The following is a 114520-nucleotide window of genomic DNA, read 5'->3' on the forward strand; positions in this document are numbered from 1 at the left end:
TCGTTGTCGATAACTTCGACATAGGGGTAGGTCTCGACGAGCGGGGCGCCGCGCAGGTAGAGCGGAATCGGCGGGCCTGGCACGTTGGTGACGACGAGGTTCATCGGAATCTGTCGGCTGACGAAACGCGTCACCATCGGCGCGAGCCGCGGGATGGTGTCGGCGAGTTCAAGGATCGTTTGTGCACCGTCGACCATGACGGACCCCTTGAGCTCGCTCGTCTGCGTGTGGACACGTTCGAGGCGGACGGCGGGGTCGGGTTCGCTGATTGGCAGATCAACGAGGATCAGCGAGATCCGGTTGCCCAACGTGTCGCCGTGCTCGTCATCGGAGCGCAACGACACCGGGACCATTGCCTTGAGGGAGGCTGGCAGCGATGGGGGAGCGTCGACGCGCTCGGACAGAAACCGGCGGAGCGCGCCCGAGCAGGCAGCCAGCACGACGTCGTTGATCGTTGCGTCGTGTCCCTCCCTGATCGTCCGCACCGTTTCGAGCGGCACACGGGCCGACACCCAGCGCCGTTGCGCACCCACGTCGCGGTTCCACGGTGCGGGTGCAGGTTTGACCACGAAGTCGCGGACGGTTCGAACGATGCTCGTCGCGGTACCGATCAAGGGCCGAGGATCGCGCACCGCATCCGCAGCGGCGCGGGCGATCGAGAACGATCGACGAGCTTGATCGGCCATCGATGCGGTCAGCAGGTCTCGAGGTGCTGTGGCGCTGCGCGGCTGCCACGGATCGGCGGGAACGTCGGGAGCCGGGTCTGGCTCGAGGTCGACCAAAGCCATGGCAAGGTCGACGTTCGCAATACCGTCGCCGAGTGCATGGTGGGTCTTGATGATCAGCCCGACTCGATCGTCGGCCACACCGTCGACAAACCACATCTCCCACAGGGGTCGTGCCCGATCGAGCGCGATTGCCTGGACCCGACTCATCAGGTCGAGCAGCTGGTCGTTCCCGCCGGGCCGCGGGAGTGAGGTCAGACGTACGTGATACTCGATGTCGAAGCCCACATCGTCGACCCAGACGGGCCGACCTTGCCCGAACGGGACCTCCATCACGCGCTGCCGGAGTCGCGGCACCCGGTCGAGCCGCCGACCCACGTGGGCCCGGAGCGCATCAAGGTCAATGGCGCCTGTGTCGTTGCGAAGTGCGTCGCCAGCGAACAGCGAGAGAGATCCAACGTGCTGCGGTTCGTGCAGCGTCTCGATCCGGAGAAATACGGCGTCAGCCGCTGTCATTGCGTCGTGTGCCATTCCTCCTCGACCATACGGTGATCGCACGACTTGTTGCTAGGGCCGTTCGGCCCGGCTCGAACCCCACGACGGTTTCCTCTGCAGCGAAACCGGCAGTACTGTCCGGAAGATCCACCGACGCCACCGAGGACGCACCCCATCGTGACCACCACCATCATTCATCACAGCCCGCTGCCCGACGTCGTGATCCCCGACGTCACGATCACCGCGCACGTGTTGCGCAACGCGTCAGCGCTGGCGGACCGCGTCGCCATCCGCGATGCGGCGGGTACGAGCTCGTACACGTTCGCTCAGCTCGGTGACGCCATTCACTCGCTCGCTGGCGGCCTTGCAGCACGCGGGGTCGCTCCTGGCCAGGTCGTTGGTCTGATGGCGCCCAACCTGCCCGAATATGCCGTCGTGTTCCACGGTGTCGCTGTCGCTGGTGGCGCGGTCACCACGATCAACCCGACATACGGGGTAGGCGAAGTCCGTCATCAGCTTCAGGACGCCGGTGCATCGATGCTGTTCACCGTGCCGATGTTCGTCGAGACGGCGCTCGCTGCGATCGAGGGCACCGACGTGACCGAGGTGGTCGTCATGGGGGATGCCCCGGCAGGCACGACACCGATGGCCGATGTGTTTGGTGACCCGATCGAGCAAGTTGCGGTCGACCTCGCCACCCACACCGTCGTGTTGCCGTATTCCTCAGGTACGACCGGGCTCCCGAAGGGCGTGATGTTGACCCATCGCAACCTGGTCGCCAACATCGAGCAACTCCACCATGCGATTAATTACACCGACGACGAAGTGGCGCTTGCAGCGTTGCCGTTCTTCCACATTTATGGCATGCAGGTATTGATGAATGGCCTGCTCGCCAATGGCGTCACCACCGTCACGATGCCGCGTTTCGACATGGTCGAGGCATTGGAAGCGGTACAGAACCTCGGCATCACCCGCTTCTTCGCCGTGCCGCCGATCATTCTCGGACTGGCCAAGCACCCGATCGTCGACCAGTACGACATGTCGTCAGTCCGCCAGATCTTTTCTGGCGCAGCACCCCTCGGCGCCGAGCTGGCCGCCGAGGCAGGCGCGCGACTGGGATGCGAAGTTGTGCAGGGCTTCGGCATGACCGAGCTCAGCCCGGTCAGTCACTGCACGGTGGAAGGTGACTATCGCCCCGGCACCAGTGGCGTCACGGTGTCGAACACGGAGAGCCGGATCGTCGACCCCGGGACAGGCGAGGACCAGCCGGTCGGCGAACGTGGCGAGCTTTGGGTGCGGGGGCCACAGGTGATGATCGGCTATCTCAACAATGCCGAGGCAACAGCGGCCACGATCGACGCTGACGGCTGGCTCCACTCGGGCGATGTCGCCATTATTGATGAACACGGCCACATGACGATCGTCGACCGACTCAAAGAACTGATCAAGTTCAAGGGCTTCCAGGTCGCGCCGGCCGAGCTCGAGGCGCTGCTGATCACGCACCCGAAGGTGGCCGATGTTGCCGTCATCGGGGTGCCCGACGATGAGGCGGGCGAGATTCCGAAGGCCTTCGTCACGGCGGCACCAGGGGAGACCGTGACGCTCGAAGAGATCCAGGAACTGGTGAGCGAACACCTCGTCAGCTACAAGCAGGTCAGGCAGATCGAGGTAATCGACGCCATCCCGAAGAGCGCGGCTGGCAAGATCCTGCGCAAGGAACTCCGAGCACGCTGAGCGCCCGGTCGCTGCCGATGGTGATGTGACGGTCCGCCAACTCATCGGCTGCTCGATGAGTTGCCAGCGACGCCTGGCAGGCAGACTGCCGCCGTGACCAAGACCCGATTCGCTGTTTCTGATCTCACGGGAGCTGACCCGTACAAGCTTGCCACTGGGCTCATCGTTCCCCGACCGATCGGCTGGATCGGGACGATTTCGTCCGACGGAGTACCGAATCTTGCGCCGTACTCGTTCTTCAACTGCATGAGCGGCACGCCACCGACCTTCGTCTTCGCCCCTGGCCGCAGCGTGCGACGCGACACGCTCGACAATGTTCGAGAGGTCGGCGAGTTCACCATCAACATCGTCACCGACGAAGTTGTCGACGCGATGAATTCCACGGCAGCGTCGCACGAGCCTGGCGTGGACGAATTTGTCGAAGCGGGCCTGACCGCCGTGCCCTCAGAATCGATCCGCCCGCCGATCGTGGGGGAGTGCAGGGCGAATATCGAATGCGTCGTCGTCGACATCGTCGACATCGGCCATCCGAAACACGGCAATAGCCTCGTCATTGGCGAGGCCGTCCAGTTCCACGTCGACGAGGCGCTGCTCGACGGCACCCGCGTCGACCAAGCAGCGCTGCGCGCCGTCGGCCGCCACGTTGGCAACGCGTACAGCCGCGCCACCGACCTCTTCGAGATCATGCGCCCTGACTGAAGAATTTGCGCCGAATCGCCGCCGACTTGACCGGACGGCTCTGATCGATCTTGCCTCGGATGGGGTGAAGTCGCCGATTCGCGTCGGAGCGAGGCAGAATAGGGAGCGATGGAGTTCTGGAAGCCACACAAGCTCGCCTCGCCGCACGACGGCCAGATCTTTCTGAAGATCAACGACAAGGTTCGCACGACCGCTGAGGTCCACGGTGTGCCCGTCGGTACCGAAGGCAAGGTCATTCTTGCGAACGGCTTCAACTGGCAGCGCTACCGCGTCCTCTTCGAGAACGGTGCCGAAGTCGGCGACCTTGACCACCGCAATCTCGAACCCATCGGCCGAACGGCCAAGCGCATCGCCAAGCGCGACGCAAAGTAACTCGTTCCACGCGCTGCAACGCTGCAGCGACTCGGCTGATCCCGACAGGCCCGCCGGTAGACTCGCGCCCCTGTGAAGAGTTCTGTAGAGGCCCTCGAGGGCAACCAAGTCAAGCTGTACGTCGAAGTTGAAGAAGCTGAGTTCGACTCTGAGATCGACAAAGCCTTCAAGCTGATCGCCAAGGAAGTGCGCTTGCCCGGGTTCCGCCCGGGTAAGGCGCCCCGCAAGGTCCTCGAAGCGCAGGTGGGTATCGGCCCGGCTCGCGAGCAGGCGCTTCGCGACGGCGTCCCGGAGTATCTCGCGAAGGCAGTGCGTGAGCACGGCGTCGACCTCATCTCGACACCTGAGGTCGAAATCACCGATGGTCAAGAGTCAGGGCCGGTCGAATTCGAGGCCACCTGCACCATCCGTCCGGTTGTCGAGGTGCCCGGTTACGACTCGCTGTCGATCGAACTTCCGGTGCTTGACGTCACCGAGGACGAACTCGATGAGGCGCGTAACGCCGAACTGCGCAAATCAGGCGCACTCGTCGATGCCGATCGCCCCGCAGAGGAGGGTGACTTCCTCACGCTTGATCTCACCGCGACCCGCGACGGTGAGGAAGTCATCGGTCTGAACACCGAGGACTGGAACTACGAGATCGGTCAAGGCTGGGTCAGCGACGATTTCGACGAGCAAGTCACCGGATCAACAGCCGGCGACGAGCTCGCTTTCTCGTCGACGCCCAAGGGCACCGAAGAAGCGGCCGATTTCACCGTCAAGGTCACAGCAGTCCAGAAGATGGACATGCCGGAGATGACCGACGAATGGGTCGCCGACAACACCGGTGAGTTCGAGACCATCGACGAGTGGACCACAGCACTGAAGGAACGCATCAGCGAGCAAAAGCTCAACGGCATGCGTCAGGGTCTCGTGACCAAGATCACCGATGCGCTCACCGGGCTGAGCGAGATCGAAGCTCCCGCGCCGATGGTCGATTCTGACCTCAACCAGCGGGTGCAGAACACGATGCAGCAATTCCAGGCCCAGGGCATCGACTTCGGCCAGTGGATGGAGATGACCGGACAGGAACCCGAACAGTTCATTGAGTCGATGCGGGGCCAGTCCGAGCAGGCCGTCAAGAGCGACCTGGCGCTGCGTGCCGTCGCTGCCGCCGAAGACTTCGAGGTCGAGGACCACGAGATCGAGGGCGAGTACGCCCGCATGGCAATGCAGTACGGCCAAAAGGCCAAGGAGATCCGCAAGGCATACGAGCAGAACGATGCGGTCTCTGAGCTGCTTGCACAGATCAAGAAAAACAAGGCGCTCGACTGGCTCGTGCACAACGTCGACTTCGTCGATGAGAACGGCGCAGCGCTCGATCGTGACCTGGTGCTTGGCCATACGCACGACGAAGACGGCAACCACACTCACGACCACAACCACGACGAAGAAGGCACGGACGAGACGTCCGAGGAAGCAGCAGAGTCATGAATCTCCCCGCCGACAAGTACGCCGCTCAGAACTACCTGGTCCCCAATGTCATCGAGCAGACCAGTCGTGGCGAGCGCGCCTCCGACCTCTACAGCCGGATGCTCAAGGACAACATCATCTTCCTGCAGACGCCGGTCGACGACCAGATCGCCAGTCTCATCTGTGCGCAGCTGATTCACCTCGAGTCGGAGAACCCCGACAAGGACATCAGCATTTACATCAACAGCCCTGGTGGCGACATCACGGCGTTGTTCGCGATCTACGACACGATGCAGTTCATCAAGAACGACATCGCGACGATCTGCCTCGGCCAGGCAGCTTCGGCAGCCGCTGTGCTGCTCGCCGCTGGTACGAAGGGCAAGCGGCTCGCGCTGCCGCACTCACGAGTGTTGCTGCACCAGCCGTCAGGCCAGGTCGGCTACGGCCAGGTCACCGATCTTGAGCTGGCCGCAAAAGAAATTCTGCGGATGCGTGAGATCCTGGACGGCATTCTCGCTCACCACACCGGTCAGCCCATCGAGCGCATCCACGCTGATACCGACCGTGATTTCGTGATGGAAGCGAATGAGGCGCTGGAGTATGGCATCATCGACACAGTGATCTCGTCGCGTGAGACGGTGGACCGGGACGGCCCGATCCGCTGACCTCGGGTTCTCGGCGGTATCCACGACTCGAATCGGCAGGTGGGGCACAATGTCTCGCTCCCGGCCAGCTCGGTCGGGCAGAATGCAGAACGACGAACTCGTTGGATGTTGAGGGGTAACAACAGTGGCCAAATTCGGTGACACAGGCGAACTGTTGAAGTGTTCGTTTTGCGGTAAGTCGCAAAAGCAGGTCAAGAAGCTCATTGCGGGCCCTGGCGTCTACATCTGCGACGAGTGCATCGATCTCTGCAACGAGATCATCGAAGAGGAACTCACCGAAACGGCTGAGCTCAGCTTCGACAACCTGCCGAATCCGCGTGAGGTTCGAGCTTTCCTCGATGATTACGTCGTCGGTCAAGTCGAGGCCAAGAAGATCCTCGCCGTATCCGTCTACAACCACTACCGGCGCATTCAGTATCAGAGCCAGGCCACCACGGTCGGCCGACGCGACGAAGTCGAATTGGCCAAATCGAACATTCTGCTGCTTGGCCCGACCGGTTGCGGCAAGACCCACCTCGCGCAGACACTTGCCCGCCAGCTGAACGTGCCGTTTGCGGTCGCTGATGCGACGGCGCTCACCGAAGCGGGCTACGTCGGCGAGGACGTCGAGAACATTCTGCTCAAGTTGATCCAAGCAGCCGACTTCGACGTCAAGCGTGCCGAGACAGGCATTGTCTACATCGACGAGATCGACAAGGTCGCACGGAAGAGCGAGAACCCGTCGATCACGCGTGACGTCTCGGGCGAAGGTGTCCAACAGGCGCTGCTGAAGATTCTGGAAGGTACGTCTGCCTCGGTCCCGCCCCAGGGCGGACGCAAACACCCGCACCAAGAATTCATCCAGATCGACACCACCAACGTCTTGTTCATCCTCGGCGGCGCGTTTGCCGGCCTCGAAGAGATCATCGAACAACGCATTGGTCACAAGGGCGTTGGATTCAACGGCACTGTGCGCAGCCAGGTCGAGCGCGATCCCGGCGAACTGTTCGCCCAGGTGCTCCCTGAAGACCTCGTGAAGTTCGGCATGATCCCCGAGTTCATCGGCCGTTTGCCGATGGTTGGCGCCGTGCGCAGCCTCGACCAGAAAGCGCTGGTGAGTATTCTGACCGAGCCGAAGAACAGCCTGGTCAAGCAGTATGCAAAGGTGTTCGAGTTCGAAGATGTCGAGCTGGAGTTCACCGAGGACGGCCTCAATGCCATCGCCGATCAGGCACTGCTCCGTGCGACCGGTGCCCGCGGTCTACGCGCGATCCTGGAAGAAGTGTTGCTCGAGACGATGTATGACCTTCCGGGCCGGGAAGACATCGGCAAGGTCGTCATCGACCGCAAGACGGTCATCGACAAGGTCAACCCAACCTTGGTGCCGCGTAAGCCGGCGCGCCAACGCAAAGCCGCCTCCTAGGCACAACTTCTGACCGCGGGTTCTGGCCGCGAGCGGTGTGTCATCTCGGAAACCGTTTCGCTGCCCGTAGATTCTTCTTGGTGAGGTTCAACCTGTCATGACGGAAGCCTTCACGATGACTGAGGCACTGCGGTATCTCGACGATCATGCGTCGTATCAGAAGACGGGGCGTATCGATTCGCCATCGACCGAAGTGATTGAGGCGTTCTGCTCAGCGATGGGCGATCCGCAGCACTGTGCGCCGGTCATTCATGTCACGGGAACCAATGGCAAGGGTTCGACGGTGCAAATGATCTCGCGCATGCTGGAAGCTGCGGGCCTGACCGTCGGGACATACACGAGCCCGCATCTCGAGCACATCAACGAGCGGATTCGGCGTAACGGCGAGCCGATCAGCGACGTGGAACTCGCCGAGGTCGTGGGCGCCGTCGCTGAACTCGAACCCGTAGTGGGACTCTTCCCGAGCTACTTCGAGGTGATGACTGCTGCAGCGTTCCGCTGGTTCGCCGACACCGCTGTGGATGTCATGGTCATCGAAGTGGGCATCCTCGGTCGGTGGGATGCGACGAATGTCGTCAACCCGACGGTTGCAGTCGTCACCAACATCGGCATGGACCACAACGAGTTTGCTGGCCCCACACTTGTCGACGTCGCCACTGAGAAAGCCGGGATCATCAAGCCCGGCTGTGCCGCAGTGATCGGTGAGACGCGTCCTGAACTCGTGGAGATCTTTCAGGCGGCGGGCGCGGCATCGGTGATCGTGCGCGGCGACGACTTCGAAGTCGAAAGCAATGCCCTGGCACTCGGTGGCCGCATGCTTGACATCCGCACACCGACGACCATCTATCCCGATGTGTTCATCCCGTTGCACGGCGCGTACCAGGGTGTCAACGCAGCCGTCGCCCTGACCGCCGTCGAGATGTTCTTTGCGGCGCCTCCATCTGAAGAGATCGTGACCGAAGGCATGGGCGAAGTCGCAATGCCCGGTCGCTTCGAGGTGCTCGGCCGGCAGCCCCTCACGATCATTGACGGTGCGCACAACCCGACCGGCGCCGACACGTGCGCCCAAGTGTTCTTCGACGACTTCCATCCAGACGGTCGACGTCTCCTCGTGTTCGGCACGCTGCGCGATCCGGGCGAGATGCTCGCGGCGCTCCGCGCTGATGAGTTCGACATGGTCTTCGCGTGCACAGCACCGTCGCCGCGCGGCGTCAACGTGCGCGAAGTCGTTGAGGCTGCCAAGGCCCTCGGTTGCGACAACATTGCTTCGTTCGACACGGTTGAAGATGCTTGCGTTCGGGCCATGGAGTATGCCGACGGCGACGACGCTGTGTTGGCCACCGGGAGCTTGTACACCGCTGGCGCAGCTCGCGCTGTGTTGCAGCGCCACGCGAACTGACCAACGCTGGCCTGCCATCTCGGCTCGGCCTGTCCATTCTTGACGCGAGGTGAACTGGACGAGGGAGAGCAAACGAGCGCGGGTTGCTGTTTGCCACCGATAGCTTTGATGGCCATGTCTGATCGCACACTCGTCCTCCTGAAGCCCGACACCGTGGAGCGCAAGCTCATCGGTGCGGTCACCTCGCGTTTCGAGGCGAAGAACCTTGACGTCGTTGCAATGGAGCTCCGTCAGCTCGACGCAGACACCCTGGCTCGTCATTACGAAGAGCACGTCGGCAAGGGCTTTTATGGCGAACTCGTCGAGTTCATGAGCCGCGGACGCGTCGTCGCTATGGTCATCGAAGGCCCGGAAGACACGTGGGAAGTGGTGCGCAACATGATGGGCGCGACCAACCCGCGGAGCGCTGCGCCTGGAACCATTCGCGGTGACCTCGGCATTCTCTTCACCGAGAACCTCGTGCACGGCAGCGACTCACTCGAGTCGGCCCAGCGCGAGATCGGCATCTTCTTCCCGAATCTGTAACATTCCGCCGCCCTGGTACGGTGACCGGGAACGAGGTGCGACGTCGTTGGTGTCGCGCACCTCCACAGCACTCGAATTTTCAGCTCGCGAAGGGAGGGCCAGAATATGGCCCGCAATAACCCGCTCAGCCTGGGGCGTGACCTCGCCATCGATCTCGGTACGGCGAACACCCTCATTTATGTTCGTGGCCAAGGCGTCGTTCTCGATGAGCCGTCGGTCGTGGCGATTAACGTCAATGACGGGCGTCCGGTGGCCGTTGGCCTTGAAGCCAAGCGCATGATGGGGCGCACGCCCAATCACATCAAGGCGATTCGTCCGCTCAAGGACGGCGTCATTGCCGACTTCGAGGTGTGCGAAAAGATGCTTCGCTACTTCATCCAGAAGGTGCACGCGTCGAAGTGGAGCAAACCGCGCATGGTGATTTGTGTGCCGTCGGGCATCACCGGCGTCGAGCAGCGCGCAGTGCAAGACGCTGCGGAATACGCCGGTGCTCGCAAGCCGGTGCACATCATCGAAGAACCGATGGCTGCGGCAATTGGTGCGGATCTCCCCGTGCACGAACCGTCCGGCAACATGATCGTCGACATCGGCGGCGGCACCACCGAAGTGGCGGTCATCTCGCTCGGTGGCATCGTCACCGCACAATCGGTGCGTGTCGCCGGTGATGAACTTGACGATGCTGTGCTGCAGTACGTGAAGAAAGAGTTCTCCTTGGCGATCGGCGAACGAACAGCCGAGGAGATCAAGATCCAGATGGGCTCGGCATGGCCATTGGAAGAAGAGCTCACAGCCGACATCCGCGGCCGCGACCTGATCTCAGGTCTCCCGCGCACGATCCAGGTGACCACCGAACACATCCGCGAAGCGCTTGCAGAGCCGATCAACGCCATCATCGATGCCGTGAAGACCACGCTCGACAAGACCCCGCCAGAACTTGCGGCCGACATCATGCAGGACGGCATCATGCTCACGGGCGGCGGTGCGTTGCTCGGTGGTCTGGATGAGCGTTTGGCGCACGAGACCGGGATGCCGATCCGCGTTGCCGCCGAGCCGCTGTACAGCGTCGTCATCGGCTCAGGTCGAGCTCTCGAGAACATTGATGCCATGCGCGGTCTGATGTCACTCGGCGGCGAGAACTGATTCGCCCGCGCCCGCTGCGTTCCCGAATCGTGGAAGATTTCTGAGATGGCGATCTACACAGTCGGACGACGCCGCGTCATCGTTGCGCTGCTCTTGACTCTCGTCCTGCTGCTGACGCTGGACCTGCGCGGCAACCCTGTCCTCGATCGTGTCCGCGACGGGTTTGCTCGTGCGATGGCGCCGATCGAATCAGCGACGGATGTCATCACGACGCCCGTGAGCCGAGCATGGAATGGCGTCACTCAGTACGACGACTTGGAACGTGAAAACGAAGCGCTGCAGGACCAACTCGATCGGTTGATCGGCACACAGGCGACCGCTCGCCTGTCGGTGGAGGAGGCAGCGGAGCTGAAGGCGCTGCTCAGCCTCAATTCTCTTGCCGGCATTCCGACCGAGGTCGCCAAGGTCGTTGGCGCGTCGTCGAACAACCTCGACCAGATCATCGAGATCGACATCGGCCGAACACGTGGTGTCCGTGTCGGCATGCCCGTGGTGAACCAGGCGGGCCTCATCGGAAAAATCACCAGTGTCACCGACAACACAGCGAAGGTGATGTTGATCACCGACTCCAGGTACGTGGTCCCGGTGCGTGTGCAGGCCGCTCCAGCTGCAGATCTGGGTCCGACGGACACCCGCCCCTCGGGGCGGACCAACGAAGAACTCGAGGACCTCGTCGCGACCACGCTGGTCACCGATGTGCTTGCATCCGAGTCGTCGTTGCCGCAGAACGACGGAGCAAACGGTGACCCGGCCAGCGTTGATGACCCCACTTCGGGGGACCTGCCGGTCAACGCGACGTCGACGACACTCGACCCCAACGATGGAGAGAGCCCCGCCGGGGCGTTGCCGGTCGATGGCGAGGTCATCGAGACCACGACAACAACGACGACGACAACGGTGCCGAACCTGACGGCGAAGGAGTTCGGTGCGCTCGAAGGGCGCGGGCGGGGGTTGATCCCGCAGATTCGGTTCTTGCAAGACAACCCGAGTCTCGCGGTGCTCCAGGAAGGCGACCTCGTCGTCACCGCTGGGGGCTTCGACAGCCTTGCGCCGCCCGACATCCCGATCGGTGTGGCCGTCAACCGTGCCGACCGATCCGGCCCCGGCGGTCCGCTCCTCGATGTGCAGCCGTACGCCGACGTGACACGCTTGAACTTCCTGCGGGTCGTGCTCTACACGCCGCTGTCCGAAGTCGAGCGGGAGTGACATCACCCGACCGCCTCGGAGCGGGCTGATGTTGGCGGCAATCTGGCAAGGTCCCGTCATTCGGCTGATCCCAGTTGGCATGCTCTTGCTCGCCCTCCAACGGTCGTTGTTTGTTGAGATCACGATCGCAGGCGTGACCATTCAGGTGGTGCTGGCGCTTGCCGCCGCTGCAGGTGCCGCCGGGGGATCCGAGCGCGGGGCCATGGCCGGCTTCGTTCTCGGTGTGATGTACGACATGTTGGAAGGCCTGCCGATTGGTTCGACAGCGATCCCGATGACGATTGCCGGAACCGTTGCTGGATTCCTGGCCATCATCGTTGCCGAGCCGCACTGGTGGTTGGCGATGCTCTTCACAATGATGGGGGCAGCTGTCGGCGAGGTGATGGTGCCGGTCACCCGGTTGTTCATTGGGGCGAGCGACCCTTTTGAGCCGCGACTCACACTGATCGTGCCCGTTGTGGCGATTGCTGCAGGTGTTCTCTCGCCGCTGTTTGTTCCGTTGGCGCGGTGGTGCCTCCGGATCCGAAGTGCGGAGTGGGTCGCCCCGCCGCGCGAGCCGACGCTGTGATGCGGCGCCGTGAGGAACACCCTCCGGCGCAACGTTTGGTGAACAGAGGATGCCGCGCTCACCCGGCGACTCTGCACGGCTACATTGCGGTTCTGTGAAGAACGACCACCGAGGCCTGGCGCGACCGCGGTCGATCGACGTTGAGAAAAGGGCACACTGACGCAATGGCAGTCGATAAACGCGCCACCCGGTTGGGTGTCCTCGCTCTTGTCGGGACCCTGCTGTTCTCGCTCGTCGGAGCGCGCCTCTGGTTCCTCCAAACCGTTGAAGCCGAAGCGCTCCAGGAGCAGGTTGATACCACCAAGCTTCGGACTCGAGCGTTGTTGCCGCAGCGCGGTCGCATCTTCGACGCCGACGGCCGAATCCTTGCTGACAATCAGCGATCGCTGGCGGTCACCGTGGACTGGGAGCTGCTCCGTCGGGACAGTGACCGCGAGGAGATCTTCCGGAGACTCTCAGGATGGGTCGACGTTGCTGTTGAAGACATGGAGCGACGCTACGAGCGCGGGATCACTGACACGCTGCTCCCGATGCCGGTGGCCGAGGGGCTGAGCGAAGCGACGGCGATCGCGATCAAGGAACGTGTGGAAGACCTTCCTGGCGTGGAGATCGTTGAAACGTCGACACGCACGTACCCCTATGCGCCGCTTGCGAGCCATGTCGTTGGCTACATGGGTGCCATCACCGCCGAGACCAAGGACCTGTACGTCAGCAACGGCTACACCCAAAGCGAGCGCGTTGGCCAATTCGGCATCGAGCTGAGCATGGAACAAGAACTGCACGGCGTGTCGGGTTACGTCAAGTACGAAGTCGACAACACCAGTCGCATTATCCGTGAAGTCGAGCGGGTCCCTCCGGTCAACGGCCGAGACATCCAACTCACGATCGACCTCGATCAGCAGCAATACGCTGAGCAGGCACTCGAGACGCAGCTCAAACTCAGGCGACAGGCCACTGCGACGAATCCGCTCGATCGCGAGAACGAGTTCAAGACACGCGCGTTCTACGAAGTCGATGCCGAGACCAACATCAAGGAGTACTACCCTGAAGAGGTGCCCTTCAAGGCGCCGGCGGGTGCTGTGGTCGTCCAGAACTGGGAAACCGGCCAGATCATTGCGCTTGCCTCGTATCCAACCTTCGACAACCGTTGGTTCGAGTCGGATCTCAGCGGCGGGAAATTCGAGGAGATCTTCGACGCCACCGATATCGAAGCGCTGGAGTACGACGACGAGGGTGAGGTGATCCCCGAGTCGGTCAAGACCGACCCTGATCGATCAACACTCGTCAACAGGGCAATCCAAGGCCGCTACAACCTCGGATCGACCTTCAAACCCTTCACTGCGTATGCCGCATTGTCGACCGATCTCCTTTCCACGAGCGACCGCTACCAGGACCAGGGCACGTACAGAATGCAGTCGGTCGACAGCGACAAGTGCGCCTCTGGCCTCGTGCGGTGCGTCTACAAGAACGCCACCTGTGGCAATGGGCGGCCATGCGTCTACGGATCAGTCGACGTCGAGACAGCGCTCGCCGTCTCGAGCGACGCGTTTTTCTATCGCGTGGGTGAGTTGATCATGGAGAACAACGAGCAGAAGGACCTGCTGCAGCAGCAGGTCGGCCTGTTTGGCTTCGGTGAGAAGACGGGAATCGACCTACCGTTTGAATTCGCCGGCACGGTGCCTGATCGAGAGCTGAAAGAGGACTACGCCAGGCGCGGCGTCATCAGCGAGGATGAGGGCAGCGGGTACTTCACCGGCGACAACGTGCAGCTGGCCATCGGACAGGGCTTGTTGTCGGCAACGCCGCTGCAACTCGCAACGGGCTACTCGACGATTGCAAACTTCGGGTTCGTGATGAAGCCCGAGATCATCAAGGCGGTCTACGACGCGGGAGTGCCCGACGCTGCAGTGCAGGGCTTTGTCGACATCTCCCGGGCCCGCTTCGCCGAGGAACCCAACATTGAGGGCGAGGTGATCCGCCAGGTTCCGATGCCGGCCAACATTCACGATGAGATTGATCGAGGTCTTCGACGCGTCGTCCGGACCGGTGGTGGAAACACGAGCGACTTTTACCACAGCGCAACGGGGGAGAAGCTCTTTTTCGACTACCCGAGCAGCGCCATCCCGGTCGCGGGGAAGACCGGAACCGCCCAGGGGCGGAACAATTTCCCGTGGAACGATTCCTCTGCATTCACGGCGTACAGCATCGACTCGTCTCGGCCGTACACCGTGAGTGCGTACCTCGAAAAGAGTGGATACGGGGCCACCGCAGCGGGACCGGTCGTCAAGTGCATGTTCCTCCAGATGTCAGGGATTGCGCCGGCCGACTCCGTCGAACTCTCGACCCCGCTCAACGTTGACCAGACGTTTCCGGCCGCACCGAAAAAGCTCGCCGACACCAGTTGCTTCTCGCGTCGCAACTAATCGGCAAGACTGAGCACGTGGGCATCGAAGCAACCGGAGGAACCGCCTGATGGCGACTTCCTTCCTGACGCGCAAGCCCGACTCTGGGCTCGGCAATATCGGAGCCAGCCCAGCGGACCCCAGCCGCAACATCGACTGGGTCTTGATGTCCGTTCAGATGATTCTGACCGTTGCCGGCTGCTTCGTCGTGTTCTCGGCATCACGCACGCGCGTGGTCGATGATCCCTACGCCTTTGCCACTCGCCAGGTCATCTTTGCCATCGTTGCGACAGCCGTGATGGCGGTGGTGATGGCCTTCGATTACGAGAGTTGGAAGGAGCGCGCCACATTCTTGTACGGCTTGACACTGGTCGTGCTCGTGTTGCTGATCCTGCTCGGTGTGGCAGGCGGTCAAGACCGAATCTCATTCGACCTCGGCCCGTTCAACGTGCAACCGGCTGAGATGGCCAAGTTCACCACGCTGCTGATGCTGGCGGTCTATCTCGCCCAGGAGCGCAGCGACGAGGTGTCATACCCGCGTTTCCTCGGTGGGCTGATGATCGTCGGAGTGCCTGCGGTGCTCATCGTCCTCCAACCGGACCTCGGGTCGGCGTCGGTCATCATCTCAATGGCCATGGGTGTCCTGCTCGTCGCTGGTGCCAAAGTGCGGTATATCGCATTGATTTCTGTGCTCTCCATCGCAACCGTCGCTGCGGCGTTCTTTGGCCGCCTCGTCGATCGCTACCAGATCACCCGGCTCGAAGCGCTCATCAACCCGGACGGCATTGACTCCGATTTCACGTATCAGGCCGAGAATGCAATGCGTGCGATCGGCACGGGCGGCGTGTGGGGCAAGGGTTGGTTGCAGGGGCCGCTGACGAACGGACGCGACATTCCTGTGATGTGGGCTGACTTCCCCTTCGCTGCTGTCGGCGAGCAGTTCGGCCTGGTCGGTTGTGCTGCCATGTTGGCGCTGTTCGGCGTGGCGCTGATCCGAATTTGGAGGATTGCGCACCTCTCGCGTGACCTCCTCGGTACGTACATCTGTGCCGGCGTGTTTACGATGTTGCTCTGGCAGATCTTCCAGAACGTTGGGATGACCTTGCAGATCATGCCGGTGACTGGCCTGCCGCTGCCGTTCATTTCGTACGGTGGGTCAAGCCTGATCGTCTATTTCGCCATGTTCGGTCTCGTGCAGTCCGTACATATGCGCCGGATGCGTTGATTTCACCGAGAGAGATCGGTCCGTAGCTGGCTGACCCTCACCTGGCTTGGGCGTGTGCTCCGGTAGATTGAGGAGATGGCCAGACTCACCGCATCCGACGCGTTGGTGACGGGGCCACATCAACAGTTCGAATACGCCGGGATCGAGCGCGACCATCACTCGCTGCACGTACCTGCTCCGGAGAACGCCTGTGCGCTTCTCCCCAGAAGGGAACTTCTTCAACATGGATCACACCAACGACAGTACGAACGCGGCTCAGACCGGCTCGGACAGCGCTGAGCCAGGCGGGCAGGGCAAGCAGCGAAAGCGGGGATCACGAGGCGGCCAGAACCGGCGCCCCGCGGGCGAAGCCAACGAGTCGGCATCGAACGACAAGAACGACATTGAGCTCCCCGAGCGAATCAGCGAAGGCCAGCCGTCTGCTGAGGCATCCGAACGCGGTTTGGTGCGCAAGCCCCAGATCGGTGACACGATGCCGATTCCGTCGTCACCTCCGCCCGGAATCTCCCGGCAGTCGGAGGGCGGGAACGAGGGCGACGCACCCAAGAAGAAGCGCAATCGGCGTGGCAAAGGCGGCGGCGGCAACTCCGAGCCTGGCGAAGCGCGCGGCAACGATCAGCCCAAGGGCGCCAAGCAGCGGACCAAGCAGGGCGACAAACAGAGCGACGGCCAACGCAAGAAAAGTCGCGGTGGTCGCGGTGGTCGCGGCAAAGGCGGCACGCAGCAGTTGGACGACGCGTGGCTCGAACAACGCCGGGGACGCGAACGCAACGGCAAGCCGATCGGACGCTATTTCATGTGCGTGCAGTCACGTCCGGGGATGGCCCAGGTGGCCGTGCTCGAAGGGCGGAATCTGATCGAACACTACGTCAGCCGGCCAGCGGACGACGTCGCACAAATCCACGGCAACGTGTACATCGGCAAGGTCCAGAACGTGCTGCCCGGTATGGAGGCGGCGTTCGTCGACATCGCCACCCCGAAGAATGCGGTGCTGTACCGCAGCGACGTGCAGTACGACCCGGCCGACATCGAGCAGAAGGGCAGCAACGCCCGCATCGAGGACATTCTCAAGAACAAGCAGCTCATCCTCTGCCAGGTCACGAAGAACCCGATTGCACACAAGGGCGCCCGTCTCACGCAAGAGATCTCGCTGCCCGGTCGATTTGTGGTGTTGATTCCCAATTCCCAGACGTACGGCATCTCGAAGCGCCTTCCCGACGACGTGCGCAAGCGGCTCCGCGGGATTCTCGACCGGGTGAAGCCCGAAGAACACGGTCTCATTGTTCGAACCGCGGCGGAGTCGGCGACCGAAGAAGAACTGACCGCCGACATGACCATTCTGCTCAACGAGTGGGAGCAAATCGAACGCAAGGCGGCCAAGGCACAACGGCCGACGTTGCTCTACCGCGAGCCCGAGTTGGCTGTGCGTGTTATTCGCGAAGAGTTCAACGCCGACTACCGCGGTGTCATCATCGACGACAAGCGGTTGCATGAGGATGTCCACAGCTACGTGGCTGCGTTCAATCCGGACCTTGCCGACCGCATCGAGTACTACGACGCGGAAAAGGAAGGGCTCTCGCTGTTCGAAAAGCACCACGTGCACGAACAGGTCCACAAGGCCCTGGACCGCAAGGTCTGGCTGCCGTCGGGTGGCTCGCTCATTATCGAGGGAACCGAAGCGCTCACCGTGATTGACGTCAACACTGGCAAGAATGTCGGCAAGTCAAACCTTGAAGAAACTGTCTTCCACAACAACATGGAGGCCGCGGTCGAGGTCGCCAAACAACTCCGGCTGCGTGACATCGGTGGCATCATCGTCATCGACTTCATCGACATGGAGATTCGGGAGAACCGCGGCAAGGTCGTTGAGGCGCTCCGTAACTCGCTGGCGCGGGACAAGACGCGGTCGCAGGTCTTTGACGTCTCCGAGCTTGGCCTGGTCGAGATGACTCGGAAGCGCATCGGTGAAGGCCTCCTCACCGAGTACAGCGAGATCTGTCCCGACTGCGACGGTCGCGGTGTGGTTGTCGACTACTCGATGCTGGAATGACGTCGTTGCGCTCGCTGCTCTAGAATCGCAGCATGGAGATCCAGATCACCGACGATGCTCGCAAGGTCTTGGAGAAGAAGGGCGGCACGATGTCGATTGACTTCATCCGCCCCACCGGTTGAGGCAAGGTCGCCGAGGTGTCGGTCGACACCAATGTCAAGAATAAGAACCTGGCTCCCTATCGCCGGTTGCGTCATGACGACTTTCGCATCTTGATCACGCCCCAGCTCGTCGGCATGGCGGCAACGATGCGCATCGTCACAAAGGGCAAGGTCGCCAAGTCGTTGACGGTTGAGTTCCAGTCCGTCCCTGGCGCCCCGGGTGCCGATGGGGATGCCTGCTGTATCTAGATTTGGCAAATGGCTGACCTTCTTGCGCTTTCATCGGAGATCATCGACAACGGGTTGACCGATCGACCCTTCAATCGAACCAGCAATGAACTCAGCGAGATCGGCGACGGCCTCGCGGTGGTCGAGAGCTTCAGCCACAGCGTGGTCGTCGACTCCGGTGACGGGCTGATCGCCTTCGACGCGTCACATGCGATGACCGGCGAGAAGGTGGTCAAGGCCATCAAGGGCTGGAGCGCCCAACCGGTGAGTCACCTCGTCTACACCCACGGCCACGCCGATCACGTCGGCGGCAGCGTGGCGTTTGGTGCTGAGTACGGCGACATGACCGTGGTCGGTCATCGCAACGTCGAGCGCCGGTTTGAGCGGTATGCCGAGACCAACGACTGGAACGTGCAGATCAATGCCCGCCAGTTCGGTGGGGTCAAGGGCGACTTTGGGATGGGCGACTTCCCCGAATTCATTCCGAACAACACGGCGCGCCCCAACCATGTGGTTGACGACCACGACACGCTCCAGATCGGGTCGCGCACGATCGAACTGCACCACGCCCGCGGTGAGACCGACGACCACTTGTGGGCGTGGATGCCTGAGGAGAAGTGGATGGCGGTCGGCGACTTCGTCATCTGGAACTTCCCGAACGCCGGCAATCCGCAGAAGGTGCAGCGATTCCCGATCGAGTGGGCCGCTGCGTTGCGCGAGATGATCGCCAAGGAGCCCGAACTGTTGCTTCCCGCGCATGGGTTGCCGATCGAGGGCCGAGCCCGGATCGCCGGCGTGCTCGACGACATTGCCACGGCGCTGGAACTGATCGTGCGCGAGGTGATCGACATGATGAATGCCGGTGAGGTGCTCGACACGATCGTTCACTCGGTCACCGTCCCCGACGATTTGCTGTCGAAGCCCTACTTGCGGCCGCTCTACGATGAACCGGAGTTCGTGGTGCGTGGCGTGTGGCGCCAGTTCGGCGGCTGGTGGGACGGCGCGCCAAGCCGCCTCAAGCCGGCCCCTGATGCCGTGCTGGCGACTGAACTGGCTGAACTGGCCGGTGGCGCCGGAAGGCTGATCGAACGAGCACAGGTCGTCGCTGAACAGGGAGAGTTCCGGCTTGCATGCCACCTTGCCGATCTGGCCGGGTGGGCTGCTCCTGCCGACGGCGGTATCCATCGACAGCGCGCCATCATCTATCGCGCCCGACGCAAGCAGGAGACTTCGCTGATGGCGAAGGGGATCTTTGCAGGAGCCGCCCGGGAGTCCGAAGAGGTCGCCGGCGACGAGACGTGACCGGCGTCCGTCGATCTCGATGACCAGCGCGCGAGCAATAGTGCAATCACGCCGTTAGCATCGCTTCTCGCTATGTACGCAGTAATCGCCTCAGGCGGCAAGCAGGAAAAAGTGGCCGAAGGCCAGCGAGTGCAGCTCGAACTGCTCGGCGCGGACGAAGGCAGCGACGTGTCGCTGACCCCCGTCATGCTCGTCGACGGCGACACTGTTCTTGCCACGGCTGACGAGCTCGCAGGAGCTTCAGTCACCGGCAAGATCGTTGGTCGGGCCGCTGGCCCGAAAATCAACGGCTACACCTTCAAACGCCGCACCAACAACCATCGTCGCTACGGCCACCGTCAAAAGTATGACGTGGTCGAGATCACCAGCATCAAGAAGGGCTGATCGCACATGTCAAAGACAAAAGGTGGCGGTTCCACACGGAACGGCCGTGACTCCAACGCACAGCGCCTCGGCGTGAAGGTGTTCGGCGGATCTGAGATCCGTACGGGTGCCATCATCGTTCGCCAGCGCGGCACGAGGTTCCATCCCGGCAACAATGTTGGCAAGGCCAAGGACGATTCGTTGTTCGCGCTGACCGACGGCGTCGTCGAGTTCGGCAACCACAGGGGCCGCAAGGCCGTTGCAGTGGTTCCCCACACCGACTGATTCATTGAACCCGAAAACGACGAAGGCCGGGCTGCACAGCCCGGCCTTCGTCGTTTTCAATCATCGTTCACTGGTTGCTCCATCCGGTGCCAGGCACCAGATGGAGCGACCAGCGGGTTTACAGTGCAGCCTCGAGCTGGTCGACGGCCTTGGTGAGCTGAGCCGGCAGGCGATCGCCGAAGCGGGCGAAGTGCTCGCGAATCTGTGGCACAGCGCCCTTCCAACCGTCGGTGTCGACCTCGAGGATGCGCTCGAGGTCATCTGGATCGAGGTCGAGGCCTGCCAAGTCGAGTTGGTCCTTGACGGGCAGCTTGCCGATCGGGGTGTCGACGGCGTCGACGGTGCCGTCGACCCGCTCGAATACCCACTTGAGCACTCGGCTGTTCTCGCCAAATCCGGGCCACAGAAAGCGGCCTTCTTCGTCGCGGCGGAACCAGTTGACGAAGAAGATCTTCGGCAGGTTCGACTCGTCGGTCTTGTCAGCCATCGAGAGCCAGTGCGTGAAGTAGTCGCCGTAGTTGTATCCACAGAACGGCAGCATCGCCATTGGGTCGAAGCGGAGCTCGCCCTGCACGCCTTCGGCCGCAGCGGTCTTCTCTGAAGCCATGATCGAACCGAGGAACACGCCATGCTCCCAGTCGTTCGCCTCGGTCACCAGTGGCACCGTCGTACGGCGGCGGCCGCCGAACAGAATCGCAGAAATCGGAACGCCAGCGGGGTCTTCCCACTCAGCAGCCGCAGACGGGCACTGTGACGCAGGTGCAGTGAATCGGGCATTGGGATGCGCTGCAGGCGTGTCGATCTCGGGATTCCAGGGGTTGCCGCGCCAGTCGGTGGCTCGTGCCGGCGGGTCGTCGGTCATTTCCTCCCACCAGACATCACCGTCGTCGGTCAGCGCCGTGTTGGTGTAAATGCAGTTGCCCCACAGCGTTTCCATCGCATTGTGGTTGGTGGCATGGCTGGTTCCGGGTGCGACACCGAAGAAACCGGCCTCGGGGTTGATGGCGTAGAGCTGCCCGTCGTCGCCCATCTTCATCCAGCAGATGTCATCGCCGATGGTTTCGGCTTTCCACCCGGGGATGGTCGGCATGAGCATGGCAAGGTTGGTCTTGCCACATGCCGACGGGAAGGCGCCCGCGATGTATTTCGACTCGCCTTGCGGGTTGGTGAGCTTGAGGATGAGCATGTGCTCAGCCAACCAACCATCGTCGCGGGCCATGACCGAAGCGATACGCAGCGCAAAGCACTTCTTGCCGAGCAGTGCGTTGCCGCCGTAGCCCGATCCGTACGACATGATCTCGCGGGTTTCAGGGAAGTGCACGATGTACTTGTTCTCGGCATCACAGGGCCACGGCACGTCGGTTGCACCATCGGCGAGCGGGGCGCCAACGGAGTGGAGGCAGGGGACCCATTGGTCGTCACCGAGTGCGTCGAGTGCACCCTGGCCCATGCGGGTCATAATGCGCATGTTGGTGGCGACGTACGCGGAGTCGCTGAGTTGCACTCCGATGTGGGCGATGGGCGAGCCGAGCGGACCCATTGAAAAGGGCACGACGTACATCGTGCGCCCCTTCATGCACCCGGTGTACAACCGCTTCATCTCGGCGCGCATCTCCGCGGGATCGCGCCAGTTGTTGTTCGGGCCGGCCTCGACCTCGGTCGCAGAACAAATGAATGTGCGATCTTCGACGCGGGCGACGTCACCGGGATCAGAGTGGGCCCAGTAGCTGTTGGGCCGCTTGGCTTCATCGAGCTTGGTGAAGGTGCCGGAGTCGACGAGCTCTTGGCAGAGTCGTTCGTACTCGTCAGCGGACCCGTCGCACCAGTAGATGTCGGCTGGCTGCATGATAGCTGCCCAGTCGGCGACCCAATCCTTGAGTCGTTCGTTACTGGTGGTTCCACTCATGCTGTGCTCCTCGCTGAATGCAGCGTCGTGTTCGAGAATGTTCGAATGGAAGAATAGGCGCTGGTGGCGTCGATCGTGCAATGCCGTACGTCTTGTCAGCGCTCCTATCGGCAATCGCCATACCCCATCGCTCGATGCGATAGCGGAGGAAACGCGATCACCCCAAGCGATGAAACCCGACAACGAGGGGTGGGCCGAGACGAGAAGGCGAAGGAGAGGGTCACGCCAGGTCAAGGACGACAGGTGACACAGCCGCTTGCCGCGGTCTGCGGGGGAGTCTCAACGATGCGCACGATTCCGGCTCCCGCAGCAGAGCGAGCGAGGCGAGCTGCGTGCGCTCAGTCCCGAAGCGTCAGTGCCCGGGGGTCTTCATGTCGACCTCGGAGCCGAGGCTGAGCTGAGTAGCTCGACCGGCGTCGTCGAGGACGAAAATCACACGCTGGCCTTGGCGCAGCATGCGAAAAAGTGAACCCTCGAGGGCGTTGCCGGCGAGTTCATAGTCCTGCAAATCGGTATCGCACATGACGAGACCGTCACCGGTCGTCGGGTCGTATGCCTTGATGACGCCTTGCATGGTGCCTTGACCGGCTCAGCCGGCCTTAACGACCTTGCCGGACTTGATGCAGCCGGTGCAGACGTTGACGCGCTTGGTCGAGCCGTTCACCTGCGCACGGACACGCTGGATGTTTGGGTTCCAACGACGCTTGGTGCGACGGTGCGAGTGCGACACCGACATGCCCCACGACGGGCCTTTGCCACACATTTCACACTTTGATGCCATTGGATTCTCCTGCGATGCTTCGCTTCAGATCAGTTCGAGTCAGCTCCAGCACGCGACAGCGCTCTGAAACAGCCACGTGAGGCTACCAACGTCGACGGGCATCGCAACCGGCCTGTGGTCATCGATTGAACGAGTTCAGCGCGAGGGGCCCTGACGTTCCGTTTGACAACTGCGTGTCGGCGGATGCCAACGACTTGGGTCGCCCCGTAAGCTCTGCGGCCGTGCCAACACTTGAACGGTTGAACACCGAAGCACTGCGCGAGACGGTTCGCACCTTCCGCGACACGGTCCGGGCGCACGCGGGTTGGCTCAATCGGTTGAACGTCTACCCGGTGCCGGATGGCGACACCGGGACCAACATGACGCGCACGCTTGATGCTGTGGTCGCCGAGATGGACGGCACTGACGCGGACGACCTTGATGCCACCTGCGATGCCATCGCCCATGGCTCGCTCATGGGTGCCCGGGGCAACAGTGGTGTGATCCTCAGCCAGATCATGCGTGGTCTTGCCAGCACACTCAAGACGCAGACCCCTGCGAGTGGGGCGAAGTTTGCCGAGGCGATGCAGGCCGCTGCCACTGGTGCGTATCAGGCCGTCCTCAAACCAATCGAAGGAACGATCCTCACCGTGGTGCGGCTCAGTGCCGATGCTGCCAAGGCGTCAGCTGATGCCGGCGGATCGCTGGCCGAGGTCGTTCATGCCGCACACGAGGCGGGCAAGATTGCGCTGGCCAACACGCCCGAACAGCTCCCCGTCTTGAAAGAAGCCGGGGTTGTCGACGCCGGCGGCGCTGGATTCCTGTTGCTGCTGGACTCGGCGCTGCACATCGTCGACGGGGTCCCATTGCCTGAAGCGGAAGAAGATGATGGTTTGGGCGGAGCGGTCGCGGCCGCCTTCGAGACGACATCGCCTCGCTTGGGTGCGACGAAGGTCGGCGGTGCGGGTGACGTCGACGTTGCCGACCAGCGTTACGAAGTCATGTACTTCATGGATCTCGACGACGCGCGTATCGACGAGTTCAAAGTCGGCTGGGGGGCTATCGGCGACTCGATCGTCGTCGTCGGCGGCGAGGGCATCTGGAACTGCCATGTCCACACCAACGACATTGGCGCCGCCATCGAGGTGCCACTCGGCCTCGGCGGTCGCCCGAAGCAAATCCGCGTCACGGACCTGTTTGAAGAAGTCGATGAGGAACATGCCAAGCGCGAGGCCGCAATGGGTGGCGCTGCGGACCCAGGTACCGACGCCACGGCCACCCGCGCCGGCGCCGGTTTACCTTCCGTGACAACGGCAGTTGTCGCGGTCTGCTCGGGTGAAGGTCTCGTCGAGTTGTTCGCCCAGCTCGGGGTGCAAGGTGTTGTCACCGGCGGCCAGACGATGAATCCGTCGACGGCCGAATTGCTCGACACGGTCGAGCATGTGAACGCCCAACAGGTTGTCATCCTGCCGAACAACAAGAACATCATCCCGGTGGCGGAGCAGATCGATGCCCTGACCTCGAAGCATGTCGTGGTTGTGCCGACTCGCTCGATGCCCGAAGCGCTCGCCGCCCTCGTTGTCTACGACCCGGAAGGGTCAGCCGACGAAAATGGCGCGGAGATGAACGACGCTGCGGATTCGGTGGCGACGGGTGAGGTCACGCAGGCGATTCGCGACACGAATTCCGAGGCGGGTGCAATCGCGACCGGTGACTGGATTGGCATCGTCAAGGGCGATGGCATTGCTGCGATCAGCAATTCTCCGGCTGGTGCATCGATTGCGCTCCTCGAAGAACTCGTTGGGGATTCCGCAGAACTCGTCACCGTGGTCGTGGGGAGTGATGCTGCGGTTGCAGACACCGCTGCGATTGAAGGTTGGTTGAGCGATCATCGGGGTGACGTCGCCGTCGAAATTCAACACGGCGGCCAACCGTTGTATCCCTACTTGTTCGGCGTTGAGTAGATCTCACTTTCCGTTTGCGTCGGGATTTCTGCGGAACGGTCCGCAGAAATCCCGACACAAACGACGAATTCGTCGCTGCTCGCTAGTTTGACGTTGATGGTTTCGACGACTCCGATCACGTTGCGGGATCTGGCCGCGATTCCTGTTGAGCGACTTCGAGGAGTGGGCGACAAGAAGCAGGCGTCGTTGGCCAAGGTTGACATCAGGAATCTGTTCGACCTCGTCACCACGTACCCGCGGCGTTGGATCGATCGCACCAACGAGGCGCGTATCGCCGACCTCGTTCCGGGTGAAGAGGCCTTGGTTTTGGTGACCATCCGCTCAGTCACCAAGCGCACGACACGCAACCGGCGGACCATGGTCAACGTCAACGTAGGTGATGGCTCTGGGCGCATGGACCTCGTGTTCTTCAACCAGCCGTGGCGTGAACGCCAGCTGAAAGAGGGTCTCCACGTCGCGCTGTACGGCAAGGCCGACACCTATCGCGGCGGACTGCAGATGTCGAACCCGGTCGTCGACATGATCGGTGACCGCACCGGCAAGATCGTGCCGATCTACCCGCAGAGCGAGAAGGCGCAGATCAACACGTGGGAAATGGCGGGTTGGGTCGAGGAAACGCTCCGTCGCTGTGCGGAGCGAGGCATCGCCGACCCAGTTCCCGAACGGGTGCGGCGTCGCCTCGGACTCATCGACCGGTCCGAAGCGTTTGCTGGAATTCACCTGCCCGACGACATGAAGACGAAGGAGCTGGCTCGGTATCGCCTGGCATTCGACGAACTGCTCCGAGTCCAGCTCGTGTTGGTCCTGCGCAAGCGGGCACTGGAACGCGACTCGCTGGGCATCGAGCACGCGGTCGGCGGCGAGATGGTGCAGCGCTTCACAGCGTCACTTCCCTTCCCGATGACTGCGGCACAGCAGCGAACGATTGCTGAGATCAACGCCGACCTCGCCAGTGGACACCCGATGCATCGGCTGCTCCAGGGAGACGTTGGCGCAGGCAAGACCGTCGTGGCAGTGGCAGCGATGCTCGCGGCAGTCGACGGCGGTCACCAAAGCGCGTTGATGGCGCCGACCGAAGTGTTGGCGGAGCAACATGCCGCGTCGGTCCGAGCAATGCTCGATGGGATCACTGTTCCGGATCCTGACAACCTGTTCGGAGATCGACCGTTGCGGGTCGAACTGCTCACCAACCGGGTGACCGGGGCCGCCCGCAAGGACGTCCTGGCCGGTCTGGCCGACGGTTCGGTTGACATCGCGATCGGTACGCACGCGCTCATTCAAGAGGCCGTCGATTTCTCGAGTCTGGGTGTGGTGGTCGTTGACGAGCAACACCGCTTCGGTGTTGAACAGCGCGCTGCCCTGCGAGAGAAAACTGCCGACGGTGCCGTTCCTGACACGCTGGTGATGACCGCGACGCCGATTCCTCGGACCGCGGCGATGACGGTGTACGGCGATCTCGATGTCAGCATCCTCGACGAACTACCCCCAGGGCGCACGCCGATCGTCACGATGTGGGCCGACGGTCCGCTCATGGAATCCGGCGTCTGGAACGACATCAAGGACGAAGTGGCCGCCGGTCGCCAGGCCTACGTGGTGTGCCCGCTGGTGGGGGAGAGCGAGAAGCTTGAGGTGGCATCGGCTGAAGAGACGCTCGAACGGCTGGCCTTCGGAGAGCTCCAAGGACTCCGCCTCGGCATGTTGCACGGCAAGCTGCCGTCGGATGAGAAGGAATCCACGATGGACCAGTTCCGTCGCGGTGAGCTGGACGTGCTGGTGGCGACCACGGTGATCGAGGTTGGCGTCGATGTCCCCAACGCGACGGTGATGGCAATTCTGGACGCTGATCGATTCGGGATCGCCCAGCTGCATCAGCTCCGTGGTCGAGTCGGCCGAGGCCAGCACGCATCGACGTGCTGGCTGGTCACTCAGCAGAAAGAAGATGCTGAAGGCAACCCTGTGGTTGGCAATCCTCGAATTGAGGCGCTGGTTGCGACGACGGACGGTTTCGAGCTGGCCGAGGTCGACCTTGATCTGCGCGGTGAAGGCACCTTGATGTCGACGGCGCAGAAGGGCCGAAGTGATCTCAAGCTGGCGTCACTGCGTCGTGACCGCAAGCTCATTGAGCTCGCTCGTGCCGCGGCGTTCGACATCGTGGACTCCGACCCAGATCTCGCTGGTCGACCTGACCTCGCCGACGAACTTGACCTGATCTTTAGCGACCGGGACGAAGAATTCTTGGCGAAGAGCTGACGCTCAGAGCCAGTCCTCGCCGGAGACGTCGCCCCGCTCAGCGTCGTCGTCGGCGTCTTCTGGGATCTGCAGGTCCCATCGATCGAGGCAGTCTTCGCAGCGGTATGCCACCCAGTCACCCGGAAGCCACACGCCGTCTTCTCGCGGCATCGACAACAGGTGGCAACGGCCACCGCAGTCGATGCACGTGATCTGAGCGTCCGGCGTGATCATGCTCCCAGTCTGCCGGACTCGTGCTCACAGCACTCCGATGCGGCGGAGAGAGGGAGAGAGGGAGAGAGGGAGAGGCGGGCGAGAGAGGGGGGAGAGAGGGAGAGGGGGAGGGAGCGAGGGCCCCGGGTTGACACGGATCTCGTCGGGCATGGAGCGAGCAGGAAATGTTGGGCGGCGGAGTTGCGGAGCCGGGGCAGTCGTATCGTGTGCGAGATGCGAGTGGTGGCGGGAGAACTGGGCGGACGCAAGATCGTGGCGCCGGAGGGGACGAGTACGCGGCCGACGACCGACCGGGTGCGCGAAGCGATCTTCAATTCGCTTGGCAGTTCCGGAATCCTGGACGGCGCGCTCGTCGTGGATCTTTTCGCAGGCAGCGGCGCAGTGGGTATCGAAGCCCTGTCCCGTGGCGCGGAGCGCTGCGTGTTTGTCGAACGAGATCGAAATGCTCGGTACGCGCTCGAGGACAACCTTGAGGCGCTCGACCTCAGCGACCGCTCGAAAGTGATTTCCTCGGACGTCATGGCCGTGGCCTCGTCACTCGATTGCGACATCGTCTTCGCAGACCCGCCTTACGACTTCGATGCATGGGATCGGCTGCTGGGGTTGGTTCGAGCCGACCTGTTCGTCGCCGAGTCGGGCCGCCCGATCACGTGTCCGGCAGAGTGGGCGATCACTCGGCAGAAGAAGTACGGCCGCACCGTCGTGACGTTCCTTGAACGTTCCGACCCGAACCCTCCGCAGTAGTGTCTCGCAGGTGAACGCTTCCGGAGCGAAAGCCCAGCGAGTGATGTATCCCGGTTCATTCGACCCACTGCATCTCGGTCATGTCGACGTCATCGCGCACGCCAGCGAACTGTTCGGCGAGGTCGTCGTCGCGGTGATGTACAACCACTCCAAGACGTCAGGCCTGTTCGCGGTGGACCAACGGATTGAGCTGGCCCGAGACGCGCTGGCTCACCTCGACGGAGTCACGGTGATCGCGCAGACCGGCCTTGCCGTCCAAGCAGCCCAGCGCACCGACGTCGACTTCATCGTGAAGGGTCTGCGCAACAGTGAAGACTTCGAAATCGAGCAGCAAATGGCCCACAACAACTACGCCGTCACCGGTATCCGCACCGTCTATCTGCCGTGCGCCCCGGGACTCGGTTACATCAGCAGCCGCTTTGTGCGGGAGATCGCCAAGTACGGTGAAGACATCGGGCATCTGGTGCCGGCGAACGTCGCCGACGCACTCCGCACCGTCTTTGCCGATGACGAGAAATGACCACCACTGACATGAGCTACGACGACCAACACGACGACTACGACGACATCGACGACGAGTACCCCGATCAGGACGCCCAGGTTGGCTACGTCGGCGATGCCGAGACGCTGCTGCGCCGCGCCATCGACATTGTTTCGACCGCGCCGACCATGCCGCTGTCGTCGTCTCCACGCATCGACCGCGACGAGATCATCGAACTGCTCGAGGAGTCGCTGCATCGGTTGCCCGACGAGCTTCGCCAGGCGCGTTGGATGATGAAGGAACGTCAAGACTTCGTCGCCAAGACGCGCCGTGAAGCTGATGAACTGCTCGAGGCTGCACGTGTGCGTGCCGAGCGGATGGTGCAGCGGACTGAAGTCGTGCGTGCAGCCGAGCAGCGGGCCCGCACGGTGATGGAGACCGCAGACGCCGACTCGCGTCGCCTCAAGCACGAGACCGAGGACTTCCTCGACCAGCGCCTGGGAAGCTTCGAAATCCTGCTCGACAAGCTGCAGAAGACCGTGAACGCTGGACGTCAACGGCTGTCGATTGGTGGGGCCGAACAGGATCCGACCTCGAACACAGGTCAGCTCCCGTCAATCGAAGAGTCCTCGGCCTTCTTCGACCAAGACATCTAATTGGGCTGGCCAAGGCCGGCTTGACCGTCTCTCGGCGTCGGGCCTTCGCGGGCGACCCCGCCTCTTCGCACCGATACCATCATTTGCATGGTGAATGAGTTGCGGCCTCTGCGGGTCAACGCAATTGAGCTGCTGCGGCAGCCTGGAACGGAGCGCCCAGTGGACGCGGCCATTCCGGCTGAGCCGTTGGGGGTCGTCCACGAGCGACTCGACGGTGACATCGGTGTTGCGCTCGTGCTCGCATCGATGAACGATGGCATCGTCGTCAAGGGCTCGGTCCGAGCGCCATGGAGTTCGGCGTGCAGGCGCTGTTTGAAGGACATCGCCGGCGTTGCCGTCGTCGGCGTTGACGAGCTGTATCAGATCGAACTGACCGACGAAGACGCGTACCCCATCGAGAACGGACAACTCGACCTCACGGCCATGGTCCGCGAGCTCGCATTGATCGAACTCGATGCCGAACAGGTCTGCGCCGAGGACTGTGCCGGCCTGTGCCCCGCCTGCGGGATCAACTTGAACACAACATCGTGCGAGTGCGACACGACGGTGACAGATCACCGGTGGTCGGCGCTCGACGGCCTGGTGCTCGACGATTCCTGAGCGACTGCCCGTTTCACCGTCCGATCAACCGGCGATGAGCGATTCGCGCGTCGAGCATTGATCTCCGTCAGGCGGCGATAACGTTGCACGTCGCTGTGCGGGCAGAACTGCACAGCGGAAGACGATTTTCCGTCGACCAGAGTGGTCGATGTAGTAACGAAAGAGCGAACGATGGCCGTTCCCAAGAAGAAGACATCGAAGTCGAAGACTCGCAGCCGTCGTGCCAGCGCCTGGAAGCTGCAGACTCCGCCGCGGAGCATTTGCCCCCGCTGTGGCAACGCCAAGACGCCGCACACGGTGTGCGGCAGCTGCGGGTGGTACAAGGACCGAGTCGTCGTCGACGTCTGAGTTCTTTTTCTCACATGCTTCCCGTCGCAGTCGACGCCATGGGCGGCGATCTCGCGCCGCAACCTAATCTTGATGGTGCGCACGCCGCTGCCGTCGCGGGCACACCGGTTGTTCTTGTCGGCCCTGAGGGGCTGGAAGGACTCACGTCCGGTGGTTCAACTCTGGGGCTGATCCACGCATCCGAGGTCATCGGCATGCTCGACGATCCTGCCCAGGGCGTCCGTCGAAAGAAGGACTCCACCTTGGTGCGCGCCGCAGAGGCCGTCCGTGATGGCAAAGCAAGTGCCATGATCTCAGCGGGCAACACCGGCGCCACCATGGCGGCCGCGCTGCTCCGCATGGGTCGCATTTCTGGAGTCAAGCGTCCGGCGATCGCAACGCCGATCCCGGTTCCTGGTACTACCCCGACGGTACTGCTCGATGCCGGCGCCAATGCCGAAGTTCAGCCGGAATGGCTCGTCCAATTCGCTCTCATGGGAGCGGTGTACGCGCGCCGCCGGTTCGGAATTGAGAATCCACGGGTCGGCTTGTTGTCGATTGGGGAGGAGCCAGGCAAAGGCGACACGCTCCGCAAGGCAGCGCATCCGCTGCTCGCTGCTGCGCCCGGCTTGAACTTCATCGGCAACGTCGAAGGCCGCGACGTCATGAGCGACGATGTCGATGTATGCGTTACCGACGGTTTCACCGGCAACGTCGTCCTCAAGACGCTCGAAGGCGGCATGCAAGCGGTGATCGGTGCGCTCCTCGAAGCGTTTGCCCAGCCGGAATACAAAGAGCACGCCGATGCGCTGATGCCGGCATTGCTTCCGCTCTACGAGACCCTGAATCCGGACACGTACGGCGGCGCCGTGCTCCTCGGTGTCAATGGTGTGTGCATCATCGCTCACGGATCGTCGAGTGCCCGGGCGATCGAAAATGGCATCAACGTGGCGCGTGATCTCGTCGAACACGACATGGTGACCGAGATCCGAGATGCCATCGCCGCCGCCGCACCGGCAGATTGAACCGTCGACCCGCTGAGTTAGGCTCGCCGTCATGGCCGCCGAAATCAAGCGTGACGAAGTTCTCAAAATCGTCCGTGACGCACTGTCTGACATTCTCGAGATCGAACCCGACACAATCAGCGAAGGCCAATCCTTCGCCGATGACCTCGAAGCCGACTCGCTCGCGCTGATCGAACTCGTCGAGGCGCTCGAAGAAGCGCTCAGCGACCGTGTGGATGGATTCCGCATCGAAGACGAGGACCTCGAAGACCTGAAGACCGTGCGCGACGCCGTGGACTACGTCCACGAACATGCCAACGACTGAGGCGGCTCACGTGCCTGACGACGCCTCGCCTGATCTGGCGACGTTGGCGGTCACGATTGGTTACGAGTTCGCCGATCTGCAGTTACTGCGGCAAGCGATGGCCCATCGATCTTGGTGTGCCGAGACGCCGGGCGAACGCAGCAACGAACGACTCGAATTCCTTGGCGACGCAGTGCTCGGATGGGTGATCGCTGACATCGCATTTCACCAGTTCGACGCACTTGCAGAAGGGCTCCTCACCGACCTCCGCAAGAGTGTGGTCAACGCCAGCGCTCTCGCCGAAGTCGCTGAGACGATCGGCATCGGCCCGCATCTGCTGCTCGGCAAGGGCGAAGCGTCGGCAGGCGGTGCAGAGAAATCGTCGATTCTGTCCGATGCGTTCGAAGCGGTCCTAGGCGCGGTGTATCTCGACGGTGGCACCGAGCCGGCGTACACCATGGTGCAGCGATGGGTCGCGCCAAGAATGTTGACCTCCGTCGGTCGTCTCGACCACCTCGACCACAAGACCCAGTTGCAGGAGCTTGCCGCCCGGGCGGGACGCGGCGCTCCGGTGTACACGGTGACGTCAACTGGTCCAGACCACGCGAAGTCGTTCCAGGCGACCGTGTCGCTCGATGGCGATGTGCTCGGCGAGGGTGCAGGGCGTTCGAAGAAGGCCGCCGAGCAATCCGCCGCGTCGGTAGCGGCTGCAGCGCTGTCCTGAAGCACTGCCGATGCCCGAACTCCCCGAAGTCGAGACCGTCCGTCGAGGACTTGACCAGCATCTGGTCGGCAGGACCGTCGAACACGTCGAGGTGGGCCGCGAGCGGGTCGTTCGGCGCACGTCGAGAGAGGCGTTGATCGACGGGCTGACGAACACGACGATTCTGCGGGCCGACCGGCGCGGCAAATATTTGCTCATGCCGCTCGATTCTGGCGATGTCATGATGATCCATCTGCGGATGAGCGGACAGGTTCTGATTGCTGACCGGGGCGCTGATCGACCGTTGCATACCCATGTTGTGCTGTCACTCGACAACGACACGGAAATGTGGTTTGTCGATCCACGCACATTCGGCGAGGTCGTGGTCTATGACCCCGCCAATGCAGCTGTTGAGTTGCCGCCCATCGCCCGACTCGGGGTCGACCCAATCGCGGAGGACTTCCCACGCGCTCACCTTCGTCAGCTTGTCCGAGCCACGAGCCAGACGCTCAAACCGTTCTTGCTCGACCAGACCAAGGTCGCTGGCATCGGCAACATCTACGCAGACGAGATCCTCCACCGTGCGCGCCTGCGCCCCGACCGCTCGGCCAACACGATTGATGCAGCAGCGACGTGGCGGCTGCATGACGCGATTCGCAACATCTTGAACGACTCGATCAAGGTCGGTGGATCCACGCTGGGTGACGCGCAATACGTTGATGTGGATGGCGAGAGCGGCAGCTTTCAGAACGAACATCGCGTCTACGGCCGCACCGGTCAACGGTGCAGCACGTGTGGTCGCGGATGGATTCGACGCACGATCTCTGGCGGTCGTTCCACTCATTACTGTCCCGTTTGCCAACACTGATGACCAGCCACTCAGCAACTGGTCGTCTGATGTTGGGGGAGCGGGCGGCTGAGCAAGTAGCTTCGTGTCCGCTGTGTACCTGAAGAATCTGACCCTCAAGGGTTTCAAGTCGTTCGCCGACAGCACGCCGATGGTGCTCGAACCGGGCGTGACCGTGGTGGTCGGACCCAATGGGTCGGGCAAATCGAACGTCGTCGACGCAATTGCCTGGGTGCTCGGAGCGCAAGCCCCGAAAGCCGTGCGCTCACAGAAGATGGACGATGTCATCTTTGCCGGGACCGCAAAGCGTCCCGCGCTCGGGCGCGCCGAGGTCAGCATCACCATTGACAACGCCGACGGCACGCTCGGTTTGGAGTTCAGCGAGATCACTGTCACGCGCATCTTGTTCCGCACCGGTGAGTCCGAGTACATGATCAATGGCGTCGGTTGTCGCCTGCTCGACGTTCAGGAACTCCTCAGCGATGCTGGAGTCGGTCGGCAGCAGCACGTCATCGTGAGCCAGGGCCAGATCGATGCGGTGCTCAACGCTCGCCCAGAAGACCGCCGAGCGATCATCGAAGAAGCTGCCGGGGTGCTGAAGTTCCGTAAGCGCAAGGAAAAGGCTGAGCGTCGCCTCGACGCAACCGAGGCCAACTTGCTGCGCGTGCAGGACCTGCTTCGGGAAGTCCGCCGCCAGCTTCGTCCGCTCGAACGTCAGGCAAAGGCTGCCGAGCGTCATGGTTCGCTCATCGAAGAGCTGACGGCGTTGAAGACCTTTGTCTCCGGTCGCGAAATCGCCAGCCTGCGCGTGAAGCTCGAAGCCTTGGCCTCGACCAAGCTCGAGAGTTCAACGGGTGAAGCAGAACTGAAGTCAGCTCTCGCAGTACTCGACACGGCAGTGATGTCGATTGAGGCACAACTCTCGGCACGCGGGGCGAGCGACATCAGCGATCGCCTGCGTCACGTCGAGCAGCTCCGCGAGCGCGCGCGGGGACTGGCGGCCGTGCTCGTCGAGCGTCGCCGTTCACTCGAACGTGACAAGGGCCAACTCCTCGACGCCGGTGTGGTTGCGAACCTCGAGGCGGACGCAGCCCGGTTCCGTGAGGAAATTGAGAACGCAGCGGCTGAACTTGCCGAACTCGCACCCGAAACCGGCCAGCTCAGCTTCGACGAGTCGTCCTTCCGCAGCGAACGCGAGAACATTCTCGAAGCCGTGCGCGAAGACCAGACCACCACGAAAGCAGCCAGCGCGGCGGCCGAGGTTCGTGGCGAGCTGCGGTCGATCACGTCTGCGGTTGAGCGCACCGCGGGTGAACTCAACCGGATGGTCGGTCGCAAGGAATCACTGACAAATCGCTCACAGCTCGCACAAGAAGAGGCTGCTCGATTCCGCACCGACTGTGATGAAGCCGGTGCGATTGAAGCGCCGCTCGTCGACGAGGTCGAGGCCGCCGAGCAGGCCGCCATGGAAGCGCAGGCCACGTTCGAAGCCCGTCAGTCGTTGCGCAACGATGCTGCCGAGGAAGCCTCACGCTGGGCGGCACGCGTCGAAGCGCTCCAGATGGCGCTTGACGCGGCCCGCGCCCGGGCGGGCGCTGAGCGTCTCCAGGGCGTCGACGGCGTGCTCGGGACGCTGCTCGACTTGATCGAAATCGACGAAGGCTGGGAGCCGGTCGTCGAGGCTGCACTCGGCGAGTCGCTCACTGCCGTGGTGGTTGACGACCCGGCCGCAGGTCGTCGAGCGTTAGACGCACTCAGGAGCAGCGACACGAGCGGCGCGGTCATCGCCCTCGGCGCTCGCCCCAAAGGGTCCGACGCCCCGGCCCTGGGTGACCCTGTGCGTCCTCACACGCGCAGCCAACGTCCTGAGGTTGAGGCCCTGCTTGACGGTCTGCTCGGTTCAGCGGTGCGGATCGACAAACTCTCCGAGGCACTCGACGCTGCAATGCAACATCCTGAAGCTGTGGTCGTCACTGGCTCGGGCGACCGATTCGGACTCAGCGGCTGGCGAATCGGCACAGCCGGCGGGGGAGCCACGGCCGCCGCACTTGAAGAGGCGAGCGAGCGATCGAAGACCGCAAGTGCCGAACTTGACAGCGCGCGCGGCGCTGTTGCCGAGATTGAGCAAACGCTGCGTGCTGCCAAGAACACTGAGGTCGAGCTCGCCAAGCGACTCGACGCCAACGACGCACGGTTCAGCGCCGCTTCAGAAGGCTTGTCGAGAACTCAGGGTGAGCAGCGTGAGATTCAGGCTGAACTCGAAACACTCGACCGGAACATTGCCGAGGCAGAAGTCAACATCACGCGTGAGCAGCAGCGGATCACCGAGATCGAAGCGCTCCTTCCTGCGCTCGAGAGCGACGAGCAGGCCGAGTCGGAGGCAGCGCGAGCGCGTGGTGAGCTCCGGGCAGAACTCGAAGCTCGCTCGGCCCTGCTGTCGTCGCGTCGCCGTGACATCGAGGTCCGGCTTGCCGGTCTGCAGGAACGTCAACAGCTCAACGAACGTCGTCTCGTCGAGACCGAGCGTCGTCTTGAAGCAGACAAAGAAGCGCGCGTCGCTGCGGAGAGTCAGCGGCTCGTCATCGAGCGCCAGATCGATGTGATCGATCGTCTCGCCGCACTCGTCGAGCAGCATCGTCACGTCGTCGAAAGTCATTACGCCGAGCTGGCCGAGAAACGTCGCAAGCAGAGCGATGAGGTGCGTGGACTCACGACCGAGCTCGACACCTTGCGTCGTGATCGAGCCGAGAAGGAACAGACGCTCGACGTCACCCGCGAGCGGGCTCGCAAGGCGGAACTCGAAGAAGCCGAGGCGAAGTTGCGCCTTGAGACAGCGATCGAGACGCTGCGCCGTGAACTCGACATCGAGCCAGCTGTCGCTGAGGCCGCCGAGATGCCGGAGGTTCCCGACGGAGCGACTCCAGCGGGCCGTGTTCGTGAGCTCGAACGTGAGCTGCGTCTGCTCGGCCCGATCAACCCCTTGGCCCTCGAAGAGTTCAACGAGCTGCAGGCCCGACACACGTTCCTCGAAGAACAACTCGAAGACGTACGAACCACACGCCGCGAACTCGCTCGGGTCATTGCAGCGGTCGATGCGGAGATCCAAAATGTGTTCGCGACAGCGTTCCACGACGTTGCCCGGAACTTCACCGAGCTGTTTGCGCTGCTGTTCCCGGGCGGCAAGGGCAACCTCAAGCTCACGCTGCCCGACGACATGCTCAACACGGGCATCGAAGTCGAAGCGAAGCCGAGTGGCAAGAACGTCAAGAAGCTGTCGCTGCTGTCGGGCGGGGAACGATCGCTGACGGCGCTGGCGTATCTGTTCGCCGTCTTCCGCTCGCGGCCATCGCCGTTCTATGTGATGGATGAAGTCGAAGCAGCCCTCGACGATGTCAACCTGCACCGCTTTCTCGGGCTCATCCAAGAGTTCCGCAAGGATGCGCAGCTCATTGTGGTCTCGCACCAGAAGCGGACGATGGAAGCCGGTGATGTGCTCCTCGGTATCTCGATGCAGCCGGGGGGTTCCTCGAAGGTGGTCACCGAGAAGTCCGAGGCCGGACAGCTTGTCCAATAGGGGCAGTCGAGCGCGATGGGCCGAGGGGACGAGGAGTTTCGTGGCCGAGTTGCCGACCGGCGTCCCGAACTCGAGTCAGCACTTCGCGGACTCTACGGAGATCGCGCCTCAGCCACCGCTGACCGTCTGATCGAGACGGCGCGCCGTCGTCACGTCATGCGGCCTGGGGGACTCCGGGAACGAGACCGTGACCGGTCGCTGCACCCTGACTGGTTCCAGCTACCCGAACGGGTTGGGTACATGGCCTACGTCGACAAGTTCGGTGGGGATCTCGCCGGGGTTCGCCAGCGCATCCCGCATCTGACCGAACTCGGCGTCGATGTGCTCCATCTGCTTGCGCTGTTCGCTGCTCGGGTCGGCGACAACGACGGTGGTTATGCGGTTCGTGACTATCTCCGCCCCGACGAGCGCAACGGGACGACGGAAGATCTGGATGCATTGATCAGTTCGCTGCACGGCGCCGACATCAACCTCTGCGCTGACTTCGTGATCAACCACACCAGTGACGACCACGATTGGGCCAGACAGGCGCTCGCCGGGTCGAAGTACCACCAGGGTCTTTTCCACATGTTCGACGGCCGCGTCGAACCGGAGGCCTACGAAGCGTCACTGCCTGAGGTGTTCCCGCACATGGCGCCGGGCAATTTCACATGGCGGTCGGATATCGAGAAATGGGTCTGGACCACCTTCCGTGAGTTCCAGTGGGATCTGAACTGGTCAAACCCCGACGTGATGTGTGAAATCGGGGACGTGGCCCTCGCCCTGGCGAACCTGGGCGTCGACGTCTTGCGCCTTGACGCGATCGCCTTCACCTGGAAGCGACTCGGTACGAACTGTCAGAACCAACCCGAGGCACACCTGGTCGCGCAGGCGCTGCGCGCCGTGGTGGGGATCGGTGCGCCAGCGACGGTCCTGCTCGCCGAGGCGATTGTTGGGCCGGCCGACCTCGTCGGCTACCTCGGCCGACACGAACTCGAACGGCATGAGTGCCATCTGGCGTACCACAACCAGTTGATGGTGCAGGCCTGGTCCATGTTGGCAACTGGAGAGTCTCGCCTCGCCCGGATTGCGCTGGCTCGGCTCCCGGACCCGCCGGCGACCACGACCTGGTTCACCTACGTCCGCTGCCACGACGACATCGGGTGGGCCATCGACGATCACGACGCTGAAGCGTCCGGCGTCTCGGGGGCGGGTCATCGAGCGTTTCTCGCGGCGTATTATCGTGGCGACTTCCCCGGGTCAGTGGCCAGGGGAGTGCCGTTCGCAACAAACCTGGGGACCGGTGATGAGCGCACGAACGGCATGACTGCGGCGCTGGTTGGCGCAACCGCAGCAATCGAGGCAGCAGATACGGATGCACTCGACGTCGCTCTTGCACGCGCCAAACTGCTGTACGGCATCGCGTTCGGGCACGGCGGGATTCCGGTCATCTACATGGGCGACGAGTTTGGCCAGGGCAATGATCTCGCCGCACTCGACGATCCGGAACTTGCCGGTGACAGTCGCTGGGTCCATCGGCCGGCGTTCGATGAAGATGGAGCAACGAAACGGCTCGACGTCGATGGGCTTGCTGGCCGTCTGTGGTCGTCGCTTCGCCACCTCGTTGACGCGCGTCGTGCCTGTCCGCAGCTGCACGGCGGCGCCTTCGTTCGTTACCTCGACGTCGGCGACGAGCAGGTCTTCTGTTGGCGACGACGCCATCCGACGTTTGGGGATCTGATCGGGCTGGCGAACGTGGGAGCGACGTCAACGAGGATCGGCCTCGACCAGTTGGGTGTCGACGTGGCGGCGTGGGGGCCGGTCGACCTGCTTGCGCCTCACGACCGTGACCTTGGCAACCTCGGTCCCTACCGCGTCCGCTGGCTGGCCTCGCCGGACACGTATCCGACGGTGCCGCCCGTGTCGACCTGATCCTTGGCTGGATCTTCGGCTGGATCTTCGGCTTGGTCTTTCGCTTGATCGAGTGTGCCAGGCGGACATCCACGGCGCTCACCGCCCCCCGATAACGTCAACCCCCGCATGGGTATCGAGATCATCTTTCTGATCCTGGCGGTGCTGGTCATCGCCTTTGGTGTTGGGGTCGTCGTCCTCAATCGGCGCCGTGAGGGCGTGCAACCGCCGTCGCAGCGCACCGCTGGGCAACCGGCTGCACCGCCCCGGCCAGCCGACGATCCGTCGACGGGTGACACGCTCGTCCAGGAACCAGCCGTCGCCGAGGAACCGCCGGCAGGCACGCTGCGCGAACGGCTGGCCAAAGCGCGCTCGACTTTCGCAGGCGCCATCTCCGGCGTGCTCAGCCGGTCGGCGATCACCGATGAGTCGTTCGACGAGTTGGAAGAAGCGCTGCTGCGTGCCGATATCGGCGTCAACATCGCGGACGAACTGCTCGGCGGGCTCCGCACCCGCGTCAAGGACAAGGAAATCACTGAACCTGCGGCGCTGCTGGACGCGCTCGACGCCGAGATGAAGTCACGGCTCGCTGGGTCGGAGCGGTCGTTGAATTTCGAGACGCTTGACGAGGGCGCCACCAACGTGTGGATGTTCGTTGGCGTCAACGGGGTCGGCAAGACGACCACGATTGGCAAGCTCGCCAAGCAGCAGGTCGATGCCGGTCGCACGGTGCTGCTCGCTGCCGGGGACACATTCCGCGCTGCAGCGGCCGAGCAGCTCACCACTTGGGCGGAGCGCAGCGACGTCGAGATCGTGCGTGGTGCAGACGGCGCAGACCCGAGCTCGGTCATCTTCGACGGCGTCGAAAAGGCAGCGTCGAAGAATATCGAGCTCGTGATGGCCGACACCGCTGGTCGTTTGCACACCAAGAGCAACCTGATGGACGAGCTCGCCAAGGTGCGTCGTGTTGCGGAGAAGGGCGCAGGCAAGGTCACCGAAACGCTCTTGGTGATCGACGCGACCACCGGCCAGAACGGCTTGACGCAAGCCCGCGAATTCGGCGAGGTCACCGATGTCACCGGCGTGGTCCTGACCAAGCTCGATGGGTCCGCCAAGGGTGGCATCGTGTTCGCCATCGAGACCGAACTCGGTATTCCGGTCAAGTTGGTCGGTATCGGGGAAACGATCGGCGACCTCGTCGACTTCGACCCCGACGAATTCGTCTCAGCGCTTCTCGAGCGCTGATCTGCGCACAGTTCGAGTCGCCCCGGGCCAGGTGGGATCAGCCCGGTAACCTTGACGGCAATGTTCGACAATCTGTCCAACCGTCTCGAAGGCATCATCACCAAGGTTCGCGGCAAGGGTCGCCTCACCGAGGCAGATGTCGACGAGATGATGAAAGAGATCCGCACGGCACTGCTTGAAGCAGATGTCAACGTCGCCGTTGTGCGTTCGGTGTGCAACCGGATTCGCGAGCATGCGATCGGCGCCACGCGGTCGAAGGCACTCGACCCCGGTCAGCAGGTCGTCAAGGCCGTCAACGACGAGTTGACGCGTGCCCTCGGCGGCGAAACGCTTGCCATCACCTATGCCGCGAAACCGCCGACGGTCGTGCTGATGGCTGGCCTGCAGGGCTCAGGTAAGACCACGGCGTCAGCCAAGCTCGGCAAGTGGTTCAAGGCGCAGGGCCGCAACCCGCTGATGATCGGCGCCGACCTGCAGCGTCCAGCGGCTGTCGAGCAGCTGCGTACGCTTGGGCGCCAGATCGACGTGCCGGTCTTCTCCGATCCGGAGGATCCAATCCTCACGGCCGCCGCTGGTCTCGAAGAGGCAAAGCGCCTCGGTCGTGACGTCGTCATCGTCGACACCGCCGGTCGTCTGTCGATCGACGCCGAGATGATGGAGCAGGTCCGCTTGATTTCGGGCGCCGTCGACCCGGACTACACCTTCCTCGTCGTCGACGCGATGACGGGCCAGGATGCCGTGCAAACGGCCGAGGCATTCCACAACACGTTGCAGATCGACGGCGTGATCATGTCGAAGATGGACGGTGACGCCCGCGGCGGTGCGGCTTTGTCGGTGAAGGAAGTCATCGGGCGACCAATTGCCTTCGCCTCCACTGGCGAGAAGCTCGAGGAATTTGAGCAATTCCATCCTGACCGTATGGCCTCGCGGATCCTGGGCATGGGCGACATGCTCACCCTCATCGAGCAGGCCGAGAAGGCCTTCACGGAGGAGCAAGCCGAGGCTGCAGCCACGAAGCTGATGGAGGGCCAGTTCACGCTGGATGACTTCCTTGAGCAGATGCAGGCATTGAAGAAGATGGGACCACTCGGCGGGCTCATGGGGATGATGCCGGGCATGCCCAAGGAGCTGAAGGATGCCAAGATCGAAGATGACGACCTGAAGCCCATCGAGGCGATCATTACGTCGATGACCACCGAGGAGCGCACGTTTCCCAACATCATCCAAGGCACGCGGCGTGCTCGCATCGCTGCCGGCTCGGGCACCACAGTCGCTGACGTCAATCGGCTGGTGAAACAGTTCGGTGAGATGCAGAAGATGATGAAGAAGATGGGCATGGCCGGGAAACCTGGCAAGAAGGGCAAGAAGGGCAGAGGCGGAGCCAAGTTGCCAAAGGGCCTGCCCGCCGGCTTTGACATCGAGCAGGGCGGGATGGAGATCCCCGGTCTTCCGGGCACCCCCGGTATGCCGGGCCTGCCCCGATAATTCATTGAGAGGGATAGCGGCGACCTGCCGTTAGTCTTTCGACGTTCTCAATTTCTCGAACACGCAACTCTGGAGTGACGATCAACGATGGCAGTCAAGCTGCGCCTTACGCGTATTGGCAAGAAGAAGCAACCGCAGTACCGCATTGTCGCGGCTGATTCCCGTTCGCCCCGCGACGGCCGGTTCATTGAAATCCTGGGTCATTACGACCCTCGGCAGGATCCGTCTGGGCTCACGCTCGACAACGACAAGGCTGTCGCCTGGCTGAAGGAAGGCGCACAGCCGACCGAGCGCGTCGCCAAGCTCCTCAAGGTCTCTGGCGCTACCGAGCAGTTCGAAGCTGAGAAGGCCGCCAAGTGAGCGACGAGCTCGCTCCCACGGCCGTCGCAGTTCTCGAACACATCGTCCGCTCGATCGTTGACGATCCCGACGCCGTCACCGTTGAGGTCGACGAGTCAGGTAACCGCCCCGCACTCAACGTGCGTGTCGGCGACGGCGATCTTGGTCGCGTCATCGGCCGCCGTGGCCGCACCGCTGCCAGCATTCGCACCGTCACGCGTGCTGCTGCCAGCAAAGACGATGTCGAAATCGACATCGAATTCCTCGACTGAGCAGGCCGGAGGCCACCATGGCCCGTTCCACTCCCATCCCTGAAGGCTTCCTCGAAGTCGGTCATATTCGGCGCGCCCACGGTCTGCGTGGCGACGTGTTCGTGCAACTCGTCACGGATCGTACTGAGCGTCTTGCTGTCGGCTCGGCCCTGAGTTCGGCACAGGGTGAGGTCACGGTCGAGTCAAGCAAGCTGTTGCCGAACGGTCGTTGGGTCGTCAAGTTCGATCAGATCGCAGATCGCACGGCTGCCGAGGCGTGGACCAACGTTGCGCTGCATGCCGCGCCGATCGACGACATCGACGCGCTGTGGTTCCACGAGTTGATTGGCTCCAAGGTCGTCGAAGCTGACGGCACCGAGCGAGGGACATGCACGAAGGTGCTGACCAACCCGGCGGCTGACATTCTCGAACTCGACACCGGCCACCTCGTGCCGACCACATTTGTCGTCGCGCAGGTTGATGGCGTGGTGACCGTCGAGGTCCCCGACGGCCTCTTCGAGCTGCTGGACGACTGAACATGCTCCACGTTTGCGCACCCAGCAGATGTCGCCGGCGACATGCGCTGGGTGCGCAAACGAAGATGACGGGGTGGACGTGATGAGTTTGCGGATCGATGTCTTCTCGCTGTTCCCCCAGCTCGTCGAGAACTTCTGTGCGGAGAGTCTGCTCGGCAAAGCGCAACAGCGCGGACTGCTTGACCTACGGGCCCACGACATTCGGGAACAAACATCAGACGTCCATGGCACGGTCGACGACAGCCCGTTCGGTGGCGGTGCGGGCATGGTGATGAAAGCCGAGCCGATCTTCGATGCCGTCGAAGCCGCTGCCCCGCCGCGCCCGCTCTTGCTCCTCAGCCCTGGTGGGCGGCGATTCGATCAGGCCATGGCCCATGAGCTTGCGTCCACAGCGGAGACATCGGGCGGTTTCAGTCTGCTGTGCGGACGGTACGAGGGTGTCGACCATCGTGTGCGTCAGCATCTGTGCGACGGTGAGGTCAGTATCGGCGACGTGGTGTTGAGTGGGGGAGAGGTTGGCGCGTGCCTGATTATTGAGGCGGTCGCCCGACTTCTTGATGGGGCGATGGGCAATGCAGCCAGCACTGTCACGGAGAGTTTTGGCGAGTCCGGCCTGCTTGAGGAACCACAGTTCACACGACCCGCCGAGTTCCGTGGCTGGGCGGTTCCCGATGTGCTCCGAAGCGGCGATCATGGCCGGGTTGAGCGTTGGCGAAGGGCGCAGCGGCTGCACCGGACGCTGCGCGAACGGCCCGACCTCGTGCCCGCCGAACTCGACGTTGCGGACCAGAAGCTCCTCGAAGAGTTTCCACCTGTCCCATATTCCTGATTCGCCCCGTATCATTGTCAAGCCTCATCGGCGCGAGTCCGCGCCGATACCAACTTCTCGACCACGCAGGTATCGCCATGAAAGCCACCGACCTCATCGACAACGATTCGCTCCGTACGGACATCCCCGAGTTTCAAGCGGGCGATGAACTGAAGGTGCACGTGCGCGTCGTCGAGGGCGGCAAAGAGCGCATCCAGGTGTTCCAGGGCGATGTCATCGGCATCCAGGGCGGTGGACTGCAGGAGACCTACACGGTCCGCAAGCTCAGCTACGGCGTCGGAGTCGAGCGCACCTTCCCCATGCACGCCCCGACTGTGCAGAAGGTCGAAGTCGTCAAGCGCGGCGACGTGCGCCGCGCCAAGCTGTACTACCTCCGGGACCGCAAGGGCAAGGCTGCCAAGATTCGCGAGAAGCGCACCTTCTGATGCGCTGGCCAGCTTGACGCTGGCTACCAATCGGATGCACCGCCGTCGAGGTGGTGGTCCCCTCGGGCTCAGTGCCCCAGCACACACCACACTGCTGGAGGATCACACCCATGGGCACTTCGAAACCACCCACCGACCAACGAAATCGGTTACGTGGCCAATGGGGTGAGAACCTCGCCGCTGCATACTACGAGCGCCACGGCTGTCGAATTATCGACCGCAATTGGCGATCAGCGACCGGCGAACTCGACTTGGTGGTGCGTGATGGCGACACCTACGTGTTCAGCGAGGTGAAAGCTCGGCGCACGGATCTTTATGGTCCTGCTGCAGCTGCAGTCGGCATCGAGAAGCAGCGGCGAATCCGCCAACTCGGCGTCGAGTGGCTGCGAGCACACGGCCTGGGCCACGTGAGAGTGCGGTTCGACGTGATCGCGATCACCGGCAACAACCTCGACCACCTGCCGGACGCTTTCTGATGGGCGACGGGATCAGGTTTGTCGACGGAGTGATGTGTCGATCGCCGGACTCGAATGAGCGGCATCGATGACTCCGACCTGATGGACCTCCGTCGTCAGCCGACGAACGCCCAGACGACCAGCGCTGCGGCGATCACCAGGCAGATCCCCACGAGGGCGTAGTCGAATGGCTTGGCGTTGTACTTGCGGTTCGGGTCGAATCCCACGGTGGCCAGTATGCCTTCGCTCGGAGGTCGGGTCAGAAATTCCCTGGGTGTGACCAATACATCAATGGCGATCACAGATTCACAACCGATGATTCCGTATCCTTCGATACTTCGTGGCCCGAGGAGACAAGCGGGCAAGCAATCCCCCGAATCTCCAGGAGCCCCCCCTTGACGACTGAAACTCTCGATTTGCCTGCGCGCCCTGCGCTGCGGGCCCGCTTCCAAGAAGCGTGGCTGTCCAACCCGAAAGCTGATCTGCTGTCGGGTCTGGTCGTGGCCCTTGCACTCATTCCCGAGGCAATCTCGTTCTCGATCATCGCCGGCGTGGACCCCAAGGTCGGCCTGTACGCATCGTTCTCGATCGCCATCATCATCTCGATGGTCGGCGGACGAGCGGGAATGATCTCTGCGGCGACCGGTGCGATGGCGCTGGTAATCGTGCCGCTGGTCGAGGACTACGGCGTCGAGTATCTCTTCGCAGCGACGGTGCTGGCCGGCGCACTTCAGGTGCTGTTCGGCTACCTCCGAGTCGGCAACCTGATGCGGTTCATCCCGCGTACGGTGATGCTCGGCTTCGTCAACGCGCTGGCGATCCTGATCTTCCTGGCCCAGATCCCGCACATCATTCTCGAAGACGGCGACAAAGACGAACTGCCGCTGAACCTTGCGTTCATCGCTGCCGGTCTTGCGATCATCTATGGCCTGCCGCGTCTGACCAAGATGGTGCCGTCTCCGCTCGTTGCAATCAGCGTGCTTGCCGCTGGTGCGATCTACTTCGACTGGTCGCTCCCAACCGTCGGTGACATGGGCGAACTGCCCAACGCTCTGCCCGGGTTCGCGCTGCCCGATATCCCGTACACGTGGGAGACGCTGAGCATTATCTTCCCGTTCTCGCTCACGTTGACGTTCGTCGGCCTTCTCGAGTCACTGCTCACGGCGCAGCTGCTCGACGACATGACCGACACCAACTCCGACAAGAACCAGGAGTCACGCGGTCAGGGCATCGCCAACGTCTTCACCGGCTTCTTCGGCGGCATGGCCGGATGCGCCATGATTGGCCAGTCGATGATCAACCACCGTTCGGGAGGCCGGAGCCGATTGTCGACGCTTGCGTCGGGTGTCTTCCTGCTTGTCCTCATCATGGCGCTTGGCGACCTTGTGGCCCAGATCCCGATGGCTGCGCTCGTGGCAGTCATGATCATGGTCGCGATCAGCACCTTCAACTGGAAAAGCATCATGCCGAAGACCACGCAGTCGATGCCGAAGAGTGAGACCGCTGTGATGGCGGGCACCGTGATTGTTGTCGTCGTCACGCACAACCTCGCCTACGGCGTTGCGGTCGGTGTGCTTCTGTCGGCAATCTTCTTCGTCCGCAAGGTGAGCCACGTCGTGTCGGTCACGAGCGTCCTCGACCCCGACAACCACGAGCGGCTCTATGCGGTGAGCGGACAGCTGTTCTTCGCGTCGACCAACGACCTCGTGCACTCCTTCGACTACGACGCCGTCAAGGTGAATCGAGTTGAGATCGATTGCAGTGAGGCCCGTATTTGGGACACCTCAGCCGTCGTTGCGCTCAATGCGGTGGTGGCAAAATTTGCTGAGCGCGGCATCGACGCGCATCTGATTGGCATGAACCGCCACGCCGCCGATCTCCACGAGCGCACCTCGACCCTCGTCTCCAACGACCACTGAGCGGTCGCGGCCGCATCGCCCGAGCCTTGTCTCGGGCGCACTCCTCTCTCAGTGCGGGCCAACTTCGAGTGCGGGCCAACTTCTCTTGGTGACTCGGTGCTGGCACTTCGAGTTCGTAGGGTGGGCATCGTGATCGAGCGGCTCGTGCGGTGTTGTCTGGCTGCTGCCGGAGTTGGGCTGTTCGCGCTGGCTCCTTCGGTCGGCGCCGCGCCGGTCCCCGAGCCGTCGAGTGACAGGGTGACCGCCCAACCTGGGCTGCTCGATGTGCCGGTGGGGTGCGCCGTGCCTGACCCTGCTGATGTGGCGTTCATTGGTACGGCCGTTGCGAAAGACTTTGAGAAGGTGCGCTACGAGATCGTGCAGCTTCGTGCGGGTTCGATCAGCGGGTATTCGATCGATGGGCTCGTCGATGTGCTGTACCTCGACGATGCCAAGTTCGTCGATCTCGACGAGAACTACCTCGTCGGTGCACGTTTCGATCCCGACTTCGGCGCGCTCTTCTCGACGATCCGGCCGGACGAGCCCCTCTTTGGCGGCAACGACGTGATCGGCTTGGAAGATACCGATGTCGAATGTCCGGTTATCGACGACCCTGTGCGCACGGTGCACCCTGACGGCACCAGTGTCGATTCGGGTGTCCTCAGCCCGCTCCTCGGCAACAAACGGACGCTGTTCGCCACGCTCGGCGTGCCAACGGCCATCGCATTTGCTGTGTTGATCGGGTTGGTGTTACTCCGTCAAGCTTGGCGCTATTTCCTGAAGGGCGTCTTCGAACTCGGCCGCGCCGCAGTGACTCCAGCGCCAGACCACGCGTCGATTCGCGTGCGCGAGCACCGCGATGGTGAAGCTGCCTCGTGACGGCGGACCGGGTTGCGATCTGATCTGTTGTGTGACGTTGACGTTGACTTGACTTTGACGTTGACTTGACTTTGGCGGGCGCAGACGAACTCTGTGAGCGCGGGTGTGTACGTTCGAACCTGTGATCGAATCGGTGGAGACCACGGCCTACGGACGGGCCGCATCTGAGGCGTTGGCCGCGGCGGTCGCCCGGGCAAAGGATCTGGGTCCGCTTGCACCGGTCACAGTGATCGTGCCGAGCAATTTCGTGGGGCTGTCGGCTCGTCGACTGCTGGGGTCCGGAGTGCTGGACGTTGGTTCGAAGTCCGGCATTGCCAACGTCTCGTTCGTCACACCGTTTCGGCTGGCCGAACTCGTGGCAGCCGATCTGCTGCTCGACACCGCACCCATCACCAATCCTGTGTTGGGTGCAGCAGTGCGTCAGGTACTCGCCGACGACCCTGACATTTACCGACCTGTCGCCGATCACCAAGCCACCGAGGCGGCATTGGCCAGCTTGTTTGCCGAGCTGTCGAACGTTGACGAGGCTGGGCTCGAGTCAATTGAGGATGAGGGCTCCACCGCGGCAGTGCTCTCCGTGAAGTTTTACCGACGGATTGCTGCCAAGCTCGGCGGCTTCCACACTGAACACGATCTGGCCACGGCGGCTGCCGATCGTGCCGACCTGGGTGAGCGGCTGCGGCCATTCGGGCATGTCATCTGGTACCTGCCAGCACCGGTGACGTCGGCAATCGGTCGGTGTGTCGGTGAGGTGCTGCGGGGGGCCGCGTCGTCGTCGGTCATCGTCGGACTCACGGGCCACGACATCGCCGACAAACCGGTGCTGGCGTCAATGGGCGATGCTGGCGTTGACGTCGTGGGGCCAGTGGCCAGCGTTCCACCGACTGGCGACGAGATCGTGTCGGTCACCGACGCACCTGAGGAGGTCCGGGAAGTCTGCCAGCGCATCGTTGGTCTCGTTGCGGCTGGGGTTCGGCTCGACCGAATCGGGGTCTTTTTTCCGACCCCGGATCCGTATGTGCGGATCATCGAGCAGCAGTTTGCTGCCGCCGAGATCCCGGTCAACGGGCCCGATCCTCGCCGTCTCGCCGATTCGGTCGCCGGGCGGACGCTGCTCAGCGCGCTCGCGCTTCCGGACGCTCGATGGCGGCGCGATCGGGTCATGGCTGTGGTCAGCGGGGGGCCGCTGCGGTTCGGCGGCGATCAGGTCCGCCCAGCTGACTGGGATGAGTTGTCGCGGAAGGCTGGTGTCGTGATCGATCTCGCTGACTGGCGCCGCAAGATCGAGTACGCCGCGCAAGGGGTCACCACGCGCATCGAACTGCTGGAGACAAGTGACCCCAGCGACTCGGTTGCGTACCAATTGCGCAAGCTTCGCGGCGAAATCACCGATGGCCAGAAGCTGATCGCCTTCGTCGAGGACCTGCACCGACAGGTGCTGGTTGTTGAAAAGGCCAAGACGTGGCCGCAGAAGTGCGCGGCAGCGACCCAGCTCTTGCATTCACTGCTCGGCACCGAGGGAACGCACTCCAGCTGGCCCGAACACGACCAGGAGGCATTCGGCCGCGTCGAGGAGTCGCTCACGCGACTGGCCGCACTCGACAGCATCGAGCCATCGCCCACACATGCTGTCTTCCAACGTGCGCTCCGAACCGAACTCGACGTGGCGCGCGGGCGACACGGCCGATTCGGCCACGGTGTGGTGTATGGCCCCATCGGCACAGCAGTTGGCCACGACCTCGACGCAGTCTTCGTGCTGGGTGCGTCCGAAGGGTTGCTGCCAGTACCTCGTCGAGACGACGCAATTCTTCCCGAGGCCGTGCGGCAAGCGTCGCTCAATCAGCTGGAGATGAAGGTCGCGCGGATCCACCATCAGCACCGGGCCTTTCTTGCTGTGCTGGCATCTGCGCCGGCTGGGCGGCGGACCATCACGTTTCCTCGCGGCGACCTGCGATCGAGCCGGCACACGCTGCCGTCCCGGTGGCTGCTCGACACCGCATCGCAGCTCGCTGGGACGAAGGTGCATGCCACCGATTTCGACGAACTTGGCGCTGAGGTGGTCACGCACGTTGGCTCGTTCGCGTCCGGTATTCGCGCGGCGGGGCCGGCTGCGAGCATCGAGGTCCGTGACCTCGCCGCGCTTGGCAATGCGGTCGACCACGCTCGGCAGGCCGCCGAGCATGAGTTGGCTGCGCTTGTGGGCAATGGTTTGCGCGTTCAGCTGGCACGGGCGAGCAGCGACTTCACCGAGTACGACGGCAACCTCGGAGCACGGGTCGATGCGGAGGTGTTCCCGCTGCCGGGAGTTGGCGATCGCGCGTTGTCGGCCTCGCGGCTTGAGTCCTGGGCGACCTGCGGGTTTAAGTATTTCCTCAGTTATGTCCTCGAGATTGCGGACCGCGATGACCCCGAGCGCACCGACGAGCTCTCCGCGCTCGACCGAGGCTCGCTGATCCATGTCACGCTCGAAGAATTCGTCCGTGGGGAACTCGACAATCCGCCCGGTCCCGATGAGCAGTGGTCCGAGGCGGCTCGCGCCCGCCTCCACAAGATCGCTGACGACGAGTGTGGCAAATACGAGCAAGCCGGGCGCACCGGCCGACGTGTCAACTGGCGCGTGCAGCAAGACGATCTGCACGATCTGCTCGATGCCTTCCTGGCTGCCGACAACGAGTTCCGGCGGACCCACCTTGCCACGCCGCACCGTGTCGAACTCGACCTCGGGGTGAAGTCGGGCCACGTCGTTCCCGTCACGTTGCCGAACGGTGACTCGATCACCCTTCGGGGCATGGTCGACCGGGTTGATCTCACCGCGGATGGGCGTGTGCTCGTCAGCGACTACAAGTCGGGTAACGCTGACAAGTACAAGCAGCTGAAAGATGACCCGTTCATGGCGGGCACCACACTCCAACTCGGGATGTACGCCGAGGGCGCAATCCAAGAGACAGGACGACCCGACGCTGCGGCCCACTATTGGCGCGTCGAGCGGGCGGGTGACGATCAGCGCGTCGGTTACACCTGGACTCCCGAACTACGGGCACGCTTCCACGACGTCCTCACGGCCATCACGAGTGGCATTGGGGCCGGCGTGTTCGCTGCGCAACCGGGGGAGTGGGACACGTGGCGTCAGACCAACGACAACTGCGGCTACTGCGACTTCGACAGCGTGTGCGTGCGTGACCGCGGTGACCACGAAATCGCCAAGGCCGATGCCCCCGAACTCGCGGTGCGCGTGGCGCTGAGTCCGCCCGCGGTTGAGCCGGTTGAGCAAGTCGGTGAGTGCTGATGGTGGGGGTGCTGAGTGACCAGAACGCCCGCGACCTCGTCAGCCGGGACGGGCTCGAGCAGACACTCTTCGTTGAGGCCGGGGCGGGAACCGGCAAGACCACGCAGTTGGTCACCCGCATCGTTAATACCGTTCTTCACCGTGATGTTCCACTGTCCGCAATCGCAGCGATCACCTTCACCGAGGCGGCCGCAAGTGAATTGCAGTCCCGCATCCGCGTCGAGTTCGAAAAGCAAACGCTCACTGACGACCCCACACATCGCCAGCGATCCGAGCAGGCGATCAGCGACGCAGACCTCGCCGCAATTTCCACAGTGCATGGCTTCGCCAGCCGCATTCTTACGGAGTTCTCCGTACTCGCAGGCCTCCCGCCTCGAGTCAGCGTGCTCGACGAAGTGGCCTCGCAGCTTGAGCACGAACGGCGGTGGGATCACTTCGTCGACATCCTGAACACCGAACCTCAATTCGATGAACTGATGTACCGAGCGGCGATCATCGAGGTGCCGCTCACGCCCCGGTATCGCGGACAGGCATCATTCAAGGACGTTGCCGGCCACTTTGCACAGAACTGGGATCGCCTTGCTGATCTCGTCGATACGGCCGCAACCGGTGAGCTGCCGCCGATTGACTTCAGCTCGTTCGATCGGGCGGTCGGCGCTCTTTCCGCCGCGGCCGACTCCTGCATCGACCCGAGCGACAAGCTGTACGGGTACCTGCAGCGGATCATTCCCGAGATGCGCAAGGCTGGCGCCATCACCGACCCGCACCGCAAGGTTCGCCGTTTTCAGGTGCTCCATCGGGCGGGACGAACTGATCCGAAGCAGAAGAGTCGGCGCATTGTGTGGGGCCGGAGCGCTGGGGGCGCAAAAGGAAAATGGTCTGTCGACCCCAGTGACGTCAAGGATCGGATCGACGACGTCAGCGACGCTGTGAGCGCGGTGCTCGATGCAGTGAGCACGGGGGTTCTCGATCAACTGATGCGGCTCACTGCAACCGAGGTGGTCAATGCGGCGTCGGAACGAAAGCAGAACGGTGGGCTCGAGTTCCATGACTTACTCGTGCTCGCGCGGCAGGTGTTGCGCGACAAGTCCGAAGTGAGACAGGCGCTCCACGACCGCTACCGGCACGTCCTCCTGGACGAATTTCAAGACACCGACCCGATCCAGGTTGAGCTGGCTTCGCTCATCGCCGCAACTCCGACTGCCGAGCCGCCCGCCCGTTGGCAAGATCATGTCGTCGAAGGCGGACGGCTCTTCTTTGTCGGTGACCCGAAGCAGTCGATCTATCGGTTCCGTCGTGCCGACATCAAGCTGTTCCTCGAAGCGCGTGACACCTTCAGCGCCACCGACGCTGGCGCGGTGCGACTGGATACCAACTTTCGGACGGTGCCGCCGATTATCGCCTGGGTCAATGGTCTGTTCAGCGCAGCGATGCCCGAAGAAGTCGCCGCAGCCCAACCTCGCTATGAACCTCTGCACGCCGGTCGCGAATTGACATCGGGCGCCGATCATCGACCACTGGTGCTCGGTGGCGAACATCCCGATCCTGACGTCAAGGCCGGCCCGTTGCGCATCGCCGAAGCTGCTGACGTGGCAGCCATCATCAACGAGATCGTCGCCGGGCCCGAACGGTGGCCGGTCGAAGACGAACGGACCAAGCAGTGGAGGCCGGCCCGACTCAGCGACATCACCATCTTGATTCCCACCCGGACGTCGCTGCCGTTCCTGCGCGACGCGCTCGTCGAACATGAAATCCCTTATCGGCTTGCGACCGGCACGCTGGTGTACGACACGCAGGAAGTTCGCGACCTCTTGGCAGTGATGCGTGCAGTCGATGACCCCGGTGACACGTTGAGTCTTGTCGCAGCGCTCCGTTCGCCGCTGTACGGCTGCTCCGATGTCGACCTGTTTGTGTATCACCAGGCAAACAAGCGGTGGAGTCTCCGCAGCATGACACCCGACGGCCTCAGCGATGACCACCCCGTCGTTGCGGCCCTGGCCCACATGCGCTCGCTCTGGGAGCAGCGTTGGTGGCTCAGTCCGGCGACGCTGCTCGAGCGAGTCGTCCGAGAGCGCCGCGGCTTCCTGTTGGGTTACGGCACTCAACGACCGACCGAGGTGTGGCGACGGCTGCGGTTCATCATCGACCAGGCACGGGCCTTCGAAGAGTCAAACGGCGGTGGGCTGCGTTCGTTCCTCGACTGGGCTGAACTGCAGAGCGCTGAAGGGTCGAGGGTCCACGAGCCGATGTTGCCGGAGACGGACGACGATGCACTCCAAATCCTCACCGTTCACGGCTCAAAGGGTCTGGAATTTCCCATCACGATCCTGTCTGGGATGACCACCAAGGCGCGCGGTAAGCCAAACGGTGTCAGCGTGCTGTGGAGCGAGACCGGTCAGCCTGAGGTCAAGCTCCGCGCTGGCGTCGCCACATCCGAACACACTGCACGGGCCGATATCGAAGAAGAGATGGACACTCACGAAAAGCTTCGACTGCTCTACGTCGCAGCAACGCGCGCTCGCGACCATCTCATCGTGTCCGGGCATCACAAAGTCTCGAAGCAGCCGGACGAGACCTATGCGGGCCGCCTGGCGATGTTTGCCACCGAGCATCCGGACTTGAGCCGCCGATTCGATCCTGCCGACGACGTCGCCGACGAAGAGTTGACGCACAACGAACCTCTGCGTGCCGTCGTGCAGTCGCAGTCGCATGCAGTGCAACCGTTGATCAGACCGGTCGATGGAGCGATGGCCGAGCGCGAGAACTGGATCGCCGAGCGGCGGGCACTGCTCGCACCGCACGACACGCCGGCTGCATACTCCGCCACAGCGATCGCCCGGGCAGTCGATAGCTCGGTGACCGACACAGACACTGATCAATTGCCCGCCGAGTCTGACTCCAGCCCGACCATTGTCCGGAAGAAGGGTCGAGCCGGCTCAGCAATCGGCAGCGCGGTCCACGCCACGCTTGAGTACATCGACTTCGACAATCCAGCGGACCTTGATCCGCTGATTGCCCGGCAGTGCGAACTTCACGCCATTCCTGACGCCACCGACGCCGTGACCGCACTCGTCCGCTCAGCCCTGGATTCAGCAGCATTTGATCTGGCCCGGCGACATGAATCGTTCCGCGAGCTCTACGTGGCAGCCCCACTCGGGGACGTGATGATCGAGGGGTATATCGACTTGCTGGTGCAGACCCCCGACGGCCTCGTCATCATCGATTGGAAGACCGATAGCGCATCGTCACCAAAGGAGATCGACGCCAAGCTCGCTGCCTACGAACTCCAGGGAGCGACCTACGCCGTGGCGCTTGAAGAAAGCACGGGCATGGACGTGGTCGAATGTCGCTTCGTGTTCTGTAAGGCGCACGGTGCGATCGAGCGGTCGGTCGTCGACTTGACCGCAGCGAAGCAGCGCGTGCGCGACGCACTGGCTGTGGGCCTCACGGCCGGCGGCCCTGCTCAGTCCGACGAAGGGGCTGGTGGCGACCAGGTGGACAGTCCTGGGTTTGGGTCAACGCCGACCGACACGACCTCGCAGCCCAGCCTCTTCAATGATTGACGCGCGGCCGACTCGATCTTGTCGCTTGAGCTGAGCACAACGATCGCTCCGCCTGAGCCGGTGTAGTTGGCGGACGCTCCAGCAGATCGCGCGGCCTCGACCATCTCCAGGTGGTCGGGGACGAGGTCGATCATGCTCGCCCGAAGGTCGTGTGTCGCATCCATCGACTGGCCGAGCAACTCGGCGTCACCTGCAGCGAACGCATTCCCAGCCGAGATCGCATGTGTGAGCAGTTGCCTCATCGCGGCGCGCACGATCTGATCGCCGGCGTCGAAACGTCGCCGAAGGTTGCCGTGCACCACCTGGCTCGGCTCGGACCATTCGTGACGATGAGCGACGAGGAAACGAAAGTCGGCGCCGGGCGCAAGCCCTGCTGCGCTGCCGCGGTCCTCGCCGGGGGCCGACTCGCTACCCGCATCGCGGGGACCATCGAAGCGCATCAAGACCGGTTGTCCGTGCACTTGAACCAGACGATCCTGCATGCCCGCAGTGATCCCCAACCACTGCGTTTCGACGTCCAGCGCCATCGATGCGAGCGCAAGGGAATCGGGCAACGGGTGGTTGGTCGATGTGTGCAGCGCGCGTAAGACTCCGATCACGATCGCGCTCGATCCGGCCAAGCCGACTGACACGGGAATGCTTGAGGAAACTTCAATCGCGCACGGTTGGAGTTTGGCGTTCGTCGTCTGGAGGAAGTGGGCGACCGTGGCAAGAATGAGGGCATGTGGATCGTCGGCGTGCAGACGTAATCCTGCTGCACGAAACCCATCGAGGCGTGCGAATGTCTGATTGCCCGAGAGGTCGTCGCTGATCGAGAACTGCGCTGCTCTGCGCAGCGTCACGGTCGCGCCGTACGCATCCACGGGCATTGCGAAGACCGCGCCGGCGTATCCATCGGACGGGTTGCCAGCGAGCGCAGCGCGGGCCTGGACCTGCTCGACGATCGGTGTGTCATCGCCCGCGTGATCCACGTGTCGGTTGTAGCACGTCCTCTACGTTGACGACATGAACATCCGACGGGCGACTGATGCCGACTTTGTCAATCTGTGCACCACCGCGATGCGGGCCTTTCACGACGATCCGGTGATGCGGTGGCTCTACCCGGACGATGAGGTGTACTTCCAGCCGAAGGGAGCCGTCTTCACGGGAGCCATGACGAACTGGCTTGCACACCAGCAACCGTGGTGCACCGACGACGCTGCAGCGCTCGCGATCTGGTTCCCGCCCGTCGAACTGGGCGCGCCTGCGCCGGAACAGATCAACGTCGGACCACCACCGACGCCCGAGATGCTCGCCCGCTTTGAGTTGATTGGTCCTGCGATGGCGGCGCACAAGCCCGTCGAACCGCACTGGTATCTCCAGCTGCTCGCCACGCATCCGGACTGGCAGCGACAGGGGCTGGGTGCACACCTGATGGAAGTCGTGTTCGAGCGGGCCGATTCCGAGGGCATCCCGTGCTATCTCGAGACCGAGCGGCCGGAGCTCGTTGCGTACTACCGTCACCACGGATTTGAGGTGCGCAGCGAGTGGGACGTTGATCCCGACGCCACGCTGGGAGAGGTCGGCCCCCACATGTGGGGCATGTTCCGCCTCACCCGAGAGCCCTGACCCGGTCTCATCTTCCCGAAGAATGTCGGCTCATGCGCGCCCTGCGACGCTGATCCCACATACTTCGACAGAGTCGGGCGCGACAACCGAAATGTGCAGGAAAAGCGTCGCTCAGCGCTTGTCAGCAAACATTTTTCGGAAGGTGGGTGTGGCGGTTGTCGTTGTCGATGGTCAGGCGATGGCGGCGTGGGCGCGGGCGCGGAGGTCGCTCACGGCGTGTTCGAGACCCTCAGGATCGCGGTAGAGCGCACTGCCGGCGATGAGGACGTTGGCCCCTGCAGCAGCCGCTCCGGCAATGGTGTTGGGGCCGATGCCGCCATCGACTTCGAGCTCGATTTCGTCGCCGCGCCCAGATTCATCGAGCATCTTGCGGACCTCGGCGATCTTTGGCTCCATCGTCGAGATGTACGCCTGGCCACCGAATCCTGGGTTGACGGTCATGACGAGGACGAGGTCGACGAGATCGAGCACATGCTCGATGGCCGATGCCGGCGTGGCGGGGTTCAGCGCCACCGCTGCGTTTCCACCGAGCTCGTTGATGTTGCCGAGGGTGCGATGCAGGTGCGTGCAGGCTTCAGCGTGGACGATCAGCCGTGAGCAGCCAGCGTCGATGTAGTCCTTGGCCATGACATCGGGTGTGTACACCATCATGTGCGCCTCAAACGGCACGGTGCAGTGCTGGCGGGCTGACTTGATGACGTCGGGACCAAAGGTGAGGTTCGGGACGAACTGGCCGTCCATAACGTCCCACTGGATGAGGTCGACGCCGGCTGCCTCAAGTGCAGCAACTTCTTCGCCGAGCTTGGAGAAGTCGGCGGGCAGGACAGATGGGACGATTTGAATCGGGCGGGCCACGGCGCCGAAACTAGCGGGGCTTCAGCCGTCGCCCGGAATCCCAGCCGTCAACCTTGGTGTGTCTCCGGGTAATGCCGGAGACAAACCGACTGGTCAGTCGTAGTTGGAGTTGACGTCGTTCCACTCTTCGTCGTCGGAATCCCAGACATCGTTGCGTCGGTCGACCTTGGTCTTCCAGCTCTCCGCTTCCGCCTTGCTGGGGTACGGCCCGAGCGTGTGGTCAGCCGGACCGCGATTGTCGGCGCGTACGGCAATCTGTTTGTCGAGGTCCCAATACCAGTCGGTGTCGTTGGTTTCAACGACGCGATCGTTCCGCGATGCTGCCATCACGACATTCTTTCATGGTCTGGTTCCGAGGGACATCGTCCTACGCTGAACTCATGACATTGACCGTTCGTCCAGATCGCCTCGTCGCAGGCGGTGACGCCATGGCGCGTGACGTCGATGGGCGCGTCGTGTTTGTGCGCGGTGCCCTCCCCGGCGAAGAGGTTCAGGTCGAGATTGAGTCGGAGAAGAAAGACTTCGCCCGCGGTGTCGTCGGTGAAGTACTTGAAGCGTCTCCTGACCGCATCGAACCGCAGTGCTACCACCGCCGAGCCGGGTGCGGAGGATGTGGCTGGATGCACGTCGACCCCCTCGCTCAACTCGAAGCGAAGACCGAGATCGTCCGCGAATCCCTCCGTCGCATCGGCCGTCTCGACCCGGAACTCGTGGATGGTCTCGTCGACATGGGTGACGCAGTGCACCCGTTCCGGTACCGCACGACGATTCGAGTCGTCGGTGGACCCGACGGCGGCCTCGGGTTCCGCGAGGAGGGCACCAACACGGTTCTGCCCGTCAACAGCTGCGATGTCGCGGACCTGGTGCTTTCGGATCTGCTACCTCAGCTGACCATTGCGCCCGGGGTCGAAGTGACGCTCAGAACGTCGATTTCGACCGGTGTCGTCACCGCGCGGTGGACCAAGCCGAAGGGGAAGTCGGGAACGGGATTGGTCAGCGGTATCCCTGAAGAGGTCCACATCGGTGACCGTGCATTTCTCACCGAGGATGTCGACGGCCGCGAGTTGCGCGTCTCGGCGGGTTCCTTTTTCCAGTCAGGCGTCGAGGCCGCCGAACTGCTGATCGACGCCGTTCGTCGGGCTGCGCCGGAACTCGCAACCGCAAGCCACGCCGTCGACGCGTACGGCGGCGTGGGATTGTTCGCCGCAACGGCGATGGCCGACGTGGCCAAAGTGACCTTGATCGAGTCGTCCAAGTCGTCCTGTTTCGACGCCGAGCACAATCTCGCCGGCCGCGACGTCAACGTGGTGCGAGGCGAGGTCGGAAACTGGGTTGCACCCGAGGGCGCCAAGATCGACCTCATCGTTGCGGACCCTGCGCGGCCAGGGCTCGGCAAGCCTGGAGTGAACGCGCTCGTCACTGCATCGCCCGCACCGATCATCCTCGTCAGCTGTGACCCTGTGTCGTTGGCTCGGGACACGACCCTGCTCGCTGCAGCGGGCTACCAGCCCGAGCGCGTCGAAGTCCTCGACCTGTTCCCGCAGACCCATCATGTCGAGACGGTCACAAGGTTCACGCACTTGTGACCACGCCACCCGTGCCCCCGCCGGAAGATTTTTCGAATACTGGTCATCCGGATTCGTCCGGGCTCCGTAGACCCGTTGTGAATTCGGAATACACCGAGGCTTCAGACGCAGCGCTTGTTGTGTCCATCGGCCGATACCAGCAAGCCGCACTGGCCGAGGCATACCGCCGCAATGCCGGCGCGGTCTACGGGTTGGCGAAACGACTGCTGAGCGATCACGCTCGCGCCGAAGAGGTTGTGCAGGAGGTGTTCCTGCGATTGTGGAACACGCCGGATCGTTTCGATGCCGAGCGCGGCACGCTGCGCAGCTACCTCTTGGCGCAGACGCACGGCCGAGCGGTTGACATCATCCGCTCCGATGTCGCCCGCCGCAAGCGCGAGGAACGCGAGTCGCGCGAGCAGGCTGAGGGCGGGTACGACATTGGACGGGAAGTGTGGGACATGGCACTCGCCGGTCATGTCCGCGAAGCGATGGACGTGCTCACCGAAGGCGAAAGAGACGCGATCGAGCTCGCCTACTTCGGTGGGCGAACGTACAAAGAGGCCGCCGACGAACTGGGCGAGGCAGAAGGCACGGTCAAGAGCCGAATTCGAGTTGGACTGAAGCGACTCCGAGCCGAACTGGTGCAAGCCGGCGTCACGGTTGGATCGGAATGACGATGGGTACAAATATGAGTGATCTGCCCGATAGCCACGACCTTGATGAGCTGCTGGGTGCGTATGCGCTCGATGCGGTCTCGCCCGAGGAAGCGGACCGCGTCGAGGACTACCTCGCCATCAACCCGAGGGCCGCCGCCGAGGTCAGAGAACATCGCGAGGTCGCCACGATGCTCGCATTCACTGGGATGGATGCGCCCGAAGGATTGTGGAGCCGCATTGAGCAAGAGCTTGATGCCCCGGCACCAGCGCCAGGGCCCGAACTCGCCAGAGTGATGTCAATCGAGAATGCGCCGAGCCGACGTCGCTTTGCCACGGTCGCTCCTTGGATTGCGTCAGCGGCAGCGGCTGCAATTGTTGCCGTGGTTGCGATCGGGATAGCCGATCGAGCAACCGCTCCGACCGATCCGCTGGTTGCGGCGTATGAAGCAGCCGACGCAGATCGTGACTCTGCCAAGGCCACCCTCGTGGCCGAGGGTTCGTCGTTCGAAGCTGTTGCGGTGATCGACCAGGACGGCCACGGCTACGTCCGGGCAGGCGAGTTGCCCGCACTCGGAGCGGACCAGACATATCAACTGTGGGGCGTCGTCGATACTGGGGCCGATGAGCCCGACGTGATCTCGCTGGGCATCTTCGGACCAAACCCCGAACTTGAAACGTTCACGACCGAGACACCCGTCGTTGCGCTGGCGATCACGATCGAGGACGCGCCGGGCGTCATCTCGGATGGCAACCCAGAGGGCATCTACGTCGGAACCATCGGTTGATGAGCGCGCAGGCCGCGTAGCCTGCCGATGTGATTACACCGAAATTGTCCCACGAAGTCGCTGCAGCACTCGCCAGCGGCGATGCGGTTGTTGCGCTTGAATCGACGATCTTCTCGAACCTGGGCCTGCCGTCGCCGGCGAACTCTGAGGCGCTCGATCGCTGTCTCGACGCGATCCGGCGTGGGGGAGCGGTTCCCGCCGTGACAGCGGTGCTCGATGGCGAAGTGCGGCTCGGCCTGGAGGCTGATGAACACGATCGGATTCTCGGCTCGGCGCGCAAAGCAGCCGAGCGCGATGTTCCAGTTGCGGTCGCACAAGCCTGGGAATTCGGCGCGACGACGGTGTCGGCGTCGGTCGCGATTGCCGCCGCTGGCGGGGTGCGGGTCTTTGCCACCGGAGGGCTCGGCGGCGTGCACCGCGGCGCGGAGTTGACCGGCGATGTGTCCGCCGACCTTGATTCGTTGGCTCGACACAGCATCGTTGCAGTGTCGGCCGGAGCGAAAGCGTTTCTCGATCTCCCGCGCACACTCGAGTACCTCGAGACGGCAGGCGTTCCGGTCCTGGGGTGGCAGCACGACTGGTTCCCTGCGTTCTACACGCGATCCTCTGGCCTTCCGGTCCCACATCGGGTCGAGACAGCCGAAGAAGTCGCTCGCGTTTCAAAGTCGCTCACACGGGTGGATTCTGGCCTGCTACTGACCGTGCCGATACCGGAGGCCGACGAACTTGACGCTGCGGAGCTCGATGGCGTGCTGGAGGCAGCGCTCGCTGAATGCGATGCATCAGGCATCACGGGGGCAGCGGTCACGCCGTACGTACTCGGTCGAATCGGTGCAGCGACAGAGGGCCGCAGCGTGCCAGCGAATCTTTCGCTCGCGGAGAACAATGCCGTCGTCGCCGCCGAAGTCGCCGTGGCGATCGCTCGGAGCTGAATCACCGGTTAGCGCGTGAGCGCGGTGATCGCCTTTTCAGTGCGATCGAGGAAACGCACGCGAGCGTCGTCGGTGCTCCGGTCGATGTTGTAGATCGCCAGCCACGACGTTCGGCAGAAGCGGTGACCCATCGGGCGGAGCGCGCGGGTGAGCGTGCGCTTGCCTCCCTCGCCTTCGAGCGCGTTGATGTATTTCGGGGACCCGTGGGTCGTGACAGCGACGATGCGCCGGAGGTTGTCGAGATGGGGCCGCAGGCGGTTGGCGCCAGCAGGGAGTTCCCACGCGACGCCGCTCACGAAGACTCGGTCGAACCAGCCCTTGAGCATCGCTGGTTGGCCCGCCCACCACGTGGGGTAGACGAGAATCAACGTGTTGCACCACTGCAGAGATTCAGCGTGCTGACTGATTGCGGGGTCAGTGCCATCATCGAGATGCGCGGCCCGTTCGGACGCACTGAACTCCGGAGTGAAGCCATCGGCGTACAGGTCGATCAGTCGAGTTTCGGCACCCGCATCGTCGAGCCCGACCAGTACACGGTCGCGTAGGGCTGCAACGTAGGAGGTCGGCGACGGATGGCAATACACGACGAGGGCTCGTGTCGGTCGGTGGGATCGACGTCTTGGCAGCACACGGATCGCCATCAGAGTGACGCCATCGTTCGTTCGACCGACGCCGCGAAGTCCTGGCGTTCTGATTTGGTCGAGTTGTCGACTGAGTAGAGCCCGAGCCACTGGGTTCGAGTACGTACGCCGCAGCTCAATCTCAACGCGCGGGAAATCGTGCGGCGGCCGTTGTCGTTGATGAGGCGGACGGCCGAGCGTGGTGATCCATAGGTTGAGATCCCGACGAGGCGGCGAACGTGGCCAAGGCCGGGCTTGACCTTGCCGGTCCGCTCATCGAAGTGAAACCCCACCCCCGGCACGATGACCCGTTCGAGCCAGCCCTTCAGAATCGCTGGGAGTCCGCTCCACCAGGTGGGGTACACGAACACGACAACGGTGGCCTGCTTGATCAGGTTGGCGTGCTCGGCGACCATCGGGTCGAGGATCGGCTGGTCCTCATGGTATGACGTCCGTTCCGCCTCGCTCATCGCAGCACGAAAGCCGAGCGCGTAGAGGTCGAGAAGTGCGACCGCGTAGCCGGCGGTTCGCAAGCCGGCCTCCGCCCGTTCTGCCAGCGCGTGAGTCAGGCTGTCGCCGCACGGGTGGGCAACGACGACTAGGGCGAGCACGGCGACATCTTGCCGCAGCCAGCAGCGTGACGCCAGCTCATTGCGGCTGAGCGGGTCCGCTCCTTCAGTCGACGTCTACTGCTGCAGCGGCCAGATCGGCACGTCGGTCTGACCGCAGCGTGACGAACTGCGTCCCGGCGACGAACAGTAGAAGGAAGGCAAACATGATGTTCGACAGTGACGTGCTGATGCTGTCGGCGATCATGCCGCCCATGACGGCGGTGACGGCGCCGCTCAACCCTGCGACGGTTGCGACTTTCAGATCCACGTAGGCCGTCTTGCGATTTCGAATGGTGCCCATGATTGAGGTGGGGACGATCACGGCAACCGAGGTGCCTTTCGCAATGACTGGGACCATGTCGAGGCCGACGACCATCGCCGGGACCATGACGACGCCACCACCGATGCCCAGCAGACCGGACAACGTGCCGGTTGCGAGCCCGATGACAACAAGCAGGAGCCCTGTGTAGATGGTGGCATTGTCTCGGCCGGCGGTGTCGGCTGTCGTGAACAATCGGGCCGCAGTGGCGAGCACGGTGACGATGAAGACGATGGTGATGGTGCGCTTGGGAAGGATCGTGAGCAGCTTGGTGCCGATGATCGCGCCGACGATCGTGCCGCATGCCAGGAACCCGGCTACAGCCCAGTCGACGTTGCCGTTGTAGAGATAGGTACTCAGGCTCGCGAGCGCGATGGGCAGTGTTGCAGCGAGTGAGGTGCCGTTGGCAAGGCGACGTTCGAGCTTGACGACCAGCACGAGTCCAGGAACGATGATGAGCCCGCCACCGACGCCGAAGAGACCACCCAGCGCGCCTGCGGCGATTCCAACGAGAGCCACGATCCGGAGGTCAGGCGTTGATCGAGGCGTTGCGTCGCCGCTTGGCGTCATTGTGGTGGCGTCAGAAGACACGTCCTGACGATACGTGGTCGGCACGGCGGCGACGCGATCTCTTGGGAGCACCCGACCGGGCCGCTTCGGAGATCGACGGTTACCGTCGGAGTGAATGAGCAGCACTGAGCTTTTTGCCCACGACGACATTCTGGACGATGACCCGGTGGACGCCCAAGGACGGCCACTCGAGGTGTTGCATGATCGGGAGTATCGCGTCCGAGCATTTCGTCTGGCGGCCGATCGGGTCCTGATCCGAGGCGGTGTGCGCGACCAGAAGCCGCCTGGCTTGTACCTCGACATTGATCCTGATCCGTTGACTATTCACCACATGCAGGTCGACCTCGAGGTGGCGTATCCCTCAATGGAGATCGTGGCGGCGCGAGTGCACATGGAGGTTCACCCAAACATCGAGTGCACGAGGATTGAACCGCATTACGAGAAGTTGGTGGGGCTTTCGATAGCTCGCGGCTTCACGCACCAAGTCCGTGAACTGTTTGGCGGTCCTCGTGCATGCACGCACACCACGGCGTTGCTCCAGGCGATGGCTCCGGTGGCGATCCAGTGCATGTGGTCGATGCGCGCATCTGATGCGCAGCGTTCAGAGGGAGCGGCGGAACGTGTGCCGATGAAGCGTTCCGACATGTGGAAGATGAACCTCAATACCTGTCACGTGTGGGCAGAAGATTCTGACGTGGTTGCCCGATATGCGGCCGGGGGTACGTTTGAGGTTCCTGTCTTCGCACAGGAGCGAATGGTGCAGCTTGGGATGACTGCGGAGGACTGGGCGAGACGGATGGGGTCGTGACCGCTTGAGGCCAACCAGATCTGGCGCCAATGCGCCGTGTGCGATCTGCCGCCAGTGACCGGTACGCCCGTTGCGTCTGTGGCTGCGAACTTCGGTGCAATTCAAGGGTGTCGATCGGCGTCGCGCGTGGCACACTGTGCGACTTACATGGTGGTCATAGCTCAATAGGTAGAGCACCAGGTTGTGATCCTGGCGGTTGGGGGTTCAAGTCCCCTTGGCCACCCCAAACGCTGGCGCTGAGCGGGTGTCGGGCGAACTTTCGCTTGGTACCCTCTCAGGCCGCTTGCTTCTCTAGCTCAATGGCAGAGCAGTTGACTCTTAATCAATTGGTTCTGGGTTCGAATCCCAGGGGAAGCACTCACCGAGTCCGGCTTTCCGGCTTGCTGCGTTGCGTGAGCGCCGTCGTTGACGCACGTCACCGTCGGTGCCACGCGCCTGGCCTGCCGGGAATTGTGATCCTGGCTGAGGACTCTCAGGATTGACGGTTCTGCGCCTGTCCGGCGATCTGTCGAGTGTGCCGGTCAGCGGGACCAGGAATGTTGTTCGCGGTAACGCCCCACGCTCAGGGGGGTGGAGCGCTGGCGGCGCTGGCGGAGCCCCGAAGTGCCCAGGAGGACGGCGCCTGCAATTGCGGCCGATATCACGGCGAGGAGCAGCGTGGTGTTTCGCGACCGGTTCGCGAGCCGAGGGAAAATGCCCATCCAGGTGTTGTCTGAGAAAGACGTGAGTGGCCCGAGCGGGATGAGATAGCCGAACACCACGAGCAGTACGGACAGCACGCCCAACCCCACGGCGATTGCGAACGTGAATTCGCCACGCTCGGGCCTGGTCACGAGGCCGGCGATCAGGAGGAGGAGTCCACCTGCGGCACTCAACACCATCAGCCACCAACTGATGGTGTTGACGGTTGACACGCCGCCGACTTGGGGAACAGGCAGCGTGAGGTCGGGGGCCAGCGCGGCCCGCTCGTCGCGCACGATCGTGTATTGCTCGGCGGCGCTGATGATGACGGGATCGTTGCTGTCGCCGATCAGTCGGGCGTGGGCATCTCCGACAAAACCGCCCATCAGTGCAGCGCCATCGTTGAGTCGTGAGATCTGTTCGACGAACTCGCGGAGTTGTGCGGTCGATGTGCCGATGAGGCCGGCGTCGGCTGATGCAATCAACGTCGCAGCCTCGCCACGGATGTCGGCGTCGCCCAAAATCGCGTACGTGGCTCCGGCGTCCGTCGATGGCGAAAAGGCGACCTGCTGCATCCACCACGTGCTGATTGAGACGGCGAACAGCACGCATGAGATAAGCAGGAGCAGCCCTGCGAGGGAACGACGCATTCGGAGAGTCTGACAAATTCCGCGCCCATTTCGCGACTGTGGGTTCCAAGTCGTCTCGCTGTCGCCCGCGATGTCGTTGTGCCAAAAGGCTCGGATGCTGACATCGCGCGGTGTCGTATCGTGGCGTCGTGACGTCACCTGGCTTCGTTCGCATGATGTCGCGCGGCATGGTGCGGCGTTGCCCGTGGTGTGGCGGACGCGGAGCATTCTTTACCGGATGGTTCACCAAGCAGCCGCACTGTCGGACATGTGGCCTGCGCTGGAGGCGCGGCGATGTCGGTTTCGAACTCGGCGCCGCTGCCATCGCAGCGATGATCACGCTCGGTCCGTTGATCATTGCGCTGGGCATCACCTTGACAATCACGTGGCCCGAGACACCGGTGGCGCCGCTGCTCACAGTGTTCCTTCCGTCGGCGCTGCTGTTACCGATCCTGACGTACCCGGTGTCGTACACGATGTGGCAGGCCATCGATCTGACGTGGCGCGAGGTCTCGCCGGACGACTTTTCGGCCGCCCACATCGCCGCTGGGGTGTTCGACAGCGACTGACGCAGTCGGGGCTGTTCCGTCGTCCAGCCGTCACCAACGCATGCGTTCGGCACTGTTCGAATAATTGGTCCTTGCCCGAACAGTCGTTCGTTGACTACACTGCTGTCATTCGAACGAGGCGCTGCGCATCACTCCACCAACGGTGCCTCGATCAACTCTGTGACACCCAATCTTTACGGTGGTCACCAACACCCACATCAACCGCTTCGGGCCACGGCCCCACATGCAGAGCACGAACAGACAGGAACGACGGACATGGCAGCACACAGCAAGCAGAAGGATCAAGACAAGGCGCTGGAGATGGCGCTGGCGCAGATCGACAAGCAGTTCGGCAGCGGTGCGGTCATGAAAATGGGCGAACGCACCAACATGGCGATCGAAGTCGTGCCGACCGGTGCGCTGGCACTTGACCTCGCGCTTGGTGTCGGCGGTCTGCCTCGTGGGCGCATCACCGAGATCTATGGTCCCGAGTCGTCGGGCAAGTCCACACTCGCCATGCATGTCGTCGCTGAGGCCCAGCGCAACGGTGGCGTGTGTGCCTACATCGATGCCGAGCACGCCATGGATCCGATCTACGCCCGGGCGATCGGTGTCGACGTTGACCAGCTGCTGATCTCGCAGCCTGACACAGGTGAACAGGCGCTCGAAATCGCCGACATGCTCACTCGTTCGGGTGCGATCGATGTCATTGTGATCGATTCGGTGGCGGCGCTCACACCTCGCGCCGAGATTGAAGGCGAGATGGGCGATACCCATGTGGGTCTGCAGGCTCGCCTGATGAGCCAGGCGCTGCGCAAGCTCACCGGCAACCTGAGCAAGACCAAGACGATCGCCATCTTCATCAACCAACTGCGCGAGAAGATCGGCGTCATGTTCGGGTCGCCGGAAACGACTCCCGGTGGTCGGGCGCTCAAGTTCTACTCGTCGGTCCGACTCGACATCCGCCGCATCGAAGCATTGAAAGATGGCACCGAAATTGTTGGGAACCGAACTCGAGTCAAGGTTGTCAAGAACAAGGTGTCACCGCCGTTCCGTCAGGCTGAGTTCGACATCATGTATGGCAAGGGCATCAGCCGCGAGGGGTCCTTGGTCGACTTGTCCGTCGACTTGGGCATCGTGAAGAAATCTGGCGCTTGGTTCACCTACGAAGGCGAGCAGCTTGGTCAGGGCCGTGAAAAGGCCAAGGACTATCTCCGTACGAACCCCGAGGTCATGATGGAGATCAGCGACAAGGTCCTCATCGCCAGTGGTCTGAAGGAAGATCCGAACGCACCGGTGGTTGAAGACGTCGCCGAGGCCGACGCTGCGTCGGAGGCCGGGGCGTTCTCCGAAGCTGACGATCAACCGATTTCGCTCGACTGAGTCGTCAGTCCTCACCGATGGGACGGTCAGTGGTGTTGCCGGTCGGGCCTGACCGGCGATGCCACTGTCCGTCCCATTGTGTGTTGAGAGGCTTGACGAACACTGTCGGCGCTCAGATCGCGACGGAGTAGACGCGAGCTGCGGTGCCGGAGAAGAGCGCATCTTGCTCGGCATCGCTGAAGGCCGCAGCGATCTTCTTGAGACCGTTGTAGAGCACGGCATACGACAGTGAGAATCGATCGACCGGAAAGTTGCTTTCGAACATGCAACGCTCAGGTCCGAATGCGTTGATCGTGTGCAGGTAGTAGCGGGCCTGCTGTTCGACAAATTCGTCCGAAGATGGCGGCGCCGGAGCGGTGTGCCAGCCGAATCCGTTGTCGGGCATCGCCAGGCCACCGATCTTGGCAACGACGTTCTCGCACGCTGCGATGGCGCTGATGTCGTCCTTCCAAGTCTCGAAGATCTCGTCGCGCTGGCCTTCATACTGGCCGACTCCACAGGGTGTGCCGAAGTGGTCGAGAATCATCGTGGTTCCCGGAATGGCTTGGGCAAGCTCGAGGAACTCGTGGTTTTGGTGGTGGTAGTGCCACGAGTCGTAGGTGAGTCCGCGCTCACCGAGTCGGTTGACGCCGGACCTGAACGACTCGTCCGCGTACTTCCCAGCCGGGTTCATTCCGGCAATCATCATCGCCTCGGGCTCGGTGGCGCGGGCGAGCGCATCTCGAATGCCGCGAAAGCGTCCGCCGGCCGCTTCCGTGTGAGCGTCGAGTACTTCGTCGAGATGGTCGGCGTCGGCAAGATCGGCGTAGCCGACGATGGCAGCGATCGGTGGACCGTCAGGGTGCTCCGCGGCGAGCCAATCAGCGCTGGCTGCGACGAATTCGGTCTCACCGACGCTTCGCAGGTGGGCGGGGCCATCGGTGCGATACGCGGCGTTGCACTCCATGAACAGCGTGGCAACGACGTTATGGCCACTCGCGGTATCGGCCGCGAGCTCGGCCGGACCGTAGAGCAACGGCCCGCCGATCGGCCACAGATGGTGGTGCGGGTCCACGATTGCTCGCTCGGGATCGATGATCGGCTCGACGACTTGGTCGAGCCAAGCCTGATCGCCTGCGGGGATCGCCTCGTTGGCCATCCCTCGTTTCTAGTCGCTTGACCCTGGTGGCCAGTGACCGGGCCGCTCCGTCAGGGTCGGGCAGTCAGGGGTCAGGGGTCAGGGGTCAGGCAGTCAGGGGTCAGGGTTCAGGGTTCAGGGTTCAGGGTTCAGGGGTTGATGACATAGGTGCCGTCGACGAACGGCTTGAAGACCATGAGGACCAGGCTGATCGCAAGAATCAGGTGGGTCACGCCGATGCCGGCCGACAGCTTCTTCGTGGCTGCTTCTGATGTGTCGCCGATGGCCGGCTTGATCAGGAACCAGCTCACCGCAACAGCGACGACCCACAGTGCGATGGTGATCGTGATCCACCACATCTCGGCGAGGGCAAACTTGTTGACGCCTGCCATGCCCATGCCGACGACCCACAGCAGAATCAACGCGGGGAACACCAGCTTCATGTGCAGCGCCGCCATCGCACTGGTCTCGCCAGCGCGCTGCATCCGCGGGTACAGAAACAGTGGCCCGAACGCAGCAACGATGCTGAGGATGTGGACGAAGTAGAGCAGCTTGACGAGGTTTTGGCTCTCGTTGAGGAAGATGGCGATCACGGCCCGAACGATAGCGTCCGCGCCCGGCGCACTGACCGTGGTGACCAGCCGGGCGACGCGGCAGCGCCTCGATAGCCTTTCGCTCATGTCCGAACAGCCCCAGTCCGTGCCACGCAGCTACGTCGTGCGCACCATGGGGTGCCAGATGAACGATCACGACTCAGAACGAATCTCGGGTCTGCTCGAGGCAGACGGGCTGGTGCGAGCCGAGTCTGAGTCCGACGCCGACGTTGTCGTGCTCAACACCTGTTGCATCCGTGAGAACGCCGACAACAAGTTGTACGGGAATCTCGGCCACCTCAAGACCTGGAAGGGCAAGAAAGAGGGGCGCCAGATCGTCGTGTCGGGTTGCCTCGCGCAGAAGGACCAGGAACTGGTCGCGCAGAAAGCTGCTCACGTCGACGTCGTGATGGGGACCCACAACGTTCATCGCGCGGCTGAACTGCTCGAAGAGTCGAAGTCCTCGGACGTACCGATCACCGAGATCCTGGCCGAAGCCGTCATCGACGATCATGCGATGTTTCCGTCGGCGTTGCCCGCTCGTCGGGAGACCTCCTACAACGCCTGGCTCACGATTCAAATTGGGTGCGACAATAACTGCGCCTTCTGCATCGTTCCGGCGGTCCGCGGGGCCGAGATCTCTCGACCGTACGCCGACATCATCGCCGAAGCCAAGCAACTGGCGACCGATGGTGTCACCGAGGTGACACTCCTTGGCCAGAACGTCAACAGTTATGGGCGCGACCTGCAGTTGGCCGCGCGCCAGTCCGGCGAGACCGATGCCAAGCTCCGCCCGCTCTTTTCCCAGTTGCTCCGAGATGTGGGTGCCGTCGACGGCATTCGTCGAGTTCGGTTCACCAGTCCGCACCCGAAAGACATGCGACCCGACACGTTCGCAGCCATGGCCGAAACGCCACAGGTGTGTGAGCACCTGCATTACCCGCTGCAGTCGGGCAGCGATCGAATTCTGGCGCTGATGCATCGCGGCTACACCGGCGCTCGTTATCTCGAACGGCTCGGCCAGGCACGCGCCGCAATCGATGACTTGGCAGTGTCGACCGACATCATTGTTGGCTTTCCTGGCGAGACCGATGATGACTTCGAGCGGACCCTCGAAGTCGCTGCGGCTGCAGAGTACGACTACGCATACACCTTCATCTTCTCGCCCCGCCCGGGGACCGAGGCCGCAGGGATGGAGGCCGACTTTGTCGATCCCGACGTGGCAAGCGAACGTTTCCAACGTCTCCGCATCGTCGTCGAACGCTCGGCGCTCCTCAAGCATGAGGCGCGAGTCGGTCGCGTGGAAGAGGTGCTCGTCGAGGGCCCCAGCAAACGTGACCCGAGTGTCATCAGCGGACGAACTCGCCAGAACAAATTGGTGCACTTCACGCCACCGCGCCCGCTGCGAACGGGGAGCTACGCCGCAGTGAGGGTCGTCCGCGCCGCACCACACTTCTTGACCGGCGACTTCGTTGACTTCATCGCCGAGCCGAGTCACAAACTTCGCATCCCTGTCTCCGCACTCTGAGTCGCTGGTCACCGTTGGATCGGACCCACCTGCAGCTCGACGGTAGGTTGGAGTGCTGATGACTGACCCGGTGCACGATCCACAACTTGACGAGTTCCGATCGAGTATTGACAACATCGATGCGGCGCTCGTCCATCTGCTCGCCGAGCGATTTAAGGTGACGAAGGCGGTTGGCCGGTACAAGGCGACCGCCGCGCTGCCACCTGCCGACCCGGTGCGCGAAGAGATTCAAATCGCCCGGCTGCGGTCAATGGCCGAGGACGCGGGACTCGACCCGGCCTTCACTGAAAAGTTCCTCCGGTTCATCGTCGCCGAAGTGATTCATCACCACCAGCGCATTGCCGAAGGCGAGCAGCTCTGAACCACTCCCTGCAGCCGCCTCGCGTGGCGCTTGTCGGATCGACGGCGTCGGGGAAGTCGTCGGTGGCGTTGGCCGTCGCCGCAGAGCTGGTGGGAATCGAATTGGTCTCGATCGACTCGATGCAGGTGTATCGCGGTATGGATATCGGCACCGCGAAGCCGACCGCCGCAGAGCGTGCAGCGGTGCGACATCACTGCATTGATCTCGTCGACCCGACCGACGACTTCACAGTGGCGAAGTTCAAGGAAGCGCATCGCCGGGCACTTGACGACATCGCATCGCGAGAGGGGCGAGCCTTACTCGTCGGTGGGACCGGCCTGTATCACCGTGTCGTCATCGATGACTTCGACTTGCCGGGGGAGTGGCCGGACGTCCGGGCGTCGCTTGAATCGCGGGACCTTGCTGATCTCTACGCTCAGCTCGGCGGCCTCGACGCGGCAGCTGCAGCCAAGATCGAACCCGAGAATCGGCGGCGCGTCGTGCGCGCGTTGGAAGTCACCCTGGGCAGTGGTCGACCGTTCAGCTCATTTGGCCCAGGCGTTGATCATTATCCCGACTCCGGAGTGGCCCAGATTGGGTTGCGATGGCCGCGAGCGGTCATTGCGGATCGGATCGAGGCCCGCGTCGGTCAGATGATCGCCGACGGGTTGATCGACGAGGTGCGCTCGCTCCGCACGGCTGGTTTCTCCAAGACGGCAGGCCAGGCGCTGGGCTACAAGGAAACCCTGATGTATCTGGACGGTGAGATCAGCGAGGATGCTGCTGTGGAAATGATCGTGACCAGGACGCGACAGTTCGCCGTGCGCCAGGAGCGATGGTTCCGCCGCGATCCACGCGTACGCTGGATTGATGTCGAAGATGATCCGGTTGCCGAAGTGGCGCCGATCGTGATCAAGCACTTCAGGCAGCTGCAATGACCTCACTCACGCTCACCAAACACCACGGTCTGGGCAACGACTTTGTCGTCGCGTTCCAACCCGGCGCCACAGACCTTTCTGCTTTGGCCCGCCGGCTCTGCGATCGTCGCACGGGCATCGGCGCCGACGGACTCCTCATCGCCGAGTCGAAGGAGGGGTACGCAGCCAAGATGGTGCTGTACAACGCCGACGGGTCCCGCGCCGAAATGAGTGGCAACGGCATCCGTTGTTTTGCGCAGGCCCTTGCAATGCGCAGCGGCGATCTCGATCCCCAGCGCATCTCGACCGACGCTGGCGACCGCACGGTCACATTGTCGACGACTGACGACCCGCACACGATCTCGGCTCGCGTTGAAATGGGTGATGTGGTGCCGCTTTCGGAACCTGACGGATGGTCTGCTCTGGGCTGCCACCCCGACCGTCCCGTGGCACACCTGAGCCTGGGCAATCCACACAGCGTTGTTGGCGTCGACGAGATCGCCGTCGTCGACCTCGCCGACCTTGGCAGCAAGGTGCCGCAGGTCAACCTTGAGATTGTTGAGCCGGGCCCGGAGCTGAACGGCGTCACGATGCGCGTCCACGAACGTGGCGCCGGTATCACTCAGGCCTGCGGGACCGGGGCGTGTGCCGCGGCCTACGCGTCGAAGCAGTGGGGGCTCGTCAAGGCCGACGCCGCCGAAGTTCTTGTCCACATGGACGGTGGCACCGCCAGCGTGTCCTTTGATCTCGAGTACCCGAGCCGGGCGACCCTGACCGGGCCCGCCACGCACGTTGCCACCATCGAGGCGCCGCTCACGTGACGACGCCCTATAACGAGGCGCTCGCCGCCACATTGATCGACCGAACGATCCGGGAGAAGATCGTGCTCGTCGGCGTCACGCTGCCCGGCGATGACGAAGAGTCGACCGAGGCCAGCCTCGACGAACTTGCCCTGCTCGTTGATACCGCCGGTGCCGACGAAGTCGCCCGGATGGTTCAAAAGCGTGCTGCTCCTGACCACACATGGTTCATCGGCAAGGGCAAGGCGGAAGAGCTGAAGCAACTCTGTCTGGCGGTCGATGCCGACACGGTTGTGTTCGACAACAACCTGGCCCCCGCCCAGCAGTACAACCTCGAAAAGATGCTCGGCCGTACCGCCATTGACCGGACAGCGGTGATCCTCGACATCTTCGGGCAGAACGCACACACGCTCGAAGGTAAGGCCCAGGTTGAGCTGGCGCTGTTGCGATACCGACTGCCGCGGTTGCGGCGGGGCATCACTGACAAACAGGCACAACAGCGGGGCGGTGTCGGCGCACGATTCGGCGGTGGCGAGACCAAGACCGAGGTCGAGCGTCGACGGATCAAGCGCCGGATTCACAAGCTTGAGAAGGATCTCGCGGGGCTGGCTGAGACTCGCTCTCTGCAGCGCAAGGGGCGCAACAAGAGCGGCCTCGCGAACGTGGCAATCGTCGGGTACACCAACGCCGGCAAGTCCACCCTGCTCAATCAGCTCACACAGTCGGGTGTGCTCGTCGAGGACCGGTTATTTGCAACGCTTGACCCGACGACGCGCCGGCTCTCTCTGCCCGGTGGCGAGCCCGTGTTGCTGAGCGACACCGTCGGCTTCATCAGCAGGCTGCCGCATGGATTGGTCGAGTCGTTCAAGGGCACGCTTGAAGTTGCGGCGATGGCCGACTATCTCGTCCACGTTGTGGACGCAAGTGCGCCGGATCCAGCGGCCCAGATCGACGCAGTTCGTGAGGTGCTCGGAGATATCAAGGCGGCCGAGGTTCCCGAACTGCTCGTCTTCAACAAGTCCGATCTGGCACCAGGCACAGCTCAGGCATTGATGGACGCCAATCCCGGTTCGGTCGCTATCAGCGCCGTCAATGGCGAGGGTGTCGAGACGTTCCTCCGCACGCTCAGCGACAGGCTGCGGGCACTCGCCGTGGTCTACGAACTCATCGTCCCGTATGACCGAGGCGACATCTTGGCGTCAGTGCATCGCGAAGGTGAAGTGGTGTCGATTGGTGATGGCGCTGGGGACACCGGCGAGGCGTGGTTGATTCGGGCCAGGCTCTCCGATGCCTCGGCCGGCCGCCTGTCGGAATTCGTCTCCGGCACGCAGTCTCCGGCCAGTTCGGCTGAAGGGAAAGCATGAGCGTCACCGAGGCGCTCGTCGGGCCGTTTGATCCGCCGCCGTATCCGTACGACCGGCTCAATCGGCTCAAGCCGGTGTGCGCGGCATTCGACGGTGGGCTCGTTGACCTCTCGATCGGCACCCCGTTCGACGCGCCGCCCGCAGCGGTCGTCGAAGCCCTGGGAACGAGTGATGCCGAGCGGTCATATCCGCCGAGTGCCGGCACGCTCGAGTACCGAACAGCTTGTCACAACTGGATGGCCCGACGCCTTGGTGTCGAGGTTCCCGTCGACCAAATTGCTGCCGCGGTCGGGACGAAGGAATTTGTCGCCTCGTTGCCACGCTTCATGCGGCTGATGAACCCGGATCGTGACACGGTGCTCTATCCGGCCGTGGCGTATCCGTCGTATGCGATGGGGGCCACCCTGGGCGGCTGCAGGTCGGTTGGCGTGCCATTCGGCCCGGACGGGACTCTTGATCTTGGTGCGGTCGACGCTGCCGACATCGACCGGGCATTGCTCTTGTGGGTGAACAGCCCGGGCAACCCAACTGGTCAACTTGACGATCTCGAAGCAGCTGCGGCATGGGGTCGAAAGCACGCTGTTCCGGTGTTCTCCGATGAGTGTTACGTCGAGTTCACCTGGGAGGGAGCGCCGCGGACGATCCTCGAGCACGGTCTCGATGGTGTGGTCGCGGTGCACTCGCTGTCGAAGCGATCCAACCTTGCGGGCGCCCGTGCCGGCTTCTATGCCGGTGACGCAACGATCGTCGACTTCCTGCGCAGCGTGCGTCAGCACAGCGGCATGTTGATTCCGGGACCCGTGCAGGCTGCAGCGACGGTCGCCTTCGGCGACGATGTTCATGTTGAGGAACAACGCGAGCGCTATCGGCGTCGCCTCGAACTGATGGCTGACGTGCTGTCCGAGTGGGCAGGAATCGACGTTCCTCGTCCCGCTGGCGCTTTCTACCTGTGGATTCCTGTTGCTGATGGATGGGACTTCGCCGAACGGCTGGCAACTGACGGTGGCGCTCTGGTGAGCCCCGGCGAGTTCTATGGTGCCGACGGGGCCAACTTCGTTCGGGTGGCCGTGGTACAACCTGATGAACGGATCGATCTCGTCGCTCGCCGACTCGCATCGACTGCCTGACAGACACGCCGACCCCACCGACCCTGCGCATCGGAGCAACATGACCACCTCGAGCAAACAGAGTGCAATGTTCGGTACCGGTCTCGCAGTATTGATCATCGGGCTACTGGCAGCAGTCGGGCTCTGGTACGCGGCTGATCAACGGCAGTCCGATGGTGTGAGCAACCTGGCTCGGGCGCCGAGTGGATGCGACACGACGCTCGATTTTGAAGCCGTCGGAGAATTCACGATGTACATCGAGACCGCTGGTCGTTTCGACGTGCCGATCGCCGGCGACTGTGCCGTTGAGGGCGCGTACGGCGTGCTCGGAGACTCCTTGCCTGCGGTATCGCTCGAGATGACCTCTCCGGCAGGCGATGACGTCGTCCTGACCAATGCATCGGGGACCACGTACGACGTTGACGGTTTTACCGGCGAATCGATTCGAACGTTCAGCGTTGAAACGCCCGGTGATCACATCCTTCGGGTTGACGTGTCTGGCGATACAGATGTTCGGCTCGTCGTGGCCGTCGGGAAAGACCCTTCAGATGGCGTTGGCATGATGCAACTTGGCGCAGTGCTCGCAGCACTCGCTGGCTTGGTCATTGGTGGCGCAGTGATGATCGCCTCACGCCGTTCGCCCAAACCGGCCCCTGGTGGTGCCGTCGCTGCACCGTGGCCAACCGCTCCGCAAGGCTGGCCCACCGCTCCACCCGGGATGCCCGCAGCACCACCTGGCCCCGAACGTTGGGAACCTGCAGTGGGTCCACCCAGTCATACGCCCGGAGTGCCGCCCGCTGCACCCAGTACGCAGGCGCCATCTGGCTGGCCTCCGCAACCCGCCGCGCCGCCCGCGCTGCCTGTGCCGCCGAATGATCGTTCGGACGATGCCCAACGATCACCGTGGGCGCCACCGAACGACGCTGCTCAGTAGCGCCGCATCACGGTGACGACCTTGCCATACAACTCGACCTGGTCGGCGCCGAACACCATGGGTTCCATGGTGGGGTTGTGGGGGGTCAGTGTGACCTCGGCGCCCGACCGCGAGTAGCTCTTGACGGTGGCCTCGCCGCCAGGAATACCAGCGACGACAATGTCGCCGTTGTGTGGATGGTCGATCTGGGTGGCGACCACGTAGTCGCCGTCGAGGATGCCCGCGTCGATCATTGACTCGCCGCGAACCCGCAGCATGAAGAGCTCGCCTTCGCCGGCAAAGTCAGCTGGAACGGGGAGCAACTCTTCGACATTCTCCTCGGCAAGCACATCGGTGCCTGCTGCGACATCGCCCACCAGGGGCACATGGCGCACGGGCCGCTTCTCCATCATTGCTCCGCTGTTGGAGTCGTATCGGACCTCGATGGCCCGCGGCTTGCTGGGGTCGCGCCGTAGATAGCCGTGACGTTGCAGCGTGTTGAGGTGACTGTGCACTGTTGATGGCGACGTGAGGCCCACCGCATCGCCGATTTCGCGCACCGATGGAGGGAATCCGCGGTCGCTGATCTGCTGCTGAATGAAGTCAAGGATGTCGCGCTGGCGCGCACTGATCTTGGGGGCCATACCGAACAGCGTACGGTGATGCGGGGGCCGAGTCAAACATTTGTACTGGGAACGATTGTTCGAGAAAGTCTCACGTACGGGTTGACATCGAACACCTGTCCTGGTTCACTGCATGAGGTAAGAATCGAACAAGCGTTCATTCGTTCCTTCGAAACCGAACACATCGCACGTCATCCGTTGGGGAGAGACATGAGTACTGCACTACTGATTACACCGCATCGCCAAACGAACCCTCACGGCGCCGCTGCCCGAGTGCGTGATCAGGTGGCAGACCGAGGCCTGCCCTGTGTGGTGTCCGCTACCTCGCTCAGTGCTCATGCCGAGGTTCGTGCGATGGTGCGCCCGGCCCTGCCGAACTATGCGCTGCGTCGCGTGGTTGTCGGTGGCCTTGCAACGATGATGCTCATCGTCGGCATGCTCGGCCTCGTTGGGATGTCGGCCGGGCTGGCTGGTTCACCTGCGTCGGCAGCGTCAGCTGCTGCGGCTGAGGCCGTCGCCCCGTCGGTCCACGTTGCCCAGCCAGGCGACACGCTGTGGTCGATTGCCAACACCTACCGCGGCGATGTAGACCGCGACCGTTTCATCGATGTGCTCATCCGGATGAACGGCGGCGTGGAGATTCAGGCCGGTCAGGCCGTCTGGCTTCCCTGATCCTGTGTCGAGTCCGTCCACCGCCGAGTGAGACCGGTAGCGACGAGACGGACAAGCGTCACGTTGCTCGCGAGGCCGCTTGCCCCAGCATGAGAGGAGTCGCGGAACTACAATCGGACAGATGAAATGCCCGGTCTGCCGTGACGACGAAACGAAGGTCGTCGATTCGCGTATCGCCGAGGAAAACACTGCCATTCGCCGCCGCCGGCAATGCCTGAGCTGTGCGCATCGATTCACGACGTTCGAGCGGGTCGACCATGCCCCGCTCACGGTCCTCAAATCGGACGGTCGCATCCAGCCATTCGATCGGCAGAAGCTCGTCAGCGGCCTCTCCGCAGCCACAAAGGGTCGTGACGTTGCTCCAGTCGTGTTGGAGCAGATTGCGGGCTCGGTTGAAGATGCGCTCCGCCTGCAAGGCTCCGAGGTCACGAGCGCAAACATCGGAATTGTCGTGCTGGAGGAACTCCGCACTGTCGACGAGGTGGCGTACCTGCGGTTCGCGAGCGTCTATAAGGACTTCGACGCTGCAGCAGACTTCCACCGAGAGCTCGAACTCATGCAAAAGGCCGACCCAGCATCCGTGTGAGGAGGCGCTTCAGTGGGATCGCTTCCATCGACTGAACACGAATGACTGGTCGTCGATCACCATCTGCGCCAGTTCGAAACGCAGCGCCAGGTCGGTTGCACCCGTAGCGAGGCGCGGTCCTGCGCCACCGACACACAGCGGTGACGTCGTCAGATTGATCTCATCGAACAGGTCGGCATCCAGCGCCGCGCCGTTGAGGAGCGCACCGCCTTCAACCTGCACGAACCGTGGCGTTGGGTGGACCTCGTGGAGGCGGCTGACGGCCGCTTGCAGGTCGACGCGGGCCGTTCCGGCGCGAATGCTGTCGACATTGTCGGCGACTTTGGCGTTATCGGTGGTGATCAGGAAGCCAGCCCCCGAGGTGAACAGAGGCAGCGAGGTGTCGACGCGGCCGCTCGCGGTCACGACGCCGACGCGCTGGCCTGCAATGTCGGGTGGGCCGTACCCCTCGCCTCGAACGGTGCCGGCGCCGACAATGATGACGTCTGCGAGCCGACGAAGACCCAGTAAGAGAGCCAAGTCGTTCGCACTCGACAACTCAGTGCTTCGGCCGTCGACCACGGTTGATCCATCGATTGAGCTGACCATGCACAACCCCACCCAGGGTCGACCCGACGGTGCTCCGAGTGGAGCGTCGTAGGCCTGCTCGATGGTCGTCTCAGCAGAGTCGGGGAAGACGCGACGGATCATGGCGTGATCCTCGCAGACTGGCAGACTCGACGGTTGATCGACGTGTCTGCGAGCATCGGTGATGGCCGTCACCGAAAACGATCCCGCAATCGAAACTGCGACCCCCATCGGGGTCGAGGTCGGGACACGAACCGCGTACCGGACATGCCCACTATGTGAGGCAACGTGCGGATTGGAGATCACCCTCAAGCCCGACGGGGCGGGTGGCGAGACGGTTCAACGGATCCGCGGCGACATGAATGACGTGTTCTCGAAGGGCTTCATCTGCCCCAAGGGGTCGACACTCAAGCATCTCCACGAGGACCCAGACCGCCTGCGGGTTCCCATGGCCAAGCGCGACGGGGTGCACGTTGAGGTCACCTGGGACGAGGCGTGGTCCGAGATCGAGGTCGGACTCGGAGGTGTCATCGACCGTCACGGCCGGTCGTCCCTGGCGGTCTATGGCGGCAATGCAGGAGCACATTCGTTGTCGTCGATGATGTATCTGCGGACTCTGCTGACGGGCCTGGGGACCCGCAACCGCTACAGCGCATCAACGGTCGATCAGATGCCGCGCCACGTCGCGGCAGGCCACGTCTTCGGGTCGCCGGTGGCAGTGCCGGTTCCCGACCTGGACCGCACCGATCATCTCTTGATTCTTGGTGCCAACCCGTACGCATCGAACGGCAGCATGTGTACTGCTCCTGACTTCCCGGGGAGAATCGAGCGCATCCGCGAGCGCGGCGGAAAGGTGGTAGTCGTCGATCCCAGGCGCTCACGTACGGCGGAGGAAGCCGATGAGTGGGTTGCCATTCGGCCGGGCTCTGATGCACTGCTGCTCGCAGCGATGTGCAATGTCCTCGTGGCAGAGAGCCTCGTCGACGTCGGTCCGCACGTCGCGGAATACCTCAACGGGCTTGACGAATTCGCTGCGGCGATTGCGCCATTCACCCCTGAATCGGTTGTTGCGGCAACGGGCGTCAGCGCGGAGGCAATCCGCACGTTGGCTCGCGAACTCGCTGCGGCCACGACCGCATCGGTGTACGGCCGAATCGGTACGACCACCACCGAGTTTGGGTCGACGGCAACCTGGCTCATCGATGCGCTGAACATCCTCACCGGCAACCTCGACCGTCCAGGCGGAGCAATGTTCGCCATGCCAGTGGCGGGCGGAGCCACGACGCGCGGCAAGCGCGGCTCGGGTCGCGGGTTCGCGATTGGACGCGGTGCGACACGCGTCAGTGGCCACCCGGAAGTCATGGGGGAGTACCCAGTCGGAGCGCTTGCCGAGGAAATCACCACACCTGGCGAAGGCCAGTTGCGCGCCATGATCACCGTCGGCGGGAATCCACTCCGCTCGAATCCGAACAGCGAATTGCTCGCTGAGGCATTCGACGACCTCGAGTTCATGGTGTCAGTCGACTTGTATCTCAACGAGACCACACGCCACGCCGACGTCATCCTGCCGTCGCCTTCGCAGCTCCAGCGCAGCCACTACGACCTGCTGCTCCTGCAGTTCGGTGTCCGCAACGTCGCCAACTATTCCGAGCCGGTGCTGCCGCTCGACGGGCAGCCAGACGAATGGGAAGTCATCTCGAAGCTGACACTCGTCGCTCAGGGCATGGGCGTCGATGCCGACCCTGCCAGCGCCGATGACCGGGCGATCGATGCGATGGTGCGCGGTGCGGTGCGAAGCGAGCACAGCGGGTTGCATGGTCGGGATCCCGACGAGATTCTGGCCGAACTCAACGCCTCAGGGCGGGTGGGCCCAGAGCGGATGCTCGACTTCATGCTCCGCAGTGGCCCGTTCGGCGATGGGTTCGGTTCCGAGCCGGAGGGCACGTCGCTCGACGACCTGCTGGACCGTCCACACGGCCGCGATTTCGGGGCGCTCGAGCCCCGCTTGCCCGAGATTCTTCGAACGCCGAGCGGCAAGGTCGAGCTTGCACCAGCAGTGTTCATCGACGACCTCGACCGTCTTGCTGCAGCAGTTCCGGGGCTTGTGGATCGAGGCCTTGTGCTCATCGGTCGGCGGCACCTGCGGAGCAACAATTCGTGGATGCACAACATCAATGTGCTGATGAAGGGCAAGCCGCGCTGCACGCTGCACGTGCACCCCGATGACGCAGCGTTGCTCGGCTTGAGCGACGGAGGCGCCGCCTCGATCACCTCACGCGTCGGTTCCATCACAGCGCCGGTGGAGGTCACCGACAGCATCACGCCCGGTGTGGTGAGCTTGCCGCACGGCTGGGGACACGATGCGCCCGGAGCACAGATGCGCGTCGCGGCCGAACATGCCGGAGTGAACTCGAACGTGCTCACCGACCACGAAGCGATGGATCCGCTGTCGGGAACAGCAGTGTTGAACGGGATTCCGGTGGACGTGGTTGTCGCCAGCTGATCTGGTTCGCGGGTCGAGTGCGGCAGGGGCGTGACCACAGGCTGTGGACAAACCCTGCTTGTTCACATTGCGTCCACATGCTCGTCAACAGCTATCCACTGACATCACCGCGTAATTCACAGGGTTGTCCCTCTTCCATCCCACAGGCAGAGGTTCCTAGAGTGAGACCTAGTGCCGCCAGTGGCGCAACACATGGAGAGTCGGCGGAAGCGAGGCGACGTGAGTCGCACCGCACTGCTTGGGGGATCATGCCCTGTACCTGTGTTGTTGTCCCGCTGGCGGCACCATTGCGTTTCCGGGCCCGATCAACAGCTTGAAAACACCGGCGATCGACGGGACGTGGCACTCGGTCAGCGTTCTACGATGAATGGATGGCCGAACCGCTGAGCGACGCCGAACTGACCGAACTCGCAATGGCCGCCTCGCCGGCCGATCCGTTTGCTGCTGATGCTGTTGCGTTCGGACAGGAATCGGCGGGCGCCGAGTTGCTCCCTGAGTGGTACATGCCCGTGCCTCAGATGTCGGCTGCTGATCGGACGCCGCGGCGGGTATTCACCGTCGGCCTGATCGTCATGTCGATGCTGTTGCTCAACGGAGCCGGCTTGTGCGTCACGTACGGCCTCCCTGAGATTGCCTGGTGAGCGTCGGAGGCCACGACGGCACCGTCACCAACCGCAGGGGTCGTTCCAGCGCCTGATCACCCGGTTCTCTCGCTCCCATCCAAGCAGCGACAACGTGCTCGTGTTGAGCACGAACCGTCGACCTTCTCGAGCGTCGAGGTCGAGCCAGCGAGCGGCGAAGACCCGCAGGAAGTGGCCGTGTGCCACGACGGCGACCGGACCGTTGAGTTGCGACAGCCTGGCGATCGCACGATCGGCGCGCACCCCGACTTCGTCAACTGACTCGCCCCCGACGATCTCGTGGGTCCACACCGACCAGTTCGGGATCGTCTGACGCGTCTCGGTGGTCGTGATCCCCTCGTACTCTCCGTAGTCCCATTCCAGCAAGTCGTCGTCACGATCGGGATGGAGCCCGACGATTCCAGCCGTCTCCCACGCGCGTTGCAGCGGACTCGAGAACGCATGTGAGAAGTCGAAGTCTGCAACGGCCGTCGAAATCGAACGTGCCTCGTTCCGTCCGGTCTCGGTGAGTGGCAGGTCGGTTCGCCCGGTGTGCCGGCCCGAGCGGCTCCATGCTGTTTCGCCGTGGCGGATCAGAACCAGCTCAGGCCGGTTCTCGGTGATCGGTCGGCCGTGGACGAAGGTCATGCGGCAGTCTTCCATTGCGTGCCGCCGAGCCCCGCAAACCTGACCCCTTCAATCGAACGTGTGTGCGCTCAAGGGGTCGGGTCGCTACAGTCGGCGTCCATGGCGATTGCGTGCGCATACTGCAACGGCGAGCATGACTCGCCCGCTCAGATACGCCAATGCTGGCACGACAATGGTCAGCTCGAGGTCCCGCTCGACGATGGTGGGCTTCCCGACGATGCATCCGCCGAGGCGACAGCGGCCACCGAATCCGACGCCCAGCACCGCTCCACACACAGTCCCGACTCGCAAGGTGCAGCGCCAGCACGGTCGATGCAGCGGGCAGGCATCGAACCACAGCGCTTTCCGCGGGGAGTTGCTCCTGCCGAACCCGGGCCCGACGCCCTGGCACGGAACGGCCTTGTGAGTACTGGCGATCAAATCGTCGCTCCGTGGGCGGATGCTGAACGGGTGGTCATCTCGGCCGACACGCTCACCGATCCTGGGAGCGCGCTGGCCGTTCTTCGGTCGGCCCACCACGATCGTCGGCGCCTCGTCATCGAACTCGCCACCGATTTTGACCGTCAGCCAAAACTGAAGACCGAGGCGCAGCCGTACGAAGTCGGCGCCGACTTCACCTTCGAGCTCGAAGAACTGCATCACCTTGTGTGGGCCAATGCCGTCGATCTTCGTGGTGACACCCCGACGTGGATCGCGCTCGACCAGGCCATCGCGCTGGGTGCAACAACGGTGCCGGCCACCGGGCTCGGAGACATTCGGACGCCCAGTGGTGATGTCGTGTGGCTCGATGCTGGCCCGGTCAGGCACACCGACCCAGTCGATGGCGTGGCTGTCTTGCACGCCGTTGCCATCGAGCATCGGTCATTCGTTGCGCCAGCTGCGAACGTCTCCGATGCCGACCTTGCTCCGGATCAACTCGAGGCGGTCACTCACCCGGGAGGTGCAGCACGAATCATCGCCCCCGCCGGGTCGGGCAAGACGCGTGTGCTGACCGAACGAGCGCGTCACCTGCTCCGAGTCTGGAACCTGCCGGCCAGCGCCGTCAGCCTCGTGGCATTCAACAAGCGCGCCCAAGAGGAGATGCTCGAGCGGACGCCGGACCTCCCTGGACTACAAGTACGAACACTCAACGCACTCGCCCTTGCGATTGTCAATGGTGCACCACCATTCGCGCCGCAACCGATGCGATGGAACACCATCAATGAAGTCGACGTCAGGCGCATCATTGGCGACCTGGTGTCGTTTCCGCGGCGCCGCAACAGTGATCCGGTTGCACCGTGGATCGAGGCCTTGAGTTTGATCCGTCTTGGCCTGGTCGACCCGAGCGATGCGGAGGCTCGCTACGACGGCGATGTCGAGGGTCTTGCCGCGGCATGGCCTGCCTACCGGGCTGCTCTGGAACGGAAACGAGCGGTCGACTTCGACGATCAGATTCATCGGGCGTTGCTCGTGCTGCTCTCGCAGCCCGATGCGCGACGCGCCGCCCAGCGAGCATGTCGTCTCATGCTCGTCGACGAGTTTCAGGACCTGACGCCGGCTCACTTGTTGCTCATCCGTCTCCTTGCGTCACCCGGTGGCGCCGTGTTTGGCGTGGGTGACGACGATCAGACGATCTATGGCTACAACGGCGCCGACCCTTCGTGGCTCATTGATTTCGCTGATCTGTTTCCGGGCGCAGGCACGCATCCCCTTGAAGTCAATTATCGGTGTCCTGCGGGTGTCGTCCAGATCGTTGATCGGTTGCTGAGACACAACGGCCGGCGCGTCGCCAAGACCATTCGAGCGAACTCGACCGATACCGGAGGATGGAACGTCGACACGGCGGTCGACCCGATCAGTGCGACGCAGCGTGCCGTGGAAGATGCACTTCGCTCCGGTGCCCCAGCTGATCACATCGCTGTCCTGACTCGCGTCAATGCGCTGCTCGCCCCCGTGCAGGTCGCGCTCGCTGTCAATGGCATCCCGATCTCGGGTGGCGTCGGCTTGGAGTTCGCCGATCGAACCGCGGTCCGCTCCGTCCTTGCTTGGCTCCGCCTGGCAACGCGCGACACCCTCGGCCCCGACGACATCCGCGAGGCGCTCCGGCGTCCTTCGCGATCATTCCATCCGCGTATCAACGACTGGGTGTGCGAACAGCGCAGCATCGTTGACCTGCACCGACTCGCTGGGCGGTTGAACACTGAGCGCGACCAAGAACGGGTGACCGACTTCGCTGCAGATATCCAGACCCTGCAACAGATGGTCAAGGACCGGGCTCCGACCTCGGACCTGGTGCTGACGTTGATCGACCGCATCGGGCTTGCTGGTGCCGTCGGCACGCTCGACGCCCATCGCCGCGGCATGAACCGTGCAGCGCAAGGTGACGACCTCACCGCCATCCAACATCTTGCGGCGTTGCACGACGACGTCGCGACATTTGAGCCTTGGCTGCGCGAGCACCTCGCGGTGCGTCGACAGCCTGGCGGGGTCACCTTGTCCACCGTCCACCGGGTCAAGGGGCAGGAATGGCCGCACGTGGTGGTCCACCTCGCTGACGCCGAGCAGTATCCGCATCGTCTCGCTGAAGACGTGGAGGAAGAGCGCCGGTTGTTCCACGTGGCGATCACCCGCGCCAGCAAGCACGCGACGATCGTCACTGGGCCATCGCCCAGCCCCTTCGTCGCCGAGCTCACCACTGAGCCATCCGCCGAACCGGCTGAACGCGCGGTCGTGTCCTCGCACCGTCCGGAATCAGCGAAGCGATCGACGTCACCGTCGAAGACCGACCCGACCGCGGATCTTGACGAGGCAGCCGAGCGACGCTTCGCCGCGTTGAAAGAACTCCGCAATCAGTTGCGGGACGGCAAGCCTGCTTACGTGGTGTTTGATAACAAGACTCTGGTGTCGATCGCCCGGATGGCCCCGACCTCGAAGTCAGAGCTGGCGAAGATCTCAGGTGTTGGACCGGCAAAGCTCGACAAGTACGGCGATGCAGTCACCGAGCTCATGACTGGGTTGGCCGGCTGACATCTGAGTCGATGTCGGAACTGAACATTTGGCCGCACGCGGCGAGGTGTTCAATCGGGCGCAGTACGGTGAGTACATGAGTATCGGCCGTGACCTGATGCCGCTGCACGAGCGGCCGGTGTGGCGTGGTCGGATGCATGCGTGGGCGTTTGCCGCTGCCATTCCTGCCGGGATTGTCTTGATCGCGGTGTCCGAACGGGCCGCGGCGCGCACGTCGGCGGCGATCTATGCCGCCACTCTGCTGTTGGTTTTCGGTACCTCGGCGGCGTATCACCGCTTGGCCAAGACGGACCGCGTTCGACGAATCATGCAACGCCTTGATCACACGATGATCTACTTGCTGATCGCCGGGACGTACGTACCGGTCTGTCTTGTGGCACTTCCTCCTCAGTGGGGCATTCCGGTGCTCTCGGCGGTCGGCATCATGGCGGCGCTCGGGATGACCATCAAGATGGGTGGATTTCGTCGTGTGCAGTGGCTTGGCTATGCGCTGTACCCGATCATGGGGTGGGCCCTGGTGGTCGCTGCCCCTGCGCTCCTCGACAACCTGACGTCGGTGCAGCTTGGCCTGATCATCGCAGGCGGCGTTGCCTACACCGTCGGCTTCCCGGTACTGCTGGTCAAGCGACCCAATCCGTGGCCGCTGACGTTTGGCTATCACGAAGTGTGGCATTCGTTCACAGTCGTTGCGGCTGGCCTGCACTTTGCCGCCGTCAGCACCGTGTTGGCCTGACGTCCTTCGGTTGCATGATGAGTCCGCCGCTCTTCGACCGCATTGCTGTGGCCGACTGGAGTGCGAGCGCCTCGCCGAAAACCGGTCCCGACTCGATATGGATCGCGGTCGTCGAAGACGGCTCCTGCACGTTGAGTAATCCGCCGACCCGCCGGGTTGCGCTCGGAGAAATGGCGGCGCTGGCAGAGCCGGGACGACGAACGCTCTTGGGCGTCGACTTCTCACTCGGTTTTCCATCTGGAACCGCAGAACGTGCCGGTCTCGTCGGTGTCCCCTGGGCCGCGCTGTGGTCACATCTCGGCGCATCGATCACCGACGATGAGCAGAATCGGAACAATCGATTTGATGTCGCTCAGCGGTTGAACGACTCGATGGCGGCACGCTGGCAGAGACCCCAGAGGCCAGCGGGACCGTTCTGGGGTTGTCCGCCGTCGAAGGCGAATGCATCGCTGACGACGACAAAACCGAACCGTGCGCAAGGGTGGCCGCCTGAGTGGCGCATCGTCGAGCAACAGTTACGCAGCGACGGCCGCCGACCATTTTCGTGTTGGCAGCTACTCGGAGCTGGTGCAGTCGGAAGTCAGAGCCTTGTTGGCATTGCGGCGCTCGAACGTCTGCGGCAGATCCTTGGTCAACGTCTCGCCGTGTGGCCGTTCGACACGGGTCTGGACATGCCGCCGGTGACGGATCTCGTGGTCGCTGAAGTCTGGCCGTCGTTGTGGGATGTGACGGTGCCGATCGGTGTCGTCAAGGATGCCGCACAAGTTGAGGCGACCGCCCGGCGACTCACTCACCTGGACGCCTCGGGTGAGTTGGAGGCTCTGTTCCGGCCAAGAATCGATGAAGGCATGGAGTCGACGGTGGTTGACGAAGAAGGCTGGGTTCTCGGCGTTGTCGGCAGCGGCAACTGAGCACGTATGGCCTCGGTCGAGTTCGACAGCGTGACCATCGCGGTGCATGGGGCCATCGTGCTCCGCGACGTGTCGCTCGACATCGCTGACGGCGAGTTTGTCGGCGTCATCGGGCCCTCAGGGAGCGGCAAGACCAGCTTGATCCGCACGATTGCCGGTTTCACCGATGTTGTCCGGGGCGGGTGCTGCTGGACGGAATCGATGTCACTCGGACCAAGACGGCTGATCGCGGCGTCGGCATGGTGTTCCAGGAGCCCGTGATGTTTCGTCGTCGCAACGTGCGTCGCAACGTCTCCTTCCCGCTTGAGATCCGACGACGGGAGGCAGAGGAGATTCGAGATCGGGTCGACGCCGAGGCCCGGGCGATGCATCTCGAGCATCTGTTGGCCCGGCGTCCCGATGAGCTGAGTCGCGGCGAGACACAACTCGTGCAGATCGCCCGAACGATGGTCCGGACGCCGCGGGTGTTGCTCCTTGACGAGCCGCTGGTGCGCCTTGACGCTGCCCGACAGGCACAGATGCGCACTGAGTTGGCGATGCTGCAAGCGGGGTACGGCGTCACGACGGTCATGGCGACAAACGACCCCATCGACGCTTTGACGATGCCGAGCCGTCTCGTCGTCATTCACCGCCAACGGGTGGTGCAGTTCGACCATCCGGATGCGGTCTACCGATCGCCGGCAACCATCGATGCTGCCGTCGGAACAGGGGACTGCTGGCTCCTCCCGGCGACGGTCAGTGCTGACCGAGAAGGTTTCTGGCTGGACGTCGCGCATCGGAGAGCGGCGCATGATGCGGCGCCAGCGCTGCGCCATCGGGCGTGGGCGCCGGTATTGGCGAATCACATCGGTCAACAGGTCACGTTGGGTATTCGGCCTGGCGATGTCGTCGCGTCGCCGAACGGGCCCGTGGTGGCCGCGGTGACGAAGATCGTGCCAGGCGGACCGGGTGGCGCATACTGCGATATCGGTGGTTGGCGCTGTGGGCTGACGCTCCCGGCGGAGGTGAGCGAAGGCGACGTTGTTCGACTTCAGGTCGACCATCTTGTCGTCTTCGACAACGCCACGGGGCGGGCGATTGCGTGAGCGTCAGATCAGCAGTCGACGCGCAGCGCTGGCACGCTGCAACACGCTCACGACGACACCGAGCGCCATGATGATGAAGAACGTGTCCGCCCAGGCCGGGATCGCCAAGGCGAGGGTGAAGAGCGCAATGGTCTCGGTGCCCTCGATCAGAGCAGGCGGGAGCGTGATCGTTGTGGTTTCGCCGGAGTGTGCTTTGCCGTTCGATCGCTTCTCGAGAATCGCACTCAGCAAGAGGAGCGAGACGGTATTGACGTAGAACGTGGCGAGCAGCGCGGCCGCAATCGCCCAGTGGCGGAGGTCGCCGGCGCCGGCTGCCACGCCCAGTGGGATTGCTGCGTATCCGATCGTGTCGAGCAGGAGGTCCGCATAGCCGCCAACGTCGGAGTCCTGACCGCTTGACCGTGCGACCGGTCCATCGAGGCCATCGAGCAGCCGCCCAGTCAGCCAGCAGAGCACGGCGAGGGCTGGCGCCGACTGCCAGGCGAAGACGCCGGCGCCGACGCACAGGAGCATGCCGATCACCGACAGAGTGAGCGGTGCGATGCGACCTGCAAGCGACTCGGCAATCGGGCCGAGTGCACGGTCTTTCACCGTTCGCAGGCGCAGGTCAAGCACCGTGTGACCGTACCGCTGGGAGGCGGTCAAGGAGCACGCCTTCGATGAGTGACCGGGATCTGCGGACCCGGCGTTGGTCAGACGTGCCAGGTCCCGTTCGAGCGCAGTAGGTCTTGGAGGTTGCCCGGGCCCTTGGCTTCGCTCGCAGCCATCACCTGATCAGCGACGGCCGAGGCGTACTCCTGGCGCTCCACATTGCGGAACACGCCGAATGGGGTCGGCGATGCATCGTCGGTGTTGAGCCGGGCGAGAGCGAATGCCAGCGACGAATCGTGGCGGTGCGCATCGTGGACCAGAACGGCGTCGGGCGAGACGTCAGCAAGTTCGACGAGTCGCAGCTGCCCGTCGGATCCCATCACGACGCCCCGCTGTTGGTCGGCGCCGAAGGTGATCGGCTCGCCATGCACCAAGTTGATCATCATCTCGTCGCGTGCATTCTTCTTGGTGATGTCGTTGAACTGGCCATCGTTGAACACGTTGCAGTTCTGGTAGATCTCGACGAAGGACGCTCCCTGGTGGTCATGCGCAGCGCGGAACGTTTCCATCATGTGTTTGCGATCGAGGTCGTGGGTGCGGGCAACGAAACCTGCCTCGGCCCCGAGCGCCACTGACAGCGGGTTGAACGGGGAGTCAACCGACCCCATCGGTGTCGACTTGGTGACCTTGCCGACCTCGGATGTGGGGGAGTACTGGCCCTTCGTCAGGCCGTAGATCCTGTTGTTGAACAACAGGATGTTCAGGTTCACGTTGCGGCGCAGCGCGTGAATCAGATGGTTGCCGCCGATCGACAGGCCATCGCCATCACCGGTGATCACCCACACGTCGAGGTCGGGACGTGCGGTAGCAACGCCGGTCGCGATCGCCGGGGCCCGACCGTGGATCGAGTGCATGCCGTAGGTGTTCATGTAGTACGGGAAACGACTGGAGCAGCCGATGCCCGAGATGAACACCGTGTTTTCGGGGTTCACGCCGAGCTCGGGCATGAGCGTCTGGACGGCGAGGAGGATGCCGTAATCGCCGCAACCCGGACACCAGCGGACCTCCTGGTCGCTGGTCCAGTCGCTCTTCGTCGTGACGGCCACCTGTGCGGTACTCATGACGCATCTCCCTTTGCTGAGTCGCCGAGACTGTCGAGCGCCTCGTCGATGGCTGCTTCGATTTCTCGAGATTTGAACGGCAATCCTTGAACCTTGGTGACCGCCCGAGCGTCGACGAGGTAGGTCGAGCGGAGGAGAGCGGTGAGCTGGCCCATGTTCAGTTCCGGGACCAACACCTTGCGGTAGCGGCCGAGGATGTCGCCCAAGTTGGGCGGGAGCGGGCTGAGGTGTGTGAGGTGCGTTGAGGCCACTTTCACGCCGGCTCGTCGCCGACGCTGCACTGCTGCATCGATGGCTGCCCAGGTGGACCCCCATCCGACGACCAGCACGTCAGCATCGTCGTCGCCGTGGACTTCGGCAAGCGGGATGTCCATCGCGATCTGCGCGATCTTTGCGGCTCTGAGGTGCACCATCTTTTCGTGGTTTTCCGGGGTGTAGTCGATGTTGCCCGTGCCGTCGGCTTTTTCAAGCCCGCCGACGCGGTGCATGAGACCCGGTGTGCCGGGGATTGCCCAGGGTCGGGCGAGGTTCTCGTCGCGCTTGTACGGCCAGAACGTTTCTTCGCCATTGTCCTCAACATGGTTTGGCCCGTCAGCGAATGGCACCGAGATGTCGGGGAGCGACGCGAGGTCCGGCAGCTTCCAGGGCTCGGACCCGTTGGCGAGGTAGCCGTCGCTGAGCAACATCACCGGCGTCCGGTACTTCAGCGCAATGCGGGCCGCCTCGATGGCGGCGTGGAAGCACTGCGCCGGGCTGTACGACGCAACCACTGGAAGGGGTGCTTCGCCATGTCGGCCGTACAGCGCAATGTTGAGATCGGAGGCCTCGGTCTTTGTGGGAAGGCCGGTGGACGGCCCGCCGCGTTGGATGTCGACGATGATGAGTGGCAATTCGATGGCGAATGCCAGGGAGATCGTCTCGCTCTTGAGCGCCACACCGGGACCGCTGGTGGTCGTGACCGCCAGATGCCCGGCGAATGCAGCGCCAAGCGCGACACCGACGGCCGCGATTTCGTCTTCGGCTTGGACGGTACGAATGCCAAAGTGTTTGTGCTTCGAGAGTTCGTGGAGGATGTCACTTGCTGGTGTGATCGGGTACGAGCCGAGCGTGAGCGGGAGGTCGGCTTGCTGACCCGCGGCGATGAGTCCCCACGACAGCGCTGTGTTGCCTGTGATGCTCGTGTACTCGCCAGCGGGCAGCTGGGCTGGCCGCACTTCGAAACGGTGACCAACCGCTTCAGTGGTCTCTCCGAAATTGAATCCGGCTTGGAACGCTGCCTTGTTGGCCGCGGCAACCTTTTCGTTCTTGCCGAACTTTTCGTGAATCCATTCCTCGGTCGGCTCGGTTGGACGCGTATACATCCATGAGACAAGTCCGAGGGCGAAGAAGTTCTTCGATCGTTCGGCGTCGCGGGGCTTGACCCCGAGCGGCTCACACACTTTCTTGGTGAGGCTCGACATGGGAACCTTCAACACGCGGTACCCGTTCAGGGTGTTGTCGTCGAGCGGGTTGACCGGTGTGCCCCCGGCGTCGAGATAACCGGCCTTTTCGAGGTTGCGTTCCTCGAAGGCATCTTCGTTGACGATGACCGTGCCGCCCGGCTCGAGGCGATGCAGGTCAGCCTTGAGCGCGGCGGGGTTCATGGCCACCAACACGTTGGGGTCATCACCTGGGGTGGTGATGTCGTGGTCGGCGATGTTGACTTGGAACGCCGAGACGCCGTTGACGGTGCCGGCCGGCGCTCGGATCTCTGCGGGAAAGTCGGGCATTGTCGACAGGTCATTGCCGAACGAAGCGCTCACTGATGTAAAACGGTCGCCCGTGAGCTGCATGCCGTCGCCAGAGTCGCCCGCGAACCGGACGATGAGGTGGTCGAGTACGCGATCTCCGTCGGCCTGAGGCCGATCGATCGTGTCGGTCATATGTCTTCCCCAAGGGTGTGTGGGCGAACCGTTGCCCCCAACGTCCGCCCTCAGCGCCCCAGCACCGTTGCCGGGACTGATGATGTTTGACGGTAGCCGGTGGCGCCTCCAATCGGGGGTACCCGCCGGTCGGTTTCTGGATTGCTGACTTCAAAGCGGACTGGAGGTCGCTGTGACTCAGGCATCGGTGGCAAGGCGTGGCGGGGCGCGCGTCGTAGTGTCGGAGAGATGAAGCATGTATGCATCCGACTCGCCGCTGGAGTGTTGGCGGTTGGCTCGATAGCCGCGTGTAGCAGCAGCGATGACGGCAACGACCCGACACCCGTCGGGGGGATCAACGGCCCGGCTCGCGTCGATCCGGACAGCGGCGGCGCGAACAATGGTGAAGGCGACGACTGATGGCGACGTTGCGGTTTAGCTTCGGCACCATGGGCTCGGGCAAGAGCACCGTGGCCCTGCAGATCCACCACAACCTTTCCAATCGGCAGCTCTACGGACTCTTGCTCACCACATTGGATCGCGAAGGCAATCAAGTCACCAGTCGGCTCGGTGTCGCCGCGCCGGCGATCGACGTCGCTCCCGACCTGGATCTGTACGCGCTCGCTGTGGACAATTGGCCGATCCACTACTTGATCTGCGACGAAGCCCAGTTTTACAGCGAGGCCCAGTGCGAACAGTTGGCCCGCGTGGTCGACGACCTCGAAGTCGACGTCTACGCCTTTGGACTCCTCACGGACTTTCGTGGCCGACTCTTCGAAGGCTCGAAGCGGATGCTTGAACTCGCCGACGAGCACAGCCCGCTCCAAGTTGAGGCGCGCTGCTGGTGCGGGGCACGGGCAACGCACAACTCCCGCGTCGTCAACGGCGTCATCGTGTACGAAGGTGACACCGTGGTGGTGGGCGACACTGACGACTCTGATGCGCAGCCGTTGTTCGGTGACTCAGTGCGGTACGAACTGCTGTGCAGGAACCACTTCCGGACCGGCGGGCTTGGCGACTGACCGGCCCCACTCAAGCGTGGTGCGCGTCGCTGCTTTCTGCGCCGATGCCGAGGTCGGCAATCCGGCACAACCAGGCGATGCCCGCCGCGATCGACATGCCGCCCAGACGGAGGAAGATTGAGTCGAAATCGACGTCGCCATTGCGCGTGGCCACTTCAACGATGGCCGCGATACCGACCCCGATCAGGGTGATGGCAATGCCTGCGGTCACCCGCAGTAAGACGTCGAGCCACGGCGAACGTCGCGGTCCCGCAAGGAAGACGGTCACCGCGGCGACGGCGGCGGCTGGAACCAGCGCGATGAGATTGGGTGGCAACATGATGAAGCTCAGCACCTCGACGCGCTGGTCCCACGCGGTGGCGAACCGAGTGCCGTCGACCGTGCGGACTCGTTCCATCTGAAAGAGGATGAAGCCGAACTCGCCACCGAGAAACAGCCAGCCGATGATCGTCAGTTGCTGAACGAGCGCCGCACGGCCCTCGAGGCGAGGCTCAATCCCAGGCACAGTCAAGCCGCTTGATGCCGTTGATGAAGTTGCTCTGCAAGTAGGCGGGTTCGCCGACGATCCGCAGTGTGGGCAGCCGACGGCGAATCTCGTCGAACATCACGGTCATCTCGCGTCGTGCCAGGTTGGCACCGAGGCAAAAGTGAGGGCCTCCAGCGCCAAAGCCGACCTGGGCCGGCTGCATCGGCCGCCGAACGTCGAACTGATGAGGGTTGTCGAACACCCGGTCGTCGCGGTTGCCGGAGTTGTAGAACATGACCACCTTGTCGCCAGCCTTGATGGGGAAACCGTTGATCTCGGTGTCCTTGGTGGCGGTGCGCCGGAAGTGGATCACCGGTGAGGCGTACCGAACCATCTCCTCGACGGCAGTCTTGGCATGGGTGTCGTACCCGCCGTACAGAATCTCGCGTTGTTCCGGATTGTCGGTGAGGGCCTTCATCCCGTGACTGATCGCATTCCGGGTGGTTTCGTTACCGGCCACCACAAGGAGAATAAAGAACGACCCGAACTCCTGCGGGGTGAGTTGCTCGCCATCGACTTCGGCGGTCATCATGACCGAGGTGATGTCGTCTTGGGGGTTGGCTCGCCGATCCTCGCCCAGTGTCTGGGCATAGGTAAACATCTCCAGCGAGTGGGTCATCAGGTCGTCGTACGAGGTGACGAAGTCGGGGTCACCGACGCCGAGAATGGTGTTGGTCCAGCCGAAGATCTTCGAGTAGTCCTCGGACGGAATGCCCATCATGTCGCAGATGATCTCAAGGGGAAGCGCCGCCGCGATGTGCTCGACGAAGTCGCACTGCTTGTCAGGGAACTGTTCTTGAATGCGGTCAACGATGACCTTGGCCTTGTCGACGACAAGACCGTCGACTCGGGCCACTTCCTTTGGAGCGAACCCCTTCGACACGATCGAGCGCAATCGGAAATGCTTCGGGTCGTCCATGTTGATCATCGACCCGAAGAACTCATTCATGTCGGGTGGAAGGTCGCCAATGTTCGAACCCTGGCCCGAGCAGAAGGCCGTGGCGTTCCGGCTGACTGCCCAAATATCCTCGTGGCGGGTGAGTGCGTAGTAACCGGCGCCGGGTGGGAACGGGCTGTCGTCGATCACGCGTTCTTCGAAGTGCTGCAGGTCTGGCGTGTCGCGGAGTGCCTGGAATGTTGCCTCGCGGACGTCTCGGGAGCCTGCCCAGAATTCCATATCAGAGAGATCAATCTGGTCGAGCGAGATGTCGGCGGCATGCAACGTCATGTTCAGCACTGTAGAGATGTCGAGCTGTCGGGGTCATGTCGTACATCGGGATGGTTCAATGGGTCGAATGATGGACTTCTCCGAGATCGAACGTGTTCTGGTCGTCACCGCACATCCTGACGATGTCGACTTTGGCGCTGCGGGCACTGTCGCCAACATGACCGACGCCGGGATTGAGGTCGTCTACTGCCTTGTCACTGACGGACAAGCGGGGGGGTTCGACCACTCGATTCCGCGCACCGAGATGGCAGCGATCCGGCGCGAGGAGCAGACCAAGGCTGCTGCTGAGGTTGGAGTCACGCGCCTCATATTTCTGGGTCACATGGACGGTGAGGCGGTCGCCGATATGCAGTTGCGCCACGACATCAGCGCAGCGATTCGGGAGGTTCGCCCGCAGGTGGTCATCACCCAGAACCCGGTGCGGAACCTCGACTCGACGTATGGCTCGCACCCAGACCACATCGCCACCGGTGAGGCGACGATGTGCGCGGTCTATCCCGATGCTCGCAATCCGTTCGCCTTTGCCGGTCAGCCGTGCGCAGAGCTTGATGACTGGGCCGTCGACGAAGTGTGGGTGATGCTCGGTGCTGACGCTCACGATTTCATCGACATCACGTCTCAGCTCGATCGGAAAATTCGGGCGCTGCGCTGCCACGAAAGCCAACATCGCGACCCTGACGCAATGGAGGAGCGAGTGCGCGCATGGTGGAAGAGCATCGCTGCGGAGCGTGGCCGCTCCGAGAACACCAGCGCTGAAGTGTTCCGCGTCGTCGACACACGTTGAGTCGGTCAAACGAATCAGAGAATGTCGCTCAACGTGGCGGGAATTCTGTCGATGGGTTTGTATGGCCATCAGTTTCCGACGCACCAAGAAATCTGACGAGAACTCCATGGTCGATCGCGTGACGGGTGCATTCAACCGGCGTCAACTCGACATCGATCTGGCCGCGGGCGTGGATTCGTCCGGGTTGCCGACCGCCACGTTGCAGATCGAGATCGATGGCTTTCATCGCTTCGGCAAGCGCCGCGATGAGGTGTCGGCCGATGAGGTGCTCGAGCGAGTGGCGTGGGTCGTGATGGCGACCGTGCGTACGACCGACGTCGTCTACCGCCACTGGCACTCGAGCTTCTGTGTGCTGCTGCCCGCCACCACTTCTGTGGACGCAAAAGCTGTAGCCGAGCGCATTCGATCGAACATCGAGTCGACTCCGCTCCTTGCAGGAACAAATGTGACCGTTTCGGTCGGTGTTGCCGTAGGAGGCGACTCCGAACCGGTCAGGGAGACTGCACACCGGGCTGGTGCTGCCCTTGCATCTGTTCCCGGCAGCGGTGGCAACATCGTCGTGCACGACTGACATCCGCAAACGGTCGAGTTACTGCTGCGCGTGCACCAAGACAGCGTCGTTGGTGTTCGGGCATCGTGCTGCTCGCAGCGTGTAGCGCTCGCCGGCGCTGCTCAACTCGGCGATGGTCCACCCTTCGCTTGCATCGCGTACGCCGGTGCCGATGTGTTGCATCGCTGCGATCTGCAACCCTGCTGATTCGGCCTCGGCAGCCCACATGTTGACAAGTGCCTGACGCAGCGTCGGGTCGTCGAGCAAGTCGGTGCCCTCGAGGGTGAGCGTGACGTTGCGGATGTGGACGGGTTCCAGTGTGTCAGCGTCGACTACATCGCCGCCGAGTTCGCCATCGAGCATGACGACTACCGGGCCGGCTTCGCCAGTGACACCTCCGACGAAGCCGTAACGCACCACAGGGAATCCGTCGTCGCCCGTCGTGGCGTACCGAACTCGATCTCCGTGGTGAAACAAGGTCATGGTTGCCCCTGAAACTCCTCGAGGACGAAGTCAGCGAGTTGGGGCCAATAGTGCAGCGCTGCGGTGTCCCATTCATCGAATGGTCGATCGGTGAGGGCAACGAGTGACACGTCGGCCTCGGGATCGGTCCACATCAGCGTGCCCGCCCCGCCGAAGTGGCCGTAGGTCCCCGGCGCATTGCGCGCACCAGTCCAATGCGGCGACTTGTCACCGCGAATCTCGAACCCCAAGCCCCAGGGGCACTGCGCATAGCGACCCACGCCCGGAACCATACCTGCCAACGTCGGGTACTGAACGCGAACGGCCTCAGCTGCTGTGGCAGCGCTCACCAGAGAGGGATGACGCACTTCGGCCAGAAACCGGGCGACGTCGTCAACGGTGCTCCAGACGCGATGCGCTGGAGATCCGCGCAACGCGCTGTCCTGCATTCCCAGCGGTTCGAACACCGCAAGGCGGAGGTAGTCGGCGAACGTCATCTCACTGGTTTGCTCGACGAGGGCCGCTGCGAGTTCGATGCCGCCGTTGGAGTAGGTCCGCGTGCGTTCAGGCACCGCGATCGGTGTTCTTCCGTTGAATGGATAGCCGCCAGCGTGACTGAGGAGATGGCGCAGCGTGCAATTGCGCTGTCCCGCGAACGACTCCGGCAACTCCTCGTCGAGATCGACGATGCCTTCTTCAGCGGCGATCAGCACGGCCCACGAGGTCATTGGCTTGGCCAACGAGGCGAGACGGAATACTCGGGTTGTGTCTCCGTGCGTTGAGGCAATAGCTGACTGGCCGGAGCCGTGTTGGATGACCGCAGCTGAGACGTTGTCGACCGGCCAGTCGGCACAGAGGTCGAGAGCGGTCATCGAGCGGGCCGCTGTCGACTCAGGTGAAGTCTTGGATCAGCTCGGCGACTCGGAACGCCAGGTCGACGCCCTGTCGGGCGTTGAGTCGTGGATCACACACGGTCTCGTACCGGCTGTCGAGGTCGGAATCGAGCAACTCGTCGCCGCCACCCAAACACTCGGTGACGTTCTCGCCAGTGAGTTCGACGTGGATGCCGCCAGGCCACGTGCCCTCTGCGCGATGCGCCCTGACGAAGCCGCTGATTTCACGAACGATGTCGTCGAAGTGACGAGTCTTACGACCGCTGGGTGCGGTGAAGGTGTTGCCGTGCATCGGGTCGCATGCCCACACGACGGGGTGGCCGGCGTCGGCCACGGCGCGAAGCAATGGGCGCAGGCCTTCTTCGATCTTGTCGGCACCCATGCGAGTAATCAGTGTGAGTCGCCCAGGGATGCGCGATGGGTTGAGAATGGCGCAGAGTTCGAGAAGTTCCTCGGCGGTCATCGTGGGGCCGACCTTGCAACCAATGGGGTTGCCGACACCGCGGAGGAATTCGACGTGCGCGCCGTCGAGTTCGCGTGTCCGCTCGCCGATCCACAGCATGTGAGCCGAGCAGTCGTACCAGTCACCCGTGATCGAATCACGTCGCGTCAGCGCCTCTTCGTAGCCGACGATGAGCGCCTCATGGGAGGTGTACACGTCGACCTCGCTGAGGTTCGAGTTGGCCTCGGTCTCGATGCCACAGGCCCGCATGAACGACAAAGCGCGGTCGATCTCGGCAGCCAGCTTCTCGTAACGCTGTCCCTCAGGGCTCGATGCGACGAATTCCTGAGTCCAGGAGTGCACGTGGCTGAGGTCGGCGAATCCCCCTTTGGTGAAGGCGCGCAGCAGGTTCAGCGTGGATGCCGACTGGTGGTAGGCCTGCACGAGCCGTTCAGGATTGGGGATGCGGGCGGCCTCGGAAGCGGTGGCGTCGTTGACGATGTGGCCGCGGAACGATGGGATGTCGATGCCGCCGACCGTCTCGAAGTCGGACGATCGCGGTTTGGCGAACTGTCCAGCCATGCGGCCGACCTTCACGATGGGCACACCGACTGAGTAGGTGAGGATGATGGCCATCTGGAGGATGACGCGCAGTTTCTCCCGAATGTTGTCGGCCGAGAAGTCCTCGAAGCTCTCGGCGCAGTCGCCGGCTTGGAGCAAGAATGCGTTGCCGGACGCAACGCGGCCGAGTTCGGTTTGCAGCGAGCGTGCTTCGCCGGCAAACACGAGTGGCGGGAGCGTCGCGATCTGCTTCAGTGATGATTCGAGTGCCGCTGGGTCGGGCCACGTCGGCTGCTGCTTGACGGCGCGTTCTTGCCACGACGACGGTGTCCACGTTCCCCGAGATTCCATCTGTGCAGGCTACCGACGTCCTCACCGCAGACACGGGTGGTTTGTCGGTGTCGTCTGAACCGCAGTCCTGCATGCGAAAACGAGCGAAGCGGCCGGATTTCTCCAGCCACTTCGACTCAACTATTCAGATTTGCGATGTTCAGGTTGCGATGTGCACGTCGCGATGGTCAGACAGCGAGGATGCGCTCGGCATCGTCGCGCAGGCCGGCAACGGCCCGGCTGACCAAACGGCGGGCTGCTTCGGCGGTGACACCGAGCTGTTCGCCGACTTCACGGAAGCTCTTGCGTTCGCCGTCGACGAGGCCGAAGCGGGCTTCGACAGCGAAGCGGGCGCGAGCATCAAGCGTGTGCAGCAGTTCGTCGAGCAGTTCGCTGTCGACGAGAGTCATCACATGATCTTCGGGCGTTCCGTCGCCGTTGGCCATCAGGTCGCCCAGCGTGGCGTCGCCATCGTCGCCGACGGTCTTGTCGAGGCTGACCGGAGTGGTCAGACGGTGCAGCTCGGCGTTGGTCTGGTCGAGGGTCTCGCCGTCGCCCGATGCCTGACGCAGGGCGGCACGAAGGCTGGCCGAACGGTCGCCTGGGATGCGGATGAGGCTGGCCTTCTGGTCGAGGGCGCGACCGATGGCCTGGCGGATCCAGAACGTGGCGTAGGTGGAGAACTTGAAGCCACGACGCCAGTCGAACTTGTCGACGGCGTGCTCGAGGCCAAGGTTGCCTTCCTGAATGAGGTCAAGGAGGTCCATGCCCTGGGGCAGGGGGTAGCGGCGGGCGATCGAGACGACGAGGCGCAGGTTGGAACGGATGAACCGGTCCTTGGCCTTGGCTGCTTCGCGCACCTGGCGCTTCAGAGCTGCGCCCTTCTTGCCAGCTTCGAGCTGCTCAGCGGCTTCGCGGCCGGTCTCGATGACGCGGGAGAGCTCGCGCTCGTCCTCGGCGGTGAGCAACGCCACCTTGCCGATGTCGTTGAGGTAGAGGCCAATGGAATCATTCATGTTTCTTACAACCATTCGATTTTGTGCGGAATTCCGGTTTGAGTTGTGCCCGGAGGCACATCACAGCGACCGGCCAGATCAGGGACGACATCGCAAACAGCAGTGTTCGACGATGTTGTGACCGGGGCGACGATCGCCATGACAGAGGGGTTTCCGGCGGAAACCTGACTCAAACTTGGAAACGGGGGGTATATGGGGGGACAACTGACAGTAACAGACGTGTCAACCCCCTGGTCAAATCGGAGGGTTCTGATGCTGTGCTCACAGTCTGTATGGGGCCCATGGTGTGGTCCTGCCTCGTCGGCTCCTACGATCAGGGTTCGTGTCTTCGTCCGCGCATCCACCTGGAACGCAGCGCCCCGCCGCCCAGCGCATCGGCCTCTTCGGGGGGACGTTCGATCCGCCACATGTGGGTCACTTGGTCACTGCGGTGAACGTACGTCATGCTCTTGATCTCGATGTCGTCATCTTGATGGTGAACAACGTGCCGTGGCAGAAGGAAGGCAGCAGGCAGATCACGCCAGCAGCGGATCGCCTGGCAATGGTCGCCGCGGCAGTGGACGATGTTGCTCAGCTGGTCACCGGACGCACGGAGATCGACCACGGTGGTCATAGCTTCACCGCCGACACGTTGCAGACACTCGCCCAGGAATATCCCGGCGCAGAACTGTTCACGATCGTCGGCGATGACGCTGCGGCTGGGCTCCACACGTGGACCCGCTACGACGAGGTGGTTCAGCAGTCCCGGTTGGTGGTTGTCGATCGGCCTGGCGATCCTGTCGATCTCCCTGACGGCGTCGACTGGATTCGGGTGGAAGTTCCGCGCTTGGAAGTGTCGAGTACCGACCTACGCGCCCGGTTTGTCGATGGCCGCCCGCTCGATTACCTGGTGACCGAGCCCGTGTTGGACGTCATCGTGCAACGTGGTTTGTACGGTGCGCGACCTGATCTCGCTGGGGCAGATCGTTCGTGACCGCCCGTGCCGACGAGCGACGGCGCCGCACGCTGATCGGTGCCGTTGTCGCTGCCGTTCTCATTGTCTCTGCGGCTGGGCTCACTGCGGTTGGGGCGAACGCTGTCCTGAATTCCACCGAAGGTGAGGTGGCCGCAGTCGACTCGCGGCCGGTTCTCTCGCTGCCAGCGACGGACAATGCAGCCCTGGCTGTTGTCGATGACGACAATCGTCTGACCTCGCTCATCGTGGCGACCCTCTTGCCCGCCGGTCAGGGCGGCACGATCGTCACGATCCCGGTCACGGCCGATTCGACCGCCTTGTTCGGCGAGGTTCGCCGGCCGCTCAATCGTGAGCTGAATTCGGCCGACCCGTCCAGTTTTTTCCAACAGGTTGAGGCAACCGTTGCGGTCACCTTGCAGTTCGGTGAGATCGTTGGTGCCAATCGTCTGACTGAACTTCTTGAACCGACCATCCCCGTGACCGTCGACGTTGGTGTGGATGTCATCGATTCGGATGATCAGGGGGCTCGGGTGGTCGTTGGCGCCGGTGAGCAGCGGCTCGATGGTCCGCTCCTGGCGGCGGCGCTGACGGCGACCGAGGCTGGCGCAGATGAGCGCACGCAGCACGCCATTGACGTGGCTCTGTGGACCGGAGTTGCCGACAGCGCTCCTGTCAACAGCTCGGCCCCCGTCACCCTTGACGGTGACGGCCGGCCAACAGAGTCGGCCACGGTTGATGAACTTTTCGCCCGACTGTGGAGCGGGCCCGTCCAAGTCCGTGACCTCCAGATCATTCCGCCGGCTTTCGTTGGAAGCGACAGTTTCGTCGTGCTCGATCGACGCGATGTCGTGCTCGTGTTCGCGCAGATCTCGCCCGCCCGGGTTTCAGCGCCGAATCCCGGCCCGGTGTTCCGGCTCGAAATTCCGATCACGGCGGCGCAGCTCGCGGCGTCCGATTCCGGCCTGGCTTCGCGCCAGGAGATTGCCCTCGAAGCGATCGCCACGCTGTTGTTTCTCGATGGCAATGTGGTCTCGGTTGATGCCACTCCGAGTCCAGATGGAGCGCCGCTGGTCACTCGGATTGAGGCGGCGAGCGAGGAAATTTTCGCGGCGATGGAAGAGCTCGGGCCGCCGACGTTTGGAGAGGTCGAAGTGGTCCTCGCCAAGGAACTCATCGACGGCATCGACGTTGTTGTCCGGCTCGGAACGAGCTATCTCGACGCACAGGCGGCGCAAGCTGTAGCCGTCGAGGTCGTGGAACCGAACGCATCGACTCCCGATGACGCCGCTACCGTCGACACCGATGGCTGAACCGCAGATTGCTGACACCGAACCCAACGACGACTCCGATGTGCAGTTGGCGGTGCTCGCGGCGCGGACGGCCGACGATAAGAAAGCCACCGACATCTTGATCCTCGAGGTTGGGGAAGTCCTGGCGATCGCCGGCTACTTCGTCGTCTGCAGTGCCTCGAACCCGCGCCTCGTGCGCACCGTCGCCGACGAAATCGAATGGACCGTGAAGCGCGAGCTCGGTCGCGGTCCAGTTCGCCACGAGGGCCGCGATCAGCAGCAGTGGATCCTGATCGACTACGGCGATGTGATCGTGCACGTCTTTCACGAGGAACAGCGCGAGTTCTACGAGATCGAGCGGTTGTATCTCGACGTCCCCAAAGTCGACTGGGAGCGGTGACCGCCAGCCAGCTGCAGCGGATGCTGGTCGATTGAGGCTGGCCGTTTGAACCAAGTGTGGTGGGCGCTATCGTCATCGCCCGCAGCAATGCGGGGCCTTAGCTCAGTTGGTAGAGCGCTTCCATGGCATGGAAGAGGTCAGGGGTTCAATTCCCCTAGGCTCCACGGAGAACCCTTCGGTCCACGCCGAGGGGTTCTTTGCTGTTTGGCCCAATGTTTGCAAGGGTTTTGCTCTGGGCCGTTGACGGACTGCGCCAACTTTCCTGGCCCAGCTCGACACGCCAATTCTGCGAGTGGGGGGAACTGGGGGGGAACTTGATTCTGATTACGGCAGAATAAGGGGGTGGCAGTCACTCCTCCACATGGCTCGCGCGCCCGCTATCAGCCACCACATCGGTGTCGATGTAGCGAGTGCGTGGAAACAAATCGCGCCTATCAGCGGGCGTATCGTCGGGCTCGCACACCTAAGAATGTCCCCTCGGGCAGCGGGTGTGCGGGCCGACGCACTACCTGGCATGACACGATGACGCGAGGCGAATTCGATCGCATCCGAGCCGAGGCTCCAGAACAACGGCGCGGCGTGTACTCGACGGCCTCACTCCTCGATTAACGCTCGCGCTAGATCGCGCGCCACGAAACGCCTGGGGCAAGTACCCAGCGGCAGCGTTTCGACGCCTTAGACGCGAACAGAGAACGTGTTTGCGAGCGAATTGGGTTGCGAAACCGGCAGCTACTGCTTTTCTGGTCGAACGGTCAATCCCCGTGTATTACTCTTCAATGATCAACCGCAACGACTAGGAGATCACACATGTTCATGTTCAATCGCCACATCCAGGTGAAACCGGGCCAGTCCGCCGAAGCCGCCCCGGAGATGATCGATCTGATAGCGAGAGCCAATTCGATCACGGGCAGGCAGGCCACGGTGTACACGGTCGTGCTCGGCTCGGTTGGTCGGATGTGGGTGGCCGACATGTTCTCGACCCACAGCGAATTGATGACGATGAACGCTCAACTCCTCGGCGATGCCGACTTCATGGCAGCGCAGCGATCCCTCGCCGAGCGCCTTGACGGTCCCGCTAATGATTCCATGGCGCGAGTTACTCACGTCGCCGGTGCGCTTCGGGAACCCCCGGGTGCCATCGCCGTCACGACCTGGCAGGTTGATCCTCGCCAGTGGGCTGCGTCGCTCGCCTGGAGCCACGAGATGGCGGACGCCCAACACGAATCCTCGGGCATTACACAGACGGTCTTCAACCTGGCCGAGCCAATCCCGTTCACGATCGGCCTGTGCGCGAACGCTGGTTCCTTCGACGAGATCGACGCGGCGCGCTCCGCACTCCCCGACGCAACCATTCTCCAACTACTCGAGTCGGCACCGTCGGCACCGACGACGGGAAGTATGGAGGGCCTCGTCGCTATTCGAGTCGCTTGAGAGCCGAAGCGCCAGAACGTGCCCGCGGTGTGTACTCGACAGCATCACTACTCGATTAACGCACGCGCTACATCGCGCGCCACGAAACGCCTGGGGCAAGTACCCAGCGGCAGCGTTTCGACGCCTTAGACGCGAACACGGAACGCGGTCGCGAGCGAAACAGGGCCACCAACCCGGCAGCAATACCAATCAACCGTTTCTGCTGGCTCAAATGGGCCACTAGCCAGGTCTCGCCGTACGATTAAACCCGGCAGGACGCTGACGATTAAGGTCAGAGCCTGACGGCACGCACTCATGCTGAAAGACCACACTGCAAAGGACCGGACATGATCATCGCTATCGCCACATTCAGGTGCCAGGAAGATAAGAAACAAGACTGGATTGATTGGCTTGCCGGCGAAGATGGCCTCGTCAAGACCAGGGCCTACGAAGGCTGCCAAGCCGTCGAAACCCTGAGTTCCCCGGATTCGAGCACTGTTCTCCTCTACGAAACGTGGGACTCGGTTGAACACCATCAGGCCTATGTCGGATGGCGTCTAGACAATGGGCTCGGAGAGTTGCTGGAAGAAATGTTGGAGTCGCCGCTCGAGGTTGAGTACTTCGACCTCACCGGCGTCTGATCTTAAGTTGGTCCAACTGTCCGAAGGACTAACTGGCAGCAAATGCTCAGGCCGGCGCACGAGCTGGCATGACACTTTGACTCGCGGTGAATTCGATCGCATGAGGGCCGAGGCGCCAGAACGTGCCCGCGATGTGTACTCGACGGCATCGCTGCTCGACTAGCTGCGGGTCGGTATACGACATCGGCTCGATCTTTGGATTTGGTCGATCGATCTCGGCGATCGGAGGCGCCTGCTTCATCCGACTGCAGATTTGGCCTAACGTGCGGCAGTGATATTTGATCGCGACAGTGGGCCGAGGCGCGGGGCGCGGGGCTTTGCAGTCGCGGCGGCCGCCGCACTCGCGCTCGTCGGTTGCACGTCTGACCCCGAACCCAAGCGGGCCACCGTGACGCCGACCAATGGATACACCGCGATTGTCCGGTGGGAAATCGAACGGAGCGAACCGGTTGTCGATGCCGACGGGAATGTGGAGACGCCGGTCATCTACCTGGCCGCAAGCTCGGGGGAAACCGTCGATGTCCGCGTGCAGGCCAACGTCGTGTCCAACATCGACGACGCCGCCGTGATTCGTTTTGCTGACCATGCCAGCGATGCCCGTGATGAGACGCTCGAAGATCAGCCTGTCAAGGACGATGGAGTCATGATCTTGATTGACGACTTCGAACCCGATCAAGCGAGAGTGGAAGTCCGTATCGTGCGCTATCAGTCGATCGACGACGACAACGCTTGGATCCTTGAAGTGATGGCCACCGACGACGTTGCCACCGTTGCATCGGCGACCCTCGCAGCCGAGTAGCCGATTCGACGGATCATCGAGTCGATGTCCTTACGAGGCCTCGGCCTGGAGTTTTCCGTCGAGTAGGCCACCGGCGGCTTCCAGCGCACGAATGGCATCGCCGGGCAAGACGGGCCGCTTGGGATCGATCGCTGCGCGCCGCAACTCGTCGAGCAGAATGCGGCGGTCTCGGTCATCGTCCAAGAATGGTCCGTGCACCGTTTGGGCCAGGTCGGCCGCGGCGGATGCGTCGATGATGGCGGTCCGGTATTCCTCTGCCTCCCAGGCGTGGCGCGCCATGAGCACTCGCTGTCGAGCGCCTGCCAAGGCATCGACTGACGCTCCTTCGAACTGGCCCGCTTCGCGCAGCGCCCGAATGAACACTGCGAGACCTGGGAGATAGATGGCGGTGAGGATCATCATGCTCACCTCTGGGGCGAGGGAGATCGGTGTGGCGACCGCGCCTCCGAAGACCCAGGCGAGCTGGAACCGCGTCTCATATCGCGCGCCGGCGCGGCCGAGTAATGCCTCGGGTGCCCGTCGTTGCAACAGACTGTCGAAGGCATTGCGGCCGAGCGTGGTGGACAGGCCGACGAGCGCAGCGATCACGAGTAGCAATGGTGTTGACACGCCGAGTATCCCGACGGCGGTGAACGCCGCCGGCGCAGCGATTGCCAACCCAATGAGTTGCTGTTCGCTGAACCGCCGGCGAAGCAGGCTGATGACGGTGTGACCGGCGAACGCCCCGAACCCGTAACACGCGGCTGCGAGTCCGTAGATGACCGCGGGCTGGCTATCGCGTCGCAACGTGAAGGCAAGCGTGAACAAGAAGAATCCGACGGCGGCGCGTATCGCGACCATGCCGACCGACGCGACGAACACCACGGGAAGGTGAGTCTCGGCATATTCGACGTCATCGGTGGCGACGATGACATGTTTCGGTGTTCGGACCCGCAGGACAATGAACGAAGCGAGGGCAAACAGCACTGCACCGATGCGAAGCGTCCAGCCTGGTCCGCTGACCGTCAGTAACGCGGCGGCGACGCCAGCGCCAATGGCGGCGGTGATGCTCGCCAAGCGCGCCAGCCGCGCGTTGGTTGCCACCAGTTCGTCAGGGTCGTCGACCAGCTGCTGTACCAGCGTCTGTTTGACCACGCCTGAGGCCTTGCTCGCGATCAGCAAAATGAGCGCGAGTGGATAGAAGGTCAGATCGAGGAGGAAGCTGACCATTGCCAAGCAACTGACGGCACGCAGCAGATAGAAGATCGACGCGACGAAACGTTGCGAGCGTCGGAATCGGTCGACGGCGGGCCCGACGAGCGGTGCCAATACCGCAAGCGGCGCCATCGTCACCAGGAGGTACAGCAGCACCTGCTGTCGCGATGCGTCTGGGCTGATGTTGAAGAACAATGATCCGGCGAGGCTGACTGTGACGAACGCGTCGGCAGAGCCCGACAATCCGTGCGATACCGCAAGGGGAATGATCGGGCCGTCACCGAGCAGGACGTGTCGGATGCGTCGACGGAGCGGGGCACGGTGCTCCTGTCCGGCTGTTGTCGAACTCTTGGGCGCGACCTGCATCTCCTCTATCTTGGCCGACCGGACCCCTCGGTTGTTGAACGCCTTCGAGTCAGGTGTCGCCGAGGGCGCCTTGACGTGTTCGTTGAACCGAGCCGGGGCCAGGTCAGTACGATCAGCACACGCCCCACCCGCTGCCGCGGCTCCATTCCTCGGCGCCCCTCAACGCTGCGGCTGTGTCTTGCCGTGATCACGTTCAAGCAATTCGAATCCGGCAACAACTCCAACGACAATTTCAGCAACTGAAAGCTGAATCATGGATTGGCGAGAAATCCACAAACAGGTCATCGAACAGTTTCGAGCCAGCGACGGCAAGGTCGGCGGACAGTTCGAAGTCATCCCTGTCCGGACCTGAGCAATGACAGAACCACTGCGACTCACCGTCGACTCCGACTTCCTTTGACCCTTATGCTGTGTCGCGGCCGTGCGCCTCGACGATGTGCAAGAACACTTTGGCGACCGAATCGTCATCGAGTGGAAATCATTCATGCTCCGCTCGACTGAAACGGGCCGGAAGACCCGCGGAGAATTCATTGCCTACACGCGGAACTGGACCCGAATGCCCGAAGCGGACGCCCGACTGGAAGTCACTGCACCGTGGGCATCAGAACACGAGCATCCCAGCCACAGCTTGCCAGCACTTGCGGCTTCCAAACTTACCGCCACCTATGGTCCGGACGTCGAAGAAGCATTTCACCGCGCCATGTTCAAGGCGTACTTCGCTGACAACCGCACCATTTCAGACAGCGGTGTGATCGCGTCGCTCGCGGGCGACTGCGGCCTTGATCCAGTCGAGTTCGCCACTGAGTATCGGGCGCGTGAACAGGCACTCGGAGCCGAAGTGATCAGTGACAACGACGACGCAGTTCGGCTCGGTATCAACGCGGTACCGAGCCGAACTGCGTCGGCGACAGGGTCTCGATACCAGGCGCACAGGACACCGCCACATATATCTGGGTGCTCGAATAACTTCTCAGCGAAGGTCAGTAGTCGCCAGCTCGATCTGAAAGCATCTGCAGATGACCCGTCTCCTCGACCAGACCTACGCCGTCGCACGTCGACGCTTTCTTGATGCCGCCTCGACCGCCGGGGCTGAGGTCACCTCGTTTCCGCATCCGGTGAGCGGACGCGGAGGCGAGGAGTTGGCAATCGATGTCGCCGTGCTGGGCTCAGCTGACGCCACCGATGTGTTGCTGTTCGTGTCGGGCACGCATGGTGTCGAGGGGTACGCCGGGTCGGCGTTGCAGTCCTGGTGGCTCGACGAATGCCCGGGTCACGGCCCTGAAAGCTTGCGAGTTGTCCTCCTGCACGCCTTCAACCCGGTCGGTTTTTCCTGGGTGCGACGCGTCAATGAAGACAATGTCGATGTCAATCGCAACTTCGTCGACTGGGCCGACGTGCCGCGTAACACGGGGTACGGCGATATTGCCGATCTGCTCGTGCCGGCAATCTGGGACGATGAGACCCAGCAGATGACCACCGCAGCGCTGATGGAGGTGGCGGGTGAGGTCGGCCTCGGCCGATTCCAGGAAATCGTGAGCGGTGGTCAGTACGACCATCCGACGGGAATCTTCCACGGTGGATCGGGGCCGGTTTGGTCGAATCGTTGGATGCATGAGCACCTTGCCGAAATCGTTGGCGGTGCACAGCGACTTGGCGTCGTTGATCTCCATACCGGGCTGGGTCCATGGAGCCACGGCGAACTGATCTCCCATCACGCCAAGGGTGATCCCGGCTACCAGCGCGGCACGGACTGGTGGGGCGAGGTCCGATCGATGCATGATGGCGAGAGTGTGTCGGCGGCGCTCAGCGGCGACTGGCTGGGGGCTCTTGACGGGCTGCTGCCTGATGTCGAAGTCACCTCGGCCGCTCTCGAGTTCGGAACGGTGGACGTCTTCAGCGTGCTCCAGTCGTTGCGTGCCGATGCGTGGCTGCACGCCTACGGCGATCCGACCGGGGACGACGCGTCGGCGATCCGAGCCCAGGTGCGCGCGAGCTTTGCCGACGATGACCCGGCCTGGCTCGAGGCGCTGATCGAGCGGTTCAGCGCTGTCGCTGGCGAAGCGCTGCAGGCGCTGTCCCGCAGCACCCGCTGACGCCAGCTTTGAGTTGGTCGAGCGGGTGGTCAGCGGGGCGCGTTGGTTCGAATGAAGTTGTCGATCACCCGGCCGACGAGTGCATCGTCGATCGGCCGATCGGTGAGGAGCCGCGCATAGATCAACGACCCGGCCATTGAGGCGAGGCCGAGTTCGACGTCGACGTCAGCGCTGAGCTCACCTCTCGCAACGCCCGCCGATGTGATGGCGGTGTACACCACGCGGAACTTCTGCATGAAGGTGTTGCGAACCAACGCAACCGCATCATCATGTAGCCCGCGTTCCATCATCATCGCGATGATCCGAGTGCGGACCGGGTCACGCAGGTCGCTCGCAAGGTGATCGAGGAACATCCGCAGATCCGTCCGCAGATCGCCCGTGATGTCGTTGTGGTTGGGAACGTTCTTTCCGATTGCCTCCGCCGTGACAAAGAGCAGGTCGGAGCGCTCGGGGAAGTGCTTGTAGACCGTGGTCCGGCTCACGCCCGCTGCTGCAGCGACCCGCGCGTGGGTAATCGCGTCCGGGCCATTGTCGAGCAGGAGTTGAGCAGCGGCACTGACGACTGAGGTGCGAGAGCGTTCGACCCGTGGGTCGACATCGCCGGCTGGGACCTGGGTCTCGACGGATGGCTGCGCCCCTGGTTCGTGGTTGGGTTGAGTCATCGCGAATCGGTCGGGTTGTGTCGTTGGACACGATGGGTGGTCAGTGCTTGCAAAGCCTCATGGTACCGACCATGCTCCCATTCATGAACAAATTGTCCAACAACGCGGAAGGCGATGGGGCGACGCCGCTGGGTCCGAACGCGTCGATCTGGGAACGCCTCGGATCGTTCGCATTCCGTCGCCGCCGTACCGTCCTCGCCGCATGGGTGGTCGTGCTCGTGGGCACGTTGGCCGCAGTTGGGAGCATCGGAAGTTCGTCGGAGAGTTCGTTCGAGAGCCCCGACTCCGACTCGCTGGCTGGTTTTGAGATCTTGAAGGAGAATTTCGGTGCGGGAGGAAGCTTCATCTCCGGCTCGATCGTGTTTGAAGCTGAGCAGGGCGTCGGAGCCGCCGTGGTCCAAGTCGAGATGTCGGCATTGTTTGACGAGGTCGGCGCCATCGAGGAAGTCACACTGACGAGCCCCTACTCGCCGATCGGCGAACAGCGCGGCCTCGTGTCTCCCGATGGATCGATCGCCTATGCCAGCATCGACTTCGACGAGAACACCGATGAGCTTCGAGCGAGTGAGATTGGTCGCGACATTGAGACGCTCGTCGACCAGATCGACATCGATGGTGTCAGCATCAAGATCGGTGGCGCCGCACTTGCCGAGTTCGAGCCCCCGGAGTCTGAACTGATCGGCCTGGCATTCGCGGTGGTCATTCTCATCTTGGCGTTCGGGTCGGTGCTCGCAATGGGCCTGCCGATTGGCGTCGCCCTGTTCGGTGTCGGCATCGGTGTCGGCACTATCACGCTGCTCACCAACGTGATGTCAATCCCGGACTTCGCCACCACGTTGGGCGCCATGATCGGTCTCGGTGTCGGCATCGACTACGCGCTGTTCATCGTCACCCGGTACCGAGAGGGCACGCGCGACGGCATGTCGCCGCACGATGCAACAGTGCGTGCGATCGACACCGCTGGACGAGCGGTACTGTTTGCCGGCCTCACGGTGGTGATCTCTCTGCTCGGCATGTTCGTGATGCAACTCGCGTTCATCAACGGTCTCGCCACTGGCGCGGCGGTCACGGTGGCGATCACCATGGTTGCCTCGGTCACGCTGCTGCCTGCACTGATCGGTTTCGCCGGTGAGCGCGTTGAGGTCACCCGCTGGCGTGGCTTGATCATGGCTGGATTTGTCGCCGTGGCGCTCCTGGCCGTCGGCCTCGGCTTCGCTCCCTTGGCTGCAGTGTTCGTCGTGATGGCGATTGCCACGCTGGTGACGTCGTTCTTCATCACGGGGCTGCGCGAAGTGGTGCCACCTCGCGCAGAGAAGCCGCTGCGCGAGACCTGGGCCTATCGGTGGAGCCGCTTTGTGCAGCACCACTCGTGGCCGATGGCAATCGGCGTCACCGTGCTGTTGCTCGTAATGAGTATTCCGGTGCTCAGTCTGCGCCTTGGTTTCGGCGACGAGAGCACGTTCGCGGAAGACACCACCACCCGCCAGGCATACGAACTGCTCGCGGAAGGCTTCGGTGCCGGGAGCAACGGCCCGCTGCTGGTGGTTGCAGAACTGGACGACCCGAGTCAGCTCGGCGCGGCGCAGAACCTCGTTGCGACACTGAACGATGCGGACGGCGTTGCGCGCGCACTCGGACCGATCCCATCCGAGAACGAGCAGGCGTTCCAGATCTTTGTCGTCCCCGAGACTGGCCCGCAGGACGAGGCCACCTCGGCCCTGGTGCGCGAGTTGCGCGACACCGTGATTCCGGGAGCGGTCGAGCTGTCGGGGCTTGACGTGAAGGTGACGGGAGCTGTCGCGTCAAGCATTGACTTCTCTGATTATCTCGGGGCCCGACTCCCGGTGTTCTTCCTCGCTGTCTTGACGCTGTCGTTTCTGCTGCTGATGATGGTGTTCCGCTCGGTGCTGGTCCCGCTCAAGGCCGTCATCATGAACCTGCTGTCGATCGGCGCCGCGTACGGCATCGTCATCGCCGTCTTCCAATGGGGTTGGGGTGTTGAGCTGTTGGGAACCGGCAGCGGTCCGATCGAGCCGTTCCTGCCGATGATGCTCTTCGCCATCGTGTTTGGTCTCTCAATGGATTACGAGGTCTTCCTCTTGTCACGGGTGCGCGAGGAATACGACAAGACGGGCGATCCGGTGACCTCGGTTGCAGACGGACTCGCAGCCACCGCCCGCGTCATCACTGCAGCGGCGGCGATCATGGTTGTGGTCTTTGGCAGCTTCGTGCTCGAGGACGCTCGTGTGATCAAGATGTTCGGTCTCGGGCTGGCAACGGCGATCTTCCTCGACGCGACACTGGTGCGCATGTTGCTCGTCCCCGCGACGATGGAGTTACTCGGTGAGAAGAACTGGTGGTTGCCGAAATGGTTGGATCGTCTCCTGCCCGCGCTGAACGTCGAGGGTGGACATGACGAGGGTGCAATCGCTGGCGAGGAGCCCGAGCCCGAGCGCGAACTCGTCGACGCCTGACCGCAGTCGTCAGACGACGATGTTGACCATGCGGCCGGGCACGACGATGACTTTCTTCGGCGTGTTGCCCGCGAGTGTGGCAATCACCTTCTCGTCGGCCAGCGCCGCCGCTTCGGTTGTGGCCTGGTCGGCGTCGGCGGGGATGGTGATTCGGCCGCGCACCTTGCCGTTGACCTGGACAGGGACCTCGATGGTGTCGTCGACGAGTAGCGCCGGATCAGCGGTTGGGAACTCGATGTAGGCCACGGTGTCGTCATGGCCGAGCTTGCGCCACAGTTCCTCGGTGATATGCGGGACGAGTGGTGCCAGCATGCGAATCATCGCTTCGGCGACCGCTCGGGGTGTGGCGTCGAGTTTGGTGACGCCGTTGTTCAACTCGATCAGCTTGGCGATCGCCGTGTTGAACCGGAGTGCGTCCATCTCAATGCGAACGACATCGATGGTCCGATGCAACAGCTTGTCGGTCGCGGCGTCAGGAGCGGTGTCGACAACAGTGCAGGCGCCAGTTTCTTCGTCGACCATGTTGCGCCAGAGCCGCTGCAGGAAGCGGTACATGCCGACGACGTCACGTGTTTCCCACGGCCGCGATGCGTCGAGTGGGCCCATCGCCATCTCGTAGAGGCGCAACGTGTCGGCCCCGTACTCCTCGTACATCTCGTCGGGCGAGACGGCGTTCTTCAGCGACTTGCCCATCTTGCCCCACTCGCGTGCGACCGGTTGGCCGTCGTGGGTGAAGCCGGCGTCCTCGGATCCTTCGACTTCCGTCGCCTCGACATAGATCTCGCGTTCGTCCTTGAACGCCGCGGCCATGATGTAGCCCTGGTTGAACAGGCGGGCGTACGGCTCTTTGGAGCTGACGTGGCCAAGGTCGAACAAGACCTTGTGCCAGAACCGGGCGTACAGCAGGTGCAGCACGGCATGTTCGACGCCGCCGACGTAGAGGTCGACGCCACCCGGATGGTCCGGGCGAATGTGGGTCTGTGGACCCATCCAGTATTCCTCGACGGCCGGGTCACAGAAGGTCTCCGTGTTTGTCGGGTCGAGGTATCGCATCTCGTACCAGCACGATCCGGCCCACTGCGGCATCACGTTGGTGTCACGGCGATACATCTGCACGCCGTCGCCGAGATCGAGTTCGACGTTCACCCAGTCCTGGAGGCGATCGAGGGGGCTCTCGGGGCTGGAGAATTCGTCGTCATCGTCGAAGGTGCGCGGGGAGAACGACTCGGTCTCGGGGAGCTCGACCGGCAGCATCGAGTCGGGCAGTGTGTGCGGGTTGCCGTCGGCGTCGTAGACGATCGGGAACGGTTCGCCCCAGTATCTCTGGCGGCTAAATAGCCAGTCGCGCAGCTTGTAATTGATGGTCGCCTCACCGGCATTCGCCCGTTCGAGCCAGGCGTTCATCACAGCGATGCCTTCGGCCTTGTTGACCAGCCCGTCCAGAGACAGTTCGCCGTTTGAGCTATTGACGTATGGTGCATCGCCGACAAAGGCCTCGGGCCACTGTCGTGTGTCGAGGGTGACGTCCAGACCGCGTTCTTTGAACCAGGCCGGCGGCGGAGTTTGGATTGCCGGGATGGCCAGATCGAACTTGCGGGCGAACTCGAAGTCGCGGCTGTCGCCACAGGGCACGGCCATGATGGCTCCGGTGCCGTAACCCATGAGGACGTAGTCGGCGATCCAGATCGGGATCTGTTCACCGTTGACGGGGTTCGTGGCGTAGGCCCCCGTGAACACGCCCGTCTTCTCGCGCGTTTCGTCTTGCCGCTCGAAGTCCTTCTTGGCAGCTGCCTGCTTGCGATAGGCGGCGATCTCGTCGGCCTTGTCCGGGCCGGCCAGCTCGTCGACGTATGGATGTTCGGGGGAGAGCACCATGAACGATGTGCCGAACAAGGTGTCGGGTCGCGTGGTGAAGACGGTGATCGTGCCAGCAGACGATTCGAAGTCGACCTTGGCGCCGTGGCTGCGGCCGATCCAGTTGCGCTGCATCGCCTTGATGGCCTCGGTCCAATCGAGCAACTCGAGGTCGTCGATCAGGCGGTCGGCATACGCGGTGATACGCATCATCCACTGCCGCATGTTGCGCTTGAATACCGGGAAGTTGCCGCGGTCGGAACGGCCGTCGGCGGTCACTTCTTCGTTTGCCACGACAGTGCCCAGACCGGGACACCAGTTGACCGGCGCCTCAGAGACATAGGCCAGGCGATGGTCGTCGATGAGCTCGTTGCGTTCGGCGGGGGAGAGCTCGCTCCAGCTTCGTTCGTCGGGTGCCACCCGATCGCCGGCCTCGAATTCGGCGATCAGCTCATCGATCGGCCGGGCCCGTTCGGCATCCTCGTCGTACCAGGCGTTGAAGACCTGACTGAAGATCCATTGCGTCCACCGGTAGTACTCCGGGTCAGTGGTGGAGACTGAGCGTCGCATGTCGTGACTCAGCCCGAGGCGACGCAGCTGGCGCCTCATGTTTGCGATGTTGTCGTTTGTTGTGATTGCCGGGTGGGTTCCGGTCTGTACGGCGTACTGCTCGGCGGGGAGACCAAATGCGTCGAAGCCCATCGTGTAGATGACGTTGCGTCCGGCCATTCGTTGGAATCGGGCGTAGACGTCCGTGCCAATGAAGCCCAGTGGGTGGCCAACGTGGAGGCCGACGCCGGATGGGTACGGGAACATGTCGAGGACGAAGAGCTTGTCGCCGCGCGCCGCAACCGCGTCGGGGTCGGCGAGTGGGCCAGCAGGGTTGGGAGCGTTGAAGGTCCCGTCGTCGGCCCAGGTCTGCTGCCACCGCAATTCGATGTCCTGGGCAAGTGCCGACGTGTACCGGTGGGCAGGAGTGTCGGCGCTGTGTGCGGTGGTGTCGGTCTCGCTCATACGGCCCCCGAGCCTACGGGGTCACTTGACGCGCGGTCCTGATCCGTTTGTGTTCGTCAACCGTTTGACTGCGGTGTTTCGTGGCCAGACTGTGGCATGTCCGACTTTCAGCCGCCCGACCCAAGTCTGCGCGCAGGGCCGTCCGTCGATCCCGATCCCGATGCCCCAGTCATTATCAGCGTCGCCTTCGATACCTCGACTCGTGCGCAGGAGTACCTCCTCGCCATGACCGGGTTGCGCAACGCTGGCAAGCTTGCGCTCAAAGACGCCGTCGTCGTGGGCAAGAACGACGCCGGCAAAGTCAGTGTGATGGAGACGATGGATCTGACACCCGGCCGTGCCGCAGCGTCGGGAGCGATGTGGACCGGCCTGCTTGGCCTGATCATCGGTGGCCCGATCGGCTGGGTTGCCGGACTCGGTGTCGGGGCTGGGGTCGGTGCCGTCACGGCGAAGGTGGTCGACATCGGTATCCCAGACGAGTGGGTCGACTGGTTCAAGGCGGCCGTCGAGAACGGGACGACTGCGGTCGTGATCCTTGCCGAGCACGTCCACGTGAGCGACCTGAGTGCTGAGGCGAGGCGCTTTGACGGCGCCGAACTGCTCTACACCTCAATGCCCGAGAGCAGCCGAACACAACTGGTGGAGGCATTCGGGCACAGCTGATCGCAGCTCGATGCCGATGGGGTGTCGTACGCTCGAAGCGCCATGGCCCTCAAGATTGTTTGCCCGTCCTGCGACAGCGACGAGCATCTGCGCGGTGCGCCCGTTGGCGACGGGACGCTCGAACTCACCTGCGACGTGTGCAAGATCAGCTGGACGCGTGATCCGCGGCCGAAGTGTCCGATATGTGGCGGTGACGACCTGTATCACCTGCCGCAAGTCATCCTTGAGAAATCACGCGGGACGCAAATGTCGATTCAGGGCATTCACCTCGAGTACGGCTGCCACGCATGTCAGCCCAAGGAGGTCAAGGTGCGCGGTGGAT

108 protein-coding genes, 3 tRNA genes and 2 pseudogenes (1 of these 113 cut by a window edge) are annotated in these 114520 nt (G+C 63.0%); 84 read left to right on the forward strand and 29 right to left on the reverse strand.

What is annotated here, in order from left to right; genetic code table 11:
• Positions 1-1256 (reverse strand): wax ester/triacylglycerol synthase family O-acyltransferase (locus ACH2DW_RS00890; protein WP_394927822.1); only part of this gene is annotated, 1256 nt, incomplete at its 3' end.
• 141 nt (positions 1257-1397) lie between these two features.
• On the opposite strand from ACH2DW_RS00890, the gene ACH2DW_RS00895 reads away from it, so the two are divergent.
• The 18 genes from ACH2DW_RS00895 to rpmA all read left to right on the forward strand — a co-directional run bounded on the left by ACH2DW_RS00895 (position 1398) and on the right by rpmA (position 20338).
• Positions 1398-2954, forward strand: a complete 1557-nt coding sequence (locus tag ACH2DW_RS00895) for an AMP-binding protein (RefSeq protein ID WP_394927823.1) — start codon at positions 1398-1400, stop codon at positions 2952-2954.
• A 93-nt stretch (positions 2955-3047) separates the two neighbouring features.
• Positions 3048-3653: a flavin reductase family protein gene (locus ACH2DW_RS00900; RefSeq protein ID WP_394927824.1), complete on the forward strand. Its 606-nt coding sequence runs from the start codon at positions 3048-3050 to the stop codon at positions 3651-3653.
• Positions 3654-3761: 108 nt separating this feature from the next.
• Positions 3762-4025, forward strand: coding sequence for a hypothetical protein (locus tag ACH2DW_RS00905; RefSeq protein ID WP_394927825.1), 264 nt, complete (start codon positions 3762-3764; stop codon positions 4023-4025).
• A gap of 72 nt (positions 4026-4097) precedes the next feature.
• On the forward strand, positions 4098-5498 hold the full coding sequence (gene tig, locus ACH2DW_RS00910) for a trigger factor (RefSeq protein WP_394927826.1): 1401 nt from the start codon (positions 4098-4100) through the stop codon (positions 5496-5498).
• Entirely contained in the window at positions 5495-6142 is a 648-nt protein-coding gene (locus tag ACH2DW_RS00915) for an ATP-dependent Clp protease proteolytic subunit (RefSeq protein ID WP_394927827.1), read from the forward strand. The genes tig and ACH2DW_RS00915 overlap by 4 nt, the downstream gene beginning before the upstream one ends.
• A 124-nt stretch (positions 6143-6266) precedes the next feature.
• The gene (gene clpX / locus ACH2DW_RS00920; protein WP_394927828.1) at positions 6267-7544 is read left to right on the forward strand and encodes an ATP-dependent Clp protease ATP-binding subunit ClpX; all 1278 of its coding nucleotides are present in this window, start codon (positions 6267-6269) and stop codon (positions 7542-7544) included.
• Between the two features lie 97 nt (positions 7545-7641).
• Positions 7642-8943, forward strand: coding sequence for a bifunctional folylpolyglutamate synthase/dihydrofolate synthase (locus ACH2DW_RS00925; protein ID WP_394927829.1), 1302 nt, complete (start codon positions 7642-7644; stop codon positions 8941-8943).
• A 114-nt stretch (positions 8944-9057) separates the two neighbouring features.
• Positions 9058-9468 carry a nucleoside-diphosphate kinase gene (gene ndk, locus ACH2DW_RS00930; RefSeq protein WP_394927830.1) on the forward strand — a complete coding sequence of 137 codons (411 nt, stop codon included), beginning with the start codon at positions 9058-9060 and terminating at the stop codon, positions 9466-9468.
• 105 nt (positions 9469-9573) lie between these two features.
• Positions 9574-10608 carry a rod shape-determining protein gene (locus ACH2DW_RS00935; protein WP_394927831.1) on the forward strand — a complete coding sequence of 345 codons (1035 nt, stop codon included), beginning with the start codon at positions 9574-9576 and terminating at the stop codon, positions 10606-10608.
• A 45-nt stretch (positions 10609-10653) separates the two neighbouring features.
• Positions 10654-11814, forward strand: coding sequence for a rod shape-determining protein MreC (gene mreC / locus ACH2DW_RS00940; protein ID WP_394927832.1), 1161 nt, complete (start codon positions 10654-10656; stop codon positions 11812-11814).
• Between the two features lie 28 nt (positions 11815-11842).
• Positions 11843-12382 (forward strand): hypothetical protein, encoded by a 540-nt coding sequence (locus ACH2DW_RS00945; RefSeq protein ID WP_394927833.1) that lies wholly within the window; start codon positions 11843-11845, stop codon positions 12380-12382.
• Between the two features lie 164 nt (positions 12383-12546).
• Positions 12547-14805, forward strand: a complete 2259-nt coding sequence (locus ACH2DW_RS00950) for a penicillin-binding transpeptidase domain-containing protein (RefSeq protein WP_394927834.1) — start codon at positions 12547-12549, stop codon at positions 14803-14805.
• Between the two features lie 49 nt (positions 14806-14854).
• Positions 14855-16009: an FtsW/RodA/SpoVE family cell cycle protein gene (locus ACH2DW_RS00955; protein WP_394927835.1), complete on the forward strand. Its 1155-nt coding sequence runs from the start codon at positions 14855-14857 to the stop codon at positions 16007-16009.
• Between the two features lie 223 nt (positions 16010-16232).
• Entirely contained in the window at positions 16233-18059 is a 1827-nt protein-coding gene (locus ACH2DW_RS00960) for an Rne/Rng family ribonuclease (protein WP_394927836.1), read from the forward strand.
• 137 nt (positions 18060-18196) lie between these two features.
• Positions 18197-18409 carry a hypothetical protein gene (locus ACH2DW_RS00965; protein WP_394927837.1) on the forward strand — a complete coding sequence of 71 codons (213 nt, stop codon included), beginning with the start codon at positions 18197-18199 and terminating at the stop codon, positions 18407-18409.
• A gap of 9 nt (positions 18410-18418) precedes the next feature.
• Entirely contained in the window at positions 18419-19690 is a 1272-nt protein-coding gene (locus ACH2DW_RS00970) for an alkyl sulfatase dimerization domain-containing protein (protein ID WP_394927838.1), read from the forward strand.
• Between the two features lie 72 nt (positions 19691-19762).
• Positions 19763-20074 carry a 50S ribosomal protein L21 gene (rplU, locus tag ACH2DW_RS00975; protein ID WP_394927839.1) on the forward strand — a complete coding sequence of 104 codons (312 nt, stop codon included), beginning with the start codon at positions 19763-19765 and terminating at the stop codon, positions 20072-20074.
• 6 nt (positions 20075-20080) lie between these two features.
• Complete coding sequence (gene rpmA / locus ACH2DW_RS00980) at positions 20081-20338, forward strand: 50S ribosomal protein L27 (protein WP_394927840.1); 258 nt, start codon at positions 20081-20083, stop codon at positions 20336-20338.
• Between the two features lie 118 nt (positions 20339-20456).
• On the opposite strand, the gene ACH2DW_RS00985 is transcribed toward rpmA, so the two are convergent.
• The 3 genes from ACH2DW_RS00985 to rpmB form a co-directional block, all read right to left on the reverse strand.
• Entirely contained in the window at positions 20457-22244 is a 1788-nt protein-coding gene (locus ACH2DW_RS00985) for a phosphoenolpyruvate carboxykinase (GTP) (protein ID WP_394927841.1), read from the reverse strand.
• Positions 22245-22596: 352 nt separating this feature from the next.
• Positions 22597-22818, reverse strand: a complete 222-nt coding sequence (locus ACH2DW_RS00990; protein WP_394927842.1) for a hypothetical protein — start codon at positions 22816-22818, stop codon at positions 22597-22599.
• 15 nt (positions 22819-22833) lie between these two features.
• Positions 22834-23025, reverse strand: coding sequence for a 50S ribosomal protein L28 (gene rpmB, locus ACH2DW_RS00995; RefSeq protein WP_394927843.1), 192 nt, complete (start codon positions 23023-23025; stop codon positions 22834-22836).
• Between the two features lie 221 nt (positions 23026-23246).
• Here rpmB and ACH2DW_RS01000 point away from each other — a divergent pair, with 221 nt between their 5' ends.
• The gene (locus ACH2DW_RS01000) at positions 23247-24968 is read left to right on the forward strand and encodes a DAK2 domain-containing protein (RefSeq protein ID WP_394927844.1); all 1722 of its coding nucleotides are present in this window, start codon (positions 23247-23249) and stop codon (positions 24966-24968) included.
• A gap of 96 nt (positions 24969-25064) precedes the next feature.
• Positions 25065-27218: an ATP-dependent DNA helicase RecG gene (recG, locus tag ACH2DW_RS01005; RefSeq protein ID WP_394927845.1), complete on the forward strand. Its 2154-nt coding sequence runs from the start codon at positions 25065-25067 to the stop codon at positions 27216-27218.
• Positions 27219-27221: 3 nt separating this feature from the next.
• Here the strand turns inward: recG and ACH2DW_RS01010 are convergent, their stop codons facing one another.
• Positions 27222-27431, reverse strand: a complete 210-nt coding sequence (locus ACH2DW_RS01010; RefSeq protein ID WP_394927846.1) for a hypothetical protein — start codon at positions 27429-27431, stop codon at positions 27222-27224.
• A 213-nt stretch (positions 27432-27644) separates the two neighbouring features.
• Between ACH2DW_RS01010 and rsmD the strand changes: the two genes are divergently transcribed.
• The 23 genes from rsmD to ACH2DW_RS01125 all read left to right on the forward strand — a co-directional run bounded on the left by rsmD (position 27645) and on the right by ACH2DW_RS01125 (position 53752).
• Positions 27645-28175, forward strand: coding sequence for a 16S rRNA (guanine(966)-N(2))-methyltransferase RsmD (rsmD, locus tag ACH2DW_RS01015; protein ID WP_394927847.1), 531 nt, complete (start codon positions 27645-27647; stop codon positions 28173-28175).
• A gap of 10 nt (positions 28176-28185) precedes the next feature.
• Positions 28186-28695 carry a pantetheine-phosphate adenylyltransferase gene (gene coaD, locus ACH2DW_RS01020; RefSeq protein WP_394927848.1) on the forward strand — a complete coding sequence of 170 codons (510 nt, stop codon included), beginning with the start codon at positions 28186-28188 and terminating at the stop codon, positions 28693-28695.
• Positions 28692-29312, forward strand: a complete 621-nt coding sequence (locus tag ACH2DW_RS01025) for a hypothetical protein (RefSeq protein WP_394927849.1) — start codon at positions 28692-28694, stop codon at positions 29310-29312. The genes coaD and ACH2DW_RS01025 overlap by 4 nt, the downstream gene beginning before the upstream one ends.
• A gap of 87 nt (positions 29313-29399) precedes the next feature.
• Complete coding sequence (locus ACH2DW_RS01030; protein ID WP_394927850.1) at positions 29400-29912, forward strand: YceD family protein; 513 nt, start codon at positions 29400-29402, stop codon at positions 29910-29912.
• A 171-nt stretch (positions 29913-30083) separates the two neighbouring features.
• Complete coding sequence (gene rpmF, locus ACH2DW_RS01035) at positions 30084-30260, forward strand: 50S ribosomal protein L32 (protein WP_394927851.1); 177 nt, start codon at positions 30084-30086, stop codon at positions 30258-30260.
• A gap of 14 nt (positions 30261-30274) precedes the next feature.
• Positions 30275-31264 carry a phosphate acyltransferase PlsX gene (plsX, locus tag ACH2DW_RS01040; protein ID WP_394927852.1) on the forward strand — a complete coding sequence of 330 codons (990 nt, stop codon included), beginning with the start codon at positions 30275-30277 and terminating at the stop codon, positions 31262-31264.
• A 31-nt stretch (positions 31265-31295) separates the two neighbouring features.
• Positions 31296-31568 (forward strand): acyl carrier protein, encoded by a 273-nt coding sequence (locus ACH2DW_RS01045; protein WP_394927853.1) that lies wholly within the window; start codon positions 31296-31298, stop codon positions 31566-31568.
• Between the two features lie 10 nt (positions 31569-31578).
• Positions 31579-32271 carry a ribonuclease III gene (rnc, locus tag ACH2DW_RS01050; RefSeq protein WP_394927854.1) on the forward strand — a complete coding sequence of 231 codons (693 nt, stop codon included), beginning with the start codon at positions 31579-31581 and terminating at the stop codon, positions 32269-32271.
• A 10-nt stretch (positions 32272-32281) separates the two neighbouring features.
• Positions 32282-33118 carry a bifunctional DNA-formamidopyrimidine glycosylase/DNA-(apurinic or apyrimidinic site) lyase gene (gene mutM, locus ACH2DW_RS01055; RefSeq protein WP_394927855.1) on the forward strand — a complete coding sequence of 279 codons (837 nt, stop codon included), beginning with the start codon at positions 32282-32284 and terminating at the stop codon, positions 33116-33118.
• A gap of 64 nt (positions 33119-33182) precedes the next feature.
• On the forward strand, positions 33183-36671 hold the full coding sequence (gene smc, locus ACH2DW_RS01060) for a chromosome segregation protein SMC (protein ID WP_394927856.1): 3489 nt from the start codon (positions 33183-33185) through the stop codon (positions 36669-36671).
• Between the two features lie 240 nt (positions 36672-36911).
• Positions 36912-38582, forward strand: a complete 1671-nt coding sequence (locus ACH2DW_RS01065; protein WP_394927857.1) for an alpha-amylase family glycosyl hydrolase — start codon at positions 36912-36914, stop codon at positions 38580-38582.
• 108 nt (positions 38583-38690) lie between these two features.
• On the forward strand, positions 38691-39806 hold the full coding sequence (gene ftsY, locus ACH2DW_RS01070; RefSeq protein WP_394927858.1) for a signal recognition particle-docking protein FtsY: 1116 nt from the start codon (positions 38691-38693) through the stop codon (positions 39804-39806).
• Between the two features lie 60 nt (positions 39807-39866).
• Positions 39867-41291 carry a signal recognition particle protein gene (ffh, locus tag ACH2DW_RS01075; RefSeq protein ID WP_394927859.1) on the forward strand — a complete coding sequence of 475 codons (1425 nt, stop codon included), beginning with the start codon at positions 39867-39869 and terminating at the stop codon, positions 41289-41291.
• 87 nt (positions 41292-41378) lie between these two features.
• Positions 41379-41651 carry a 30S ribosomal protein S16 gene (rpsP, locus tag ACH2DW_RS01080; protein ID WP_394927860.1) on the forward strand — a complete coding sequence of 91 codons (273 nt, stop codon included), beginning with the start codon at positions 41379-41381 and terminating at the stop codon, positions 41649-41651.
• Entirely contained in the window at positions 41648-41902 is a 255-nt protein-coding gene (locus ACH2DW_RS01085) for a KH domain-containing protein (RefSeq protein ID WP_394927861.1), read from the forward strand. The genes rpsP and ACH2DW_RS01085 overlap by 4 nt, the downstream gene beginning before the upstream one ends.
• 17 nt (positions 41903-41919) lie before the next feature.
• Positions 41920-42417, forward strand: a complete 498-nt coding sequence (locus ACH2DW_RS01090) for a ribosome maturation factor RimM (protein WP_394927862.1) — start codon at positions 41920-41922, stop codon at positions 42415-42417.
• An 82-nt stretch (positions 42418-42499) separates the two neighbouring features.
• On the forward strand, positions 42500-43246 hold the full coding sequence (gene trmD, locus ACH2DW_RS01095; RefSeq protein WP_394927863.1) for a tRNA (guanosine(37)-N1)-methyltransferase TrmD: 747 nt from the start codon (positions 42500-42502) through the stop codon (positions 43244-43246).
• A gap of 77 nt (positions 43247-43323) precedes the next feature.
• Positions 43324-43671: a 50S ribosomal protein L19 gene (rplS, locus tag ACH2DW_RS01100; RefSeq protein WP_394927864.1), complete on the forward strand. Its 348-nt coding sequence runs from the start codon at positions 43324-43326 to the stop codon at positions 43669-43671.
• A 110-nt stretch (positions 43672-43781) separates the two neighbouring features.
• Complete coding sequence (locus ACH2DW_RS01105) at positions 43782-44147, forward strand: YraN family protein (RefSeq protein ID WP_394927865.1); 366 nt, start codon at positions 43782-43784, stop codon at positions 44145-44147.
• 374 nt (positions 44148-44521) lie between these two features.
• Positions 44522-46045: a SulP family inorganic anion transporter gene (locus ACH2DW_RS01110; protein WP_394927866.1), complete on the forward strand. Its 1524-nt coding sequence runs from the start codon at positions 44522-44524 to the stop codon at positions 46043-46045.
• 129 nt (positions 46046-46174) lie between these two features.
• Entirely contained in the window at positions 46175-46903 is a 729-nt protein-coding gene (locus ACH2DW_RS01115; RefSeq protein ID WP_394927867.1) for a hypothetical protein, read from the forward strand.
• A 121-nt stretch (positions 46904-47024) separates the two neighbouring features.
• Positions 47025-50189, forward strand: coding sequence for a PD-(D/E)XK nuclease family protein (locus ACH2DW_RS01120; protein ID WP_394927868.1), 3165 nt, complete (start codon positions 47025-47027; stop codon positions 50187-50189).
• Positions 50189-53752 (forward strand): UvrD-helicase domain-containing protein, encoded by a 3564-nt coding sequence (locus ACH2DW_RS01125; protein ID WP_394927869.1) that lies wholly within the window; start codon positions 50189-50191, stop codon positions 53750-53752. The genes ACH2DW_RS01120 and ACH2DW_RS01125 overlap by 1 nt, the downstream gene beginning before the upstream one ends.
• Here ACH2DW_RS01125 and ACH2DW_RS01130 read toward each other — a convergent pair.
• Positions 53653-54723 (reverse strand): mevalonate kinase, encoded by a 1071-nt coding sequence (locus ACH2DW_RS01130; protein ID WP_394927870.1) that lies wholly within the window; start codon positions 54721-54723, stop codon positions 53653-53655. The genes ACH2DW_RS01125 and ACH2DW_RS01130 overlap by 100 nt on opposite strands.
• Positions 54724-54757: 34 nt before the next feature.
• Between ACH2DW_RS01130 and ACH2DW_RS01135 the strand changes: the two genes are divergently transcribed.
• On the forward strand, positions 54758-55360 hold the full coding sequence (locus ACH2DW_RS01135; protein ID WP_394927871.1) for a GNAT family N-acetyltransferase: 603 nt from the start codon (positions 54758-54760) through the stop codon (positions 55358-55360).
• A gap of 171 nt (positions 55361-55531) precedes the next feature.
• Here ACH2DW_RS01135 and rpe read toward each other — a convergent pair whose 3' ends face one another.
• Both rpe and ACH2DW_RS01145 read right to left on the reverse strand, forming a co-directional pair.
• Positions 55532-56215 (reverse strand): ribulose-phosphate 3-epimerase, encoded by a 684-nt coding sequence (gene rpe / locus ACH2DW_RS01140; RefSeq protein WP_394927872.1) that lies wholly within the window; start codon positions 56213-56215, stop codon positions 55532-55534.
• Positions 56216-56308: 93 nt separating this feature from the next.
• Positions 56309-56542, reverse strand: a complete 234-nt coding sequence (locus ACH2DW_RS01145) for a hypothetical protein (protein ID WP_394927873.1) — start codon at positions 56540-56542, stop codon at positions 56309-56311.
• Between the two features lie 53 nt (positions 56543-56595).
• Here ACH2DW_RS01145 and ACH2DW_RS01150 point away from each other — a divergent pair, with 53 nt between their 5' ends.
• From ACH2DW_RS01150 to ACH2DW_RS01165, 4 genes are all read left to right on the forward strand, one after another.
• Positions 56596-57801 (forward strand): class I SAM-dependent RNA methyltransferase, encoded by a 1206-nt coding sequence (locus ACH2DW_RS01150; RefSeq protein WP_394927874.1) that lies wholly within the window; start codon positions 56596-56598, stop codon positions 57799-57801.
• A gap of 119 nt (positions 57802-57920) precedes the next feature.
• Positions 57921-58457, forward strand: a complete 537-nt coding sequence (locus ACH2DW_RS01155) for a sigma-70 family RNA polymerase sigma factor (protein WP_394927875.1) — start codon at positions 57921-57923, stop codon at positions 58455-58457.
• A 14-nt stretch (positions 58458-58471) separates the two neighbouring features.
• A complete protein-coding gene (locus tag ACH2DW_RS01160) occupies positions 58472-59224 on the forward strand; it encodes an anti-sigma factor domain-containing protein (protein WP_394927876.1) in 753 nt (250 codons plus the stop codon).
• A 29-nt stretch (positions 59225-59253) separates the two neighbouring features.
• Positions 59254-60156 (forward strand): pseudouridine-5'-phosphate glycosidase, encoded by a 903-nt coding sequence (locus tag ACH2DW_RS01165; RefSeq protein WP_394927877.1) that lies wholly within the window; start codon positions 59254-59256, stop codon positions 60154-60156.
• A gap of 8 nt (positions 60157-60164) precedes the next feature.
• Here the strand turns inward: ACH2DW_RS01165 and ACH2DW_RS01170 are convergent, their stop codons facing one another.
• The 3 genes from ACH2DW_RS01170 to ACH2DW_RS01180 form a co-directional block, all read right to left on the reverse strand.
• Positions 60165-60797, reverse strand: coding sequence for an NAD(P)H-dependent oxidoreductase (locus ACH2DW_RS01170; RefSeq protein WP_394927878.1), 633 nt, complete (start codon positions 60795-60797; stop codon positions 60165-60167).
• Entirely contained in the window at positions 60797-61387 is a 591-nt protein-coding gene (locus tag ACH2DW_RS01175) for an NAD(P)H-dependent oxidoreductase (RefSeq protein ID WP_394927879.1), read from the reverse strand. The genes ACH2DW_RS01170 and ACH2DW_RS01175 overlap by 1 nt, the downstream gene beginning before the upstream one ends.
• A 64-nt stretch (positions 61388-61451) precedes the next feature.
• Positions 61452-62297: a sulfite exporter TauE/SafE family protein gene (locus ACH2DW_RS01180; RefSeq protein ID WP_394927880.1), complete on the reverse strand. Its 846-nt coding sequence runs from the start codon at positions 62295-62297 to the stop codon at positions 61452-61454.
• A 94-nt stretch (positions 62298-62391) separates the two neighbouring features.
• On the opposite strand from ACH2DW_RS01180, the gene ACH2DW_RS01185 reads away from it, so the two are divergent.
• The 3 genes from ACH2DW_RS01185 (at position 62392) to ACH2DW_RS01195 (ending at position 63441) form a co-directional block, all read left to right on the forward strand.
• Entirely contained in the window at positions 62392-63084 is a 693-nt protein-coding gene (locus tag ACH2DW_RS01185; protein ID WP_394927881.1) for a DUF2889 domain-containing protein, read from the forward strand.
• Between the two features lie 150 nt (positions 63085-63234).
• A tRNA-His gene (locus ACH2DW_RS01190) sits at positions 63235-63310 on the forward strand.
• Positions 63311-63369: 59 nt separating this feature from the next.
• Positions 63370-63441, forward strand: a tRNA-Lys gene (locus tag ACH2DW_RS01195).
• Positions 63442-63605: 164 nt separating this feature from the next.
• Here the strand turns inward: ACH2DW_RS01195 and ACH2DW_RS01200 are convergent.
• Positions 63606-64415 (reverse strand): hypothetical protein, encoded by an 810-nt coding sequence (locus ACH2DW_RS01200; RefSeq protein ID WP_394927882.1) that lies wholly within the window; start codon positions 64413-64415, stop codon positions 63606-63608.
• Between the two features lie 128 nt (positions 64416-64543).
• Between ACH2DW_RS01200 and ACH2DW_RS01205 the strand changes: the two genes are divergently transcribed.
• Complete coding sequence (locus ACH2DW_RS01205; RefSeq protein WP_394927883.1) at positions 64544-64963, forward strand: DUF983 domain-containing protein; 420 nt, start codon at positions 64544-64546, stop codon at positions 64961-64963.
• A 255-nt stretch (positions 64964-65218) separates the two neighbouring features.
• Positions 65219-66325, forward strand: a complete 1107-nt coding sequence (recA, locus tag ACH2DW_RS01210; protein WP_394927884.1) for a recombinase RecA — start codon at positions 65219-65221, stop codon at positions 66323-66325.
• Between the two features lie 112 nt (positions 66326-66437).
• On the opposite strand, the gene ACH2DW_RS01215 is transcribed toward recA, so the two are convergent.
• Positions 66438-67463: an amidohydrolase family protein gene (locus tag ACH2DW_RS01215; protein WP_394927885.1), complete on the reverse strand. Its 1026-nt coding sequence runs from the start codon at positions 67461-67463 to the stop codon at positions 66438-66440.
• A gap of 128 nt (positions 67464-67591) precedes the next feature.
• Positions 67592-68035 (reverse strand): hypothetical protein, encoded by a 444-nt coding sequence (locus tag ACH2DW_RS01220; RefSeq protein ID WP_394927886.1) that lies wholly within the window; start codon positions 68033-68035, stop codon positions 67592-67594.
• 85 nt (positions 68036-68120) lie between these two features.
• Here ACH2DW_RS01220 and miaB point away from each other — a divergent pair, with 85 nt between their 5' ends.
• From miaB to ACH2DW_RS01255, 7 genes are read left to right on the forward strand one after another with little or no spacing between them, the layout of a single operon-like run.
• Positions 68121-69563, forward strand: coding sequence for a tRNA (N6-isopentenyl adenosine(37)-C2)-methylthiotransferase MiaB (miaB, locus tag ACH2DW_RS01225; RefSeq protein ID WP_394927887.1), 1443 nt, complete (start codon positions 68121-68123; stop codon positions 69561-69563).
• Positions 69564-69621: 58 nt separating this feature from the next.
• Positions 69622-69924, forward strand: coding sequence for a chorismate mutase (locus ACH2DW_RS01230; RefSeq protein WP_394927888.1), 303 nt, complete (start codon positions 69622-69624; stop codon positions 69922-69924).
• 23 nt (positions 69925-69947) lie between these two features.
• Positions 69948-70841, forward strand: a complete 894-nt coding sequence (miaA, locus tag ACH2DW_RS01235; protein WP_394927889.1) for a tRNA (adenosine(37)-N6)-dimethylallyltransferase MiaA — start codon at positions 69948-69950, stop codon at positions 70839-70841.
• Positions 70838-71641 (forward strand): diaminopimelate epimerase, encoded by an 804-nt coding sequence (gene dapF, locus ACH2DW_RS01240; RefSeq protein ID WP_394927890.1) that lies wholly within the window; start codon positions 70838-70840, stop codon positions 71639-71641. Before miaA ends, dapF begins: the two co-directional genes overlap by 4 nt.
• Positions 71638-72984, forward strand: coding sequence for a GTPase HflX (hflX, locus tag ACH2DW_RS01245; protein ID WP_394927891.1), 1347 nt, complete (start codon positions 71638-71640; stop codon positions 72982-72984). The genes dapF and hflX overlap by 4 nt, the downstream gene beginning before the upstream one ends.
• Positions 72981-74111 (forward strand): aminotransferase class I/II-fold pyridoxal phosphate-dependent enzyme, encoded by a 1131-nt coding sequence (locus ACH2DW_RS01250; protein WP_394927892.1) that lies wholly within the window; start codon positions 72981-72983, stop codon positions 74109-74111. The genes hflX and ACH2DW_RS01250 overlap by 4 nt, the downstream gene beginning before the upstream one ends.
• Before the next feature lie 40 nt (positions 74112-74151).
• The gene (locus tag ACH2DW_RS01255) at positions 74152-75024 is read left to right on the forward strand and encodes a hypothetical protein (RefSeq protein WP_394927893.1); all 873 of its coding nucleotides are present in this window, start codon (positions 74152-74154) and stop codon (positions 75022-75024) included.
• On the opposite strand, the gene lexA is transcribed toward ACH2DW_RS01255, so the two are convergent.
• Positions 75018-75647, reverse strand: coding sequence for a transcriptional repressor LexA (lexA, locus tag ACH2DW_RS01260; RefSeq protein WP_394927894.1), 630 nt, complete (start codon positions 75645-75647; stop codon positions 75018-75020). The genes ACH2DW_RS01255 and lexA overlap by 7 nt on opposite strands.
• Before the next feature lie 189 nt (positions 75648-75836).
• On the opposite strand from lexA, the gene ACH2DW_RS01265 reads away from it, so the two are divergent.
• Both ACH2DW_RS01265 and nrdR read left to right on the forward strand, forming a co-directional pair.
• Entirely contained in the window at positions 75837-76298 is a 462-nt protein-coding gene (locus ACH2DW_RS01265; RefSeq protein WP_394927895.1) for a LysM peptidoglycan-binding domain-containing protein, read from the forward strand.
• Between the two features lie 121 nt (positions 76299-76419).
• Positions 76420-76884: a transcriptional regulator NrdR gene (gene nrdR / locus ACH2DW_RS01270; RefSeq protein WP_394927896.1), complete on the forward strand. Its 465-nt coding sequence runs from the start codon at positions 76420-76422 to the stop codon at positions 76882-76884.
• Between the two features lie 9 nt (positions 76885-76893).
• Here nrdR and ACH2DW_RS01275 read toward each other — a convergent pair whose 3' ends face one another.
• Positions 76894-77574 carry a dihydrofolate reductase family protein gene (locus ACH2DW_RS01275; protein WP_394927897.1) on the reverse strand — a complete coding sequence of 227 codons (681 nt, stop codon included), beginning with the start codon at positions 77572-77574 and terminating at the stop codon, positions 76894-76896.
• Positions 77575-77635: 61 nt separating this feature from the next.
• On the opposite strand from ACH2DW_RS01275, the gene ACH2DW_RS01280 reads away from it, so the two are divergent.
• A complete protein-coding gene (locus ACH2DW_RS01280; protein WP_394927898.1) occupies positions 77636-79954 on the forward strand; it encodes a molybdopterin oxidoreductase family protein in 2319 nt (772 codons plus the stop codon).
• 371 nt (positions 79955-80325) lie between these two features.
• Complete coding sequence (locus tag ACH2DW_RS01285; RefSeq protein ID WP_394927899.1) at positions 80326-80595, forward strand: hypothetical protein; 270 nt, start codon at positions 80326-80328, stop codon at positions 80593-80595.
• A 24-nt stretch (positions 80596-80619) separates the two neighbouring features.
• On the opposite strand, the gene ACH2DW_RS01290 is transcribed toward ACH2DW_RS01285, so the two are convergent.
• Complete coding sequence (locus ACH2DW_RS01290) at positions 80620-81222, reverse strand: histidine phosphatase family protein (protein ID WP_394927900.1); 603 nt, start codon at positions 81220-81222, stop codon at positions 80620-80622.
• A gap of 99 nt (positions 81223-81321) precedes the next feature.
• Between ACH2DW_RS01290 and ACH2DW_RS01295 the strand changes: the two genes are divergently transcribed.
• The 4 genes and pseudogenes from ACH2DW_RS01295 (at position 81322) to ACH2DW_RS01310 (ending at position 86957) form a co-directional block, all read left to right on the forward strand.
• Complete coding sequence (locus ACH2DW_RS01295) at positions 81322-84228, forward strand: ATP-dependent helicase (RefSeq protein ID WP_394927901.1); 2907 nt, start codon at positions 81322-81324, stop codon at positions 84226-84228.
• Between the two features lie 76 nt (positions 84229-84304).
• Positions 84305-84961 carry a hemolysin III family protein gene (locus ACH2DW_RS01300; RefSeq protein ID WP_394927902.1) on the forward strand — a complete coding sequence of 219 codons (657 nt, stop codon included), beginning with the start codon at positions 84305-84307 and terminating at the stop codon, positions 84959-84961.
• Between the two features lie 17 nt (positions 84962-84978).
• A complete protein-coding gene (locus ACH2DW_RS01305; RefSeq protein WP_394927903.1) occupies positions 84979-85872 on the forward strand; it encodes a cobalamin biosynthesis protein CbiG in 894 nt (297 codons plus the stop codon).
• Between the two features lie 6 nt (positions 85873-85878).
• Positions 85879-86957 (forward strand): annotated as a pseudogene (locus ACH2DW_RS01310) (ABC transporter ATP-binding protein).
• Positions 86958-86960: 3 nt separating this feature from the next.
• Here ACH2DW_RS01310 and ACH2DW_RS01315 read toward each other — a convergent pair.
• From ACH2DW_RS01315 to ACH2DW_RS01325, 3 genes are all read right to left on the reverse strand, one after another.
• Positions 86961-87572, reverse strand: coding sequence for a CDP-alcohol phosphatidyltransferase family protein (locus tag ACH2DW_RS01315; RefSeq protein ID WP_394927904.1), 612 nt, complete (start codon positions 87570-87572; stop codon positions 86961-86963).
• A 77-nt stretch (positions 87573-87649) separates the two neighbouring features.
• On the reverse strand, positions 87650-88669 hold the full coding sequence (locus tag ACH2DW_RS01320) for a 2-oxoacid:ferredoxin oxidoreductase subunit beta (RefSeq protein ID WP_394927905.1): 1020 nt from the start codon (positions 88667-88669) through the stop codon (positions 87650-87652).
• Entirely contained in the window at positions 88666-90591 is a 1926-nt protein-coding gene (locus ACH2DW_RS01325; RefSeq protein WP_394927906.1) for a 2-oxoacid:acceptor oxidoreductase subunit alpha, read from the reverse strand. Before ACH2DW_RS01325 ends, ACH2DW_RS01320 begins: the two co-directional genes overlap by 4 nt.
• 228 nt (positions 90592-90819) lie before the next feature.
• Here ACH2DW_RS01325 and ACH2DW_RS01330 point away from each other — a divergent pair, with 228 nt between their 5' ends.
• Entirely contained in the window at positions 90820-90990 is a 171-nt protein-coding gene (locus ACH2DW_RS01330; protein WP_394927907.1) for a hypothetical protein, read from the forward strand.
• Positions 90990-91592 carry a thymidine kinase gene (locus tag ACH2DW_RS01335; protein WP_394927908.1) on the forward strand — a complete coding sequence of 201 codons (603 nt, stop codon included), beginning with the start codon at positions 90990-90992 and terminating at the stop codon, positions 91590-91592. The genes ACH2DW_RS01330 and ACH2DW_RS01335 overlap by 1 nt, the downstream gene beginning before the upstream one ends.
• 10 nt (positions 91593-91602) lie before the next feature.
• Here ACH2DW_RS01335 and ACH2DW_RS01340 read toward each other — a convergent pair whose 3' ends face one another.
• Together ACH2DW_RS01340 and ACH2DW_RS01345 are read right to left on the reverse strand one after the other, a co-directional pair.
• Positions 91603-92097 carry a hypothetical protein gene (locus ACH2DW_RS01340; RefSeq protein ID WP_394927909.1) on the reverse strand — a complete coding sequence of 165 codons (495 nt, stop codon included), beginning with the start codon at positions 92095-92097 and terminating at the stop codon, positions 91603-91605.
• Entirely contained in the window at positions 92084-93346 is a 1263-nt protein-coding gene (locus ACH2DW_RS01345) for a cytochrome P450 (RefSeq protein WP_394927910.1), read from the reverse strand. Before ACH2DW_RS01345 ends, ACH2DW_RS01340 begins: the two co-directional genes overlap by 14 nt.
• A gap of 58 nt (positions 93347-93404) precedes the next feature.
• Between ACH2DW_RS01345 and ACH2DW_RS01350 the strand changes: the two genes are divergently transcribed.
• Complete coding sequence (locus ACH2DW_RS01350) at positions 93405-94130, forward strand: PIG-L deacetylase family protein (protein ID WP_394927911.1); 726 nt, start codon at positions 93405-93407, stop codon at positions 94128-94130.
• 61 nt (positions 94131-94191) lie between these two features.
• On the forward strand, positions 94192-94701 hold the full coding sequence (locus ACH2DW_RS01355; protein ID WP_394927912.1) for a GGDEF domain-containing protein: 510 nt from the start codon (positions 94192-94194) through the stop codon (positions 94699-94701).
• A gap of 18 nt (positions 94702-94719) precedes the next feature.
• Here ACH2DW_RS01355 and ACH2DW_RS01360 read toward each other — a convergent pair whose 3' ends face one another.
• The 4 genes from ACH2DW_RS01360 to ACH2DW_RS01375 all read right to left on the reverse strand — a co-directional run bounded on the left by ACH2DW_RS01360 (position 94720) and on the right by ACH2DW_RS01375 (position 98384).
• Positions 94720-95163 (reverse strand): hypothetical protein, encoded by a 444-nt coding sequence (locus ACH2DW_RS01360; RefSeq protein ID WP_394927913.1) that lies wholly within the window; start codon positions 95161-95163, stop codon positions 94720-94722.
• Positions 95160-96014 (reverse strand): serine hydrolase domain-containing protein, encoded by an 855-nt coding sequence (locus ACH2DW_RS01365; protein WP_394927914.1) that lies wholly within the window; start codon positions 96012-96014, stop codon positions 95160-95162. The genes ACH2DW_RS01360 and ACH2DW_RS01365 overlap by 4 nt, the downstream gene beginning before the upstream one ends.
• A 19-nt stretch (positions 96015-96033) precedes the next feature.
• A complete protein-coding gene (locus ACH2DW_RS01370; RefSeq protein ID WP_394927915.1) occupies positions 96034-97389 on the reverse strand; it encodes a class II 3-deoxy-7-phosphoheptulonate synthase in 1356 nt (451 codons plus the stop codon).
• A gap of 167 nt (positions 97390-97556) precedes the next feature.
• On the reverse strand, positions 97557-98384 hold the full coding sequence (locus ACH2DW_RS01375) for an RNA polymerase sigma factor RpoD/SigA (RefSeq protein WP_394927916.1): 828 nt from the start codon (positions 98382-98384) through the stop codon (positions 97557-97559).
• A 322-nt stretch (positions 98385-98706) separates the two neighbouring features.
• On the opposite strand from ACH2DW_RS01375, the gene nadD reads away from it, so the two are divergent.
• The 7 genes from nadD to ACH2DW_RS01410 all read left to right on the forward strand — a co-directional run bounded on the left by nadD (position 98707) and on the right by ACH2DW_RS01410 (position 103878).
• A complete protein-coding gene (gene nadD / locus ACH2DW_RS01380) occupies positions 98707-99357 on the forward strand; it encodes a nicotinate-nucleotide adenylyltransferase (RefSeq protein WP_394927917.1) in 651 nt (216 codons plus the stop codon).
• Positions 99354-100649 carry a hypothetical protein gene (locus ACH2DW_RS01385; RefSeq protein ID WP_394927918.1) on the forward strand — a complete coding sequence of 432 codons (1296 nt, stop codon included), beginning with the start codon at positions 99354-99356 and terminating at the stop codon, positions 100647-100649. Before nadD ends, ACH2DW_RS01385 begins: the two co-directional genes overlap by 4 nt.
• Positions 100642-101028, forward strand: coding sequence for a ribosome silencing factor (gene rsfS, locus ACH2DW_RS01390; RefSeq protein ID WP_394927919.1), 387 nt, complete (start codon positions 100642-100644; stop codon positions 101026-101028). The genes ACH2DW_RS01385 and rsfS overlap by 8 nt, the downstream gene beginning before the upstream one ends.
• 91 nt (positions 101029-101119) lie before the next feature.
• Positions 101120-101192, forward strand: a tRNA-Ala gene (locus ACH2DW_RS01395).
• Positions 101193-101835: 643 nt separating this feature from the next.
• Positions 101836-102459, forward strand: a complete 624-nt coding sequence (locus tag ACH2DW_RS01400) for a hypothetical protein (RefSeq protein WP_394927920.1) — start codon at positions 101836-101838, stop codon at positions 102457-102459.
• Positions 102460-102785: 326 nt separating this feature from the next.
• Complete coding sequence (locus tag ACH2DW_RS01405) at positions 102786-103079, forward strand: putative quinol monooxygenase (RefSeq protein WP_394927921.1); 294 nt, start codon at positions 102786-102788, stop codon at positions 103077-103079.
• A 271-nt stretch (positions 103080-103350) separates the two neighbouring features.
• Positions 103351-103878, forward strand: coding sequence for a hypothetical protein (locus tag ACH2DW_RS01410; protein ID WP_394927922.1), 528 nt, complete (start codon positions 103351-103353; stop codon positions 103876-103878).
• A gap of 30 nt (positions 103879-103908) precedes the next feature.
• Here ACH2DW_RS01410 and ACH2DW_RS01415 read toward each other — a convergent pair whose 3' ends face one another.
• Positions 103909-105438, reverse strand: a complete 1530-nt coding sequence (locus ACH2DW_RS01415; protein WP_394927923.1) for an MFS transporter — start codon at positions 105436-105438, stop codon at positions 103909-103911.
• A 412-nt stretch (positions 105439-105850) separates the two neighbouring features.
• Here ACH2DW_RS01415 and ACH2DW_RS01420 point away from each other — a divergent pair.
• Together ACH2DW_RS01420 and ACH2DW_RS01425 are read left to right on the forward strand one after the other, a co-directional pair.
• Positions 105851-106507: pseudogene (locus tag ACH2DW_RS01420) on the forward strand (DsbA family protein); the annotation flags it as partial.
• Positions 106455-107531, forward strand: coding sequence for a M14 family metallopeptidase (locus ACH2DW_RS01425; protein WP_394927924.1), 1077 nt, complete (start codon positions 106455-106457; stop codon positions 107529-107531). The pseudogene ACH2DW_RS01420 and the gene ACH2DW_RS01425, both read left to right, overlap by 53 nt.
• A 29-nt stretch (positions 107532-107560) precedes the next feature.
• On the opposite strand, the gene ACH2DW_RS01430 is transcribed toward ACH2DW_RS01425, so the two are convergent.
• Positions 107561-108193 (reverse strand): TetR/AcrR family transcriptional regulator, encoded by a 633-nt coding sequence (locus tag ACH2DW_RS01430; RefSeq protein ID WP_394927925.1) that lies wholly within the window; start codon positions 108191-108193, stop codon positions 107561-107563.
• Between the two features lie 83 nt (positions 108194-108276).
• Between ACH2DW_RS01430 and ACH2DW_RS01435 the strand changes: the two genes are divergently transcribed.
• Complete coding sequence (locus ACH2DW_RS01435) at positions 108277-110667, forward strand: MMPL family transporter (protein WP_394927926.1); 2391 nt, start codon at positions 108277-108279, stop codon at positions 110665-110667.
• A 9-nt stretch (positions 110668-110676) separates the two neighbouring features.
• Here the strand turns inward: ACH2DW_RS01435 and leuS are convergent, their stop codons facing one another.
• Positions 110677-113535 carry a leucine--tRNA ligase gene (gene leuS / locus ACH2DW_RS01440; protein ID WP_394927927.1) on the reverse strand — a complete coding sequence of 953 codons (2859 nt, stop codon included), beginning with the start codon at positions 113533-113535 and terminating at the stop codon, positions 110677-110679.
• A 96-nt stretch (positions 113536-113631) separates the two neighbouring features.
• Between leuS and ACH2DW_RS01445 the strand changes: the two genes are divergently transcribed.
• Both ACH2DW_RS01445 and ACH2DW_RS01450 read left to right on the forward strand, forming a co-directional pair.
• Positions 113632-114198, forward strand: a complete 567-nt coding sequence (locus ACH2DW_RS01445) for a DUF1269 domain-containing protein (protein WP_394927928.1) — start codon at positions 113632-113634, stop codon at positions 114196-114198.
• Positions 114199-114240: 42 nt separating this feature from the next.
• Positions 114241-114520: the 5' portion of a hypothetical protein gene (locus tag ACH2DW_RS01450; RefSeq protein ID WP_394927929.1), read on the forward strand. 41 nt of this gene lie beyond the right edge of the window; only the first 280 of its 321 coding nucleotides appear in the window; its start codon is at positions 114241-114243; its stop codon lies beyond the right edge, outside the window.

The sequence above is a fragment of the uncultured Ilumatobacter sp. genome (assembly GCF_963980585.1).
Classification (GTDB): Bacteria; Actinomycetota; Acidimicrobiia; order Acidimicrobiales; family Ilumatobacteraceae; genus Ilumatobacter_A.

Excerpts from the sequence above, each read along its gene's own strand:
- ACH2DW_RS00905 (WP_394927825.1), top strand. The coding sequence starts at position 3,762 with ATGGAGTTCTGGAAGCCACACAAGCTCGCCTCGCCGCACGACGGCCAG.
- ACH2DW_RS00915 (WP_394927827.1), top strand. The coding sequence starts at position 5,495 with ATGAATCTCCCCGCCGACAAGTACGCCGCTCAGAACTACCTGGTCCCC.
- ACH2DW_RS00925 (WP_394927829.1), top strand. The coding sequence starts at position 7,642 with ATGACGGAAGCCTTCACGATGACTGAGGCACTGCGGTATCTCGACGAT.
- ndk (WP_394927830.1), top strand. The coding sequence starts at position 9,058 with ATGTCTGATCGCACACTCGTCCTCCTGAAGCCCGACACCGTGGAGCGC.
- ACH2DW_RS00935 (WP_394927831.1), top strand. The coding sequence starts at position 9,574 with ATGGCCCGCAATAACCCGCTCAGCCTGGGGCGTGACCTCGCCATCGAT.
- mreC (WP_394927832.1), top strand. The coding sequence starts at position 10,654 with ATGGCGATCTACACAGTCGGACGACGCCGCGTCATCGTTGCGCTGCTC.
- ACH2DW_RS00945 (WP_394927833.1), top strand. The coding sequence starts at position 11,843 with ATGTTGGCGGCAATCTGGCAAGGTCCCGTCATTCGGCTGATCCCAGTT.
- ACH2DW_RS00950 (WP_394927834.1), top strand. The coding sequence starts at position 12,547 with ATGGCAGTCGATAAACGCGCCACCCGGTTGGGTGTCCTCGCTCTTGTC.
- ACH2DW_RS00955 (WP_394927835.1), top strand. The coding sequence starts at position 14,855 with ATGGCGACTTCCTTCCTGACGCGCAAGCCCGACTCTGGGCTCGGCAAT.
- ACH2DW_RS00960 (WP_394927836.1), top strand. The coding sequence starts at position 16,233 with ATGGATCACACCAACGACAGTACGAACGCGGCTCAGACCGGCTCGGAC.
- ACH2DW_RS00970 (WP_394927838.1), top strand. The coding sequence starts at position 18,419 with ATGGCTGACCTTCTTGCGCTTTCATCGGAGATCATCGACAACGGGTTG.
- rplU (WP_394927839.1), top strand. The coding sequence starts at position 19,763 with ATGTACGCAGTAATCGCCTCAGGCGGCAAGCAGGAAAAAGTGGCCGAA.
- rpmA (WP_394927840.1), top strand. The coding sequence starts at position 20,081 with ATGTCAAAGACAAAAGGTGGCGGTTCCACACGGAACGGCCGTGACTCC.
- ACH2DW_RS00985 (WP_394927841.1), bottom strand. The coding sequence starts at position 22,244 with ATGAGTGGAACCACCAGTAACGAACGACTCAAGGATTGGGTCGCCGAC.
- ACH2DW_RS00990 (WP_394927842.1), bottom strand. The coding sequence starts at position 22,818 with ATGCAAGGCGTCATCAAGGCATACGACCCGACGACCGGTGACGGTCTC.
- rpmB (WP_394927843.1), bottom strand. The coding sequence starts at position 23,025 with ATGGCATCAAAGTGTGAAATGTGTGGCAAAGGCCCGTCGTGGGGCATG.
- recG (WP_394927845.1), top strand. The coding sequence starts at position 25,065 with ATGGTTTCGACGACTCCGATCACGTTGCGGGATCTGGCCGCGATTCCT.
- ACH2DW_RS01010 (WP_394927846.1), bottom strand. The coding sequence starts at position 27,431 with ATGATCACGCCGGACGCTCAGATCACGTGCATCGACTGCGGTGGCCGT.
- rsmD (WP_394927847.1), top strand. The coding sequence starts at position 27,645 with ATGCGAGTGGTGGCGGGAGAACTGGGCGGACGCAAGATCGTGGCGCCG.
- ACH2DW_RS01025 (WP_394927849.1), top strand. The coding sequence starts at position 28,692 with ATGACCACCACTGACATGAGCTACGACGACCAACACGACGACTACGAC.
- ACH2DW_RS01030 (WP_394927850.1), top strand. The coding sequence starts at position 29,400 with ATGGTGAATGAGTTGCGGCCTCTGCGGGTCAACGCAATTGAGCTGCTG.
- rpmF (WP_394927851.1), top strand. The coding sequence starts at position 30,084 with ATGGCCGTTCCCAAGAAGAAGACATCGAAGTCGAAGACTCGCAGCCGT.
- plsX (WP_394927852.1), top strand. The coding sequence starts at position 30,275 with ATGCTTCCCGTCGCAGTCGACGCCATGGGCGGCGATCTCGCGCCGCAA.
- ACH2DW_RS01045 (WP_394927853.1), top strand. The coding sequence starts at position 31,296 with ATGGCCGCCGAAATCAAGCGTGACGAAGTTCTCAAAATCGTCCGTGAC.
- mutM (WP_394927855.1), top strand. The coding sequence starts at position 32,282 with ATGCCCGAACTCCCCGAAGTCGAGACCGTCCGTCGAGGACTTGACCAG.
- ACH2DW_RS01065 (WP_394927857.1), top strand. The coding sequence starts at position 36,912 with ATGGCCTACGTCGACAAGTTCGGTGGGGATCTCGCCGGGGTTCGCCAG.
- ftsY (WP_394927858.1), top strand. The coding sequence starts at position 38,691 with ATGGGTATCGAGATCATCTTTCTGATCCTGGCGGTGCTGGTCATCGCC.
- ffh (WP_394927859.1), top strand. The coding sequence starts at position 39,867 with ATGTTCGACAATCTGTCCAACCGTCTCGAAGGCATCATCACCAAGGTT.
- rpsP (WP_394927860.1), top strand. The coding sequence starts at position 41,379 with ATGGCAGTCAAGCTGCGCCTTACGCGTATTGGCAAGAAGAAGCAACCG.
- ACH2DW_RS01090 (WP_394927862.1), top strand. The coding sequence starts at position 41,920 with ATGGCCCGTTCCACTCCCATCCCTGAAGGCTTCCTCGAAGTCGGTCAT.
- trmD (WP_394927863.1), top strand. The coding sequence starts at position 42,500 with ATGAGTTTGCGGATCGATGTCTTCTCGCTGTTCCCCCAGCTCGTCGAG.
- rplS (WP_394927864.1), top strand. The coding sequence starts at position 43,324 with ATGAAAGCCACCGACCTCATCGACAACGATTCGCTCCGTACGGACATC.
- ACH2DW_RS01105 (WP_394927865.1), top strand. The coding sequence starts at position 43,782 with ATGGGCACTTCGAAACCACCCACCGACCAACGAAATCGGTTACGTGGC.
- ACH2DW_RS01125 (WP_394927869.1), top strand. The coding sequence starts at position 50,189 with ATGGTGGGGGTGCTGAGTGACCAGAACGCCCGCGACCTCGTCAGCCGG.
- ACH2DW_RS01135 (WP_394927871.1), top strand. The coding sequence starts at position 54,758 with ATGAACATCCGACGGGCGACTGATGCCGACTTTGTCAATCTGTGCACC.
- ACH2DW_RS01145 (WP_394927873.1), bottom strand. The coding sequence starts at position 56,542 with ATGGCAGCATCGCGGAACGATCGCGTCGTTGAAACCAACGACACCGAC.
- ACH2DW_RS01150 (WP_394927874.1), top strand. The coding sequence starts at position 56,596 with ATGACATTGACCGTTCGTCCAGATCGCCTCGTCGCAGGCGGTGACGCC.
- ACH2DW_RS01160 (WP_394927876.1), top strand. The coding sequence starts at position 58,472 with ATGAGTGATCTGCCCGATAGCCACGACCTTGATGAGCTGCTGGGTGCG.
- ACH2DW_RS01170 (WP_394927878.1), bottom strand. The coding sequence starts at position 60,797 with ATGGCGATCCGTGTGCTGCCAAGACGTCGATCCCACCGACCGACACGA.
- ACH2DW_RS01185 (WP_394927881.1), top strand. The coding sequence starts at position 62,392 with ATGAGCAGCACTGAGCTTTTTGCCCACGACGACATTCTGGACGATGAC.
- ACH2DW_RS01200 (WP_394927882.1), bottom strand. The coding sequence starts at position 64,415 with ATGCGTCGTTCCCTCGCAGGGCTGCTCCTGCTTATCTCATGCGTGCTG.
- recA (WP_394927884.1), top strand. The coding sequence starts at position 65,219 with ATGGCAGCACACAGCAAGCAGAAGGATCAAGACAAGGCGCTGGAGATG.
- ACH2DW_RS01215 (WP_394927885.1), bottom strand. The coding sequence starts at position 67,463 with ATGGCCAACGAGGCGATCCCCGCAGGCGATCAGGCTTGGCTCGACCAA.
- miaB (WP_394927887.1), top strand. The coding sequence starts at position 68,121 with ATGTCCGAACAGCCCCAGTCCGTGCCACGCAGCTACGTCGTGCGCACC.
- ACH2DW_RS01230 (WP_394927888.1), top strand. The coding sequence starts at position 69,622 with ATGACTGACCCGGTGCACGATCCACAACTTGACGAGTTCCGATCGAGT.
- dapF (WP_394927890.1), top strand. The coding sequence starts at position 70,838 with ATGACCTCACTCACGCTCACCAAACACCACGGTCTGGGCAACGACTTT.
- ACH2DW_RS01250 (WP_394927892.1), top strand. The coding sequence starts at position 72,981 with ATGAGCGTCACCGAGGCGCTCGTCGGGCCGTTTGATCCGCCGCCGTAT.
- ACH2DW_RS01255 (WP_394927893.1), top strand. The coding sequence starts at position 74,152 with ATGACCACCTCGAGCAAACAGAGTGCAATGTTCGGTACCGGTCTCGCA.
- lexA (WP_394927894.1), bottom strand. The coding sequence starts at position 75,647 with ATGGCCCCCAAGATCAGTGCGCGCCAGCGCGACATCCTTGACTTCATT.
- ACH2DW_RS01265 (WP_394927895.1), top strand. The coding sequence starts at position 75,837 with ATGAGTACTGCACTACTGATTACACCGCATCGCCAAACGAACCCTCAC.
- nrdR (WP_394927896.1), top strand. The coding sequence starts at position 76,420 with ATGAAATGCCCGGTCTGCCGTGACGACGAAACGAAGGTCGTCGATTCG.
- ACH2DW_RS01275 (WP_394927897.1), bottom strand. The coding sequence starts at position 77,574 with ATGATCCGTCGCGTCTTCCCCGACTCTGCTGAGACGACCATCGAGCAG.
- ACH2DW_RS01280 (WP_394927898.1), top strand. The coding sequence starts at position 77,636 with ATGGCCGTCACCGAAAACGATCCCGCAATCGAAACTGCGACCCCCATC.
- ACH2DW_RS01285 (WP_394927899.1), top strand. The coding sequence starts at position 80,326 with ATGGCCGAACCGCTGAGCGACGCCGAACTGACCGAACTCGCAATGGCC.
- ACH2DW_RS01290 (WP_394927900.1), bottom strand. The coding sequence starts at position 81,222 with ATGACCTTCGTCCACGGCCGACCGATCACCGAGAACCGGCCTGAGCTG.
- ACH2DW_RS01295 (WP_394927901.1), top strand. The coding sequence starts at position 81,322 with ATGGCGATTGCGTGCGCATACTGCAACGGCGAGCATGACTCGCCCGCT.
- ACH2DW_RS01300 (WP_394927902.1), top strand. The coding sequence starts at position 84,305 with ATGAGTATCGGCCGTGACCTGATGCCGCTGCACGAGCGGCCGGTGTGG.
- ACH2DW_RS01305 (WP_394927903.1), top strand. The coding sequence starts at position 84,979 with ATGAGTCCGCCGCTCTTCGACCGCATTGCTGTGGCCGACTGGAGTGCG.
- ACH2DW_RS01320 (WP_394927905.1), bottom strand. The coding sequence starts at position 88,669 with ATGAGTACCGCACAGGTGGCCGTCACGACGAAGAGCGACTGGACCAGC.
- ACH2DW_RS01325 (WP_394927906.1), bottom strand. The coding sequence starts at position 90,591 with ATGACCGACACGATCGATCGGCCTCAGGCCGACGGAGATCGCGTACTC.
- ACH2DW_RS01330 (WP_394927907.1), top strand. The coding sequence starts at position 90,820 with ATGAAGCATGTATGCATCCGACTCGCCGCTGGAGTGTTGGCGGTTGGC.
- ACH2DW_RS01335 (WP_394927908.1), top strand. The coding sequence starts at position 90,990 with ATGGCGACGTTGCGGTTTAGCTTCGGCACCATGGGCTCGGGCAAGAGC.
- ACH2DW_RS01345 (WP_394927910.1), bottom strand. The coding sequence starts at position 93,346 with ATGACGTTGCATGCCGCCGACATCTCGCTCGACCAGATTGATCTCTCT.
- ACH2DW_RS01350 (WP_394927911.1), top strand. The coding sequence starts at position 93,405 with ATGGGTCGAATGATGGACTTCTCCGAGATCGAACGTGTTCTGGTCGTC.
- ACH2DW_RS01355 (WP_394927912.1), top strand. The coding sequence starts at position 94,192 with ATGGCCATCAGTTTCCGACGCACCAAGAAATCTGACGAGAACTCCATG.
- ACH2DW_RS01360 (WP_394927913.1), bottom strand. The coding sequence starts at position 95,163 with ATGACCTTGTTTCACCACGGAGATCGAGTTCGGTACGCCACGACGGGC.
- ACH2DW_RS01365 (WP_394927914.1), bottom strand. The coding sequence starts at position 96,014 with ATGACCGCTCTCGACCTCTGTGCCGACTGGCCGGTCGACAACGTCTCA.
- ACH2DW_RS01370 (WP_394927915.1), bottom strand. The coding sequence starts at position 97,389 with ATGGAATCTCGGGGAACGTGGACACCGTCGTCGTGGCAAGAACGCGCC.
- ACH2DW_RS01375 (WP_394927916.1), bottom strand. The coding sequence starts at position 98,384 with ATGAATGATTCCATTGGCCTCTACCTCAACGACATCGGCAAGGTGGCG.
- rsfS (WP_394927919.1), top strand. The coding sequence starts at position 100,642 with ATGGCTGAACCGCAGATTGCTGACACCGAACCCAACGACGACTCCGAT.
- ACH2DW_RS01400 (WP_394927920.1), top strand. The coding sequence starts at position 101,836 with ATGTTCATGTTCAATCGCCACATCCAGGTGAAACCGGGCCAGTCCGCC.
- ACH2DW_RS01405 (WP_394927921.1), top strand. The coding sequence starts at position 102,786 with ATGATCATCGCTATCGCCACATTCAGGTGCCAGGAAGATAAGAAACAA.
- ACH2DW_RS01415 (WP_394927923.1), bottom strand. The coding sequence starts at position 105,438 with ATGCAGGTCGCGCCCAAGAGTTCGACAACAGCCGGACAGGAGCACCGT.
- ACH2DW_RS01425 (WP_394927924.1), top strand. The coding sequence starts at position 106,455 with ATGACCCGTCTCCTCGACCAGACCTACGCCGTCGCACGTCGACGCTTT.
- ACH2DW_RS01430 (WP_394927925.1), bottom strand. The coding sequence starts at position 108,193 with ATGACTCAACCCAACCACGAACCAGGGGCGCAGCCATCCGTCGAGACC.
- ACH2DW_RS01435 (WP_394927926.1), top strand. The coding sequence starts at position 108,277 with ATGAACAAATTGTCCAACAACGCGGAAGGCGATGGGGCGACGCCGCTG.
- leuS (WP_394927927.1), bottom strand. The coding sequence starts at position 113,535 with ATGAGCGAGACCGACACCACCGCACACAGCGCCGACACTCCTGCCCAC.
- ACH2DW_RS01445 (WP_394927928.1), top strand. The coding sequence starts at position 113,632 with ATGTCCGACTTTCAGCCGCCCGACCCAAGTCTGCGCGCAGGGCCGTCC.